Source organism: Planococcus sp. SE5232 (genome assembly GCF_050686535.1).
Classification (GTDB): domain Bacteria; phylum Bacillota; class Bacilli; order Bacillales_A; family Planococcaceae; genus Planococcus.
The window spans coordinates 170,912-284,341 of record NZ_JBOGCP010000004.1 but is presented as its reverse complement, the minus strand read 5'-3'; the positions used below and the strand labels follow the sequence as shown (position 1 = coordinate 284,341).

The following is a 113,430-nucleotide window of genomic DNA, read 5'->3' as shown; positions in this document are numbered from 1 at the left end:
CCTTGAGGTGTGTAATGGATTTTTTTTAGATACAGAAATCGAAAAATACTGTTAACAAAATCTACTTGTTCATGTATACTGAATTTTAAGAAAACTAAAGCGCTTACATTCCTTTTATGTCTCCTGTCGTAAAAGGTTTTTTAAAAATATTAACATACCGTCCGTTCAGTATTAAGTACCGACCGTTCAGTATGTATAAGGGGCGAGGTAATGATGGATTCTTTATTTGACTTGACGGGCAAAACAGCTTTGATCACTGGAGGTGGAAGTGGCCTTGGCCGGAATATAGCAGAAGTCTTTGCAGAATACGGCGCGAATATAGCGGTCTGCTCCCGCAAAGTGAAAAATTGCCAAGAGACGGCCGATCAATTGGAAAGCCGCTTTGGCATTAAAGCCCGTGCTTATGAATGCCATGTGGGTGACGAGGAGCAGGTAAAAACAGTGGTTCAGTCGGTACTGTCCGATTTTGGCAGCATCGACATCCTGGTCAATAACAGTGGGGCAACCTGGGGAGAAGAGACGGAAAGAATGCCGCTGGATGCCTGGGAAAAAGTGATGAATGTCAATGTTACGGGTACTTTCCTCATGTCCAAGGAAGTAGGCGTGCATATGATCCGCAATGGCTATGGAAAAATCATCAATATCGGTTCGGTCGCCGGATTGAGAGCGGAACCTCCGGAAGTGCTGAATGCCATCGGTTACAGCACCAGCAAAGCGGCTGTCCATCATTTCACTAAAGATTTAGCACGTAAATGGGCAGGGCATGGATTGTACGTCAATGCTATCGCACCTGGATTTTTTGAAACGAAGATGACGCAGCATGTCATCGAAAAGCATACGGAGACGCTCGTCAATAAAAACCCGATGAAAAAATTAGGGGATCCGAGATCGCTTCAGGGAGCAGCGCTTTTCCTGGCGGGTGCTGCAAGTGATTACATAACAGGCCAAGTAATTGCGGTGGATGGCGGAAGTTCTTTATAAAGAGTTTTGATGAACCTTGAAACAGTATAGAAGGCTGAAGGAGGAAAAGTATGGATAGACCTTGGTTAAAGCATGTAGCAGAAGGAAATCCAAAAAGCATTGAAATACCGGATATATCGCTAGTGGAATTGTTCAAGCAGTCAACAGAAAAATATCCAGACCATACAGCGGTCAGCTTTTTCGAAAAGACTTATAGCTATAAGAAACTGGATGAGGCCATCGGAAATTTTGCGGAAGAACTTTACGGAATGGGCATCCGGAAAAATGATCGAGTGGCCATCATGCTGCCGAACTGTCCGCAATATCCCATCAGTTTCTATGCCGCACTTTCCTGTGGCGCAACAATCGTCCAGTTGAATCCGATGTTTCAGCCGGCAGAACTTCTCCACATCCTCAATGACTCGGAAACAAAAGCTTTACTCATACTGGATCGCTTAATGCCTTCGTTCGATAGCATCAAAGATAAGACTTCGGTCCAGCATGTAGTGGCTCTGGCTCTCGATGGCGACCTTGAAAAAGGTGGTCCAACCGGCAATAGGCCCCGCATCTCGATAGAACCAAAAGAGGATGTAGCGGTTATCCAATATACAGGAGGGACAACCGGGCTTCCAAAAGGCGCCATGCTGACGCATCGGAATATTGTCGCCAATACTTTGCAAAGTGCCGCAACTTCGGAAATCAGGACTAGAAAAGGAGAAGAGAAAGTGCTGACCATCTCGCCTCTATTCCATGTTTACGGGATGACCAGCGGAATGAGTGTCACTTTTTATAACGGAGGCAGTATGATTCTGGTCCCCAAATTCGATGTTGGCCAAGTAGTGGAGCTGATCGAAAAAGAAAAACCCACTGCGTTTCCAGGAGTGCCTACCATGTATATTGCTCTGCTGGACTATCATCGCTCAAGAAAATTCGACTTGAGTTGTTTGGTATCCTGCAGCAGCGGGTCAGCTCCTTTGCCGTTGGAAGTGCTTGATCGCTTCAATGCAATCAGCGGAACAACCGTCGCGGAAGGTTATGGATTATCCGAAGCATCCCCAGTAACACACCGCAATCCGGTTCAAGGTTTGCAGAAAAAGGGCAGCATCGGGATTCCCTTACCCAATACGGATTCGCGGATTGTCGATATCGCGACTGGGGAAGAGACCTTGCCTGTCGGTGCGATAGGCGAGTTGGTTGTCCGAGGCCCGCAAGTGATGAAAGGTTATTGGAACAGGCCGGAAGAAACGGCATCCGCAATCCGTGATAACTGGCTGTATACCGGAGATCTCGCGAAAATGGACGAAGATGGGTTCTTTTACATTGTTGGCCGGAAAAAAGAGATGATCCTGGCAAGTGGTTTTAATGTCTATCCGATCGAAGTGGAAAATGTCCTCTATCATCATCCGGCTATCCGCGAAGCAGCGGTGTTCGGGGTTCCGGATGAGTACCGTGGAGAAACGGTCCGAGCGGTTGTGGTCTTGGGTGAACAAGCCACGGAAGAAGAATTGATCGCGTATTGCCGAACCCAGCTATCTGCTTATAAAGTGCCGGAAGCCATCATTTTTGCGGAAGAACTGCCAAAAACAGCTGTCGGGAAAATACTGAAACGTGTTTTGCTAAAACAATATGCCAATTTATAAACAAACAAGGAAACGGGGAGATTAGCATGCATTTACGTTTATCAGAAGAACAAGCGATGGTCCAAAAAACGATACGCCGGTTTGTGGAAAAAGAATTGATTCCGCTGGAAAATGAAGTGCTGAAAAATGAAAGGGAAGGGCGTCCGAGCCTGGACCCCGGAAAAATGAAGGAATTGCAGAAAAAAGCAAAGGATTTTGGCTTTTGGGGCATCAACACTCCCGAAGAATACGGGGGATCGAATCTTGGGCAAATGATGCTGGCCATCGTTTTGATGGAAGTATCGAAAACTTTCGTGCCTTTTACATTCGGAGGATCTGCCGATAACATCCTTTATTACGGCAATGAGGAACAAAAAAAGAAATACTTGATCCCAACGATCAATGGGGAAAAGAAATCCTGTTTTGCAATGACCGAACCGGAAGCGGGATCCGATACTCAAAATTTGAAGATGACAGCTGTCAAAGACGGCAATGAATGGGTCTTGAATGGCGAAAAAACCTTTATCACAGGAGGCAATGAAGCTGACTTTGTTATGGTGATCGCCATCACAGACAAAGAATTGCATCAACAAACGGGCCGTTCCGGTGTCACCTGTTTTATCGTCGACCGGGAGATGGGCTGGAAATCCGAATACATCGATACGATGGGCGAATGGGGCCCCGCCGGACTGGTTTTCGACAACGTTCGTGTGCCGGAAGAGAATATTTTGGGCGAAATCAACGGCGGCTATAATTTGGGGCTGGAATGGATCGGCTTTGCACGTTGGGTGGTTGGAGCACGGGCTGTCGGGATGAGTGAACGATTGCTGCAGATGGCCATCGATTATTCAAAAGACCGCAAAACCTTCGGCAAGCCGATTGCGGAACGCCAAGCGATCCAATGGCCGATTGCTGATTCAGCAGTGGAAATTGAAGCGGCGAAATGGCTAGTGTTGAATGCGGCCTTCACATTGGACCAAGGGGAAGATAATCGCCATCTTGCGTCCATGGCGAAACTCTATGGGGCGAATATGGGCAACCGGGTTGTGGACCGGGTTCTTCAAATTCATGGAGGTATGGGCTATACAAGGGAATTGCCGATTGAACGTTGGTACCGTGAAGCGAGATTATGGAGAATTTATGATGGAACAGATGAAATCCAACGCATGATCATCTCAAGGAATTTATTGAAAGGCCACATAAAAGTGGGGCAATCGGTTTAATCGAATGGGAGAAAAGGGAGGCATCTCAATGGGGAATTCATTTGAAGGAAAAACAGCGTTTGTTACAGGCGGCAGCCGGGGGATCGGCCGTCAGATTGCGCAACGGTTTGCAAGTGAAGGGGCAAATGTAGCAATCATCGACGTCAACGAAGAGGCGCTTCAGACAGTACAGGAAGAAATGAACGGGCAGGGCTATTCCATCTACACGAAAAACGCCAGTGTCACCGACAAAGAACAAATAGAGCAAGCGATGAAAGAAGTATTCGAGAAATTCGGCTCGATTGATGTACTCGTTAATAATGCAGGGGTCATTCGGGATAATATGCTGTTTAAAATGACCGATGAGGACTGGCTGACGGTTACAGACGTCCATTTAAAAGGGGCATTTTATGCGACACGTGCTGCGCAGCAGTACATGACCCAAAACAAATATGGCCGGATCATCAATATTTCCTCAACTTCCGCACTTGGCAATCGTGGACAAGCCAATTATGCGACAGCAAAAGCCGGGCTCCAAGGATTTACGAAAACCTTGGCAATCGAACTTGGAAAATATGGAATCACAGCGAATGCCGTGGCGCCCGGTTTTATCGAGACGGATATGACGAAAGCGACTGCTGAACGCATCGGTGTCCCTTTTGAAGAATTGATCAAAGCAAGTGTTTCCGCTATCCCGGTCGGCCGAAGCGGAAAACCGGAAGATATCGCAAATGCGGTCGCCTTTTTTGCAGATGAACGTTCCTCGTTTGTCAGCGGACAAGTCTTATATGTAGCTGGCGGACCGAAAAACTAAAGACGGAGGTGCACGTATGCTGAAAGAAAGCATTGGGAAACGTTCGGAAAAAGTGAAGAATACGATTGAAAGAGGGGCAGTCCGGAAATTCGCTGAGGCGATCGGCGACCCGGCACCTATTTATATCGATGAACAGGCAGGTGCTGCTTCGCGGTACAAACGAAACATTGCACCTCCTACGTTTCCGGTGACTTTTGATGCCGGAAAAATCGATGGATTAGATCTCCCGTCGAAAGGCTTGATCCACGGGGAACAGATTTACCATTACGAACGGCCGCTGTTTATCGGCGAAGATGTCTATTGCTGGATGGAAGTGAAAGATTATTACGAGAAAAGCGGCAACTTTGGAGAAATGGGATTTTTGGTCGTCATAAAAAAAGGGGAAAGTGCAGATGGTGAATTGTTGTTTACAGAAGAACGCATCGTCATCATCAACGAAGCCGCTAGAAAGGGGATGACGGTATGAACCGGATAACGGATTTTCAGGAAGGCGATAGCTTACCGCCAATTCAATTGGCACCTGTGACGCGTCTGGATTTGATCAAATATGCAGGCGCTTCTGGTGACTTTAACCCAATCCACACCATTGATGCTGAAGCTGAAGGAGCAGGATTACCCGGGATAATCGCCCATGGCATGTGGACGATGGGGAATCTGGCGAAAATTTTCACCCCTTACCTGGAAGAAGGGTTTATTCAGGATTATGCCATTCGTTTTAAAGGCATGGTTTTTCTGGAAGACGTCATTACGTTAAAAGCGACCGTTGTTGAAAAGAAACAGAGGCAGGTTATATTCCAGGTTCAAGCCGTCAATCAAAGCGATAAAGATGTGCTGAAAGGTGATCTTGTTTTCTTGTTGTAATTAGCGGCTTTTTTATGAAAGGGAGGCGAATATCCATGGAAAGGGATGCAGTGATCGTATCGGCAGTAAGAACAGCAATCGGGCGGCAAGGCGGTGCTTTAGCGTCGGTCCCCGCTCATGTTTTCGGAGCGGAAGTGATCAAAGCGGCAATAGCGCGTGCGGGCATCGATGCGGCTGTTATAGATGACATCATTATGGGCAATGTCCTGAGTGGAGGAGGGAACATTGCCAGATTGGCGGCATTGGAGACGGGGCTTGGAATAGAGCTGCCTGGATTGACGATTGACCGCCAATGCGGCTCCGGCATCAACGCGATTAATCTTGCAGCGCAAGCCATCTGGGCAGGAGACGGGGATATCTTTGTAGCTGGAGGGCTTGAAAGCATGAGCCGCGCCCCTTATTTAATGGAGAAGCCTGAAAAAGCGTATAGCCCGGCACCGCCAAAATTCCGGAAATCCCAATTATCGCCAAAAGAAATAGGAGACCCACCCATGGGCATAACAGCTGAAAATTTGGCGGAACAATACGGCATCAGCCGTGAAGAACAGGACCGGTTTGCATTGGAGAGCCAAAAACGCGCTGCACAAGCAATGGAAGAAGGGCGTTTTGATGAGCAGATCGTGCCCATTCAAATCCCGGTTCGCAAAGGGGAGCCCATTGAATTTAAAGAAGATGAGCATCCGCGTCCCCAAACAACCCTGCAAGCACTGGCAAAATTGCCTCCAGCTTTTCTTGAAAACGGAACAGTGACGGCCGGAAGCAGTTCAGGTTTGAATGACGCCGCTTCAGCTGCAGTCATCATGTCCAGAGAAAAAGCGGAAGAGCTGGGTTTGAATGTTTTAGGAGTTATACGGGCTCAGGCTGTGGCGGGTGTTGATCCGAATATTATGGGCATTGGACCGGTTCCGGCAACACAAAAAGCTTTGAAGAAAGCGGAGCTGACTTTAGCTGATATCGATATCATCGAAATCAATGAAGCTTTTGCATCTCAAGTGCTTGCCTGCGATAAAGAATTGAAGATGGATATGGATAAGGTGAATGTAAACGGAGGGGCGATTGCACTCGGCCATCCACTTGGGGCGACTGGGGCCATTCTGCTGACCAAAGCGGTTTATGAATTACAGCGTTCTGGTGGAAGATATGCTCTCATTACAGCTTGCATCGGCGGCGGACAAGGCATTGCGACGATTATTGAACGGGAGGGGTAAGAACGTTGGAGAAGATACCCGATATTAATGTTTACGTCAGATTCTGCGAAACCGACGCCGGTGGCCATGTCAGCAACATCAGTTATTTCATCTATTTGGAAGAGGCGCGTTCGAAGTTTTTCCAGGCCATCGGTTTTACCGGCAATGAAAAAAGAGGCAATATCGACTTTATCGTCGCTTCCACAAGCTGTGATTTTTTGGTGCAGGCGTATGCAGGGCAAACTTTGGCGATTGCGACAAAAGTGGAGCGGATCGGTTCTAAGAGCTTTGAACTGGTCCACGAAATCTCCAACAACGAAATCGGTGGACGGATTGCTTCAGGACGGGCGGCGATTGTCTGCTTTGATTACCAGAAACAGCAGACCGAAAAGATTCCGCCAGTGCTCCGTGAGATGCTCGAAAGTTTTTTGGTGAAAGTTTAGGGCTGTTGCACAGCGTGAAAGAAAAGAGGGATGGAAATGGATTTCAACTTAAGTGAAGATATTCAATTTCTCAAGCGAAATATTCGTCTCTTTATCCAAAATGAAGTGGAAAAAGTGGCGATGCAAATTGAGGAAGACGATGAAATTCCAGAGCGGATCATCCAACTATCAAAAGAAATGGGATTATTTGGTTTGAGCATTCCGGAAGAATACGGAGGACTAGGCATCGATATGGTCGGGAAATGTGCACTTTATGAAGAAATCGGTGCAACACACAATGGCTACACGACTTTAATCGGAGGTCATACAGGAATAGGGACTGTCGGAATTGTTGAAATGGGCAATGAGCAGCAAAAGAGAAAGTATTTACCGGACATGGCTTCGGGAGAACGGCTCGGCGCTTTTGCATTGACCGAGCCACAAGCCGGATCGCATGCAACGAATTTGAAAACGACTGCCGTTAAAAAGGGCGATAAGTATATATTGAACGGCCTCAAGCATTATATTACCAACGCCACAAAAGCGGATGTCTTTACAGTGATGGCAGTAACCGAACCTGAAAAAGGTGCGAAAGGGATCACCTCATTCATTGTTGAAAAAAATTTTCCGGGTTTCTATGTAGGGGCAGTTGAGAAAAAGATGGGCCTTCACGGTTCCCATTCTGCGGAAGTCATTATGGAAGATTGTGAAGTGCCCATTGAAAACGTCTTGGGCAGCGAAGGACAAGGTTACGTCAATGCTTTGAAAATACTGGCGAATGGCCGAGCGGGGCTTGCTGCCAGAAATTTAGGGTCTTCCCAGCATTTGCTCGACTTATCCGTCAGATTCGCTAAAGAGCGTGTGCAATTCGGCAAGCCGATCATTGAGCATCAGGCTGTGGCTCATATGCTTTCTGAAATGGCGGTGGATGTGGAAGTGCTGCGGTCGTTTATGTATCGCGTGGCATGGATGGTCGACCAGGGGCAGCAAGTGATCAAAGAAGCAGCGATGGTGAAATTATTCGGTTCTGAAGTGTATAACCGCGTGGCCGACAAAGCGCTGCAGGTCCACGGAGGCATCGGCTATATCGCCGATTATCCGATCGAACGTTACTACCGTGATGCAAGAATCACCCGAATTTACGAAGGAACTTCTGAAATCCAGAAAAATATTATCGCGGGTCGTTTGAGCAAAGAATATTCTTAGCGGCTGATTCTGGCCAAAGTATAGGGAAGAGGAGGGAGAAAGATGGACTTATTTTTGCAGCAGGTTTTTAACGGGCTCACTCTTGGAAGCGTTTACACGCTTGTCGCTATTGGTTTAACGCTGGTTTTCGGCATTTTGCATATCCCGAACTTCGCGCATGGTGCGCTGTATTTAGTGGGTGGCTACGTTACGTTGATGGTGATGTCAGCCACGGGCGTCCATTATTTTATTGCCATCATCGCCTCGATCGTTGTTGTAGCGGTATTGGCGGTTCTGATGGAGCGATTGGTGTTTCATCCGCTCCGAAATTCACCGCCAATTCACGACAAAATCGCCGCCATCGGATTGGTGCTGTTTTTTGAAGCCCTGGTCCAGCTTGTGTGGGGCACTGAATACCTGCGCATGCTGACGCCGTTCGACAACAATATTTCTGTGGCGGGCGTGTCGATGACCAGCCAACGGATTCTGGTGATTGCCGTTACAGTGGCTGTCGTCTTCCTACTGACCTTGTTTTTGAAAAAAACCATGATGGGCGCCTCGATTCTGGCGATGGCGCAAAATCGGGAAGGGGCCTTTCTTGTCGGCATCAATGCCAATAAAGTGGCCATGATGACATTCGCGATTTCAGGGGCCTTGGCTGCAATTGCTGCTTCTCTCGCTTCTCCTATTAACCTGGTATTCCCGGCAATGGGCCATTTGGTCATCTTAAAAGCTTTTGTGGTTGTCATTATTGGAGGGATGGGCAGCATTCCTGGAGCCATCATTGCAGGGCTTGTCCTCGGATTGACTGAAAGTATGGGTGCAACTTATATTTCGAACGATTACAAAGACATGATTGCGTTTTTATTATTGATCATCATCATGACCGTCCGTCCTAAAGGCTTGTTCGCAAAGGGGGTCTATTAAGTGGATAAAATTTTTAATCACCGTACCCTTATCGCTTTATTGGTTGTCTTTGCTTTGGTATTTCCACTGATTTATGCAGATAACCGCTATGTGCTGCATGTCATGACCATCGGTTTCATTTTCACGATCAGTGTCTATGGGATGAATATCATTGCCGGTTTTACGGGTCAGCTGTCTCTGGCGCATGCTGGATTTTTTGCCATCGGCGCCTATTCACTGGGGATTTTGACGACACGAACGGAAATGAACTTCTGGCTGGCGCTCCTGTTGGCGGTTTTGATCACTAGTGCGGCAGGCTTGTTGCTGGGCGCTATTGCGCTTCGGACAAAGGAACATTTTTTCGCTATCTATACCTTGATCGTCGGCTACCTGATTTACCTGCTGATCGATAAATGGGACGGCTTGACGGGCGGGATCCGTGGGTTGATCGGCATTCCGATCCCCGATCCAATCGGGCCCTTGAACTTCGAGTCGGCCACTGCCATGTATTATCTGGTTCTGTTTTTCCTCTTATTGTCCATTTTCATCGCGGTTCGCATTGTCCACTCCCTGACAGGCAGAACGTATATTGCAATCCGCAACAGCGAGGAACTGGCACAGACACTCGGCATCAATACAAAAGTGAACAAGTTGATTTCGTTCGTGATCTCAGTAGCTTATGCCGGATTGGCAGGTGCTTTATACGCTTCTCTCACACGGTTTATCGGCCCGGATGTTGCAAGTACGAATATGGTCTTCAACTTTTTGATGTATTTGATTGTCGGAGGGATCGGAACACTTTCCGGCCCTCTCGTCGGAACCATGCTTTTTGTCTGGTTGGAACAATTCCTGAGAAGTTATCAGGAATACCATCTATTGATCTTTGGTCCGATTCTGGTCATCATGGTCATTTTCTTTCCAACGGGAATTGTCGGCGGTTTTTACCGGATTAAAGCGAAGCTCCAACAGAAGAAAGTACCGAAGGACAATAAATATTTCAATCCAGTTCCGGCGAAATCTACAAAAAAATAGAGGGGGGTTCAATGTGGCGTTTATTGAAGTGAAAGGAATCACTAAAAAATTTGGAGGCCTGACTGCTGTCGACAGTGTGGATTTTGAAATAGAGGAGGGCAAGATCACCGCGATCATCGGTCCAAACGGAGCGGGGAAATCCACTTTCTTTAATTTGATCAACGGTTTTCATAAGCCGACATCGGGCAGTATCTTGTTTGAAGGAAAAGACATTACGAAAATACCCGTGCACAAAGGTGCTCATCTTGGAATCGCCAGAACGTTTCAGACCACACATTTATTTGAACAATCGACTGTCATTGACAATGTCATCGTGGGGCATCGGTTGCGGACAAAATCGAATTTGTTCGATGCGATATTCCGGACGCGCCGGGAAAAACAAGAGGAAGACAAGGCATATGAAATAGCGATGGCGTCTTTGGAATTTGTCGGAATGGCACATTTAGCGGATACGCCGGTATCGACCATCACCCAAGAAGCGAAAAAAAGGGTGGCGATTGCTTTAGCACTTGCGACGGGTCCGAAAGTGATGTTCCTCGATGAACCGGCTGCCGGCATCAATCCGGAAGAAACAGACGGGCTGGCGCAGCTGATGAAGAAAATAGCAGCCAGCGGAATTACGGTTTGTACAATCGAACACAAGATGCAGATGATCATGGGGATGGCTGATAAAATCATGGTCTTGAATCAAGGCGCAAAGATTGCGGAAGGTACGCCTGATGAAATAAAGAATAATCCTGTGGTCATCGAAGCTTATTTGGGGGGCGAAGCGATTGCTGAAGTTAACTGACGTAACAGTAAGGTTCGGAGCATTCCAGGCACTCAGCAATATCAACATCGAAGTGCAGGAAGGTGAATTGGTGGTGTTGCTCGGAGCCAATGGCGCCGGAAAGAGTACGATTTTTAATGCCATTAGTGGACTGAATAAACCTGCAGTAGGCGATATTCAATTTTTAGGAGGGAGTGTCAAAGGCAATTCGCCTGACCGAATGGTGAAAGTCGGCGTTGTCCAATGCCCGGAAGGAAAAAAGCTGTTCCCGGATATGACAGTCCAGCAAAATTTGATGATGGGCGGCTACGTCCATCGCGGCAAAAAAGCACAATTGAAGAGTTCGTTGGAAGAAGTTTATGAACTGTTTCCAATTTTAAGGGATAAGAAAGATGATTCAGCAGGCTCTTTAAGTGGAGGGCAGCAACAGATGCTTGCGATCGGCCGGGCATTGATGTCCAAACCGAAGTTGATCATGCTGGACGAACCCTCCATTGGGCTCGCGCCGTTAATCGTGGAGCAGATGTTTTCCATCATCCAAAAAATCAACAGGAGTGGAACAACCGTGCTGCTCGCAGAACAAAATGCCAATGCCGCTTTGAAGATTGCTGACCGCGGCTATGTGATCGAAAATGGCACGGTTGTTTTGAAAGGCAGCAGTGCAGAATTGTTCAATAATGATGCGATTCGGAAAGCTTATATCGGAGCTTAACGGATGAGAATAGGCATTTAAGGAGGTGAGACACCGCTGCTCGGGTTGCTGATATAAAAAATCAAGATAAAAGGGGAGATAACTTTATGCACTCATTAAAAAAAATTCTGTTTGGCGGATTGTTGCTGCTATTGATTTTCATTGTTTCAGCTTGTGGGAATGACGATGCTTCACCGGAAGCGGAGAGCGGCTCGAGCGGTTCAGGTGGAGAGATCACCATCGGCTATAGCGGACCTTTGAGTGGCCCCGCTGCAACATACGGGGAAGAAACTTTAAAAGGATTGGAAATGGCTGTTGAGGATATCAACGAAGAAGGCGGAATCGAAGTGGACGGACAGAATTATACGTTTGCTGTTTCCACTTTGGATGATAAGTACTTGCCGAACGAGACTGCGGCCAACGCCAAACGTCTGGTTCAGGAAGAAGATGCAAAGTTCATCTACAGTCCCCATAGCGGCGGGATTTATGCCATGCAAGTATTTAATGAAATGGAAGACTTTGTGATTATGGGATACACGAGCGAGCCAGGAGTGACAGCCCAAGGAAACTCTTTGAATGTCCGCATCCCCCCACGTTATGATCAGTATTTAGAACCTTTTACTGAATATGAGATGGAACGTTTCGGCGAAAAAATCGCATTTCTTCCAACTGCGAGCCAATACGGAAAAGATTGGTCTGAAATGCTGCAACCGGTATGGGAAGAAAAAGGCGGAGAAGTGGTCTTTAATGAATCCATCGATTTCAGCAAAGACACGGATTTCCAAACTATTGTTGCGAATGCTTTAGAGCAGAATCCGGATGTCATGTTTATCGGCGGCCCATCTGAACCTACTGCACTTGTAGCAAAGCAGGCACGCGACCTTGGGTTTGAAGGCGGTTTCTTGATTATGGACCAAGCGAAACTGGATGAAATGGCTGCGGTGCTCGGCGGCGATTATAGTTTGCTTGAAGGAGCGATCTCGACAACACCACTGGTCAATTCAGAATTCCCTGGTACTGCTGAATACGTTGAAAAATACAAAGAAAATAACGATCGGGACCCAAGTGCGGAGTCTGCGTTCCATTACGTTTCTTTGTATGTATTAGCGGAAGCGATGAAAGCAGCCGGATCAGTGGACGATACAAAGGCCATTATGGCGACGATGGACGAGGGCGCCAAGAATCTCCCGGAGGACAAGCAAGTTTATGTGATTCCTGAAGTGGGAGAAGACGGGGGCTTTGGCTCGATGCTTCGTGTTTCTTATATCGAGGATGGCGAACTGGTAGTGGTTGGTGAATAACACCGAATGTGGGGGAGTACAGCCTGTACTCCCCTTTGCTTTATATTTATGAATGGAGGCAAAAGAAATGTTATAATACGACAAGGCTTTTAAGACTAAGAAAGGCAGTGGGCTGCATGAAAAGCGAATTAATCAAACAAAGCATCAATCTTTTTGTAGAGAAAGGATTCAGTGCCACTTCCATACAAGATATTGTCGATACCATCGGCGTAACAAAAGGCTCTTTTTATTACCATTTCAAGAGCAAGGAAGCGCTTTTAATGGATATCCATTCCCATTATATCGACGATCTGTTAAGAAGGCAGAATACCATCCTGGACACGAAAAAAAGCCATAAAGATAAATTGATGGCAGTGGTCGAATTGATCATTGGCGATATCGAAAAACAGGGAGCAGTTGGCCGGGTGTATTTTCGGGAAATTCGTCATTTAAAAGAAGAAAATGCAGCAATAATCAGGGGGAAACGGGCAGCTTTTCGGGATAATATCGAAACCTTGCTGGCAGAAGGCATTGAAGCGAATGAATTTAGAAAAGAGCTGCAGCCAAAAATAATTACATTTGCCATTTTAGGCATCACGAATTGGAGCTACCAATGGTTTAATCCGGAAGGCAGCTTATCGGTGAAAGAGCTTTCCGCCATGTACACGGATTTCATCTTGTATGGCATTCATTCTTCCGGCGCATCCAATTGAAAACGTACCCCCACTTCAGCTGCTGAAGTGGGGGTTTTCATTACTCTTCTTTAAGGTTTTGGGTTTCCAGGTCAAGCAAAAACCGTTTGAAGTCAAGTCCGCCTCTGTAGCCGGTCATGGTGCCGTTCTTGCCGATGACACGGTGGCATGGAACGGTGATGAGCAACGGATTAGCACCGATTGCTGTGGCTACTGCACGGACGGCTGATGGCCTGCCAATGTGTTCAGCGATGTTGGAATAGGAAAAGGTCTGTCCGTATGGAATCTCTTTTAGTGCCCGCCAGGTCTGTTGCTGAAAAGGAGTCCCTTGGACATCGACAGGCAAAGAAAAGGTCTGCTGTGACCCTTCCAAATATGCAGTCAATTCCTGTTTATATCCTTCCAACAAGCGATCATTCTTCTCTAATGAAGCTGAAGGGAAACGCTTTTGAAGATAGGCCGTAAACTCTTCGAAGCTTTTACCGGGTGAGCCGATGTAACATAAGCCCTTTTCTGTTTTCGCGATGTATAGCTTCCAATGGCCATGTTCGGTGATCGACCAATAAATAATGGGTTGTGTGCCAGTCATGTTATTCACCCTTTCCGCTAAGCTGAATGGCAATAAAAGATCTTGGAATTTATGCACGCTGCGTATTCCTTTTAACCAACTATAAAATAAAATGTTGCAGAAAGAAAAGCAAGAGGATGAAATTTTTGAAGAGGGATGGTTTTCAGTTTTAACATTTGCCATCCGGGAATAAGAAAATTAATAGAAGACATTAAGGAGGGATTACGATGGCACGAGATAAAAATTTAGAGGAATTGAAGCAAAAGCAGCTGGAAAAGGAAATGCGGGAACAGGAAAAAGACATGGAGATGACAGACAGCGGACGGATCCCGAATATTGAGGACGATACTGAAGATAGAGAAGGCCAGGAGAAGCAATAACAGTTACAATGATTTCCCGCATTTCGGTTTCGACCGGGGTGCGGGTTTTTCACGGGGAGGCATGTTACTATAGACATTATTAAAGAGCAAAGAGAGAGTGGTTTATATGTTCAATTCCTTAACCGAATTGATGGAAGAGAAAAATCTGACGGACAAGCGTTCAGTTCCCTGGAACCAGATTTGCCAGGAAGAGCGGTTATCGGAGCAATTCATCAAAGAAAATCTCGATCAAGTAAATTGGAAACAGATTTCCGGACATCAGGAATTATCGGAAGGCTTTATCCGAAAGTACAGAAGCCGCTTGTACTGGGATGAAATCATTAAAGCGCAAAAGCTTTCTGAAGGCTTTATCGAAAAATTTGCAGATAAAAAGAAATGGCACCCTATCGCTAAAGAAGAGCTGAGCAAAAAACAGCAAAAGACGTTTGAAAAAGAAAGCAGACCATTCGATGCGGTGGAATACTGGAAGCTTGTCTCGATGAAGCAGCAGTTGGCCAACTCGAAAGGGCTGTCGCCCGCGTTCATCGAAAAGCATCAGGATAAATTAGCTTGGGCAGAGCTGTGCCGCTGCCAGTACTTGCCGATGCCGTTGATCCATCGCCATGCCCGCCAGGTGGACTGGACCTTGGTGACACGCCATCAGGTTCTATCCGAACGTTTTATCGAGAAATACAGCAACGACGTGGAATGGGAAACTATCACGTTTCATCAGTCTCTATCCGAACGCTTCATCACGCGGCACCAAGCTAAGATGAGCTTTATTTCAGCAGAGGAAGGACGCTCGGAAGCCTTTCTCTATACTCATTTCAACAAACTGGATGCCGCATCGATTCTTGAGCACCAGCAATTGAAAGATGTGAAAAGATACAAACCGCTGGATGTCTATGTGCTGACTAAGAATGGCGAGAAAAAATACATCCTCAAATTTCATGAGTTGACGGAGGAATTAGAGCCAGTCCGAAAAGTTGATGAAGAAGAGCTTTATGATCACTTGGAGGAAAACGATTTATTGGCAACTGTGGAAGAAGACTTCCCGGAACTGATGATCATCGGTGATGTGCGTTTCTGAATTTTTAACGGTGCATGAATCCAAATTGCTGTTGATTTTCAGCATTTTATAGAAGGCGGAAACCCAGCAGTTAGAAACTTTCTTTCAGTCTTTGTAGATAGAGTAACCGCTTCTCAGAAATTTGGAGAAACGGTTATTTTTTTGTTTTAGCGCAAAACAGGTTATACTAAATAAAAAAATTGAAAGTTGGGATTACTTCATGGCGTTTACAGATTTATCGATTGCAAGCGAAGCGACGATCCACCCGATCCTGGACATAGCAGAACAGGCAGGCATCTCAAAAGAAGCATTGGAATTATACGGAAACTATAAAGCGAAAATCAATGTAGACCGATTGGCGCCTGTTCAAAAATTAGGGCAAGTGGTACTGGTGACAGCAATCAGCCCGACGCCTGCTGGAGAAGGGAAGTCTACTGTAACTGTAGGGTTGGCGGATGCTTTCAAGCAATTGGATGAATCGGTGGCAGTAGCGCTGCGTGAACCGTCTTTAGGTCCGGTCATGGGTGTGAAAGGCGGAGCTACTGGCGGTGGCTTTGCACAGGTCCTGCCGATGGAAGATATTAATCTGCATTTCACGGGAGACATCCATGCCATCACTTCAGCGAATAACGCGTTGGCGGCCTTGATTGATAATCATCTCCATCAAGGCAATCTGTTGAATATCGATCCGCGCCGCATTACATGGAAACGTGCGCTCGATATCAATGACCGAGCGCTGCGCCATGTGACCATCGGACTTGGAGGTCCCGGCCAAGGCGTGCCGCGGGAAGATGGTTTTGACATTACAGTCGCTTCGGAAATAATGGCAGTTCTTTGTTTGGCAACTTCCTTGGCCGACTTGAAAGAGCGTCTGGCACAGATGGTGATCGGCTACACCTACGACAGAGAGCCGATCACCGTAAGAGATCTTGGCGTGGAAGGGGCTTTGACTTTATTGTTGAAAGAAGCTTTCAAACCGAACTTGGTCCAGACAATTGAAGGAACACCGGCTATTATCCATGGTGGTCCCTTTGCGAACATCGCCCATGGCTGCAACTCGCTGATTGCGACGAACACAGCAAGAAGAGTTGCAGATATTGTGGTGACGGAAGCAGGATTCGGAGCGGATTTGGGCGCTGAAAAATTCATGCATATCAAGTCGAGAAAAGGCGGCTTCCATCCGGATGCGGTTGTCATTGTGGCGACTGTGCGTGCACTTAAAATGCATGGTGGCGTGGCCAAAAGTCTATTGGCGGAAGAAAACGCAGATGCTGTAAAACGTGGAATGGTCAATTTAGCGAAACATGTGGATACGATCCGTCAATTCGGCATCGAGCCGGTTGTGGCGCTGAACCGCTTTTCCGGAGACAGTGAAGCGGAGTTGGCAACAGTGCTGGAGTGGGCGGAAACAGAAGGTGTTGCGATTGCCATGACGGAAGTCTGGGCAAAAGGCGGACAGGGTGGCATTGTCTTGGCCAAGCTGGTCAAAGAGGAGTTGCAGCGTCCGACGGATTTCCATCATCTTTACAAAGAAGACGATTCAATCGAAGAGAAACTTCGCACCATCGTTCAAAAAGTTTATGGTGGAGCGGACATCCAGTTATCGGATTTTGCGCAAAAGCAACTGGTCGAATTGAAGAGGTACGGCTGGGATTCGTTGCCGATCTGCATGGCGAAAACACAATACTCCTTATCGGATCAGCCTAAATTATTGGGGCTTCCTGAAGGATTCACCATTACCATCCGGGAGATCATCCCCAAGCTGGGTGCAGGATTCCTGGTTTGTCTGACTGGTGACATCATGACCATGCCAGGTCTTCCAAAACAGCCTGCCGCTTTGAATATGGATGTTACGGCTGACGGAAAAGCTGTTGGTTTGTTTTAAAGAATGAAGACCCGGACTCGTTTCCGGGTCTTTTTTTTATCCAACCGTACTCAGGAAGATTAATTTTTTAATTTAACTAAATAATCAGAAAAAACAAGGCTAATCCTGAAGATGAATGGTAGAATATAGGGGTCAAAGCATCATCAGTTAGGGGGAAGACAATGACATCAACCATTGTTGAAAGTATTTACGGCAAGGTGCGGGGCCAGCAGCAGGGCAATGCCGCCGTCTGGAAAGGCATTCCCTATGCAAAACCGCCTATTGGTGACCTGCGTTTTCGTGCACCGCAGCCGCCGGAGCCATGGACGGAAGTGCGTGAGGCTACTCTATTTGGACCAGCGGCTTTACAAGTCAGCAATGGCATTATGGAGTTTCTGGGCAATCAGACAGACAATACCAGTGAGGATTGCCTTTACTTGAATGTCTGGTCGCCAGCAGCCGACAATCGGCGCCGTCCCGTCATGGTTTGGATTCACGGAGGTGCTTTTACTGCCGGGGCAGGTTCCGGGCAACTATACGATGGACATTCTTTTACGACTGAAGGCGACGTTGTCATCGTAACATTCAATTACCGCTTGGGAGCGCTCGGCTTCTTGCATCTTGGCGGCATTGGAGGAGATGACTTTTCGGGTTCCTGCAATTGTGGAATTTTGGATCAAATGGCTGCACTTCAATGGGTTCAGGACAATATCGAGAAATTTGGAGGGGATCCTGAGCGTGTAACGGTTTTCGGCGAATCCGCAGGTGCCATGAGCATCGGCGTTCTGATGGCGGTGCCGAAAGCGAAAGGCTTGTTTCATCAAGCCATCATGCAAAGCGGAGCAGCCGCAAATGTCCTTAGTTCATCTATTGCAGAAAAAGTCAGCAGTCGCCTTTTGGCCGCATTGGAAATCGGACATGGTGAAGTGGACAAAATCAGACAGATTCCTGCCCAGCAATTAGTGGATACCGCTGCTTTATTGCCGGCGATGAGCCTGGTTCCCGTCGTGGAAGGGCATCTGCTCCCCGTCCATCCGGAGCAGGCGATAGCAGAAGGATCGGCAAAAGAGATTCCGGTGATGATCGGTACAAATAAAGATGAATACCGGCTTTTCAGCTTTTTTGATTCCCGTTGGAAAAATGGAGACGCGGAAGAGATTTCTTCGATTTTTGAACATGCATTTGGTCTTAATTGGCTGAGGATTTCACAATACCTGCTCAACGGAGAAGAGTTGAATCAGGATATTTACGATAAGTTGATGACCATGAGCCTGTTCACATTCCCGGCATTGAAACTTTCAGAATTACAGGTAAAGCAGGAAGCGCCGGTATGGATGTATCGGTTTGATTGGGAGACGCCTGCTTTTAGCGGAGAGCTGAAGGCCTGCCATAGTTTGGAGCTTCCCTTCGTTTGGAATACAATTGCAAAAGCCGGAACCGAGCGGTTGACCGGTGCTGCTGAGGAACGAAAGAAATTAGCGGAAGAGATGCACCATTCCTGGATACGGTTTGCCAGAAGCGGTAATCCGAATGCACCCAAGCTGCCTGAATGGCGGGCGTATAATCTTGAGCACCGGCCAGTCATGATCTTTAATCGCGAGAACGTACTCGTCCATGATCCAAACAGCGGTGAGCGAAAGAAATGGGAAAACCTTATGGTGCATCTAGAAAAATCCCGCTGACAGAAAAAACGGACGAACGGGAGGAACAACTATGGGCTGCCAAATTACCGTCACGGATTTTGTTGAACAGGGAACGGCGATTTACATAAAAATAGAAGTGTATGATCTTCAAAAAAATCAGAGATACAAAGAAGAATTGCGGTTTCTGGGAGATTTGCTGTATGGAGATTTGATCCATCCGAAAAGGTCTCCGTTAACAGAGGAATGCCGCCTGAAAACCATTGTTTACCTTAAACAGTATTTTGGCCGCTGATTCAAGCAGAGCTCTGGCTTTCACCTGTCACTGACGCTAAAGAAGAATTTTTTTGTGCCATTCACTGAGCTCCAATAGGTTCTTGGAAGGGAGAGATCTGAATGAAATTCCATTCAACACGCCAGCAGCAGACATCTTCAAGTTTAACCGTCTACAATGATGGATTTGGATTGGTCAAAGAAACGCGGATGATTCCAGGAAACAAAGAGATAAGTGAAATCCGATTTATGGATATTGCTTCAGGAATCGAAGCGGATTCCGTCCTGATTCATGGCCTCCATGTACTGGAACAAAGCTACGATAGCGAATTGATCAGTAAAGAAACACTCTTGGAAAAGTACATTGATGAAGTGATAACTGTAAGAAATGCTGAGCTGGGCGAAGAGATGAAAATCCGATTGCTCAGTGTTTCAGGAAGTATCATCGGTGAACGGACTGATACTGAAGAAATTGTCATTGATCCGATTGGACAACTGGTTTTACCTGCGCTGCCCACTGGGTTATTGACGAAGCCTGCTTTGTTATGGAAAATAGCAGCCATTGAAACAGACCTTGAAGCGAAAGTCTCCTATTTGACGCAAGGGATGGAGTGGCAGGCAAATTATGTCGCGGAAATCAGCGGTTCTCGCCTGACGCTCATGGGGTGGATCCAACTTTCCAATACTAGCGGCATGGATTTTTACGACAGCCGGCTCAAGCTGGCGGCCGGTAAGGTCAATCGATACAGAGACCCGCACCCATTGAATCAAGCCAGGTTGTTTGCCAAAGCAGAGGAATCGGGTTCTTTTTTTGAAGAGGATAGCTTTGCTGATTACCATACTCACAGTCTGGAGCATCCGGTGTCCATCTCACATGGGCAGAAAAAACAAATCAGTTTCCTGAAAATACAGGATGCGGCTTTCCGGAAGATATATAAGGTGGAAGCAGAAAGCAAACAAGCGAAGATTATCATGGAATTCGATAATACCAAAACCAATAAGCTTGGAATCCCATTGCCTAGAGGGATTCTTAAAGTATATGAACAGGATCGTGACGGTGAAATGGAGTTCATCGGAGAGAATGCCATCAATCATACTGCAGCACAGCAGAAAGTCTCTTTGTTAATTGGTGAAGCGTTTGAGATCGCCAGCAAAAGCTGGGAGAAAAAGCGGGACAAGCGAGGAAATTTTGAGTATGTGACCTATATCTATAAATTGCAGAACCACAAATCAGAATATGTGCGGATCGAAGTCAATCATCATATTCCTGAGCGGATATGGCAGATGGAATCATCCACCCATGACTACGAACTAAAGCAATCAGACGAACTGGAGTTTCGCGTACACATTCCGGCCGGTAAACTTGTAAATGTGGAGTTTACTTATAAAGTGGACAGAACTGCCGATGAGCGTATCAAGTGAAAATGGAGCGGGTTCTTCAGTCCCGTTCTTTTTTTATGGATTCCTGTTTCTGGTGCTGTTTTTTCGATTCTTTGATAGAATTAAGTTAATGGAATCACCACTTTATGGATAAAGGGGAATACTTGCTATGTTTAAAAAGATGGCTTCTGAAGCACTTGGCTTATCGGATATCGGGAAAATCATTGATCCGCAGGACTTCGATAAAACAGACTCCGACGATTACGTCATGAATGAAGATGGAGAAAAAATCTACTTTTTGATCAAAACAAAAGCGGATGAATATTGTTTCACCAATCTGGCCATCATCCATGTTGATGGTGAAAGTGCAATGTCCTCCAAACGGACGTTGAGGCGTTATCCTTATTCCCAGCATACTATTTCAAGCGTCGTTTTGGAAACTGCGGGACGAATTGACTTGGATTTGGAACTAGCTTTTACTGTAGGTTCCGTTCCTTTTAAAATTGATGTACAAAAGCAGCAGGCAGCTCGGTTAACGGACCTCTATAAATCGCTATTGCGAATCGCTGAAATTACTCATGAAAATTCAATTATCATCGGGATGGCTGATGACAGCCTGGAAAAGGCAGTGACGATTCTGCAGAATTCACGAGCAGGTGATGTGAAGTTGGATGACCAATACTCGAAACTGACGGATTTCGGCTTTACCTGGATGACTTCTGTCCGCAACCAATACCATGTTAAAGACTTTGGTGATGTATTTGAGAAGTACATCAACAATTAAGAAAGGAAAGGTGGATGCCGAACCGGGTCCATCTTTTTCTATCTGATTTTCTTTCTGCCATGCAATAATCAGCACTGAAAAGAATACCGATGAAGAAGGAGGAGACATATGTATAAAACGATATTGACACCAAGGGTTTCAGAAACAGATGCAGTGGGCCATATCAACAACACGACCTTGCCGGTATGGTTTGAAGCAGCCAGGAATCCGTTGTTCGACTTATTTACACCTGATCATGATTTTGCGAAATGGAAAATGGTCATCGTCAAAACCACTCTGGAATTCACCGGACAAATCTATTTTGGCCAGGATGTGGAAGTAAATGTGTGGGTGAAGAAAATGGGCGGCAGTAGTCTGGAATTGTATGAAGAACTTTATCAGGATAATAATCTTTGTGCCCACAATACAGCGGTTTATGTAAATTATAATTTGCATAAGAAAAAATCCGAACCGATTCCGGAAGAGATCCGCTCGGAGCTCGGTAAGCATTTATGGGTGAAGAATGAAGAAGAACCGCCTGTTGTGTCTGAATAAATGGAATACTTTTTTAACTTAAGCCGCCCTTGAAAAGCGTAAACAGCGTGCTATAATAAGACCATTCAAATACGATTCACTCATATAATCGCGGGGATATGGCCCGCAAGTTTCTACCGGTTTGCCGTAAACGAACTGACTATGAGAAGCAACGAAGCAACTGGATTGCGCCTTTTGAGGTGTCTATTCTTTTTTGTTTCCTTTCGAATTCAAGCTCGAAGGACATTGCTCCACTCATGGTATGAATGGATGCACGTTCTGAGGGCTTTTTTTCATGCCTTCAGCCGTGACAGAAGAGGAGTTGGCAGCATGAAAAAATTGCAGGATAAGATTTTATCGGACGGCAAGGTTTTGTCGGAATCGGTATTGAAAGTAGATTCATTTTTAAATCACCAAATTGATCCGCCTTTGATGCAGGCAATTGGGGAAGAGTTCGCTTCAAGGTTTAAGGAAGATGGGGTTACAAAAGTGTTAACCTTGGAATCATCAGGAATCGCTCCAGCGATGATGACAGGCTTAGTTCTTGGTGTGCCTGCTGTATTTGCAAGAAAGCGCAAATCACTGACATTGGTCGATCATTTATACACAGCAAGCGTCCATTCATATACGAAAAATGAAACCAACGATATTTCCGTGTCAAAGGATTTTATCCAAAAAGATGATGTCGTATTGGTCATGGATGATTTTCTTGCAAACGGACAGGCGGCTTTAGGATTATTGGATATTGTGGAACAAGCCGGCGCCAAATTGGCCGGAATCGGTATTGTCATTGAAAAAGGATTCCAGCCGGGCGGCAGTTTGCTTCGTGAGCGGGGTATCCGTGTTGAAACATTGGCAAACATCTCTTCTTTGGAAAATGGGCAAGTGACATTTTTTGAGGAGGCGAAAGTTAAATGAAAAAAACACTGGGTGAAACAGCTTTAGGATTCCAGCATGTCCTGGCGATGTACGCAGGCGCCGTATTAGTTCCCTTGATTGTCGGAGAAGCACTTGGATTGACACCTGAACAATTGACGTATCTGGTGGCAATCGACATTTTACTATGCGGTGTAGCGACAATTCTTCAAATCGTCAGCAACCGTTTCTTCGGCATCGGGCTTCCGGTTGTTCTGGGTTGCACATTTACTGCCGTTGGACCAATGATTGCAATCGGTGGCCAATATGGCATTTCCGCTATTTATGGAGCTATTCTTGTTTCCGGAGTCTTTGTCGTTTTGATCAGCGGCTTTTTCGGCAGCTTGGTCCGTTTCTTCCCACCGGTTGTTACAGGAACTGTTGTAACGATCATCGGTATTACACTCATTCCCGTAGCCATCAATAATATGGGGGGCGGACAGGGAGCCGCTGATTTTGGTTCACTTGCCAATATTGGCCTGTCTTTCGGCACTCTTTTGTTCATCGTCTTCATGTATCGGTTTTCTTCCGGTTTTTTAAGAGCCATTTCCATCCTAATGGGATTGATTGTTGGAACAGTTGCTGCTTTTTTCCTTGGGAAGGTGGATTTTTCCCCAATCGCAGACGCTTCCTATTTCCATATGGTCGAGCCTTTTTACTTCGGAATGCCGACTTTTGAATGGCCAGCCATCCTGACGATGATCTTAGTGGCCATGGTGTCATTGGTTGAATCGACAGGCGTATATTTCGCGCTTGGGGATATCACGAAAAAGAAATTAAAAGAAAAAGACTTGGCAAAAGGGTATCGTGCGGAAGGGTTGGCCATCGTACTCGGAGGGATATTCAACTCCTTCCCGTATACAGCATTTTCGCAAAACGTAGGGCTGATTCAGATGTCCGGCGTCAAATCACGAAAAATTATCCTGATTGCAGGAATTATGTTGATTACACTTGGATTTGTTCCGAAAATTGCTGCCGTGACTACGATCATTCCGCCTTCAGTTCTTGGTGGGGCTATGATTGCGATGTTCGGTATGGTGATTGCGCAAGGCATTAAAATGCTGAGTACCATCATCACCGACTCTCAGGAAAACTCCATGATCATTGCCTGTTCGGTTGGAATCGGGCTTGGTGTTACAGTAGTTCCTGAACTGTTTGTCCAATTGCCTTCAAGTATTCAAATTTTAACGAGTAATGGAATCGTAGCCGGAAGTGTTACGGCCATTGTCCTGAATATTCTTTTCAATATGCTTCCTACCAAAAAGAGACAGCAGGCAGCTGCTCCTGTTATTAAAGAAAGCACAGTAAATCAAGGATGAAAAACAAAAACGAGCAACCGCTTTTCTGCGGAGTGCTCGTTTTTTTATTTACCATGGACAAAAAGAAACTGAAGGGTTTTTTCAAGCGTGCTCCGTGCGTCCTCTGTGCTCAAATCATATTGATACTCATGCTTCAGGTTTTTCTGGGTGCCTTCGAAAAAGACCGAGCTGACCTGTACTTCATTGGCCTGCAGCAGTTCGACCAATTCAGCAGACTGGGAAACGAATGGATCCGCATCGCCGACAGTTATGAAGACAGGCGGAAAGTTCGGGCTGATATGCTGGACAGTGGAAAGCTCATCGATTCTCGGAAACGACTCGAATGGTTCGGCACCTGTATAGGCTGTAAGAAAAAGGTCGATGTTTGGAAAAGCGGTGGCTCGGACAGTATCCAGGTTATACAAGCCGCATAATAACAAGGCTCCTTGAAGCTGGCTATTGGCGATGGCCGGTTGAATGGCCATCGTTTTCGCCAATTCTACATTTGATATAAGAGCGGCTACCTGGCTGGCAATCTGTGCACCCGCAGAATCGCCTCCTACGAAGACGCGTTCCATGTCACCACCATATTCAGCAGCGTGAAGCTGCATAAAAGCAAGCGCCTGGTTAGCTTGCAGCACTGGACCTGGATAGAGAGATGCTGGAGCCAGTGCGTAATCGATGTTCGCGACTACGTAGCCGGCATCTGCCAAAGCCATAGCGTAATCCTGGCGGCTATCTTTAGAACCCCCAACATAGCCTCCTCCATGGATCCACAAAATGACCGGCATCGAAGCGGAAGCGTCTTTAGGATGATAAATATCCAAAAGGCTGTTTTTTGAATCGCTGTATACTAAATTTTTTACAACCTTAACGCGTTCATTGATTTCATGGATATCGGGGGGAGGGCTGAAAGCCGCAGAGCCTGAGATTTGGATAGACGCTGAAGCATCGGGAGATGAAGTAATTTCTTCAAAAACAACCACAGCAAATAAAAGAGCAATCAACGTAAAAAAAACAATCCATTTTTTTCGCTTTTGACGTCCAGTTTGAGTTCCCACAGTATCCGTCCTTTAAAGTGAATTTTTCGCGTATGATATAAATAAGATAAAAAGAAATCCGGTCAGCTAGTGGCCTACTCGGTTAAAGTATTGCCCGTACCCACAGGTATTAACTGCTAAGACAATTACTTGAACTTCTTTATATAATAGCTATGCTAACACGAATAAAGACAGTGACCAACGAATTATATTTATGAAAATGAAATATATTTGTAATAGGGTATAAGCGGGAATGCAATATAAAGGGGGTACTTAAGCAGGTATGGCTTTTTTAAACTTTTAAAGGGAGTGAGTAAATGTTTGGAATAGCCGATTTGATCGCATTGATAATTTCTGCATTTATTATTTTACCCGTAGTCGTCTTTTTACGGGAATCGGGTTATTTAATAATGGGTTTAATAGTAGGGGTTAAAAACCCACGAATGACGATTGGCTCGGGACCAAGAATTGTTAAAATAGGGATGTTCGATATACGAAAATATTACCATCTATATAGTTGGTTTTCGTATGATTCATTAAGAAGAGAAGGAAAGATTGCTTATATATCCCTTTATGCAGGTCCGATTTTAGTGAATATGGTTGTGGCATTTACGATAAACGCTTTGTTAGCAAATGGCATGCTGGAAGAATATGCAACGTTTTGGGATCGTTTTGTCTTTTATGCATTCTATTATGTAGTGTTTGATATCGTGCCGATGAAAACAGCCAACGGAATGCCGAATAACGGTCTGATTATCTATGAAATGCTTCGCTACGGCAGAAGAACAGACTATAACGATGAGCCATTCCTTCCGTCCACTTCAGAAGTGGAAGAACAGTATCAAGAGGATATGGAAAAAATAGAAGAAGTCAAAGAGCAGCAAAAAGATCAGGTGGAAGAACAACAGGAAAATTCGGACATGTCCAAGTCTGAGGAAAGAGAAAGAAAAGAGGAAATCGAAGAAGACAAAAAAGAAGATCAGGAAGATTTAGAGCAAATCAAAGATCAAAAGCAAAAGCAGATGAACAAGCATGAAGACAATCTTCCAAAATAAAGCGTTTTGTACAGATGAACATCAGTTTTAGAACTTCGAGTGAATATCTTTAATTCGAGATAATAGAATGATAAGATAGGCAAGTAGAGTTGAATATAACGAAGGAGTGCTGCACAATGACAAAAAAATCAATGGGAATTCATCATATTACTGCAATTGTCGGGGATCCGCAGGAAAATGTGGATTTTTATGCCGGCGTCTTGGGGTTGCGACTGGTCAAAAAAACAGTAAACTTTGATGATCCAGGTACCTATCATCTGTATTTCGGGGATGAAACCGCAAAACCGGGAACCATCATCACGTTCTTCCCTTGGGGAAATGCTTATAAAGGGAAAATTGGGGATGGCCAAGTTGGTGTCACCACTTATGCAGTTCCAGAGGGGGCTCTAGCATTCTGGGAAAAGAGATTCGGGAAATTCAAGGTGCCCTTTACAAAAACAACGCGCTTTGAAGAGTCTTATCTGTCATTTGATGATCCGCACGGTTTGCATTTGGAATTGGTTGAAAGACAGCAAGGTGAACCAAATACATGGGCAATTGGTGAAGTAACGGAAGAAGTAGCCATCAAGGGGTTTGGTGGTGCCACTTTATACACAGCCAACTCAGAAAAAACAGCAGAGTTGTTGGAAACGGTCATGGGCCTCGAAAAAATAGGGGAAGAAAATGACCTTATGCGTTTCCGCGCAGCCAGCGATCTCGGCAACATCATTGATGTCAAGCTATCCAGAGTTGGCACAGGGCAGATGGGTGTAGGAACTGTCCATCACATCGCCTGGCGCGCGCAGGACGACGCGGATCAATTAGATTGGAAAGAACAAGTGGAAACCTACGGACTCGGGGTAACGCCGGTTCAGGACCGCAATTACTTCAACGCTATCTATTTCCGGGAATATGGAGACATCCTTTTTGAAATCGCCACCGATCCCCCAGGATTTGCAATCGACGAATCGCCGGAAGCACTGGGAGAAGCATTGATGCTGCCAGCGCAATACGAAAGACACAGAAAAAACCTTCAACGAGACCTTCCGCCGATTCAAGTAAGAAATTTAGATTGAAGCAAAGAAAAGCGTAAGCAGCCGTGTAGATTCGACGGGCATAAGATGCTCCGGCGAAGCGGCGTTTCTTCAGCCGCACAGCTGGGTCGACTTATGACCCGAGGAGCTAGGCACTTGCAACTGGATACTGGGTTGGCTTATGAGCCAAAGAGCTGGGCGCTGGAGCTGGACATAGAGAAAAGCGTAAGCATCTCCTATAAAGCGACAAACGATAAGAAAAACACCTCCGAAAAAATTTCGGAGGTGTTTTTCCTTTATTTAGATAGTAAACTTTTCAACGCCAAATTGATGTTTTGAGGCCTTTCTGCCAATCTTCTCATATAATAGGCATACCAATCCTGACCGAAAGGCACATAGGTAGTGAAGGCATAGCCTTCTTTTGCCAAATCTTTTTGCATGTCGGAACGGAAACCGTAAAGCATCTGGAATTCAAAGCGATCCAGTGGAATATTTTTTTCTTTTACGAATGTTTTGACCTGTTCAATAATATGATGATCATGTGTTGCGATTGACGTATATCCAGGCGCTTGAAGGTGGAGCTTGATGAGCTTCAAATAGTTTGCATCAATTTCTTCTTTGTCCTGGAGGGAGACTTCTGCACTTTCTTTATACGCGCCTTTTACGAGACGGAGACGGACATTCTGCAAGTTCTCCACATCTTTTTCGGATCGGTATAAATAGGCTTGGATAACGGTACCGACATTATCGTATTCCTTGAGCAGGGCTTCGAGAATATCGAGTGTTTGTTGCAGGTGGTCGTAATCTTCCATATCCAAATTAATGAAAATATCATAGTTGGCAGCAGCTGCCACAATTTCCTGGATGTTCTTCAGACAGAAGGCAGGATCGACGTCCAGGCCAATTTGCGTTAATTTAACGGACATATGCGCATTCACACCATGAGTCTGAATGGCTTCCAATGTGTTCAATATGGCCTCTTTAGCTTTTGTCGCTTCTTCTTTAGTGCGGACAAATTCGCCAAGACTATCGATTGTTGCACTAATGCCATTGGCATTCAGTTCTTTTACGGACTGCATCATACTTTTGATGTCAGTACCCGCAACCATTTTTCCGGCGCCTAATTTCAAGCCCCATTTTTTAGCGGCACTGTTTAATGGCTGATTTTTGGATAACGCAATGAAAAAACTCTTTGTTACACCCACGGTTAATTCCTCCCATACTGTTAGAACATGTCATCGATAAGCCGAGCCGATAAAACAGGGAAATGCTTTGCTCAATGAAATACAGTTTATTTTCCGGAGGAAGTTGCTGTATAATTCATTGTTATCTCAGAGCATATCACAGATTAACTGAAAACAAAAAATCGTAAGAAACATCGGGAAACCTTTAAGCAGGTCTCCCTCATTCGATTTAGAACTTGATTGGAAACCGTGGGATTAAAATAACTAGTTGTTAAAAAAGTGTAGAATGGGGAAAGATGATGAAAGTCGTCAGAGGAGGGATGAAATGAACCGGAAAGCTGCTAGAGGATTTATTTTTTCAGTTTCGGCATATGCTTTGGTGCATTTTGTCACTTACTTTTATGAGAATGCTGCTTTAACCGGAATGCTCTCTGTCTTGGGTGTTCTGATTTTAGTATCGGCTTTTCTTTTCCTGCCATTCAAGAAAATTCAGTTGCAATTATTCCTCGTTCTTATGGCTTTAGTGGTCCTATATTTTACGAGTGATTCGTTCGGTCCCGATTTGGTCCAAGGGTTACAGCAAATGAGAAATTTGATTGGGTTGCTGTTGATTGTCCCCATGATCAGTTGGGTGCTGAAGGAAGAGCCTTATATTGAAGAGATTATGAGTTTCGCCCACAATTTCCTCAATAAGAGCCAGAAATTCTACTTTGGCTTGATGGCAATGACACAAGTCATCTCCCATTTTCTGTTGTTTGGCGTAGTGCCGATGATGTATCGCTTCATTGATACTTTTTTAAAGGAACATAAAGATGAAGCATGGGAGAATTTTAAAGGGACAGCCATTCTGCGCGGTTTTGGACTTTCCACCTTATGGGTCATCAGTATCCCGAGTTTCATCTTTGCGGTCGAAGCATTGGAAGCGACCCTGTGGAAGTCGATGGTGCTGGGATTCGCTTTTGCTTTAGCAGGAACAATCCTATCGGTAATCTTTTCCTATTACCAGGAAAAGAAATATGGAGTGGATTTCACCTTTGTTTTACGGCAGGAAATTGATAAAGCCATGAAGAATTCACGGAATCCCGGAAAGTGGAACAAGGATGTTGCGGAATTTGTTTTTTTGTTCGTTTCTTTGTTCGGGACTATTTTTCTTGTCCACGAAATAACTGGATTGGAATTTTTACTGACCATCCCACTGGTCATTCTTGTCTGGACCTTGTTCTACTTTTTGATTAAAGGAAGAACTTCCAGCTTTGTTGTGGAAACCCGCTATTATTTCTCAGCAGGCATTGCCAAACAAGCACAGCAGTTCAGCATTTTAATGGCAGCTGGGGTGCTTATCTTTGCGTTGAATCAGTCGGATGTCGGCAACTATGTAATCAGCGGCATGAATTTTTTGACTGGAATCATTCCAGTTTTGAATATCCTGTTCCTGGTCCCGTTCATAGTCATTTTACTTGGCTTTATCGGCTTGGGCCCCTTGCCGGTTATCGTGTTGGTGACAGGAGTCCTGGAGGCGATTCCTTTTCCGTACCCTCCCGAATTAGTGGTGCTGGCGGTAACTTCAGGAAGTGTCATTTCCATCATATTGTCACCTTTTGTCATGCCGGTGATTATCTTGAGCAGTGTCAATGGATTGAGCGGAATCCGAAACGGTCTTCAATTCAATTTAAAGTTCGCTGTCGCTTTTTATATCCTGGTTCAATTATTCATTCAGACAGTTATTCATTTGTGATGAAAAGAGCATGAAGGCTTTTAAATGCCCTCATGCTCTTTTCAACAGGCTCAAAATTGAAAGCTTATAATTGATGGCGTATAATTTCTACTAACTGAATATTAAAACAAGGAAGGTGGTGAGGAGAGTGCTTGCCAACGAAAAAACCCGCCATTTATAGATGGTGGGTTTGATTTTCACTTGGGCTGAGGGGCATGGATCTCCCAGGATAATTTCAACGCGTCAGCCAAATACTCAGCTGCTTCTTCCGCTTGGAAATTATCCACTTGGAATTTGGAATGATTTAATGAATAAATCGATTGCCGTTCCAGAAACAGTATTTTCATATCTTCAAGAGAACGTCCTTTTAACAAAGGACGGTTGTCAACGAGGATATGGATTCGGTCTTTCCATGACTCCCATGAAATATCAAGAAACAAGACGATGCAATTGGCCATACAAATGTCTTGTATTTCCTTTTGCAGAAAAGCTCCGCCGCCAACAGAAATAATATTCAAGGGCTGTTGGCTGTATTTCACAATCAACTCTTTCTCTTTGGCCCGGAATGCCTGTTCACCGTAAACTTCGAATATTTGCGGAATCGGCATAGCAAATTCCTTCTCGATCTCGACATCGATATCAATAAAGCTCCGGTAGAGCTTTTGGGCCAGCAATTTGCCGACGGTTGTTTTGCCGACTCCCATAAAGCCGATGCAGACAATGCTTTTTTCACGGATGGATAAACCGAAATTTCTCATGAGCAACCTTCTTTCTCTTTTAGTGGAATTGGTCAGGTTTCATAGCTAACTTTACCTCATCTGTACCGTAAATTCACGGGAATTATAGAATTGATAAGCAAAATGAAGCAATTGGTCTTAAAAGGACTTTTTCGACTCTTTCTTCGGGACCAATGAAAGGCAATCTGTGTGGATGATTAGTCACCTCAACCCGTTAGTGTAGACTCTGCAAAATAATAGAGGGCACCAATGTTGTTTCATACCATTTAGTCGAGGAGGAATTTGATGGCAGCCAGCTATCTGCTGACAGGATCGTATTCATCAGAACAAGAACCGGGCATTAAACTTTGGGAATTCGAAGAGGCCAGCGGGGAATTGACCGAGTTGGCTGGTATAGCGGGCATTGAGCGCCCTTCTTTTCTTGCCATCCACCCGAATGGTACAAGTTTTGTCGCCACCAGTGAGGTGGGGGATGGCCAATTGGTCAGTTATTGGATTCATCCGGATGCGAAAAAAATAGTGGAACTCAATCGACAATCGTCCAATGGCGATCATCCGGCTCATATCACCATTGACGAAACGGGACAATGGCTCCTGTCTGTTACATATTCCGGCGCTACAGTTAACGTTCACTCTCTACGTGCAGATGGTGGAATTGGAGACTTGGCGGACTCTGTGAGACATGAAGGTTCCGGTCCGAATAAAGAGCGGCAGGATGCTGCTCATCCGCATTCGGTCATACAAGTTCCGGGGAAGAATTTATTTTTGGTTTCGGATCTGGGCAATGATACCATCACCACCTATAAGCTGAATTCCGATACCGGAAAATTGACACTTCAATATACTGTCCAAGCAGAAGGAGGAGCTGGCCCCCGCCATTTAAGCTTCCACCCGACAAAACCGTTTGTCTATTCAATAAATGAAATAAATTCCACACTGATGGTTTACAAGATCAGCCAGCAAGGCCAATTGGATTTCCTGCAGTTGCTGCCTTTATTGCCCGACAACTACCAGGGACAAAATACCAGTGCGGAAATTGCTGTTTCGGGTGATGGCCGGTATGTCTATGCATCGAACCGAGGGCATGACAGCATCGCCACATTTGCCATACAAGATAATGGAACGTTGGAGAACATCGGGTTAGCAGGGGCGGGAGGAGAAGGGCCAAGGCATTTCGCCATAATTCCCGGCGATGAATGGCTTGTAGTGGCGAACGAAAATTCCCATACGCTCGCGGCTTTGAAAATGGGGCGATCAGGTGCTCCCTGCACAGTCGAAAATATTGTCCAGACGACCGCTCCGGTTTGCGTCAAAGTCATCAGGTCGAGACGGTAAAAAACAGGCAGAGAAAAACTCTCTGCCTGTTTTTTAATTACCAATCCTGCGATTCTTTTTCCATGATGTCCAATTCTTTCAGCAGGCGGATAAAGCCGCTGTCCTGATTTCCTTCGAATGCTTTTTCAGTACAGGAAGAATGCGGAGGATAATTGAGTTCCTGTGCCTGCTCCAGAGTTGATTCTTCCAAAAAGTTGGTAGCGTCAGCCTGTTCAAAACACGAAGGTGCAATATAGGTCCTGAAGGTATGCTCCAGAATCACACGGCTTTCGGGTGCCGGCATATTTTCTCTCGGGATAAAGAAAAGCAGCAGCAAAAGGAAGGCGGCAAGCAGCAGCGCAACTATCCAGATTTTTTTCTTTGCCATGTCTTATTCCTCCGTCAATAGGATTTCCGCATCTGCCAAAATTTCTTCGACCGGGGGGTTCAATCCGTCATAGGCTTTCATGATGACGCCAGCTTGGTCAACTAGATAAAAGGAGGTCCCATGAATGACTTGATCGTCATTTTCAGGCTTCCGGGCTAAAGTCTGGAAATTATCCATAGCAAATTCATCGATTTCCTGTGGGGTATAGCCCGTCAACAGATTCCAACTGGATAAATCAGCTCCGTAATTTTCCGCATAGGATTTCAGGATTTCCGGTTTATCAAATGCAGGATCCACACTGAACGAAACAATCTGAACATCGAGGCCTTCCTGTTTTAATTGTGCCTGCAAATCTGTCATATTCGCCATCATCGGCAGGCAGACGGTCGTGCAATTAGTAAAAACAAAATCAGCTAACCATACTTCACCTTCCAGATCGGCTAAGCCGAAATCTTCATTGTTATGATTGGTGAATGTAAAATCCTCTATTTCCCATTTGAGGGGGTCTTCAATGCCCTGATTGCATGCAGCCAAAAAAATGCTGAAGAAAACAGCCAGTAACAGTCCTCTATAGTTTCGCAAAAATTTCAGCCTCTCTTTCAATAATCGGATATCCTCCTAAGCGTAGTGGATATTCTTCCCCCAAACAAGGGTATAAAGAAAAAGAAATGTGTAGACATTTCGAACGGAAATACCGAAAAATTCTTAATTTAACTAAATTTTTGGACAATTAACTTTCTTAACAAGGGATTTACATGGCTTATGTAGAATTAAAGGGGACACGGGACTGTTAAAATTTTGGAGGTGTGAAGATGAATGATCTGCAAAGCCTTCTGACGCAGGAAAAGCTGGATTCTTTCCATGTTGGACTGATGAAAGATGCGTATCTATACTTTGGAGCGCATGTCACTGAAGATGAAACAAGATTCACTGTATGGGTTCCGGGTGCAGTTGGCGTAAACGTAGCTTGTTCAAATCCTGAAAGCGACGTGGAAGAAATCTTTGGAATGGAGCAGCACCCCTTGGATCCGACAATCTGGCATATACAGATTCCTGGGAGACTGATTGGATATTCTTATGAATACATCATTGAAACTTCGGATGGGCAAATAGTAAGGAAATCCGATCCTTACGCACAAGCGAGTGAAATGAGGCCGAAAACCAAATCGGTTGTGGCAGCAGCCGCTAAGCACACTTGGTCAAAAACTGTGTTGCAACACAAAAAAATTCAAAATAGAAATCATTTTGAAAAGCCGATGGCTATTTACGAATTACATATCGGGACATGGAAGCGTAATGCCCAAGGTGGTTTTTTGAATTACCGTGAATTGGCTTCGGAGCTGATCCCCTATATCTTGGATATGGGCTTTACCCATATCGAAATCCTGCCCATTACAGAGCATCCTTTGGACGAGTCCTGGGGCTATCAGACAACCGGATATTTTGCGCCGACCAGCCGATATGGAAATGCTGATGATTTGAAATACTTTATCGCCAAATGTGCCGAAAATAAAGTCGGGTTGATTCTGGATTGGATTCCAGGCCATTTCTGTGTAGATGAACATGCGCTGGCTCTATTCAATGGCACGCCTTTATATGAGGAAGAGCGGTTGGAACGGCGCGCCAATCCGGATTGGGGCACATTGAATTTCGATGTCCAGAAAGGGGAGGTTGTCAGCTTTCTCACATCAAGTGCCCACTATTGGCTGAATGAATTTAAATTCGATGGCATACGGATGGATGCACTGGTCTGTCTGCTGTTCATCCCCAACAGAGAAGAACGCCCTCATAATGTTGAAGGTGTTGAATTCCTTCAGAAGCTGACAGATAGTTTGAAGGAATTTTATCCGGAAACAATATTAATTGCAGAAGATGCCTGGCATTATCCGAAAGTGACACATGAGGTTTCTGAGGGGGGAGTCGGTTTCCATTACAAATGGAATTTTGGTTGGATGCGCGACACGCTGGATTACATGGAAACGCAGCCTGATAAACGTTCTGAAGTGCATCGGAAAATGAACTTTTCCCTCATGTACCAGTATGAAGAGCGTTATCTTCTTGCGCTTTCCCATGATGAAGTGGTGAATGGTCAAGGTTCTTTGTTGAACAAGCTTCCGGGAACGTTGGATGAGCGATTTCTTCAACTAAGGCTGCTGCTCGGTTTCTGGAGTGCCCACCCGGGAAAGAAATTGCTGTTCATGGGTCAGGAGTTTGGGCATTTCGAAGAATGGGAATTTAAACCGGAACTGGATTGGCTTTCTTTGGAAATGGAAGAGCATAAAAAAATGGCTGATTTCACAAGAGAATTGCTGGCCTTCTACAGAACTGAAAAAGCGTTTTTTGAATTGGATGATCATCCGGACGGCTTTTCCTGGATTGACGCGGATAACCATGAGCAAAGCGTAGCTGCCTTTATTCGGAGAGGATATATGCCGGAGGACGAATGCATAATCGTCTGTAACTTCTCGGACAATCATTATGAAAACTTTAAGTTGGGTGTCCCGAAAAGCACGGAGTACGAAAAAATCTTTACGACAGGAAATGACTACCCGGAAGCTGTTGTCGGAGCGGCAGATGATCCATATGATGACTTGCCCTATTCCGTAGTATTGGATTTGCCTGCATTTACGATGAATGTGTGGAAACAAAAAAGGATGGGAGTGGAGCCAAATGAACGATAAAGTAATCGCAATGCTGTTGGCCGGCGGACAGGGAAGCCGGTTGAAATCACTGACGTATACGATAGCAAAGCCAGCGCTGCCGTTTGGCGGGAAATATCGGATCATCGATTTCCCGTTGTCCAATTGTACCAATTCAGGAATTGAAACCGTCGGGGTTTTGACGCAGTATCAGCCGCATGTTTTGCATCAATATATCGGGTTGGGAACACCGTGGGATTTGGATCGCCGCAATGGCGGAGTGACCATGCTTCCGCCGTATGCAGAAATAGATGGCATCAAATGGTACGCGGGGACAGCCAGCGCAATTTATCAGAACATCAGTTTCCTGAAGTCCTGTGACCCGGCCTATGTGCTGATTTTATCGGGAGACCATATTTATAAAATGGATTATGAGGCATTGGTGGACTACCACAAAGAACATGAGGCAGACGTAACGATTTCCGTCCTGGAAGTTCCTTGGGAAGATGCCAGCCGATTTGGAGTCGTTAACGTCAACGACAGTATGGACGTCATGGAATTTGACGAAAAACCTGAAAAGCCGAAAAGCAATCTAGCGTCTATGGGGGTATATGTCTTCAAATGGGAGAAGTTAAAAGAGTATTTGGAGACGGATAACGTAAATGAGGCTTCCTCCCATGACTTTGGGAAAGACATTCTGCCAGCCATGCTGGAGAAGGGCGAAAAAATGGTCGCCTATCCGTTTAAAGGCTATTGGAAAGATGTTGGAACCGTTGAAAGCCTCTGGGAAGCCAATATGGATCTGCTTGATTTGAATTCCGGCCTGAACCTGCATGATCCGGGTTGGCGGATCTTCTCTTCAAATCCACAGCTGCCTCCACAGGTCATCAACGAAACCGGCGATGTTCAAGCTTCCATGGTAAATGAAGGCTGTGTAATTTCCGGTAAGGTTTTCAAGTCCGTAATCTTTCAAAACGTAACGATTGAAGAAGAGGCCTCGGTGTCGGAATGTGTGGTCATGAGCGGTGCGAAGATCCGCAAAGGTGCCAAGCTTCATCGGGCTGTTGTACCGCCAAGATTAGACGTGCCGGAAGGATTTGAAATTCCTGGCCAACAGGATGAAGTGATCTTATTGACCCAAGAGCAATTGGATGAATGGAAGGAGCGTGTCGGAAAATGAACTTATTGGCTGTAGTCGACACATCTGTTAAAAAAGAAGGGCTGCAGGATTTAACGATCCAGCGGGCCATTTCATCTGTACCTTTTGCCGGACGCTACCGGCTGATCGATTTTCCTTTATCAAATCTTGTCAATTCCGGTGTAAATACGGTTGGCGTATTTCCTTCTTCTCCATTTGCTTCTCTGTTGGATCATATTGGAGTCGGCAAGAGCTGGGATTTGGACAGAAGAAAAAATGGATTGTTTTTCCTTCCGATCACACAGCGGGATGGAGGCTTATCCACGGTAGGCGCGTTTGCGGGATTGGAAGAGCATATGCAATTTTTCACAAAAAGCATACAACCTTATGCCATCGTCACCAACGGCTTCGTCGTCAACCAATTGGATTTCAGAGAGATGCTGAATCATCACATCGAATCAGGTGCAGACATCACAGAAGCTGTGAGTGAAGGGGTTTCCTTGAAGAATTATATTTTATCCAAAGACCTCCTAGTCGAATTGATTCAGACTCACCGTGACAAAAACGTGGTAAGTGTGGAAGATGTAGTCAATTTGAAGAAGAGCCCCTATACATTCAATCAGTATGAATACAAAGGTTACTTTGCCATTATCGATTCCGTTCAAAGCTATTTCCAGGCCTCGATGGGATTACTGGATGAAGAAAATAGAAAACAGCTGTTCCTCCCTGGCCGGCCTATTTATACAAAAGTGAAAGATGAACCTCCAACGCGATATGTTACAGGATCAAGTGTCAAACGGGCTCTGATTGCCAACGGCAGCACCATCATGGGGGAAGTGAGTGACAGCATCATCAGCCGGGCAGTCAACATTAAGAAAAATGCACGTTTAGAGAAATGCATTATTATGCAAAAATGCGTGATTGAAGAAAATTGTGATCTGTCTTATGTGATTGCGGATAAAGATGTCTATATCGGTGAAGGGGTGGTTTTACACGGAACAGCTGAACAACCGATCGTTTTACGCAAAGGGGAGAAGGTCACTAAGGAGGATATGCGATGAAAATCATAATGGCAGCAGCAGAATGTGCACCATTTGCAAAAGCCGGAGGACTGGCTGATGTGATGGGGGCATTACCGAAAGAACTCAGCAGATTAGGCCATGAAATCAACGTCATCGTTCCGAAGTATAGTTTGATTTCAGAAGAACACACATCTGAATTCCATCTGCAAGAAACGATCGAGTTTGATTTTAAAGGCCAGCAATCAACATTTGGCGTCTATGAATACGCTCATGCCGGTGTGAAATTTTTATTTGTGGAAAACGACAGCTATTTCAAAAGAGACAAGATTTACGGCCAGCAAGATGATGCGGAACGATATGCTTTTTTCAACCGGGCGGTGCTGGAGATTATTCAGCGGCAGGAACAGCAGCCTGACCTGATTCATGTTCATGACTGGCATACTGCCATGGTTCCATTTCTATTGAAAGAAGACGATCGATATGCGTCGATTCAAGCGATAAAAACCGTTTTGACGATTCATAATCTGCAATTTCAAGGGAAGTTTGCCAAAGAGATATTTTTAGAAAACTTCGAAATGGATGAACGTTATTACGATGATGGTGTTGTGGAATGGAATGGCGACTTCAATGCGTTAAAGACAGGTATTTCCTATGTGGACAAAGTGACCACTGTCAGCCCTACCTATCGAGATGAAATCTTGACGGATTTTTATGGTGAGAAGCTGAATGGTTTTCTGCAGAAGAAAGAACAGGATCTGGTCGGTATTTTAAATGGAATCGATACAGATGTCTATAATCCCGCAGCCGATCAAGCCATTGAACGGCAATTTGATGCGATGAATCTGGAAGGGAAACAAGCCAATAAACGGGCAATTCAGCTGAAGGCGGCTCTTCCGGAACGTGGAGACGTGCCATTGATGACAATGATTTCCAGGTTGGCAGGACAAAAAGGAATTGATGTGCTGCAACAGGTGCTTCCTGCCTTGCTGGAAAAAGAAGATGTCCAGTTTGTATTGCTGGGTTCTGGCGAAGAGCAGTACGAACAGTTTTTCCACGAACTGGCAGCCAATTTTCCGGATAAGGTCTACGTCCATGTCGGCTTTGACGAAGCGTTCGCCCATCTGTTGTATGCGGGTGCTGACATCTTTCTGATGCCTTCGCATTTTGAGCCTTGTGGATTGAGCCAATTGATCTCGATGCGGTATGGAACAGTTCCTGTAGCCAATAAAACAGGTGGTTTGAAAGACACTGTAGTGGAATACGATGAAAACCTGAAGACCGGCAATGGGTTTTTAAGCGATTTTTCACAGGACAAGCCATTCGACCTCGCCCTTAGCCGATGCCTGACTTTTTATCAGCAGCCGGAACATTGGGAGGCCATCAAAAAAAATGGGATGAAAGGTGATTATTCCTGGTCGCGCTCTGCGGCAGAATACGCTAAACTCTATGAAAGGATAATTTAAAGGGGCGTGCCAATTATGTTTTCTTCCAAAGAAGAGTTCAAAAAAAGCTTTGTCACTCGTATGGAACACAAGAGAATTGAAAAAACGCCAGAACTTGCTTATGAGACACTTTGGGAAATGACGAACGAATGGATACAGGATCGTTGGAATCGGACCAATCAATTGTATAAAGAAAATAATGAAAAGCAATTATATTATTTCTCTATTGAATTTCTGATTGGACGGGTCCTGGGACAAAATCTGATCAATTTAGATCATTATGAACTCGTCAAGGAAGGGTTGGAGGAGCTGGGCTTTCAACTGTCAGAGATAGAAGAGCTTGAAATAGAGCCTGGACTTGGCAATGGCGGCCTTGGAAGATTGGCAGCCTGCTTTATGGACTCGCTGGCTTCCCTTGAATTGCCTGGACATGGGTTTGGGCTGCGCTATAAAGGTGGCCTATTCACCCAGCATTTTGTTAACGGCTACCAGACCGAGCAGCCTACTCAATGGATACAGGAAGAAAATAATGTAGACATTCGCCGCGAAGAATTGGCGGTGGACATCCCTTATTATGGAGAAGTCCAATTGGTCATGGGATTGGATGGGCTTAAGATTAGAGTGGAAAATTCAGAGTGGGTCAAAGCCGTGCCTTATGACATGCCAGTGGTCGGAGCAAATGGCGGTACTGTCAATACGCTTCGGTTATGGCAGGCGGAAGTTTCAGACCGCCCATTTCCGGGTGATAAAGATTATGCAGTCTATGAACACGAGACCGCTAAAATCACGGATCGGCTTTACCCTGATGATTCACTCGATGCCGGAAAAATCCTCCGCCTGAAACAGCAGTATTTCCTGTGCAGCGCGTCACTTCAAACCATTTTAAACAACCGCAGTTTTGATATAGAGGCACTTCCAGAGAATGTTGCCATCCAAATCAACGATACGCACCCGGCTCTGGCGGTTCCTGAATTGATGCGCCTCTTGGTGGATGAATATGCCTTGAGTTGGGACGAAGCTTGGGATATTACAACCCGCACTATTTCCTATACAAATCATACGATTTTGGAAGAAGCGATGGAGAAATGGGACAGTCGGTTGATCCAATCCTTGCTTCCAAGAATTTATATGGTCATTGAAGAAATCGACCGGCGCTTTAAAGAAAGTCTGCAGCAGCAAGCTGTAGACGAGGAAGCCCTCCACAAATTATCCATTATCGAAAATGGTGTCATAAAGATGGCGGTGTTGGCGGTAGTGGGCAGCTATAAAGTGAATGGGGTAGCAAAACTGCATACGGAGATTTTGAAGAAGCGTGAGATGAAAGAACTAAATGAACAATTCCCCGATAAATTCCATAACAAAACCAATGGCATTACGCATCGCCGGTGGTTGATCAAAGCTAACCGGGAGTTGTCCGGGTTGATTACGGAAACGATTGGGCCGCAGTGGATCAGAGAACCTGAGCGGTTAAGCGAATTGCATTATTTCGCTCAAAATCATTCATTTCTTCAAGACTTCCAGGCGATCAAAAGCTTGAAAAAAGAGCAGTTGATTCACCACCTTCAACGAAACCAGAATATTATTGTGGATCCCGATTCCATATTCGATATTCACATCAAGCGGTTCCATGGCTATAAACGCCAATTGATGAATATCCTGCATATCCAGATGCTGTACGATCGGATTAAGCGGGATGCAACATATCGGCCATATCCGCGAACCTTCTTTTTTGGAGGGAAAGCAGCACCAAGTTACCATTTTGCGAAACAAGTCATCAAAATGATCAATACAGTGGCAGCGAAAGTGAACAGTGACCCATTGGTCAGAAAGCATCTCCATGTTGTTTTTGTAGAAAATTATAATGTTACCCAAGCAGAATACCTGATTCCAGCTGCAGATGTCAGTGAACAGATTTCGACAGCCTCTAAAGAAGCTTCCGGAACTGGGAATATGAAATTGATGATGAATGGTGCATTGACGATCGGCACTTTTGATGGCGCAAATGTCGAAATATTTGAGCAAGCAGGACAAGAAAATGCATTTGTTTTCGGTATGCGTGCTGAACAGGTGATGCAGCATGAGAAGGAACAGTCCTACAATCCACAAGAAATAATTGAAACGGATCCGGAACTTGCACAGTTGATGGAAGAACTGGTCAAAGGGGAATGGACAGAAGGTAAAACGAATGTCGACTTTATTGTTGATCAGCTGCTGGAAGATCGTGATCCTTACTTTGTGCTGAAGGATATTCGCAGCTACTCCAAAGCGCATGAACAAATTCTGGATGCTTATGTACAACCGGAGAAATGGGCGGAAATGTGTGTCAAAAACATCGCAGCTTCCGGCATTTTCTCCAGTGACCGTACCATCCAGCAATATTCAGATGATGTTTGGCATTTAACGAAGATTCCAAGTGTACATTAGAAGCTGAAAGGGTGGGAACATGGCGGATAAGGAATTCGACAACACCGATTTAAAGGATTATAAAGCCAGTGGAGCGCTGGCAGGCAAGGTAGCGATTGTCACAGGTGCCAGCAGCGGCATCGGCCAAGCCGTCGCAATCGCATACGCCAAGGAAGGGGCAAAAGTAGTGGTCGGCTACCTCGGTGACGATGAAGGAGCCCAAAAAACCATTGAACTGATTGAAAGCTATGGCGGCAAAGCCAAGGCGTTGAGTGGTGATTTAGGGAAATCGGCGAACTGTGACCAGTTGGTCCAATTCACCTTAACCGAGTTTGGCCAAGTAGATATTCTGGTTAATAATGCGGGCTATCAATATCCCCAGACTTCACCCTTGGATATCACGGATGAACAGATGCTGAAAACCTTTGAAATCAAGGCATTCGCCATGTTCTATTTGACGAGGGCGGCATTGCCGCATTTAAAGAAAGGGTCACGCATCATTAATACCGCCTCCATCAACGCTTACCGCGGTCATTCCGATCTCATCGACTATGCAGGAGCCAATGGGGCGATGGTGGCAATGACCAGGTCATTGGCCCGGCGCTTAGTGCGTGAGGAAATTGCCGTGAACGGCATTGCTCCAGGACCGATCTGGACTCCGTTGATCACCAAAACCTTCGGTGATTTATATCCCGATGTCGGCGACGACTTTGGTGAAGATGTGCCGGCCGGGCGCCCGGGTCAGCCGTATGAGTTGGTTAAAGCCTATGTATTTTTGGCCGATCCGCAAAATTCATATATGACGGGCCAGTTCCTCCATATGAACGGCGGGGACTATATGTCTACGTGAAGCAAGGTAAGCAGGACCAGGAACTTTTCTTGGCCTGCTTTTTTATTTCTCTATTGTATATGGTAAAATTCACTGGAGAAAGAGGAGTGAGTTTTTGAAAAAGATTATATGGGCCTTATGGGCAGTTGTGATTTTCATCTTGCTGGCAGCTTGTACAGAATCAGTCGAGCAACCGGTGGAACAACGCAATGACAACGAAACAGATCAGGAAATTGAACAACCAGAACCTGAGGAACCTGTTGGAGAGGAAGCGGCATTGGATGGATTGACGGTACATTATATCGATGTCGGACAAGGGGATTCCACATTGCTTGAATTCGACGGGTTTGCAATGCTGATCGACGCCGGCAACTGGAATTCGACAGAAGCCGTGGATTACTTGAAGCAGCAGGAAATCAACGATATCGATATCGTCATCGGAACTCATCCGGATGCCGACCATATCGGGCAGCTGGCACAGGTAATTGGTGAATTCGAGGTTGGGGAAGTATGGATGTCCGGCAACACAAGCAGCTCCAATACATTCCTCAATGTGCTTCAAGCCATCGAAGCGAGCGGGTCTGAGTATGTGGAACCGAGAAGCGGTGACACTTTTGATGTGGGTTCAATGCAAATTGACGTGCTGTATCCAGACGAAATCACCGGTGCAGCAAACGAAGAGTCGGTATCGTTAAAGATGACTTACGGTGATGTTCGTTTTGTTTTCACAGGTGATGCGGGCGTCAAGCAGGAACAGGAAATGATCGACAGCGGCATGGATTTAGATGCCGAAATTCTGCATTTAGGCCATCACGGCTCCAATACGTCGACAAGCCCTGCCTTTTTGAAAGCAGTGACGCCTGAAGTGGCGATTTACAGTGCGGGAGCCGATAATTCGTACGGACATCCGCATGCAGAAGTGATTGCTGCTGCGGAAAATGCAGGCGCTGAAGTGTATGGGACAGACGTCAATGGCACCATTGTTGTTAAAACGGATGGCACGTCCTATAACGTATTGACCCAACAGGAAGGTGTGCCGACTGAAGGAGAAAATCGGTGTATTGATTTAAATATAGCCTCCTCAGCGGAATTGCAGGAGATTTCAGGAATCGGTGAAGCTTATGCTAAGGCAATCATCGAGCAGCGTCCGTTTGAGCGTGTCGAAGAATTGCTGGATATCAAAGGAATCGGCCAAGGGACGCTGAGTGCTATTCAAGAGCAGGGTCTGGCATGCGTAGGAGGGTGATGAAATGAAAGGGATTTTGGACCGGATTGAGGATGAAAGGCACGCAGTCATCCTAGTGGAAGAAGAAGGAATCGAACTTGTTTTGCCAGCCAATCGCTTGCCTGAAGGAAGTCACATCAACTCCTGGTTTACCATCGATGCAGAAAATGGCCAATTGGCAGTCACCTTGGATGAAGAAACGTCCATGGCCAAGAGGGAACAAGCTGAAGAGCTGATAACAAGGCTTCGAACGAAGAAAAAAGGAAGCCGCTTTAAGCGGAAATGAGAAGAAGCCCGTTACCTGTAAAAGGTTCCGGGCTTCTTTTGATAGTTATGCTTGTTCAATTAACTCCAAGTAGTAATCGGCAATTTGGCCGGGTTTATACAAATCAGTGATGGATGTCGAATAATTGGAGATGGCCGCGTTAAATTCCAGTTCTTGTACCGGAACGCGGATCCGAAAATTCATTTCATAAAGCAATACCGCAATGTCATGGTATTCTTCACTGGTTACTTTGAAGTCAAAAGAAATTTTTCTTTTCTTCTGGTTGGAATGGGGGTCTTCAATCAATTCCTCTTTCAAGTTTAACGCGTGGACTTCAGTATCATTGATCCAAATAATGGTTTCCATCGTTTATTTCACCTCTGATTTTGAGTGTTGGGTAAAGCTTTGGATTGCCTGCGCCGCCAATTGGCTTTTTACCATGTCTTCCATCGGCGGATTATAGAGTCCGGCACGGACGTTCAGGTAATGGCGATGCATCGGATTGTCTTCTGAAAGGGCACGGGATCCGACAATTTTCATCGCCTTATCCACTACACCCATTGCCGCATGGGTGACAGCGATTTTTGTGACATTCAATGCTTCATCCATCTCTGCCTTATCATCGGCAAGAGCATAGCGCTCTGCAGTACCGTACAGAAGGTGGCGGGCAGTAGTAAGCTCAAGTTCCATCTCACCGATGGTCTGTTGGATAGCAGGAGTTTCCGCAATCGGCTTGCCGAGAGATGCTGGACTGTAGTTGGCTGCAAATTCAACTGCGTAGGCTCTTGCAGCCGCGGCAATTCCGATATAACAGGCAGGGATATGAAGCAGCCAGCCTTTAGCGGCTGCAGCCGAGCCGGAAGGTTTTAATACATGTGTTTTGGGAATTCGGACATGATTGAGGACCAGTGTGTGGCTCGCTGTACCTCTCATCGCCAGCATGTCCCAGGTCTCGTCGATCGATACCCCTTCGGCGTGGCGAGGAATGATGACCGTGATGACTTCATCATTTTCCGCAGCAGCAGTCACGAAAATATAATTGAGTGCAGGTGCCATGGAAGTATAGGTCTTTTCTCCGCTGACGATATACTGATCCCCCTCGGTAACTGCTGTAGTGCGCGGCAAAGCGCCACGGGCAGGACTGCCGGCATTCGCTTCTGTAGCGGCGGTGTTGATGAGCGCACCGTTTGCGATTTCTGCCATCAGCCATTCCGCTGACTCGGCATGCCAATGGCGATTTTCTGCATACTCAAGAACGATGCCGACATGCCAGCCGATGGAGAGAGCCGTCGCTCCGGATCCTTCCGCTATGGCTTCCTGTGCCAATACGTATTCGTACAATCCAAGTCCCTGGCCGCCGGATTCTTTCGGCAAGGTCAAGGTATGATAATTCATTTTTTTCAGTTCTTTGATGTTTTCGAAAGGGAAGGAGCCGCGTGCATCCAGCTCCGGCTCACGCGCCTGAAAAACGGGCTGAAGGACACGGAGTTGATCGACTAACGCTTGCTGTTCAGGTGTTTTGATAAATTGATTCATAAAAAGACTCCTTCTTCTTTTCTTTATCGAGTTGCGGAGCTCTATGGGGTCTTAAGTCAGCCCAGCGGCACAGAAACACCGCTTGGCAGTTCTGCCTTAAGCCTGTCGGAGCTCCACGGGTGCCTTCGCTTTTCTTTGTCCAGCTGCGCCACCCAGCTCCTCGGGGTCTTAAGTCAGCCCAGCCCAGCGGCACAGAAACACCGCTTGGCAGTTCTGCCTTAAGCCTGTCGGAGCTCCACAGGTGCCTTCGCTTTTCTTTATCCACCGTACCATAAAAAAGCCGCCAAAGCAGTGTTGCATGCTTTGGCGGCTTAAGTATCAGTGAGGAAGAAACTTCACTTATTGGAGTTTCTTTTTGTGCGTTTTTCGGATATCGGCAACAATTAGGGCTACGACAAGGAACAGGCCGAGATAACCGACGATTGGATAAAACATACTTACAAGCTTCGTGAACCCGACAAAACTTAATATGTAAGCCACAATACCAACGATGATAACAAAAATACGGAATTTTTTGGTTCCCAGTACGACAAAGCGCGCTGAGAATGAAAACAGCATGCTGACAGCGGTATTGTAGATCATGCCGAAAAGGATGAATGACATAATCACTCCGAGAATCGGTGAAAGGTCATCGGCAATTTGCAGCAACGGCATTTCTGCGCTGCCGACAATATCCACTTTAGAGAAAATTGCCAAATGGCTCAGAATGATCATGGCACCTAAGATCAGTCCGCCAATAAGCCCGCCGCGTGCTGCGATTTTTTCATCTTTTTCAGTTCCGCCCATGACGATAGCCATCGAAGCACCCACTGCAATATTAAATGAAACATAATTGATGGCGGACAGGAACCAGTTTGGCAATGCCGACATCTGTTCATTGGCGATTGGGTCCAGTGCATTAAACGACGAATCCATCGTCAATAAACTATAGACAGCTAATCCAACAACAGCGACGACCAGGAATGGCGTGATGCTGCCAATGATGGCGATGACTTTTTGGACGTTCATCATAATGGTCAGAACTACCAGAATCACCATGACCGTACTGCCAAGTGGAGCCGGTAGATTGAATTGCTGAGAGAAGATGGATCCGGCTCCCGCAATCATCACTACGCCTACACCGAACAGGGTGAGGATGATGATATAATCGACGATTGTTCCAACGAGTCTGCCGCTGATGCCAAAAATGGCTTCTTTATGTGATGTAGTTTTCATTCGGCTGCCTAGTCGAGTCAAGCTCATGCCTAAATAAGCAAATAAAGCGGTTGAAAGGATGGCGGCCACAGTCCCCATATGGCCAAAGCTGGTAAAATACTGAAGAATTTCTTGTCCAGAAGCGAATCCAGCTCCGACAATAATTCCGGCAAAGGCACTCCCCATTTTTAAACTTTTCATGTTGTTCCCCCTTGGTGCGAATTAATACAATAGCAAGTTTTTTAAAAATTAAAAAATCCCTATCTAAATATAGCAAAAGAAGTAAGCGTATACAACAGGAAAAGAGCATTAAAACTGTATATAACTCTATATACCTACTGAGATAAATGGATAAAAATAACATATTAAGATAGTAAAAAAGAAAATTCAAATGATTGCTCCTGCGCAAAAAAAAGCATCGCCGATTGTTTCGGCGATGCTTTGATACTCGATTATTCTACGTCTTTATTTGCAACAATAACCAATTTTCCTTTATCAAGTTCTTCTTCATACTGCTCTGCTTCCTGATCGGATAAGCCTGCAGCTGCCAATTTTGCACGAAGCTCGTCACCGCGTGAACTGGTCATGTTTTTCATGCTGTCCAGGAATCCCTGTTCTTTGACGCCGACTTCTTCTGTATCCAAAGCCTTCGTGATGTCTTTTCCGCGTTTTTTGTCATGTGCAAAGATGTAGATGTTATCGAGTGAATAACCTTGCGTTTCCAATTTTTCGATTTCCTTTTTTGCCTGTACTGCGTTTTCGACTGTCATTTTTAAAGTCAAAGTAATCCCTCCAAATAATTTCTATCTTACTAGTATGCATACCACGGCAATGGGGAGTTTAAACAAGAGGATCTTTTGTCAGTCAGGTATACTGGAGGAAATTAAAAACAAGGAGTGATTTCTTTGAAGGTCATACCGATTGGCATTTGGGGAGGCTATCCCAATAAAAATGAAGCGACATCAGCTTTTTTGATTGAACAGGACGGATTCCGCTGTTTAGTCGATTGTGGCAGCGGTGTCTTGGCGGCCGTCCAGAATTATACGGAATTGCGTGAATTGGATGCGGTCATCATCAGCCATTATCACCCGGATCATATCGCTGATATCGGCGTTCTGCAGCATGCAGCGATGGTAGGTATGCAATTGAAGGAGTGGGAAACTCCCTTGCTGATTTACGCACATGACAAGGACCAGGAAGAGTTCAAGAAACTGTCCTATAAAGGTGTCACCGAAGGCAGGGCAATACAGGCTGCCGAGACTTTGGAGCTGGGGCCTTGGCAAGTATCTTTTTGCGAGACAATTCATCCGGTGTATTGTTTGGCGATGAAATTTACTGCGGATGGCAAGAGTGTGGTGTTTACGGCAGATACCAGCTGGAAAGATGAGCTGATCGGTTTTTCGGACGGGACAGATCTGCTGGTTGCTGAATCGAATCTTTACGAAAAATACCTGGGCATTATTCCTGGGCATCTCAGCGGCAGCCAGGCTGGTGAATTGGCTGAACGTGCCGGTGCCAAGCGATTGCTGCTGACCCACTTGCCGCAATATGGAGAGCTGGATGAAATTCTGCATGCAGCAAAGTCCAGTTATTCAGGCGAAGTCGAATTTGCAGTAATAGGAAAGAGTTACGAAATCTGAACCGCTCGCTTTTTCTCCTTTGGCAGGGGAAGACAGGCAGATAGTTTGTGTACCAGATATTTTCCTTTTATCCTTAAAGCATATGAAGGATGAAAGGAAGTTAAAAAATGTCACAACCCATAGATTCATTCCCGATTTCCGTTCTGGACCTGGTGCCAGTCCGTGAAGGTGGAACGACGAAAGATGCATTAGATGAAATGGTCACAATCGCACAGCACGCTGAGAAGTTGGGGTACAACCGCTTTTGGCTGTCTGAGCATCACAATACAGCTACGCTTGCCAGCTCAGCTACGGCAATCCTCATTTCCAAAGTCCTTGAAAACACCGAATCCATTCAAGTGGGATCGGGCGGAATCATGCTGCCGAATCATACACCGTTGGTTGTTGCAGAGCAATTCGGCACGTTGGAAACCATGCATCCGGGACGTTTGAACTTGGGTCTCGGACGTGCTCCAGGAACTGATATGCAGACAGCGCATGCGCTTCGCAGAACCACGCAGGAAACCGCGTTCGCGTTTCCACAGGACGTCGTCGAACTGCAGAATTACTTGAAGCCGTTGGATGGGCAAGGTCCAGTCCGAGCGCATCCGGGCGTGGGAACGGCAGTGCCGGTTTATATCCTGGGATCAAGTACTTCAAGTGCTCAGCTTGCTGCAAGCCTTGGACTGCCATATGTGTTCGCTGCACATTTTGCACCACAGCAGCTGCAACAAGCCCTGCAGATTTACCGCAACGGATTCCAGCCTTCGGAATATCTGGCTGAGCCGTATGTCATGGTGTGTGTCAATGTCGTCGCAGCAGACTCCAACGAAGAAGCTGAGAAGTTGGCGACATCCAGTGATCTATTCTATCTGAACGTCGTAAGAGGCAGCAAGAACCTGCTTCAGCCGCCGTTGGATACAATGGATGGACAGTGGAGCTACCGTGAAGAGATGATGGTGCGGGGCATGTCCCAATACACCTTTAAAGGCGACGAAGAAACGATAAGCGAGCGTTTAGGGAAATTTGTAGCTGAATTGCAGATTAACGAAGTGATTGCGGTTTCCTATATCTACGATCAGGAAAAAAGAAAACGCTCATTTGAAGTGTTGAAGCAGGCGGCAAATCGTTTTCACGTTGCGACTGCCTAAAGTTTACTTGAACTGTTCGACAGTGGATGTTCTTCACGATTCTCAGGAAAAGAGCAAAGCGGCTGAAGCGGTGTGAGAGCCAGTTCGTTCGTTTTCTATACAGATTATAGAGACTGGAGGAATAGTAAATGAAAATAGGTATTATAGGCGCCACAGGAAAAGCAGGCAATTTAATTTTAAAAGAAGCATTGAAAAGAGGGCATGAAGTAACGGCCATTGTCAGAGATTCGCAAAAGGTCGAAAATTCGGATGTGCCGGTGCTGGAGAAAGATGTTTTCGGTTTAACGGCAGCAGATTTAGCGCCCTTTGATGTAGTGGTGAATGCGTTCGGTGTTCCACCTGAAAAGGCCAAGCAGCATATCGAAGCCGGAAGAATTCTGATTGACGCACTTAAAGAAGCTCATGATACCCGTTTGATTGTAGTCGGAGGAGCTGGCAGTTTGTTCGTTGATGAAGCACGCACAACCCGTCTGGCAGAAACTCCCGAGTTTCCTGAAGCGTTTAAATCGATTGCCAATGGCCAGGCACAAAATTTGGCTGATCTGGAAGCGTCGGAAGGAATCCAATGGACATTCCTGAGTCCTGCTGCATTTTTTGATCCGGAAGGCCGCCGTACAGGCCGTTACCAAAAAGGCGATGACGGATTTATCGTCAACAGCAAAGGGAAGAGCTACATCAGCTATGCTGATTATGCCATTGCGCTGGTGGATGAAATCGAGAGTGGCGAACATAAGAATAAACGGTTTACCGTGGTTTCTGAAAACCATTAATAGTCTTGGGGAGAAGTCGATTTCAAAGGAAGTCGGCTTTTCTTCTGGGTTGGAATCATCGGCAATCGGATGGAACTTGCCATGAAATGTTCACGTTCATTAAAAGAACAGTAGAATGAATGATGTATAATGAGATGAAACTTAAGGTTTAAAGGTGGGAATCAACACAATGGATTTTTTATATTTTCCTGAAGACAAATCGGAGTATATCCCTGGGATTATTTCTGTCGTTATTATATTCATTTTATCCGTATTGATCGTGCGGTTACTGGTTAAAGCTTCGCGCAAGCAAGTGAAGCAATTGGAAGAACAGGGCTATCCGGCTGTCTACAAAGATGGTTTTGACGCAGAAAGCCCAGATGAGGACAACGCTGATCCGCAGGAAACAGTACGCAAAGTGAATGAAGCAAAAGCTGCCCGTGATAAACCGAAGTCCTGACAACAGTCAGGGCTTTTTTTGATCTTTTCAATAGGTGTATACTGTAAGCAATCGAGGAGAATAGAGAAGTGGGGACAGCGACTATGAAAAATATTTTTGGCGGTGTGCAATGGGCGGTCTTTCTGATCGCCTCTTCTATTGCGGCACCGATCGCAATTGCCAGTATTTTTGGCATGGATACAGGAGATACAGCGCTATTCGTACAGCGGACCATGTTCGTACTGGGCGTCGCCTGTTTGGTACAGGCATCCATCGGGCACCGAATGCCGATCAATGAAGGACCAGCTGGCTTATGGTGGGGGATATTCATTGTTTATGCGGGATTGGTTGGAATTATGTATGCTTCCATGGAAGAATCGCTTCAAGCACTGCAAAGCGGGCTGCTATACAGCGGCGTTCTTTTTATCGTCTTTGCCTATACAGGCTTGGTCGACAAACTGAAAATCCTGTTTACGCCAACCATCACTTTCGTTTACCTCCTGTTGTTGGTTCTTCAAATCAGTGAGTCGATTCTAACGGGCTTACTTGGCATCATCTCTGAAGGTGACTCAGTGGATGGGGTGGTACTGATGGGCGGCATTGCGGTTATTTTACTGACCTTCTTTTTCATGGGCCATAAAGCTCCTTGGATCAGCCGTTATTCCATCCTGTTTGCGATTGCTGCAGGCTGGCTGATTTTCTGGATTCTTGGAAAAGCACCGGAAGCAGAAGGAAGCGTCAGCGCATTGGTTTCCTTGCCGAAGATGCTGGTCTTCGGACCGCTGATTTGGGACAGCGGCATGTTTGTGACCGCTTTGTTTTTGACCATCCTGCTGATTGCTAATATGATGGCGTCGATCCGTGTGATGGAAAGCGTGTTGAAGAACTCCTTTTCGATTGAAGCGCCAGACCGTATTAAACAAGCTTCAGCAGCTTCAGGGATCAATCACATCATTGCCGGATTGTTCTCATCCATCGGTCCCGTACCGATTTCAGGAGCGGCTGGGTTTGTCAGCGCTACCAGAACGCCGGCGCTCAAGCCCTTCATCTTCGGTGGAATCATCGTGGTGCTGATCAGCTTTTTTCCGGCGCTCATGGCGATTCTGGCATCTTTGCCGGCCCCAGTCGCTTACGCGGTCATTTTCGCGGTCTTCACCAAAATGGTGGAGATGGCCTTTACGGAATTGGAAAATGAAGGGGACAGGCAGCATTCCTATAAAGTGGCCGCGTTCGGTTTGATGAGCGGTGTCGGCATCATGTTTGTACCGCCTGAAAGCATGGCGAATCTGCCCTCCGTTTTGGCAGCTACCTTATCGAACGGTCTAATCACCGGCACCATCATCGCTATCTTTGTGGAACAGCTCCTGCTGTGGCGGAAAAAGAGAGTCTGAAAAAGTCTTCGTGCTGTTATTGCGTCGATCGTGCGTTTTTGGTAGCGCGAAACCAGTGCACCGGTACAAGCATCCCCATTTTTCGAGGGGATTTGGATAAAAGCTTATAGAAAGAGCTCTTTGCCGACACGGCAGAGAGCTTTTTTGGTGATTTGATAGTTGGATTGTTCATTTATGGTCGCTCGTGGGGATTTATGGGCGTTCAAAAGGATTTATGGTCGCTCGTGGAGATTTGCAGTCGTTCAGTCCAAACGCTCATAAAAACCTTGGGTGTAGCCGGAGCAGCAAGCTTCTGCCAATCAATACTTGATAGAAGGTTCTCGGCAATCTGAAAAGCCGTACGCATAGGCGCACGGCTTTAAAGTCATTTGTCTTTATTCTTTTTCGATTTCTTCTGTCAGACGTTCCAGCTCATCCACGAGTTCGCCGATATAGGCGATGGTGTCACGCAATGGCTGTTCGGTCGTGATATCGACTCCGGCCATTTGTGCCAGCTCCACCGGTGTTTTGGTGCCGCCGGCTTTCAGGACCTCCAGCCATTCGTCGACAGCTGGCTGGCCTTCGTTCAGTATCCGTTTGGAAACTTGCGTGGAGATGGTCAATCCGGCACTGTAGGTGTACGGATACAAGCCCATGTAATAATGCGGCTGGCGCATCCATGTCAATTCGGCACCCTCTGTAATATCGACCGCATCACCCCAGAATTCCTCTAATACACCTCGTTTGATGCTATTCAAAATGCTGGCGTTGACACTTTTTCCTTCATCAATCCGTTCATATACGTTGCGTTGATAAGCAGCTTCAAGCAAGTGTGTCACGAAATTATGGTAATAGGTTCTGGCCACTATCGAAGAAATCACCCAGCGTTTGAATTTCGGATCTTCCGAGTTCTTCAATAAGTGGTTGGCCACCAGCATTTCATTCATCGTAGAAGGTGCTTCGATAAAGTAAAGGGATGGCCGGGCGTTAAGGGCATTCTGCTCGCGGTTGGCGTTGTAGAAATGGCCGGCGTGCCCAAGTTCGTGGGCCAGCACAAAAACCTCATTCATGCGGCCGGTCCAGGAAATCAGGATATACGGATGGTCGCCGTATGGACTTGAACAGAAAGCACCGGTCGATTTCCCTTTGTTTTGAGCAAAGTCGATCCATCTTTCGGAATAAGACCGATCGATCATTTCGAGGTAATCGGGACCCATGATGGAAAGGGAATCATCAATATACTTTTTGGATTCTTCTACGGTGATTTCTGGCTCATAGTTCGGGTCCAGGGAAATCTTCAAGTCTGCAAAGGTCATGCGGTTGAGGCCATGGACCTTCTGTAATAATTTTGCGTATTTCTGCATATGCGGCGCGAGCTCTTTGGTGATCAGGTCGATTTGGCGGTTGTAGAGCGAGCGGTCCACTTCCTGGTTGATGAGGAGGTAATCAAATATGCTATCGTAGCCGCGCAAATCTGCTGTCGTTTTTTCCGTCTGCAAGTGCATATCATAGGTTTTGGCGGTCGTGTGCTGATAATCCTTCAGTTTCTTCGAAAAGGCTTCAAATGCTGCTCGGCGAAGCTCTGTATCAGGCTCTGCTTCCCAGTCGCCTTCAAAGGAGACGTAGCTGAGCGGATATTTTTGGCCATTCACTTCAAAATCCTCAAAGTTCATATCGACCATTTTTGTCGTGTTGTAAAGACCGTATGGCGCACTGAACGTGGATGAATAAGCGGCAAGGCTTTTTTCCACTTCAGGATGCAGCTGGTAAGGTTTTTTGCGGAGAAGTTTTTCCAGGAATACCTTGAATTCCGTTGATTCCTGCATTGCCTGCTCCAAGGTTTCTTTCGGCAAAGCGAGCAGCTCGCTGTTGATGAAAGAAAGCTTGCTGCTGATTTTAGCAGCAGCTGCTCCAAATTTACTGGACTGCAGTTGAGCCTCGTCATTGGTTTGGTCTGTGCTGATTGTTAAGCTGGCATAAGTGCTCAGCGGGATTAATTTTTCAAGGAAAGCCAGATAATCTGTTAAAGCCTGGATGGCCGAAGGGGCATCAGCAATCGTGCCTTGTGTTTTTTGGCTGAGAGCTTCAGCATCCTGCTCCAAGCTTTCCGAGGCTCGGTTAAACTCTTCTGAATCTGAAAATAAACTCGATAAATTCCACGTCTCTTCAACAGGAACCGCTGAACGTACTGGCAAACTTTTAACCATGTGATCTCTCCTCTATGTATTACGGTTTTCGAACTAATTATTAGTATAGAGGCAGAAAGAAGAAATGTAAAAATATTATTCAGAATTTATAAAAAAATTTTAAAAACTAGGTTTAGATTTAAATACAAGGTGGGTAATGTAAAGTACAAGGCGGAATCACCGTCGGAAGAATACGACTGGATTCGATCCAGAATCGCCTTCAGACGAGAAACTGCACAGCCTTGGCGGAAAATTTGCTTTACTGACGATATTCACTCTTGTCAGGGACCATTGTTACTCGGGTTTCTATCCGGAAAGTGTTTCAAACAGTAAGCCGTAAGTTTTTTGTGGAAGTGCAATTGAAAGCCTGGCTGCAGAACCAAAAAAATTCACTGAGAAGTAAATGTGAACCTAACTGCCCTATCGGCAAGTGACAGTCAGCGCGACTAAACTGCAATGACGAGAGTTTCATATTTCGTCAGAGATTTACAGTTTGTAGAAAGAATTTAATAAAATTTTCCGCGTGCAAAAAATCCCTCAGGATTTTCGAGGGGTGGAAAAAGGAAGAGCATGATCTGATGAAAAGGATCATGCTCTTTCCTTTGTCTAATGAAAAGTGAGCTTAGCGCAAGTCTAGTTCATGAAGAAATATCCCAACGAAAAGAGGAGTAAATTATGGAAAACCATTCAGTAAGTGCAATTCAGGACGAATACCCGGAAGACTTCGCCTGGTGCTACGGCTGTGGCCGCCTCAATAAAGAAGGGCATCAATTCCGTACAGCCTGGGATGGCGAAGAAACAGTCACTTTGTATGAACCGAAGGAAGTACATACGGCTATCCCCGGATTCGTTTACGGGGGGGTGATCGCTTCGCTGGTCGACTGCCACGGAACCGGTTCCGCTTCATTGGCATTGCACCGGAAAAACGGCTTTGAGCCTGGCAGTGGGGAAGAACCGCCGCGATTTGTCACGGCTTCGCTGCATGTCGATTATTTGAAACCGACGCCTCAAGGAATCGTTTTGAAGGCCGTAGGAAAAGTTGAAGAAGTCCATCCGAAGAAATTCAAGGTGAAAACAGAAGTGTATGCTGGTGATGTTTTATGTGCGACAGGCGAAGTGACAGCAGTGGTCATGCCTGCTTCTTTTGCAAAGTGACTTGAGAGTGAACCGGCATTCCGATTTTATTTTTTATATGCAAAAAGGATAAAGTCTAGTTTGCTGGTAAGATTAAAGGACATTATTGTATACTGATTTTATTCTATAAATGTTTGAATATTTCGTGCAGAAATTTTAGTCGAGTTATGGCTGATACAGTAGTTGAAGAAAAATGGCGTTTAAAGCGCTGCACATCTGGGAGGATACAGCATGACGGAAAAAATTTATGTTATCCATGAAAATGAAGAATGGACTGAGCATCTTTTTAAGCGGCTCGATGAATTGGGGTTGCCTTATGAAGACTGGTTTATCGATGAAAGCCTAGTGGATTTGAACGAAATACCGCCTGAAGGCGTTTTCTACAGCCGGATGAGCGCTTCTTCCCATACAAGAGGCCATCGTTTTGCACCTGAAATGACGGAATCCCTGCTGGTCTGGCTGGAACATCATGGGCGCACCGTTTTTAATGGCAGCCGCGCGCTGCGTCTGGAAGTCAGCAAGGTCAATCAGTATATGGCATTGAATGCAGGAGGGATCCGGACACCGAAAACGATTGCCGCCAATGGCAAAGAGCAGATTTTAACAGCTGCTGAGAAGATGGGCGTGCCATCCTTCATCACCAAGCATAACCGTGCCGGAAAAGGCTTAGGCGTCCGGTTATTCCATTCGCTTGAAGCGCTGAAAGAATATGTGGATGGCCCTGAATTCGAACCGTCCATCGACGGCATCACTCTGATCCAGGAGTACATTCAGGCACCGGAGCCATTCATCACGCGCTGCGAATTTGTCGGCGGTAAGTTTGTCTATGCAGTTCAAGTCGATACTTCTGAAGGATTTGAGTTATGCCCTGCAGATGCTTGCCGGATTGATGACCTGTTCTGTCCGGTTGGTGAAGAAACGGAAGAAAAACCGAAGTTCCAGGTGATTGATGGTTTTGACGATTCCATTCTGAAGAAATACGAAGCTTTCTTGCACCAAAATGGAATTGACATAGCGGGGATTGAATTCATCCGCAATGCTCAAGGTGAAATTTTCACGTATGATGTCAACACGAATACCAACTACAACGCTGATGCAGAAGCGGAAGCTGGGAAGTTTGGCATGCTTGAACTTGCTGGATTTCTTGGGCAAGCATTAAAAAATGTGAAACAGACTGTCTGAAGGCGGCCTTCCCTTTGTTTAGGGAGGATGAATGAAGGGAAACTTTCTGGTAACGAGAATCAGAAGAAGGGGTGTTTGATGATGGTAGAGCAAAAAAAAGAAGAAGAGCTGGCAGAACGTCCAGAGTCTGCAGAAGCAGAGGAAATTAAAGCGGAAGAAACTGAGCCGGTCGAAGACGATTCGAAATTCGATAAGATCTACAGCAATGTAGCATCCAATCGTTATGAAAATCTGCGGACCAGTTATATTGAAAATAAAGCAAAAGAGCTGCGAAAACGCAAAAAGTAAAAGGTCGAGTGCAGCTGCACTGGATCTTTTACTCTTTTGGAAGCTTTTCGATTTCTTCCGAAACCACAAATGCCAAATCGTCATTTCCAAACAGCTGAAGGACGTCGAGCAATGTTTCATGGTCAATCTCCAATTCTGCTGCATCTGACTGTTCAATTGCGGCAGTCAGGACGGGGCTTTGCAGTTGTCCTGGATATGCCCGCTGATAAAGTTCGGCAGGGTTCAATTGGTGGTTCGTGCACCATTGAACAAAAAGTTGGACCATCACTTCTTCATCCTGCTGGTATTTCTTGATGATATATTCATCTCTATTTTCATCATTCATGCAAGGTACCTCCATCATTAATGGTTTTGTGTTAGTAGCATACCAAACAATTCGAGTGCTTGCATGGACTTCTATCTATTTTTCCTCTAGAATGAAGCCATGGCAATGACAGTATCGGAGGGTGAATTATGAAATTACTGCAAGTAAGAAAAGGGCAATTCGTTTATTATCAAAATGAATTACACAAGGTGTATTCTGTGAAGCCGCTAGCTAAGAAGTCGGTGCTGATGTTCCGCGTCAAAGATATGGAACAAGTGGCCAGCAAGGCTGATGAGGTCACATTCTACAAACCGAAGCATATGGATTCCTTCTTATTCTTTGGGTCTCGATACACTTTGCGTGAGGATCTGCCAGCAGAAGAAGGCGGTTATATTCTAATCACCAAACCAGATCCCGATTACATGGATCATTATTCGCTGAATGAGTTTGAAAAAGTAGAGTCGGTTGAAGGGAATAATGTCATCACCACTCGCCAGAACACAGTGAAATCAAAAGAATTCCTTGTTATGGCACCTGGAGAAGAACAAGGCAGCAACGATATCGTCTACTTTGATAAATCCAAGGTTTCAGCTGAACAACTGGAGCAGGATGCTCAGTTGGAGGAAGTATTGCGGGAGAAGAACGCCATCCGTCCTTCTATCGGAGATGTCTACTTGAACCTGGATAACACAGGGACAGCAATGGTTGTAGCGATTTCTGGAGAAGAAGTGACCTTGGGAACAGGGGAACGCATTACATTCCATGAGTTGTATAAAGCGGATAACTGGAGTTATTTGTATAATATCAATGATGGCGAATTCAGATAAAATCATAAAAGGCGCCCCCCTGTGGGTCGCCTTTTATTTTAGGTTAACTTTTGAAAATAGAACCGATTTCAAGAATTTCTTCCGTACTCAGCTGAATGTCCAAAGCGCTCAAGTTCGATAGCACTTGATCCGCGCGTTTGGCTCCAGGAATCACACCGTCGATTTCAGGGCGTGCCAGGTACCAGGCCAATACAACATGGACTGTATCGGCTCCTTTCGCTTCAGCCAGGTCCTTCAGTCTCCGCACTTTCTCCAAGTTGCGTTCGAATTCTTTTCCTTGAAGATGAGGCATATTTGTCCGTAAATCGTTGAAGGTTTTGGTTTGATCGTATTTCCCTGCAAGCAAGCCTGCTGCAAATGGGAAGTAGGGAACATAGGAAATGCCATGCTCTTTTACATAAGGGAAATAATCTTCTTCAGCCTCGCGTTTCAACAAGTTGTATTCGCCTTGGAAAACGTCCACATAGCCGTCTTTATTGGCATCCTTTAATTGTTCCATGGAAAAATTCGAGACACCGATTGAACGGATTTTGCCTTCTTCTTTTAAGCGTTGCAGAGCGCCGACAGCTTCAGCTTTCGGTGTTTGTTCATCTGGAAAATGGATGTAGAACAAATCGATATAATCGGTCTGCAGGCGCTTGAGGCTGTCTTCCACCGCCTGTTTCAAGAACGTAGGTGAATTGTCGGTGATGTGTTCATCGCCTTGCCGTCGTTGAGCGCCTTTGGTCGCCACCACCATTTCCTGGCGGGCTCCGGATTCCTGCAGCACTTCTCCCAATAATTCCTCTGAGCGGCCATAGCCGTAAGCGTAAGCCGTATCAATAAAGTTGAGTCCGTTATCAATGCCGGCGTGTACCAGCTCCTTGCCGGTATCTTCATTTAAATCTGGGTAAAGATTGTGTCCGCCTACAGCATTTATGCCGAGGCCGATCGGATTGATATATAAGCCTGTCTTTCCAAGTTGCGCCTTTTCCGTCATTATCAGTACAGCTCCTTTAGGTAAGTCTGTTTTTATCATAACATTCAAAAATTTTTAGGGCGAAGAACAATGCTCCAAAAGAGCTGTCCGATCTATCTTAAAGCGGGCGAAGCGCGTGGGTGTGGTCAAGGAAAATAAAAGCATCATATCGCTGTGACATTTTTGAAGGAACGTAATTGCCATATGCCTCGAATTCAGGGTTATAGACGACACCGATTGCACGATGGCCAACCCAGCGATCAAAAAGAGCGAAATTCTCCGAATGGAACAGCAGAAATTTGTTGAAAGCGCCGGTCCGATGCAGAAAATCTTCCCACGTATTCGGTGTTGCAGGTGGAACGGCCATTTCTTCGGCAGGATCTCCCCAGGAAGGTGCAGCAATGACCGTTCCGGAATGCGTGCCGAAGCCCACTGCATAAACATCTGCCGTGCGGTTTTGCTCACGGAGAATTTGCCCGACATTGGTCATGCCTTCGTTTTTCATATCGGTGGCGCTGGCATCGCCGATATGGGTATTGTGCTCCCAGATAATGATTTTTGCTTCTGTGCCGTGGTAATCCCGAACCTCGTTGATGGCTTCCACCATGTGTTCATCCCGGATATTCCAAGACATTTCCCCGCTTTGTACCATGGCCCGATAATAGTCTTCAGCATTTTTCAGGACCAGCGCATTGATCTTCAAATCCAAATCACTCTCATATGAATCCTTATACAGGTCTTCGTTCGAGCGGATGGAGGCCAGCAATTTGGACACCTCCTCCACGCATGATTTGGAGAAGTCCGCAGCAGTCACGCCATAATTTTCGGGTTCCCGGTTAAAGGGCTCAAAGCAGGCGAATGCTTCTTTTGCCAATTCGACATCCCCACCGGACGGATTGGTTTTTGATAGATAATGGATTACTTCTTCCATGGATTCCCACAAACTGTAAACATCAATGCCGTAAAAACCGACTTTTTGTGGCGTTTTCTGGTTATGCTCTCTCAGCCAACCAATAAAATCAGCAATTTCTTCATTTGCCCACATCCAGGTTGGCCAGCGTTTAAAAGCCTGAAGCACTTCATGCGGGTGGGGATTATCATCGCTAAAATCTTTAATGTAGCGATTGACCTGTTGAGAAGACGGCCAATCACCTTCGACAGCAATTATCGAAAAACCTTTTTCCAGAATCAATCTTTTGGTCAAAGCTGCCCGCCATGTATAAAACTCGGATGTTCCATGTGTCGCTTCTCCCAGAAGGACAAACTTTGCATCGCCGATCGCTTCTAAAAGAGGTGTCAAATCTTCAATTGAACGGAATGGCTGTGCGTTCATCTTGACTGCTTCCTCTAGCGAGATCTTCACAGGTTCCAACCCCTTTTATTGTTCATGTTCCCGCTGTCGGCTCTCTCAAACAAAGACAAAAAAAGCATCCGCTTTGAGCGGATGCTTTCTTATTTTGCCAGAACGTCCTGGAATTCCGGGGTCTTTTCAATGACGCCATTTGCGAATGGGCATTGCGGGTCAATGGTCTTGTTTTCACTGCGGGCATATTCGACAACCTGCGCCACTAGTTTTTTGCCGATTCCCTGGCCTTCCAGCTGTGGGGAAACTTCGGTATGGTCGACAGTCAAAACATCGCCATTTTCTACATAGCTCAGGAAAGCCAATTCTTCGGAATTTTCCAGAGCCGCAAACTTATTGTTTTCGTGTTTGAAATCCACTGATGTTGCCTCCTTTAATCTGTTTTGATTCATTCTTTCTTTGTATTCCCTGTTCCGGTAGAGAATATTCAAGTTCTGAAAGGAAAGTTCTTCGGTTGTCCTGAAGAAGATTGTAAGTTGGAAGAAACAGGCTCATAATATAAGTGAAAATTCAGTTTCAGTAAAGTCTAAAGAGTCTTTGATAAAGGAGCGGTGGGAAAATGAATCCTGTCATTCAATTGTCTCAGTTATCCAAGCGCTACAAGAACTTTTCAGCTGTAGAAGATGTTTCGCTGGAAATCGGAAAAGGGGAGATTTATGGCTTTATCGGTTTAAACGGATCAGGCAAAACAACCACTATCAAAATGCTGCTTGGAATGGTTCGTCCCAGCCACGGGTCTTGCTATATTCAAGGCCGAAAAATAGAGCTTTCCAACCATTCTATGTGGGCGAACGTAGGAAGCCTTGTGGAAACGCCTTATGCCTATCCGGAGTTGACGGTCAAAGAGAATCTGGAGATTTTTCGTCGGTTGCGAGGGGTTTCCGATGCGGATGTGGTGCACCAGGTGATGGATCAGCTGAAGCTGACGGGCTATGCAGGTAAAAAAGCGGGCAAGCTTTCGCTGGGCAATACGCAGCGTTTGGGCATCGCCAAAGCGTTGCTGCATAAACCGGAAATTTTAATTTTGGATGAGCCGTCAAATGGACTTGATCCGACAGGCATCATTGAGGTCCGCGAACTGTTTCAGCATCTGGCCAAGGATTTGGGCGTGACGATTTTCATGTCAAGCCATCTATTGAGCGAGGTGGCTAAAATTGCGACCAGGATAGGCGTAATCCATCAAGGGAAATTGCTTCAGGAAATCAGGACAGACCAGTTTAAGGACCTGCTCCAAAAACGTCTGGTTATCGATGCGCGGGAAAAAGATAGAGCGATGACTGCGTTGAATCACGCGGGGTATTCAGCCGTATTTAGCAAAGAAGGAAGAATTGAAATAACTGCTGATTATGCTGTAAGGCACCCGGATGAGATTTCCCGGTACCTGGTTTCCGGTGGTATTCCTCCGACGCATCTGGCTTTGGAAGAGGAGGACTTGGAATCGTATTTTCTGCATGTCATCACTCAGCGAAAGGAGTAACTCGATGGCTTTCTTGAGGGCGGTTCAAGTGGAGATGTTGAAGATCCGGAAATCGAAGATGATTTGGATTACCTTAGCTGTCTTTACGATGGCGCCTATGATGGCAGGATTCTTTATATTTGTATTAAAAAACCCAGAGCTTGCGAAAAGTTCAGGATTGATTGGGGATAAAGCCCAGATTTTCGGTGTAGCAGATTGGCCAACATACCTGAGTATGCTGGCGCAAATTATTGCTGTGGGAGGGATTCTGGTATTCGGCTTTGTGACAAGCTGGGTATTTGGCAGAGAATACGCAGATCGGACCGTTAAGGATCTTTTGACCTTGCCGACACACCGCATGATCCTCATCCTGGCAAAGTTTTTAGCGGTAATGTTAACGAATTTATTGCTGAGCGTCTATATTGTCCTGCTGGGAGTGAGCATCGGATTCTTTATCCAGCTGCCACAATGGTCTTTGGAGATGGTATCGGACAGCGGATTTGTATTGCTGGCTACGACGCTTCTTACTTTGGCACTCAGCACTCCGCCTGCTTTTTTGGCCTGCTATGGCAGAGGCTATTTAGCGCCCATCGGTTTTATCCTTTTCATGGTGGTGCTCGCCCAAGTTATTGCGGCAGCCGGCTATGGAGCATTTTTCCCTTGGGCCGTTCCAGCCATATTCAGTGGAATGGCTGGAACGGAGACGGCACTCGGAGCCGGCAGTTTCTTTTTGGTTCTTTTCACAGGTTTCATCGGCTTGGCAGCCACCGTTTCATGGTGGTTGTATGCAGACCAGCATTGAGACGTTAAAATCGTCAAATAAGGGTATGAAACATAGAAGAGGTGATGACATGGATGAGTTAGCAGAAACGGCCATCAATCGAATTGAAAAGGTATTCGGTATTTATCCGGGCTATCGGCGAGCCCATGCCAGAGGAAAAAGTTACAGGGCGATTTTTACAGCGACGGGTTCGGCCAACCATTTGACGACAGCGCCGCATTTTCAACAAGGAGAGAGCAGCGCGTTTGTGCGATTTTCCCATTTTTCTCCAGATCCGACATGGGCTGATGCCATGTCGCCGGTCAAAGGAATGGCGGTCCAATTCCGTTTGCCGAACGGGGAAGCCACCAATATTGTTGGTGTCACGTCTCCTATCTTCTTTGCTAAAACACCTGAAATTTTTACGGAGATGCTTGGTGTCGTCAAATCGTTCAAGAAAGGAAAACCCAGCTTAAAGGAGCTTGCTGGTTTATTGGCTGATTATCCTGAAAGTGGAGCAATGATCGACAACATCCGGAAAATGCAGGCACCAGCTAGTTTTGCCACTGGCCAGTACCATTCGATTCATGCGTTTTATTTTACCAATCAAGACGGCCAGCGTCAGCCGGTTAAGTATTTGTGGGAACCGGAAGAAGGGGTGGAAACATTATCACCGCTTGATGCGGTTGCCTTGCCGGTCGGTTTTTTTGAAGCGGATATAGAAGACAGAATCGCACAAGGTCCGGTGAACTTCCACTTGAATGTGATTTTGGGGGAGCCGGGAGACCCCACTGATGATCCGACAAAAGAATGGCCAGAAACCCGGGAGAAAATAACGATCGGCTATTTGTCGATTACAGAAGAAGCGCCGGAAGCAGATCAAATTGTCTTCGATCCTACACTTGTTACAGAAGGCATTGAATGCTCAGAAGATCGGATCCTCAACTTTCGACACGATGCGTATCGAATTTCCCATCAACGAAGAACGTCTGAGACGTAAAAAACGCACAGCCCAACTTAATGGGCTGTGCGTTCAGACTGTAGACAAAGTCTGACCAAAATGTATAGCGGTGCATAATCCCCAAGCGGTCCGGCCACTTCGCTTTCCGTGGGCTCAGCTTCAGCCTCCTCGTCACTGCGTTCCTGCGGGGTCTTCAGCTATCGCTGTCCCACAGGAGTCTTCGTGGCCAGCCCGGTTGGGGCATGTTGCTTCAATCAAAGAGAGAAGCTTCGTAGTCAATTTCAGAAGAAAAGAATCCCAACAAACCTGATAACTCCTTCACTCAAGGATCCGGAGCGCAAGGCGGCGACTCCTGCGGGGACAGCGAAGTGCCGAAATCCACTCGGGCGCCAGTCCGAGTTAGTTCGGCGCGAGCCCGCGGAAAGCGTCCGCCTGAAGCGCAGGTTCCGGTATAAACAGGATGAAATGTGTATTCATGCTTTAAATGACATCAATATTCTTGTGTCTACAAGCTCAACGCACAGCCCAACTTAATGGGCTGTGCGTTTTCTGTATCTCAGTAGAGTTTCCCTTGTCGATAAATCACGGTCGACAGCCGCGTAACGGCATGGATAAAGCAGTTTTGGCGCAGAGCATACGGATCTCCGTAATATTGCGGAAGCATCATGTCCATGGTTTCTTGCATTTTTTCGATCAATAACCGGTAAACTTCTGCTTCTGTATAGAACTGGGTTTCACGGCCTTGCAGCCATTCGAAATAAGAGACGATAACCCCGCCGGCATTTGCCAGAATGTCAGGGATGACGACGACGCCTTGTTCATTCAGGTATTCATCGGCTTCAGCGGTTGTCGGGGCGTTTGCTCCTTCAATGATGATCCGCGCCTGGACATCTTTCATATTGTCTTCACGAATCTGGTTTTCCAGTGCTGCCAGGAGCAGTACATCAACAGGTAACGTGACGAGAACATCCCGTTCTTTTATTTCTGCTTTGATGCTGGCGCTCTGCAGTTGCTCTTCAGTCGATGGCAAATCTCCGCGATTGGTTTTGGTAAATTCGATCAATGCGGGGATGTCCAGTCCATCTTCGTTATAGAGTGTGATGTTGCGGTCGCTGACGGCGACGATTTTATGGTCGATTAGAGGACATTTATAAGCTTCGAGAGCTGCAACAGCGCCCACGTTTCCGAAGCCTTGAACGGCCATCTTCAAGGGACGGTTGTATAATTCCAATGTCGTTTTGGCAAAAGGGTTATTGCTGTTGGACAGCAGCTGATGGTTTGCTTTCACATAATCATGGAGCAGGTAACGGAACGTAAAGTAGACGCCTTTCCCAGTCGCTTCCCGTCTTCCGAGAGAACCGCCGTTGACGACACTTTTCCCGGTGAAGCTGCCGAGGTAAGGTGTGCCATGATGGACTTTCTTGTATTCTGCCATCATCCAGTCCATCTCCCGTTCGCCTGACCCCATGTCCGGTGCAGGAATATCTTTGTCAGGACCGATGACATCAGCGAAATAGCGGACATACTTTCTGGAAATAAGATTCAACTCTTTCTCCGAGTATTCGCGCGGATTAAGGACAATGCCGCCTTTGCCGCCGCCAAATGGCACTTTGTGAAGAGCGTTTTTCAAAGTCATCAGAAATGCGAGGTTGATGACTTCTTCTTCGTTGACGCTTTCGTGAAAACGGATACCGCCTTTATAAGGACCCATTGCATCGTTGTGCTGCGCACGGAAGGCAGGAATCCGCACCACACTTCCGTCATCCAAAGGCACCCTTAGGAAGGCTTTATGTATTTTATCAGGGGTGGAAAGAATGGCGCTCAGTGAAGCAAAAGCCTGTTTCCGATCAGTCAAGCCAGGTAGGAACGCATCATTTTCAAGCAATGCATCCAATGATTCCTGGATGATTTTTTTGGTTTCTTTCTGCATATCCGGAACACCTCCAATGTATATTGTCTAATTAACCTATACCCGCTCTATTTCTATTTAATCAATAAGAAAAACCGTCTTCAGGAATCTCCCGAAGACGGCTGGTGTTATTTTTTATGTTTCATCAATTGCAATTCCAGATTCAGCGCTTTGAACAACGCTATTACCATCAAGATCATCACGAAAGAGAAAGGCAATGCCGCAATGATGATGGTGTTCTGCACCGCCGCTAAGCCGCCGACAGATAGCAGGATAGCCGCCACCATCGACTGGGCAATTCCCCAAAGAATCTTAATTTGATTGCTCGGTACCAATGAACCGTGCGTTGACTGCATCCCTAACACAAAAGTAGCTGAGTCAGCAGATGTGATGAAGAAAGTCGTCACGAGGAGAATAGCTATGATCGACATGACGAAGCCAAGAGGCATCTCGCTGAACATTGCGAACAATATTTGTTCAGTAGGAAAAGCGGTTAAATCAATGCCGTTTTTTTGGAAGTTGATTGCCGTCGAGCCGAAAGCCGCGTACCAGATTCCAGCAAAGGCGCTTGGAACAAGGACAACGCCGACCAAGAACTCACGGATGGTGCGGCCCTTTGAAATGCGGGCGATGAACATACTGACAAATGGTGCCCATGAAATCCACCAAGCCCAATAGAAGATGGTCCAGCCATCAAGCCAACTGCGGTTTTCTGCATCCAGTGGAGCAGATTCGAAGCTTAAACTGATTAAATTCTGGACATACGCACCAAAGGTTTCGGTGAACATATTCAAAATCAATAGAGTTGGACCCAATATCAGAACCAGTACCAGCAAAACGACTGCCAAAATCATATTGATATTGGACAGGTATTTGATGCCCTTGTTTAGTCCGGACCATGCGGAAATGATGAACAGGATGGTCACGGCACCGATGATCAGCATCTGCACCCAGTATTCCTGGGGGGCACCGAACAAATAGGAAATGCCTCCATTAATTGAAGCAGCACCAAAGCCGAGTGAAGTTGCTACACCAAAAACCGTAGCAAAAACTGCGAGTACGTCAACAAGTGTTCCTAAAGGACCGTTCATCTTGTCGCCGAAAATCGGCTTCAGTGTTGATGAAATTAATGCAGGTTCGCCTTTTCTGAACTGGAAAAAGGCTAATGATAGAGCAACCATTCCATACATTGTCCAGATATGGATGCCCCAGTGGTAATAGGAGCGTTGCAAGGCTTCCTTGAACGCTTCGTCGGATCCAAGTTCTGCTGTTGCTGACTGAATGGCGAAATGGGATAGAGGTTCTGAGGCGCCATAAAATACGAGTCCAATCCCCATTCCTGCTGAAAACAGCATGGATATCCAGCTGAATGTCGAGAATTCCGGACGATCCGAGTCTTTGCCCAAACGGATTTTACCGTAGGGACTGACCATGATGATGGCGACAAGAATCAGCAAGATGGCCATAATCATTAAATAGTACCAGCCGAATGCTGTATTGATATAGTTTCGGATGTTTCCAGTGGCAGATTCAAAGGTTTCAGGCGCGATAACGCCAAAAGCTACAGTTAAGATAACCAGTACAAATGTGATGTAAAAGACTTTCGAAGCTTTATTCATAATTCCTCCTGAAGTAATTTTTTTAACATAGTTGTTAAGGTTACCTAAAAGCTTCTGTATAGTCAACCGGAGGAAGAGGTATGTGGGCTATTAATTGTCCCATTCCTTCAGTTGTTCTTCTTCTGTCACAACACGCAGGTCGTCACCGGTTATGGTCAATACTTGGTAGTCAGACGTCTCTGCATAACGCTCTGCTTCTTTTTTGATGAATTTAGGCGAGCCGTCGGTTTCTTCGTCATAGATGATCAGGATGCCGTCGGAATTGCGCAAGAAGAATTTGTTTTTCTCGATAAACTGCCAGGGAGCTTCGTAAGGTTTACTGGTTAGGCTGCGATGGAAATCAGCTTTATCGAGGATCATCCGGTAATGTTCCTGCTTTTTTTCGTTCCATCTTTTTTCCTGTTCCAGAAACGGTGTAAGCACGGCATATTTCAATTCAGGAAATTCTTCCTTCATCTCTAAAACCACTTCTGCTGCCCACGTTTCAACACCGAGTTGCCCGCTTACAATCACCCATTCCAACCCTTCATCCACCAAAGCGCGAAAGCGGTTTTCCAAAGCTTTTTTAATAAAACGGATACCCGGACTCTTTTCATCGAATATACCGAGTTCATGTTGTTTATAGCCAGTGACAACTAATCGTTTCAACAATCTATCCACTCCTTTTTAAGGATTTGCAATCTAAGTCTACCGTATAGGTGGTGGATTGAATACCCGATTCATGTATTCAATTTATTGAAGAAAGCAAGATGAAGTGACGCTGGCAAGGAGCTGTAAATGAAAACAGCGTTTTAGCAAAGAAGGTATTGAAACGGAATATTAACTCCTTTATCAGGGAACATATTAAGATACGGGGCACACAAGGGGACTTCAATCCGCAAGATAAAGGAGTGTATCAAATGGTCAGCTTGGAGGATGTAAAAAAAGCGCAGCAGGAAATTCGCGGTACGATTCATCGGACACCGATTTTAACGTCTTCACTTCTTAATGAACGCTGTGGAATCCAGCTCTTTTTAAAAGCGGAGCATCTGCAGAAGACAGGTTCTTTCAAAATACGGGGAGCTACAAATGCGGTGAAGCAGGCAGTTGCAAGTGGTGCGTGCTCTATTACGGCGGCGTCATCCGGCAATCATGGCCAAGCTATCGCTTATATCGCCGGGCAGTTGGGTGTTCCGGCGGTGATTGTCGTTCCTGAGGATGCCAATCGAGCAAAAGTGGAAGCGATTAAAGCCTACCAGGCTGAAGTGGAATATTGCGGACTGACATCAGCTGATCGAATACCGAGAGCGAAGCAATTAGCTGAAGACAATGGAGGTGTTTATATTCCCCCCTACGATCATCCCGCTGTCATCGCAGGACAGGGAACGATTGGGTTGGAGATTTTGGAGCAGCTGGAGGATGTGGCTGTCATTGTCGTACCGGTTGGAGGCGGCGGCTTGATTGGGGGGATTCTTTCAGCGGTGAAAAGGAGTAAGCCGGAAGTCCAAGTTATCGGAGTTGAACCGGAGACTGCCGATGATACCTTTCAGTCACTTCAAAAGGGCGAAATCATTTCCATTTCCGGTACTTCGACCATCGCGGACGGTTTGCGCACTTCGCAACCGGGTGATTTGACCTTTCCCATTTTGAAAGACAAGTTGGATGAGCTGGTCTTGGTTTCCGAAGAGGAAATAAAGGAGGCGTTCCAATTTTTACTGGAACGTACAAAGCAACTGGTGGAGCCTTCTGGTGCAACAGCCTTAGCCGCCGTGATGGCAGGTAAAGCCGGCAAAGCAACTGACAAAGTGGCAGTCGTCCTATCAGGAGGAAATGTCGATCTGCATCAGATTCCTCTGTTCTTGAAAAACTGATTGCGCAGATGGCCGTCAAGTATTAAAGCCGACAGAAGGATAGCGATGTTGAAAAAAAACAGGCAGGCTGATCGATTGCGTAAGGGAATGGGTCCGCCTGTTTCTATTATATTAAACGTTCCTTGCATTCCATGTTTGAAAACGGTACCATAAATTTAAGTATTCTGAACATACTAACTAGTTAGTATGGAGAGATTATCATCAGTCAGGGGGATGGAAGATGAACGTAATGGACTTATTCAAATTGGATGGCAAGACAGCAATTATAACAGGTGGAGGCCGTGGTCTCGGGGCCATGATGGCGGAAGCTTTTGCAGAGGCGGGGGCAAACGTCGTCTTATGTTCGCGGAAGGTGGAAGCTTGCCAGGAAACAGCCGCTAAGTTGGAGGGGATGGGTGTCGGTACGCTGGCACTGGCTTGCGATGTCACCAATCCCGATGATGTAGAGATGGTCGTTCAAAAAACGCTTGAAAAATTCGGTTCTATCGATATTCTGGTCAATAATTCCGGTGCCACATGGGGAGCACCAGTTGTCGATATGCCGCTGGATGCATGGAAAAAGGTCATGGACGTCAATGTAACGGGAACATTCCTGATGAGCCGCGAAGTAGGAAAAGCGATGATCGAACAAAAGAGTGGGAAAATCATCAATATTTCTTCGGTTGCTGGACTTGGGGGAATTGACCCGACCTTGATGGACACCATCGGCTACAACACCAGCAAAGGTGCGGTCATCACTTTTACGAAAGATCTGGCTGCCAAATGGGGGCAGCATAATATTAACGTCAATGCAATTGCTCCGGGGTTCTTTCCGACCAAAATGTCGAAAGTTGTAATGGAACAAGGGCAGGAAGGCTTGCTTGCCCAAACACCTTTGAACCGCTTTGGCACAGAAGAGGATTTGAAAGGGACGGCTTTGTTCCTGGCTTCGAAAGCTTCTGATTATATAACTGGGGATGTCGTTGTCGTTGATGGCGGCATGCACGCTCTGTAGATTATGGGAAAACGAATGGCGGGGAATGACCATGAAAGAGAACATCAAACAGAAAAGCATTCTCCTGTTTGAGGAAAAAGGTTTCAGTGAAACATCCATACAGGATATTGTCGAAGCCATAGGTGTAACGAAAGGGACTTTCTACTATTACTTCACCAGTAAGGAACAGCTGCTGATGGATATACATTTGGGGTATATCGATGATTTGCTGGAACGTCAGGAAAAGATCAGGCAAAAGCAACTCAGCAATCGTGAAAAAGTTACGCAACTCATCGCGTTATTGATTACCGATATCGCGAATCACGGTCCGAGCGGCAAAGTGTTCTTCAGGGAAATGCGTCATCTTTGCGAAGACAACGCATTGGAAGTTAAGGGGAAGCGTGAAAAATTCCGGAAAAACTTGGAGGGAATCATAAGCGATGGGATGGCTCAAAACGAATTTCGGCAAGGACTGGAACCGGATATCATCGCTTTCGCTATTTTAGGCGTCACTAACTGGAGTTACCAATGGTTTAATCCAACTGGAGGAATTTCAGCTGATCGGCTGGCAGCCGTATACAGCGATTTGATTTTGAACGGCATCGTTTAATGGGCAGAGGAGGAAAGGGTAATGGTACATGAAATCCCAGTAAAAGTGCGTTTTAGTGAAACAGACGCATTGGGTCATATCAGCAATATCAGCTATTTTATTTATCTGGAAGAAGCAAGGACAGAATTTTTCGCAGATTTGGGCTTTGGGCGCGACATCAATAACTGGAAAATCATTCTTGCTTCAGCTTCCTGCGATTTTGTCAGCCAAGGTTATTACAATCAAAAATTAGTCGTCCAAACGGCAGTCAGCAGAATCGGCAACTCAAGTTTTCAGGTGGTACATGAGATCAAAGATGCTGAAAGTGGGGAACTGGTTGCAAAAGGGCAGGCAAGTGCGGTTCATTTCAACTTTAAAACCCAAAAAAGCGAAGTTCTACCGGAAGCCAACCGCCAGCTGCTTGAAAAGCATCTACTGAAGGAGGCAAGTCCCCATGGAAACTAAAATCTCAGGATATAAAGGGGCGGCTTTTCTGTACCAACCGTCCGAGCGTTTTTTCACACCGGAAGATTTTACCGATGAACATCGCTTAATCGCCAAAACAGCCAAGCGCTTTCTCGAGAAGGAAGTGCGGCCGAACAACGAAGACATTGAAAGCCAAAATTTCGGTTTGGTCAAAGAGCTTATGGAAAAAGCAGGAGATTTAGGATTGCTTGGCCATAGTATTCCGGAGGCATATGGTGGCCTTGGCCTGGACAAAATCAGCAAAGGGCTGGTCGGGGAGTCGCTTGGTTCAGCTGGAGGCTATGGCGTGGCACATTCCAACCATACATGCATTGCGACGTTGCCGATCACTTATTTCGGAACGCGAGAGCAAAAAGAGAAGTATTTGCCGAAGCTGGCTTCAGGCGAATTTATCGGAGCTTACTGCCTGACAGAACCGGGGGCGGGATCCGATGCGCTTTCTGCGAAAACAACAGCCAAGCTCAATGAAGCAGGTACTCATTACCTGTTGAATGGAACGAAGATGTTCATCACCAATGCAGCTTTTTCCGATACGTTCATCGTTTACGCAAAAGTGGATGGCACAGCCTTCACGGCTTTTATTGTAGAAAAAGGTCATCCCGGCCTGTCGCTTGGACCTGAGGAACAGAAGATGGGCATTAAAGGTTCTTCGACGCGTTCGGTCATTTTTGAAGACTGCCAAGTACCGGTGGAAAACTTGCTTGGTGAAATCGGGAAGGGCCACGTCATCGCGTTGAATGTCTTGAATTTGGGTCGCTATAATTTAGGATCCGCTTGCATGGGTGCGGCAAAATATGGGCTGGAGCTGGCACTGAAATACACCAGTGAGCGCCGCCAATTCGGCAAAACGATTGCTGAATTTACGGCAACCCAGGAAAAATTAGCTGATATGGCGCTCCGCATCTATGCTTCTGAATCACTGCAATACCGGACTGCCGGATACTTAGAGGATGCACTGGGGGGCCTTTATGAATCGGAAGACCAAGGACTGATCGCCAAACAGTTGATGGAATACGCGGTCGAATGCGCAGTCTGCAAAGTACATGGTTCGGAAACGCTCGACTTTGTAGCGGACGAAGCACTTCAATTGCATGGGGGCTACGGCTTTATCAAGGAGTACAAAGTAGAGCAAATGTACCGGGATTCACGGATCAACCGGATTTTTGAAGGGACAAATGAAGTGAACCGATTGCTGATTCCTGGAAACCTGCTGAAGCAGGCGGCTAAAGGAAAGCTCCCATTACCGCAGTTGACAGCAACGGCAATCAAAGAAATGAAGTCTCCTGCGGCTATGGGCGACTCGCCTATTTCCCGGGAAATAGAAGCCGTACAGGCGGTTCGCCGGATTTTCCTGTTCTGCACCGGTGTTGCCTATGAAACATATGGCAATGGACTGGGTGAAGAGCAGGAAATATTGATGGCATTGGCGGATATCGCCATCGCTTTGTATGCTTTGGAATCTGCAGTGATGAGAACGTCGAAAGCCATCGAAACAGGTGAACACGCGCAGAAAGTGCTGATGGCGCAGGCGTTGACGGGCGATACATTGTTGGAAGTGGAGATGGCTGCCCGCAAAACGATGCAGGCGGCTTCTGCTGAAAACCAGCTGGGACGCAATACCGCAGCTGTAACAGAAGAATTGAGCCGGCTGCAGCGCGGCAGCATGGACAAAGTAAAACGGCAAATTGCAAAAAATCTATTGAATGCGGAACAATACATCTATTAGGGGGATTCACTGATGAAAGTTATAAAATTTGAAGAATACGGCGGGCCTGACGTCCTGCAATTCGTAGAAGCTGAAAAACCGGAACCGGCAGCCACAGAAGCCATCATTGAAGTAAAGGCGATTGGCATCAATTACGCGGATACGGCAAGACGGGAAGGGAAATATGTAGTCCCGACAGATCTGCCTTATATTCCAGGTTCCGAAGTGGCCGGTGTTATTGTGGAAGTCGGTAAAAATGTGGAGAAGTTTAAAGTGGGCGACCGCGTCGTAGCGCTGATCGGCTCAGCAGGATACGCGGAATATGCCGCGGTCGACCAAAGTGTCTTGACGGAAGTTCCGGAAGGCGTCGATTTTGACCAGGCTGTTGCCCTGCCGCTGCAAGGGTTGAGTGCTTATCATATATTGAAGACGATGGGCCGTCTTGAAAAAGGGGAAACCGTACTGATCCATGCCGCAGCAGGAGGTGTCGGGGCAATTGCCGTGCAATTAGCCAAGATTTTCGGCGCCGAAAAAATTATTGCAACGGCCAGTACGGAAGAAAAGCTGTTTCATGCACAAAAGATGGGTGCGACTCATTTGGTCAACTACACGGAAGAAGGCTGGGTCGATAAAGTGAAGGCCATCACCGACGGAAAAGGCGTGGACCTGGCGCTTGAAATGGTCGGTGGCGAAGTGTTCAATAAAACGATAAAATGTTTGGCCCCGTTTGGCCGCCTTGTCATATTCGGAGCAGCCAGTGGAGAACAAGCCACTTTCAATCCTGGTCAGTTAATGCGTAAAAATCAGTCAGTCATCGGTTTTTTCCTGCCTCAGATTATGCGTTATCCGGAGTTGTTCCAGCGGAGCTTCGCGGAATTATTAGCCTATATGAAGAGCGGAGAATTGATTTTGACGATTGGCGGAACTTATCCGCTTGCAGAAGCAGCTAAAGCACATCGGTCACTGCAAGGACGAAAAACCATCGGGAAGCTGGTGCTGAAGCCGTGACCCAACATTTGTCGAATGAAGGCACTGAAACAGCCACCATGCTGGAAAAGCTTGGAGTGGAAGCGGTTCGGATTGAGCTGCCTTTCCGGTTAAATCATGTCAATTGCTTTATGGCAGAAAGTGAACAAGGGTGGATGGTCATCGACGCTGGATTAAACAATGACAATACGAGAGCCTTGTGGGAACGCAAGCTGGATGGCAAGAAAGTCACTGACTTATTGGTGACTCATTATCATCCTGACCACTTTGGCTATGTAGGCGGATTACAGGAAAAGACGGGTGCGAAAGTTTGGATGACGGAAATAGATGCGCAAGCAGGAATGGCGGCATGGGCAGATCCTTTTTTGGAAAGCATTCCCGGTAACTACCGGACTTCGGGAATTCCTGAAGAACAATCGATGCAGATGACACAAAATACAGAGGAATTCAAACCGCTTGTTTCACCGTTGCCGCAAATTGGAGAATATTTGGCAGAAGGGGATCTTGTCCAGATTGGCCGTTTCGAATACCGGGTTATTTTTACGCCTGGACATTCGGACGGCATGATTTGTTTTTACAATGAAGAGCAAAAAACATTGTTTTCTGCAGATCATATCCTGCTGAAAATCACACCTAATATTTCGTATTGGTTTCATGGAAATGCCGATCCTTTAGCTTCATATATTGATTCCTTAAAAAAAGTCAGGAAATTGGATGCTGAATTTGTTATTCCGTCTCATGGAAAACCATTTTACGATGCCAATCAGCGAATCGATGAACTTTTGGCTCATCACGATGAGCGGCTCGATGAAACGCTTGAAACCATCAAGAAGCCGCTGAGTATTTTTGGAGCATGCGAAAATTTATTTCAGCGGCCTTTGACTGTCCATGAAATGCGGTTTGCAGTTGGAGAAACACTGGCACATCTGGAAAACCTACGCCATAGACAAGCATGCACGCGTGAAATGGTGGACGGTATTTGGCTTTATGAAAAAGTATAGAAGAGGGGTGCGGAAATGAAGATTTTGGTTTTGGGTGCAGGGGCAATCGGTGGTTACTTTGGTGGCCGCCTACTGGAAAAAGGGGAAGATGTCACATTTCTCGTGAGGGAAGGCAGAAAAAAGAAGCTGCAGCAAACTGGTTTGAAAATTCAAAGCAAACATGGCAATTTGCAATTATCACCGAAGCTGATAACCAAAGAAGAACAGAGTTCACCGTTTGATGTCGTTTTGATCTCCACTAAATCCTATCAGCTTGCGAATGCGATAGAGGACGTACAGCCGTTTGTCGGTCCGGAAACGATGATTCTCCCTCTATTGAATGGGATGGCACATTTACAGCCATTGATTGAAGCATTCGGAGAAGAACGCGTCATTGGCGGCCTATGCTTTGTCGAAACGACTTTAGCGGAAGACGGAACAATCGTTCAGACAAGCCCCATCCATCAATTGGTATACGGAGAACGGACAGGGGGGAAGACAGATCGTATTAGGAAATTGGAACAATCTTTTACAGGAACCAAAGCGGAATTTCTCAAGAGCGATAACATCAATCAGGAGATGTGGCATAAGTATTTGTTCATCACGGCCATGTCCGGAATCACTTCAATGATGGAAACGCCTATCGGACCGATACGGGATCTTGAAACAGGGCAGCACACGATTCAGGCATTTTTGGAAGAGCTTGCAGCCATCATGGAGAAAATGGATGCGCCGATCCAGTCAGAAATCGTTGACGTGCAACTGAAGCGGATCAACAGTATGGATGCAAAAATGAAGTCTTCCATGCAGCGGGATATCGAAAAAAGGCAGCCGACAGAAGCCGAACATTTACAAGGATACCTGCTGGGCAAAGCAAAAGAAATGAAAGTCTCAGTTCCTGTTCTTGAAGTCATTTACACAAAACTGATGTTATATGAACAACAGATAGCCAAAGGAAAATAAGAAGGAAAGATGTGGCTGTTGACCTTGCGGAAAAGTGAACCTTTCTAACTGGGGAAAGCGGCGCAGCAGTCAATTATACCGGCCTGATATAATGGAGATAAATGAATAATTTTTGGAACATTTACATTATTGCGACACTCCTCTATGATTGACATACAGGCGATTTGCAACGCTTGCAAAAAAGGAAAAGGGGTTGAGATTGTGAATGCAATTGCATTGGCCGCCATTGGAATTTTTATTTTTATACTGGGATATCGCTTTTATTCCAAATTTATAGCTGAAAAGATTTTTAGGCTCGATCCGAATTACGTAACACCAGCACATCGTTTTAAAGACGGTGTGGATTTTGTCCCGACTAATAAATTCGTACTATGGGGACATCATTTCACTTCCGTCGCTGGAGCTGCTCCGATTTTAGGGCCGGCCATTGCTGTGTATTGGGGTTGGCTGCCGGCAGTTTTGTGGGTAGTGCTCGGTACCGTTTTTGCTGCCGGTGTCCATGATTTCGGGACATTGGTGTTGTCGGTCCGGAACAAAGGGCAATCTGTCGGAACGCTTGCGCATCGCTTGATCGGCCAGCGCGGGAAGATTCTGTTCCTGTTTATTATTCTGATTCTGGTTCTGATGGTCAATGCGGTATTTGCCTGGGTAATTGCCAATCTGTTCATTTCTTATCCTGCCAGCGTCATTCCGGTATTTATCCAAATTCCGTTAGCGATTTGGATTGGTTATGCTGTTTACAAGAAGAACAAGAAAATGTTGATTCCTTCACTTTTAGCTCTGGCCGCCATGTACATAACTGCTGTAGTTGCCAGCCAAGTGAGCTTTATGCAAATTGACCTGGTTCAATACATGGGTGGAGAAGACGGAGCCGGATTATTCGGCCTTGGGGCAATTTCAACGGCCTTCTTTATCTGGATCATCGTATTGATGGTTTATGTCTACATCGCTTCAACTTTACCGGTCTGGAAATTGCTTCAGCCGCGTGACTTCATCAACTCACATCAATTGATTGTTGGTCTGGGTATTCTCTATCTCGGCTTATTGTTCACCAACCCTGAAATTACGGCACCTGCAACCAACCCGGACGCCGACATTTCCTGGTTCCCATTGTTATTCATTACGATTGCCTGTGGTGCCATCTCCGGTTTCCACGGACTGGTTTCTTCCGGTACTTCATCAAAGCAGCTGGATAAGGAAACCGATGCTCGTTTTGTCGGTTATTTAGGAGCGGTGGGTGAAGGGGTTTTGGCCTTGATTTCGATCATTGCCGTTATCACCCTATTCCCTGACCGCGAATCATTCTTTGCAACTTACAGCAGTTTTCAGGCTTCCAATGGAGCAGGTTTAGGTGCCTTTATCGAAGGGGCAACCAATTTGGCGCAAGGCTTGCTGATTCCATCGGAAGTTGCTTCAACAATTGTTTCGATTATTGTCGTATCATTTGCAGCCACGACTTTGGATACTTCTGTTCGTTTGATGCGCTACATCATTTCGGAATTGGGCGTAGAGTATAAGATCCCATCTCTCGAGAAAAAACATGTAGCTACAACAATCGCTGTTGGAGCAAGTGCTGCACTGGTGCTTCTTCCTGAAGGGCCAAATGGCTTTGGTTCAGGTGGTTACCTGCTCTGGCCGTTATTCGGTACAGCCAATCAGCTGCTTGCCGGCATCAGTTTACTGCTGATTTCCATCTGGCTGCGGAAGCTTGGGCGAAATTACATGATCACCATCATTCCGATGATTTTCCTGATGTTCATGACGCTTTGGGCGATGTTCCAGCAGGTGTTCCTGCAATGGGCATGGTATGCAGACCAGCCGAGTACATTATTGTTCATCTTCGGCGCGATCATTTTCGTCTTTACACTTTGGATTATCCTTACTGCTATTCAGGCATTGCTGAAGAAAACAGATCCTGATTTCTCAGGAGACGAATAAATCAAAAATTCAATTAGCGGGGACTCTTCCCTCTGATGGGGAAAAATAGGTAGGCGGCCAAGGGATCATGAATTTTGTGATCCCTTCCGTTTATATTAAGGAAGAGGTGCTGATATGTTGGTGTTCGATAAATTAAAGCAATTGATCGCTTTTTACGAAGCCGTCCTTGAATTGCCGCATCGCACTGAAATTGCACGTGAACTTCGGGATGAGGATGATCTCTTTCTCCTGATGCTCTATTCGGAGATGTTGGGGATCCCCAATCCTGTTTATTATTACACCTTGGAACTTTATCCGTACATGATCGAAGAATTCCATGACTGGCATCTGCGGATGGGTATGGATAAGTCACCGTTAACCGGCATTCGCTGCTGTTAGTTTTTTAGGAATGAGGGAATAGAATGGATGTACTGTCAAAAAACATTATTTTTGTTGGTGGGAAAGGCGGCGTCGGGAAATCGACATCAGCTGCGGCCATTGCCTGGAGCTCAGCTAAGAATGGCTATAAGACTCTGTTGATTTCCACTGATCCAGCCCACAATGTAGGGGATATCTTCAATCAAAAAATTGGCGGCAAAACAAAAGCGATTGCTGAGAATCTTTATGCTCTTGAAATCGACCCGGAAATTGAAACAGATAATTATATTAAAACGGTAAAAGCCAATATCAAAGGCACCGTCCATTCCAGCATGATGGAAGAAGTGAACCGGCAGCTGGATACAGCTAAAGCCTCTCCAGGCGCAGACGAAGCGGCGTTATTCGATAAGCTGATCCACATCATTCTGGAAGAGCGTAAGAATTTCGATAAGCTGGTGTTCGACACTGCACCGACTGGACATACAATCCGGCTGCTGACACTGCCTGAGTTGATGGGCGTGTGGATTGAAGGGCTGCTTGAAAAGCGCCGGAAAACCAATGAAAATTACACGCAGCTGTTGAATGACGGCGAACCACGGGAAGATCCGATTTACGATGTGTTGAGAGAGCGGCAGGAGCGCTTTTCGAAAGCACGGGATCTCTTGCTCGATGAACAGGAAACTGGGTTTATCTTTGTGCTGAATCCCGAACGCCTGCCTATTTTGGAGACGAAAAAAGCGCTTGACCTGCTGCATAATTATCATCTTCATGTGAAGACCTTGATCATCAATAAGATATTGCCGGAAGAGGCGGATGGTGAATTTTTATTGGAACGGAAAAAGCACGAAAAGAAATACCTGCAGCAGATTACAGAAACTTTCCCGAAACAACAACTGATCCATGTTCCACTTTTCTCACAGGACATCATCAGCAAGACGCAATTGGAGTTATTCAGTGAATATTTTCAGGAAGGGTGAATAGAGTGAAAGCATTTGTAATAGAATCCGGTGAATTGAAAGTGAAAGAAATGGAAGAGCCCCGAGCGAAACCGGGAGAGGTCATCGTATCCTTACGGGCAGCCGGCATAAACCGCAGAGATTTAGGCTTGATCAAGCGTTACGGAGATAAGCCGGAAGCTTTGATCATCGGTTCTGACGGAGCGGGTATAGTGGAGTCGGTAGGCGATGATGTAATCGACTTTGCTTATGGAGACGAAGTGATCATCAATCCTGCTCTACGTTGGCATACAAACAGTGACGCCCCGCCAGCAGAATTTGATATTTTGGGAATGCCTGACCACGGGACTTTTGCCGAAAAAATTGCGATATCCGCCGAACAACTGGAAAAGAAACCGCGTTATCTGAGCTGGGAAGAGGCTGGCAGCCTGGCATTGCCGGCATTGACCGGATACCGTGCCTTATTCACGAAAGGCCAGCTGAAAAAAGGCGATACCTTGTTTATCCCTGGAGCAGGAAGCGGTGTCGCAACATTTTTGATTCAGTTCGCGAAGAATATGGGCGCTCGAGTGATCGTCACTTCCAGAAGCGAAGAGAAACGTCAGCAGGCTGAAAAGATTGGAGCCGATCTGGCTATTCCAACTGACAGCGACTGGCCGAAGGAATTGGCGGATGAAACCATCGACCTTGTCATTGACAGCGTAGGAGCGGCTACTTTCAACCGGTCACTCGATGTTCTTAAAAAAGGCGGCCGGATTGTCATTTTCGGAGCGACAACCGAAGACACAGTCGATTTCAACCTTCGTAAATTCTTTTACGGACAATATCAATTGTTTGGGTCGACGATGGGAAGCCGGGAAGAATTGCGGGCGATGCTGTCGCATATGGAGTCTTTTACTACGAAGCCGGTCATCGATAAATCATTTCCGTTGGACCAGGCACAGGAAGCGTTTGACCATTTAGCTTCCGGCAGCCAATTCGGCAAAGTTGTTTTACGCAACAGCTAATAAAATCTGAAACTTTTCAGTCGGCCATCCGTATATAGAGTATAAGAAAGATTCGACTGGAGGCTAACATGATGGAAAACACAGGTTTAAAAATACTCGTCCACGCCAGTGCGTTTTTTGCTCCGTTTCTTGTCCCGGTAATTGTGTTTCTGATTTCAATGGATAAAGAAGTGAAGAAGCTGTCAATCCAAGCGATGCTGTTCCAACTCGTTATTGGCGCCTTGCTCTTTATTTCCAGCTGGTTGGTCATATTCCTTATCGGCATTCCAATGCTGATCGTTTTCGGACTGATGGGCATCATCATCCCGATAATGGGGATTATCAGAGCTTTAAACAACGAGCAATTCGATTACCCGATAGTCGGAAGCTGGTACCAATAAAAAAAGCCCTTTGGGGCTTTTTTTATTGGTTGAGCTTGTAGACAAAAGACTATTGCTGTCATTTAAAGAATGAATACGCATTTCATCCTGTTTATACCAGATCCTGCGCTTCAGGCGGACGCTTTCCGCGGGCTCGCGCCGAACTAACTCGGACTGGCGCCCGAGTGGATTTCGGCACTTCGTCGCTTCGCTGCTCCCGCAGGAAGCGAGTCGGGCTGTGCCTGACCCGTTTGCGACGAAGCTAGCGCAGCGATGCAGGAGCATGGGTTTTTCAGTGACGAGGAGGCTGAAGCTGAGCCCACGGAAAGCGAAGTGGCCGGACCGCTTGGGGATTATGCACCGCTATACATTTTGGTCAGGCTTTGTCTACAGTCTGACGAATAAAAAAGAAAACAGCCACTCGCACCTTGTATCTTTTAAGGGGCGAGTGGCTGTTTTTATTCGAAGATATAAGTTAAGGCTTTGATTGCTTGGTCACAGGTTTCGACTGTGGCGTTTGCTTTTCGGGATAATTCCTTTAATGGATGATGCAATTTCTCCGGGCGGATGATGATGACGGGTTTTCCTGAAGCAAGAGCTGTGCTGGCATCCATCGCCGTATTCCATTGCTTGTACTGTTCGCCGAAAAGGGCGATGACCAAATCGGCTTTGTGCATCAGGACGCCGGTGCGCAAATTATTGAAGCTGGAAGCGGCTTGGTCTTTAGCAATGGCATCATGCTGTGGACCGAGTATGTCTTCACCGATGTTGTCAGAACGCTCATGGATTTCCATCGGACCGACAAAATCGATGGGCAAATCTAGAGCGGCTGATTTTTTTTTGATTTCTTCACGCCAGGCGCTATGGATCTCCCCGGCAAGGTAAACAGTTAATCTCATCATTTCACCCTCCAAAACCATTTCTTCCAGTGTATCATAAGGGCGGGCGAGCTTAAATGATCTGGCGCTCTTTAGGGATGACAGGCATCAATGAAAGTACATTCTCCATTTTAAAGGTCCGTTTCCTGCGGCGCAGAAAACAATAGGCCTGGAACGAATCTCCGCTGACCTTCAAAATTTTGACGCGGCGTTTGCTGATGCTGCCATCATTGGCCATATACATCATGTCGATAAGTTGCTGCTGGCTAAAAGCCTTGAGTATCTGTGCTTTCATGAGTACCCCTCCTCTTAATAAGAACGTTTGTTCTTATTATAAAACATAGTCCTGGTTAAAACAAGTGTGTAGTATCGTGTATAATGGAACGAACATATATTCTTTTGCGAACAAAGAAAGGGGCATTCCGATGAAGTTTTTTCATACCGCTGACTGGCATTTAGGCAAGCTGGTCCAAGGAATTTACATGACAGAAGAACAGCAGTTTGTGCTGGCGCAATTCATAGATGCAATAAAAGAAGAACAGCCTGATGCTGTGATCATTGCAGGAGATCTTTATGACCGGGCAGTGCCGCCAACCGACGCTGTCAACTTACTGGATGAGGTGTTGGCGAAAATCGTGTTGGATTTGAATACGCCGGTCCTGGCAGTAGCGGGGAACCATGACAGCCCAGGAAGATTGAACTTCGGCAGCCGGTTGATGAAGATGAACGAACTCCATATCGCGGGCCATGTCCATAAAGAGCATCAGGCGGTTGTCCTGAACGACCAGTTCGGAGAAGTCCATTTCCATCTGGTGCCTTATACGGATCCCTCGATGGTGCGCTATGCGTTTGGAGACGATGCGATCCGCAGCCATAATGACGCCATGAAGGCTATCACTGAAAACATCAAAGTCGCGTATGACACACAAGCCCGACATGTCTTTGTCGGCCATGCCTTTGTCACGCCTCACGGGGAACAGGAAGAGAATACCAGCGATTCTGAACGTCCGCTGTCGATCGGCGGAGCAGAGCATGTGGATGCCCATCATTTTGAAGGTTTCCACTATACTGCTCTCGGCCATTTGCACAAAGCCCATTATGTACGGAATGAAACCATCCGTTATTCGGGCTCTCCTTTAAAATATTCGATTTCAGAAGAACATCATCAAAAAGGCTTCCACATTGTTGAAATGGATGCAGCAGGAGAGGTTTCGGTAACCAAGCGGCTATTTTCCCCAAGGCGCAATATGCGTACGGTCGAAGGCACGATGGATGAAATTCTGCGCCATGAAATCAGTGACGATTTTGTCTTCGTGACTTTATTGGACGATGCGCCGGTACTGTTTCCGATGGAAAAAGTGCGCTCAGTCTACCCGAACGCCATGCATGTGGAAAGAAGAAACTTTTCGGGAAGCATGATGCAAAGTGACGCCGGTTCACGCCGAAAAATGGATTCCCTGTCTTTATTCCATGCCTTTTACGAGGAAGTGAAAGGTGAGAAAGCAACAGATGAAACCGCTGATATTTTCAAAGACGTACTTCAGGAGTTCCTTCATGAGGAACCTGCTGAAAAAGAAGAGGTGAAGTCATGAGACCGTTAAAACTGAAGATGACTGCATTCGGTCCTTATAAAAACACTGAAGAAATCGATTTCGCTGACTTGCAGGGAAACCAGCTGTTTGTCATTTCAGGCAGCACGGGTTCGGGGAAGACCACCATCTTTGACGGCATCTGTTTTGCTTTATATGGTTCAGCGAGCGGCTCTGACCGCAGTGAATCACGTATCTTGAGAAGCGACTTTGCGGATGACGCGACCCATACCTGTGTGGAAATGGAATTTGAAATCCACGGCAAGATCTACCGGATCCTGCGCCAGATGGGCCATGTCAAAAAAGGCAATAAAAGCGCAACCGGGGAACGCTATGAATTCTTTGAACGCAGTGCAGAAGGCGAAAAGCCATGTGTTGAGCGGCAGATCGTCTCGGAGATCAACCGTCGGGTGGAAGAAATCATCGGCCTCACGCAAAATCAGTTCAGCCAAATCGTCATGCTGCCGCAAGGCGAATTCCGTAAACTCCTGACATCTGAAACAGATAACAAAGAAGAGATTCTCCGGAAAATCTTTAAGACGGAGCCGTATAAACTGATCAGTGAACGCCTCAAGCAGAAGAAGGATGAGGCGGCGAAAAAATTTGAGCGCGAACAACATGACCTGAACAGCTTCGTCCAGCGGATCGCCACTTCCTTGCCGCAACGTGATTCTGCGCTGTTTGAAGTATTGGGCCGCGAACATATGAACATCAATCAGGTGCTGGACGGCCTGGAAAAAGAAGTCGTTTATTACAAGGATAAGATCAGTCTGGATGAACAGAAGTATCAGGCTGTATATCAGCTCCATACCGATAAAATGACCGCCTATCACGAAGCGAAAAAGTGGAATGGCCGTTTCGATGAACTGGATGAAAAGAAAGGCCAGCTTGAACGGCTCGACCAACTGCAATTGGACTATGCAGACAAGGAAAAAGCGTTGCAAGCGGCAGAGCGTGCCAGCTACATTTCGGGGATCGAGAGTTTGTTTCATGAGTTGCGCAACAATGAAATCGAAAAAAATGAGCTTCTGAAAGCGGCCATCCAACAACAAGAGCAATCGGAACAAACAAAGCTTTCTGCTGAGGCAAGCTTTATTGCCCAACAGGCGCTTCAAGGTGAACGCGACCAATTGCGTGAGCAGCTTGTCTATTTGGAAAAGCTATTGCCTGCCATCCAGGAGTTGGACCAGAAAAAAGACAATCTTGACCGCCAGGAGAAAAACGTGCGGCAATCGGAAAAGCTTTTGAAGCAAGCGGAAGAAGAATTCGCCGCCCAAAAAGATGAGAAAAAGCAATTGGATGAAAAAGTTATCGAGCTGGAAGATTTTTTGGAATTGTCTGATGAAACACAGCAGGAACTGGCAGCCGTAACTGAAAAGAGCCGCGTAACAAGTGAGTATATCTCGCTGAAACTCCAGGAACAGCAGCAACAGGCTCTTGAGAAAGAACAAAAGATGGCCTTTGAGCAGGCAGATTCAGCTTATCGCCAATTGGAAGCGCAGTGGTTTGCCGATCAGGCGCATGTTCTTGCCGGACAGTTGCGCGCCGGGGAAGCCTGCCCTGTCTGTGGAAGCTTGGATCACCCTGGAACAGAGTTGAAAATCGAAGGCCAGATGGTGACGAAAGAACAAGTGGAAGCGGCGAAAACAGAATTTGATGGAGTAGATAGAGAATACCGCAATGCTTCAGCTAAACTGTTTGCTGTGCAGGAACAACTGGACCAAAAAGGACAAGATCTGGCGGACTTGAAACTGGCAGCGGGCCAGATTGAAGAGCAAGCGCTCCAGCTGGAACAAACGAAACGAAAGTTAACTGAGCTGACGAAGAAACAGCAAGTCGGCAAACAGGAAATGCGGAAATGGAAAGAGCAGGTGGCGATCTGTTCCCAAAAAATTGAGCAACTGGAACAGAACAGACACGGAATAGCGGAAAGAGTGCAGAAACAGCAAGCTTCTTGCCAAACAGCCAAGGCAGTCTATGAAAACGAACTGGCTGCGGTACCAGAAGAACTGCGGGAATTGTCTGTTCTGAAGCGACAATTGGAGCAGACAGCTTCACGCAGGCAGCAGTTGGAGCAAAGCTGGACAAGCGCTCAGGACCAGTTCCAAAAATCGAAAGAAGGGCTGGCAAGTTCTCTGGTTTCCGTGCGTCATGCCAAAGCTACCGCAGAAGAAATAGCCGGCAAGAAAGACAAAGCACAGCAACAATTTGCGGAAGCGCTGGAAAAATCGGCATTTGAGTCTGAAGAAGCCTATCAACAGGCAAAACTGGGGGATGCGGCTTTTGCAGCTTTGAAAAAGGATATCCAGAAATTCAGCCAGGCACGCCATACTCTGCAGCAACAGGTCGGTGAACTGGAAGAACTGCTCTCTGCTCAAAGCCGAAAAGATTTGAGCCAGGCAGCAGCAGAGCTGGCGGAGTTGAAAGAAGCTTATGAACAGGCGCTTGCGGAACGCAACCGTTCGCAGGACTTCGAAAAAGCAGGGGCGCTTTTGATCGCCAGCATCCAGAAGGTGATTGGAAAAGCGCTCGAAGCTGAGCAAACCCTGAATCGGATTGCGGATCTTCACGACATGCTCCGGGGCCAGAACGGTTTGAAGCTTTCATTTGAACGCTATCTCCAAATCGAGTATTTGGAGCAGATCATCCTATCGGCCAATGAGCGGCTGAAGAATTTGTCCAACGGCCAGTTCCACTTGATCCGCAGCGATCGCCAGGAATCACGCGGCAAACAAAGTGGATTGGGTTTGGACGTCTACGATGCTTATACAGGGCAGACGCGTGATGTGAAGACCATGTCAGGCGGGGAAAAGTTCAATGCTTCGCTGTGCCTGGCACTTGGAATGGCAGACGTCATCCAAAGTTTCCAGGGAAATGTCTCAATTGATACAATGTTCATCGATGAAGGCTTCGGTTCACTGGACGAAGAGTCGCTCAACAAATCAATTGAAACTTTGATTGACCTGCAAAAATCAGGACGCATGATCGGCGTCATTTCACATGTGCAGGAACTGAAGGCAGCGATTCCGGCCATCTTGGAAGTCGAGAAATCAAAAGAAGGCTACAGCCGGACAAAATTTCTCCTCAAATAAAATCAGGATGATGGATCTGGACGTTTGAAGCTTTCTGTAAAAGTGAATGGTAAGAGTAATCGGTAATTCACGGCAGGTGGTCGGCTGAAAGTGAATGCTGATTGGTGCAGTGGTTAGTAGGAAGCGACAGCGCTGTTCCAGTTTCGCTAGAAAGTTCAGTGGGCACCAACGCATTTGAGCTTTTCCTGCTGTCTATGCTCGCCTGGACAAAAACGTGTAGAAAACAATGAAAAACCAAAGGGGTCGGGAAAATGAAGCATTTCAGTTTTAAAGCACGACTTATCTATTTTGGGGCCATTGCCCTCATCAGTCTGGCTTTCTTTGCCCTGCAGCTGACAGCTGTCATGGAAGGCAGTGACGGAATAGGCTCCATTATTCTGGCGATCTTATGGGCGCTCATGGCATTATTCGGCTTAGCTGGTTTTGGCTTTGCCTTAAAAAATCAAAACCGTCAAAAAAAATGACGGTTTTTTTAGTGGAAGGAAAAGACGGAATTGTGCAGAAATTTCCGAAAAACTGGCGTCTCTTTGATCTGTGGTAAAGTTGTAGCATAACGAAGCAAACAGGGGGTTACAAAATGGGAAAGAAATTAAGCCCACAGGAAGTCATTGCGTTGATCGATGCAAAAGCTGATTTGATTGTTCCAATCGCGAATGGGGAACCAATCCGGTTATTGGATATATTGGAGGAAAACGCTGAACAACTAGATGGTGTGAAAATCCATCAAATGCTGGCTTTGCGCTCAAGATCCTATATTCAAGGTGAAATAGAGCAATTGAAGCACGTTTCGTATTTTCTGAGCGGTGCCACACGGAAGGTCTACCAACAGGCAAAAATGGAGCTGGTTCCAAATAACTTCCATGAAATGCCCCGGCTGCTTCAGAAGACAACCAAAATGTCGATGATCATGACCGTGGCTTCACCGATGGATAAACATGGCTATTTCACTTTAGGTACACAAGCTGATTATATTGCCGATTTTATCGGGAAAGTGCCATTCATTCTGGAAGTGAATGACCATATGCCCCGGACACATGGACGCAACCAGATCCACATCAGCCAAATTGCAGGGTATGTTGAGCATCATGCACCTCTGTCAGAAGAGAAAGTTCCGGAAATCAGCGATAAAGATTTGCTGATTGCGTCGACGATCATTCAGGATATTCAAGACGGAGATACGTTGCAAATTGGAATTGGGGCGGTTCCCAATGCTGTCATCAGCATGTTGAAAGACCATCGCCATTTAGGGATTCACACGGAAATGCTTCCTGATGGTGTCGCAAACCTGGTAGCTGCCGGTGCAGTCGATGGATCGCGGAAATTCACCAATCCCGGTAAAATTATCGCCACTTTCGCTTTCGGCTCCAAAAATCTCTATGATTTCATCGATGATAACCCGGCTGTTGAATTCCAGCCGGTCAGTGTCGTCAATGATCCGAGGGAAATCGCTAAAGAAAAGAATATCGTCTCCATCAACTCCACAACTGAAGTGGATCTGTTCGGCCAATGTGCGTCTGAGACGGTTGGCGGCAAGTATTATTCTTCAAGTGGTGGCCAAATTGATTTTGCCCGTGGCGTGCGGTTCGCTGAAAACGGCAAAGGTTATATTTGCATGCCTTCTACTGCAAAAGATGATACCCTGTCACGGATCAAATTGGCGCTTGCGCCAGGTTCTGTAGTGACCACCGGGAAAAACGATGTCGACAATATCGTCACGGAGTATGGAGTAGCCCGTTTGCACGGTGTTTCTATTTCAGAACGTGCCAAGCGTCTCGCCGCAATCGCCCACCCGAAATTCCGCGAAGAATTATTGTTTGATGCAAAAAAACATGGCTTCCTCGTGTAATAAAAGCAGAAAGGCTATTTCCGTTAGGAGATCGCCTTTTTCTTTTGGGAGTCGAAATACTTTTCTTTACAAGGTGTTGGAAGGGGCATATACTTACCTAAGTAAATAAAATAAGAGGTAAACTTATGAAAAAATTATTGTTTCACGAAATTCATCAAAAATCCCGTTTGTCGATCAAGGAAGTGAACGAGGCCTTGAAGGAATTTGAACTTTACAGTTCTCAATGGTCCATCCTGTTTTGTCTGAAACAATTCGGTTCGATGACTCAAAAAGAGATTTGGCAATACATGAACGTCGAGGCTCCGACTGTGACGAGAACGATTGTCCGTTTGGAGGAAAGCGGATGGATCTTCCGCCGTGAAGGACAGGACAAGCGGGAGCGGATTGTGCAGCTTTCCTCTTTTGCTGAACAAAAATTGCCGGCTATTGAAAACCGGATTCGGCAGGCAGAAGAAAGACTGGTTTCGGGTCTTTCGGAGGAAGAACAGGATCAACTGATTGGATTACTGAGAAAAATAGGAATGAAGAGTTCTGATGAAAAGGATGTAAAGAATGGCTGAAAAAAGACCAATTTGGACAAAAAGCTTTATTAATATTTCAATAAGCACGTTTTTTATTTTTGTGGTTTTCTATGCACTGCTGACGTTTATGCCGCTGTTTGTGCTGAATGATTTAGGCGGTACGGCTACCCAAGGGGGCTTGGCTGTTTCCGTTTTCCTGCTGTCCGCTATTATCATGCGTTTCTTTGCAGGGATGATTTTGGAGAAAGTCGGGAAAAAGAGAATACTGATCATTTCACTTTTCCTGTTTACTGTCAGTACGGTATTGTATGTATTTGTCGGAAGTTTTACCGTGCTGTTGCTGCTGCGTTTTTTCCAAGGGATCTGGTTCAGTTTGCTGACGACTGTAGCTGGAGCTATTGCAGCGGATATCATTCCGCCTGAGCGACGTGGTGAAGGCTTGGGGTATTACGGCATTGCGATGAATCTGGCTGTTGTAGCCGGACCGTTCATTGCTTTGTCCCTGCAGCCGTATATATTGGCACAGACAATTTTCATCATTTTTTCCGTTATCATGATTATTGGCTTCTTTTGTGCGTTAGCCGTTAAAGTGGATGAAGTGCCGTTTGAAAAAGAAGAAAAACATAAATTGACGATCAATGATTTTCTCGAGAAAAAATCGATGCCGATTGCAACGGTCGGTTTTTTCATTTCCTTTGCCTATGCGAGCATCCTGACATTCATCTCTGTCTATGCGGAATCACTGGGGCTGATCAAAGCTGCAAGTTTCTTCTTCGTCGTTTATGCCATTGCGATGCTGATTGTCCGTCCATTCACAGGAAGGATATTTGACACCGTCGGGCCAAATGTCGTCATCATTCCATCCATTATCATCTTTGGCGCGGGGCTTATATCGTTGAGCTTTGCCGAGTCTTCGGGGATGCTATTGGTATCAGGAGCATTGGTGGGGCTTGGCTACGGAACCTTGCTGCCAAGTTTCCAAAGCCTTGCCATACAGGCGGCTGAAAAACATCGCAGCGGTTACGCTACAGGAACGTTCTTCGCTTTTTACGACAGCGGAATTGCAATCGGTTCGGTATCGCTTGGTTTGCTTGCAGGATTCGCCGGCTATTCGAATCTCTATTTGATGCTGGGTATTTTTGTGATCCTTATTGTCTTTTACTATAGATGGATCATGTCGAAGAACCGGGGCCCTGCACATTGAAAGGATGGCAATAAAAAAGAAGGGGCAGTTCCATAAGTTCTTGAAATAAAACCGTTGGAGAAAAATGATTGATTTTTCTCCAACGGTTTTTATGGGTTTTATTTGAAAAGAAGAATTGTTTTATTCCATTAATAGAGCTTACTGTCCAAACTCGGCAAAATACTTTCCGCAAGCTAAAATGCTTCGGGAATAAAGCAGTGGCCGTCTTTAAAACTACCTTGATGGGGCATCATCGTAACCACTACTAGTTTTGAAGCGATCGCCGGAGAACCGATTCCAGTGCATTCCCGCTTGCTGATGGTCATTTTGACCAAGGCTCCTTTTCTGATTAATTGACGGTTAAAGTGACCGATCCCAATTCACCGTAGCTGGCCTCGTAAAATCCGCGTTCTAGCTTTTTCGGCAAAATGAAGGTGCCGGATGAAATGGCCATGCCTTTTTTGACCGTCAAGCCGTGGCCATCCAACTCATTAACCAGCCATTGAAGAGCATTGACGGGGTGGTCCAGGACTTCAGCAGAAGTATCCGCCGCAATTTCCTGGCCATCGAATGTCAGTTTTCCAGGCAGCTTTTCCAACTGCTCGTAGCTGACATTGTCCAGCGGCAAGCCGGTTACGATCCTTCCGGCTACGGCACTGTCGGCAACGACTTGGCCAAGAGTGATTTTTGGAAACCAGTCATCAAAGCGGGAATCCGGTACTTCAATGCCTGGCGCAACCCGGGTTTTCTGCAGGAGCGTAGGAATGTCGTCCGCTGCCGATAGGTCTTCCTTGGCGATGAAGATCAATTCGATTTCAATCAATGGAGAAGACATCGAATCCAGTTCAATGATGCCGTCCGATAAAGCGGAAGTGGTGAGGGCTCCATATAAAGGAGTTTCTGATTGGAAAAGCTCCTGGGTTTCCCTGCTCGTCAAGCTGATTTTATAGCCTTTCAATTCTTCCTGGCCACGACTGGTCTTATTGGCAGTAACTGCATGCTGAATGGCATATGCTGTGCGCTTCTCTAAAGACGCGGGTATTTGTTCTTTCGGTATCGTCTGGCCTTTAAGATAGGCTTCGTATAACACAGTAGCCATGTCAGTTTGCTGCGGATCCAATTTTTTCATGAGAACGCCCCTTTCGGCTGATTTAACACTTATCATATCATTCTGACAGTTTAATTTGGATATTCTGTAGTGTGAATTTCTTAGAGGGCTTTTGCTTTTCTCTGTCCAGACTCCAGCGCTTGTCGCGCCTAGACGGCTGCCTCCACTCTTCTCTATTGTTCAGACTCCAGCACCCAGCTCTGACGGGCGCTTCCGCTTTTCTCTTTATAGTACATAAAAATAAACGGACAAAAAGTGGCAGAGGCTGCCGAACAGGATGAACAGATGGAAAATTTCATGGAAGCCGAGATACTTGGAAGACAAGAAACCGGGCTTTAGTCCATAGATGATTCCACCAACTGTATAAGAGATCCCTCCTGCCACGAGCAGCAGCAAGCCCGTCAGCGACAGGCTGTCCGCCAGCGGGACGACGGCGAAGATGATGATCCAGCCCATGGCGATGTAGATGGCGGTCGACAGCCATCTCGGGGAATGGAACCACACCATCTTAAAGAAGATGCCGCTCACCCCCAAAACGGCCACAAGTGAAAACAAAGTCCAGCCGAGAGTTCCGCCAAGGGCGATGAGGCAGAATGGGGCATAGGAACCCGCAATCAGGGCAAAAATCATCGAGTGATCCAGTTTTCGTAAAAACGCAATGATATAAGGCTGTGAAATGGCCGAATGATAAATAGTGGAAGCAGTGTACAAGAGAATCAGGCTGATGCCGAATATGGTGACTGCTGTGACATGCAGGGCAGATTCGTTGGCATAGGCGGCTTTGATAACCATCGCTAAGAGAGCGACTAAGGACAACACTGCACCGAACAAGTGGGATATTGCGTTAAAAGGTTCTCGGATATAGTCAGTCATGTAAAACAGCTCCTTGCTGTATCTAGTTATTGAAACTACTTATAACGATACTCGCATTATTAAACAGAGTCAAGTTTGGAGAAAAATTGATAATGAGGTAAAATAGCCAGTATGAAATACCGCAGGGAGCGTGAAGGAAATGGGAAAAGCAGATAGAATCATCGAAGAGATGGCTTTCCATAATCAGGTTCTGCCAGAGGATATTCCAAAGATTGATCTGTATATCGATCAGGTCATTCAATTGTTTGAATCCAGTTTCGCCGAATCGAAGCGGCATCCGGATGAGAAAATCCTGACCAAAACCATGATCAATAATTACGCGAAGGGAAAATTGTTCTATCCGGTCCAAAATAAGAAATACAGCCGGAACCACGTCATGCTGATCAGCTTGATCTATCAGATGAAAAGTGCGCTGTCCATCAATGACGTTAAGCAGGTATTGAATGGCATTAATGAAAAAGCGGCACAAAAAGAGTTGGATCTGGAACAGTTTTACAGCAGCTATTTAAGCCTCCAACAAGGCAATGCGGAAATTTTCGCAGACGGTTTAAAGCGCCAAGCGAGAGAAGCTGCCGAACAAACGGCAGGCGTTGAGGAATCGGAAGAGCTGGAACGCGTGCTGCTCATCGCATCTCTTGTTCATACCAGCAATCTTTACCGGAGAGCGGCTGAGAAACTGGTGGATGAAATGGCGAAAGGGGCAGAGAAATAATGATCAAAGTTCTCATTGATGCAGATGGGTGTCCGGTCGTCGGACAGACCATCGACTTAGCAAGAGCATATCAGTTGCCGGTCATTTTGATTTGCGATACTTCGCATGAGATGCACAGGGAAGGCGCGGAAACCATCACCGTCTCAAAAGGAGCGGATGCGGTTGACTTCGTTCTGGTTAACAGGGTAAACAAAGGGGATATTGTCGTTACCCAGGATTATGGACTGGCGGCAATGGTGCTCGCCAAACGCGGAATTCCGATTGATCAAAACGGCCGCGTCTATTCAGATGAAAATATTGAGCAATTATTGCATGGCCGTCATGTCGCGAAGAAAATCAGGCAAGGCGGAGGCAGGATGAAAGGGCCGAAGAAAAGGCGTGCGGAAGATAATGAGAAATTCCAGGCGGCCTTAACGGTTCTATTGAAACAGCATAGGGAAAATGCAGAAAGACCCGGCAGTTGACATGCCGGGTCTTTCTTTACGGACTCTTTTGGGTTAGATGGTCCAGCGATCATTGATGATGGCCACCAACACCCAGTCACCGTTGCTGTTCTTCTCAAAGACCATGTTCAGGCTTTGCCAGTCCATTCCATCGTAGCGGTCTGTGCCAGGGAAATAATACTCGACAATGGTCGCTTCAGGATACAACCGGTGGATAAACTCATGAGTAGTTGGCTGGACAGTTCGGCCATAGCGTTCTTTGGCGTTATAAGTCGCATCTGTATCCATCAAGTACTCACTGTAATATTCAGCAGGTGTCAAGTTGATTTCGAAGCCGCTGCCATCCTGGTAGCCCCATAAATAATCATTGGGATCATTCATGAAGCCTGGCAGTTGTGCTTTGGTGAAAGTGACCCCTCCATTGTCAATACAGCCACCGCTGTAAGGACAGAAGGTCAATCCTTCTGAAGAACTCACATAAGCTGCGACATCACCGAAATCCTTAGCCTTCAGCTCAGCCAAAATGTCATTAGCTGTCTCAAGCAAATCCTGTTTGTCAGGAATGAAAGAAGGTTCGATGGTGCGAGCCAGAAATGCAGAGAATTGAGCACGGGTAACCGGAACGTCAGGACGGAAAGTATTGTCCGGATAGCCGCGTGCGACTCCTTGGTGAGCCAGTCTTGAGACAGCATCAAAAGCAAAGTGATTTTTACTCATATCCCGGAAGTTGTTGTCTGGTGCTTCAGGGAAGTAGAAGGCTCTGTCGAGTATTGCGGCAGTTTGGCCACGGGTGACAGTCCAGTCGGGCCGGAAATAATTATTCGCAAACCCGTAAATGATTTCTTCTTCAGCGGCGGAAGCGATATAACCAGAGAATCGATGGCTTGCGGGAACATCTCTAAAACCGGTGGAACGGGGCGTGTCGTCCAGGTTCAAGGCACGTCCGATCATCGCGACAGCATGGGCACGGGTAACAGGGTCGTCAGGTCTGAAGGTGCCATCAGGGTACCCATTGATGATTCCTTCTTCGTACAGATAAGCGATTTCGAAAGCGAATGGGTGATTGGCAAAGACATCATCAAACAAAACAATCGCTTTGGCGGGAGACAAAAACGAACTGAACATCAGGATGGCAGCTGCAATTAAAGACAAAAAAGTCTTCATATTTATCCCTCCCTATTTGATCTTATTTTACCACACGATAAAGTAAAAAGTAACAATAAAATGTTATATAAAATAAGTAAATGATGCGTTTTGGGAGAGTGAGTAATTTTCTGGAGTAAAGGGAATAAAAAAGAAATAAGTAAATCCGACGTGGAAGGAGACAGCTATGAAAAAAATACTGATTGTTGTGACAAATGAAGCTGTAGTTGGAGCAAGAGGGAGGAAAACCGGCCTTTGGCTGAGGGAGCTGACCGATTTTTATCATGAAATCAAGGATGATTTTAAAGTGGATATTATCAGTACCACTTCCAGCCGCGTTCCAATTGATCCGCTCAGTTTGATGGAAGCGGTTGCCCATAAGCAAACACGCCATTACTATATGGATGATGAACTGATGAGCAAACTGAAAAAGCCGCTTACCCCAGAACAGGTTAAAGGGCGGGATTATGCGGCCATTTACTTTGCAGGAGGCCATGGAACGATGGTCGATTTTCCGAATCACTCAGGCTTGAAGCAATTGACAGCGTCCATTTATGAAAGGGGCGGTGTGGTGGCGGCTGTCTGCCATGGACCAAGTGCTCTGCAGAATATCCAGTTGTCCGATGGCCGAAACCTGTTGGCTGGCCATGTCGTGACTGGATTTTCAGATTTGGAAGAAAAAATAATGGGGATGTACAGTGATATTCCCTTTTCACTGGAACAGGCGCTGAGAGATCAGGGAACCTTATTTCAAATAGCACAGCTGCCATTCACGGCTTGCGTTATCGAATCAGGACGTTTAGTTACAGGGCAGAACCCGGCTTCAGCAAGCCTTGTCGGGAAAAAAGTAAAAGAACTATTAAAAGAAGTGAACCCGGCTTAGACTCAGCCGGGTTCGTTTACTTTCATTTTCTTTTCTGCGTAGTCCATGAATTGCAGTGAATAGTTTGTTTGAATCAGGGTGATGCCTCGGTCTATAAACCAGCCCCAGCCTTTATCGGGATCTAAAAGGGAAAGGGAATCCGAGCGCCGGGCATTTTCAGCGAAATCAAGTGCGTTGCCCCATAAATTCGTTTGGTCTTTGAGTTTGGAGATGATCTCGTCGGACAATACTACGTCGTCCTCTGTATAAAAAAGGAGTTCTATCGCTGTTGGAGAAACAGTCTCCAGCAGCAACTCAAGTTGATGAAGGTTCTTATCGCTCAGCTTATGCATATAAGACATGTTTCGCGGATTGGAATCAAAAAAGGCGGTTAGCTGTTCAACCGGTTTATCGCTCTTTAACATGAAATGATCAAACAAATCATGCTGTTCGACCAAAGCATAAAGTTCATGCCGTAAATCCCAAGCCTTATCTGCATTGATCATGGCTTTTCCTTTGATCAATGGAAGAACTTCGAGAAGTGTGGGCACTTGTTCTTTGGTGATTTTTGCGTTGGGTCCGCCATTCAATTCTTTTAAAGATAATTGTTTTATTTCTTTTAATGTCAGTTGCTCTATTTCTCCCGAGCCATTCGTCGTCCGGTCAACGGTGCTGTCGTGCATGAGAACAATCTGGCCGTCTTTGGTCAATTGCATGTCCAATTCGATTAAATAAATAGTATGGTCTATACAGTTTTGAATAGCGGGAAGTGAGTTTTCGGGAGCCGGATTCCACAGGCCGCGATGGGCGACGGGAGTCAGGGGATGCTGCTTTTCCTGTAAAGCTTTAAAGAAATCATCGTAACTGTTTAATTGCCATCCGAGTAGCTGTCGATTAACCGCCATAAGCTTCCTCCTTCCCTTCACTTTTAAGTATACAAGGTTCGGGTGAATAAGTTTATCGGGAAGCTCGGCAGGGTAATTTTGGAATATTCATGTCAGCTGCAGTAGTAAGGGCGAGCATTTCAAGGTATAGCGCTAGAGGGAAAGAATAGGGAATTACGATACAGAGGAGGAAATGCCGATGTCCATGATTCGAAAAGTAGTTACGGAAAATGCTCCTTACTACGTGGGTCAAAAAGAAATTGTCAGTGTGGTCCGGAATTTATTCGGCGGTCAGTACACAGACATTGAAAGGCTTTTAAAGGTATTTGGAAACGGCCAGATTGAAGGCCGTTACTTTGCTGCTCCTTTAGACTGGTTTGAAGAAGAGCGGGGATTGGAAGAAAAGAATCGGCTTTATGTAGAGGAGGCAGTGAAAATGGGCAGCCTCGCCGTATCCCGCTGTCTGGAAGAAGCACAGGTGGATAAAGAGGACGTAGATGCTTTCATTTTTGTATCAAGTTCGGGAATGGCTACGCCGACTATTGATGCCCGGATCATGAATATCCTGCAGATGCCGCAGCACGTGAAGCGCATTCCCTTATGGGGGCTTGGCTGTGCAGGGGGCGCGTCAGGCATCAGCCGTGCGGACGACTATTGCCGTGCTTACCCGGAAGCGGTTGTGGTAGTACTTTGTCTGGAACTCTGCAGTTTAACCTTTCAGCGCTCTGATACCTCAAAAAGCAATTTGATCGGAACTTCCCTGTTTGCAGACGGCGCCGCCTGTGCCTTGGTTACAGGAGACGGCGTACGTTTGCCCGGAGAAGGATTTCATATTAAGGAAACACAATCAACGTTGATGCGGGACTCTGAAGACGTCATGGGATGGGATGTCAAAGATGAAGGGCTGCATGTAGTTTTTTCGCGTGATATCCCAAAAATCATCGAAAAATGGCTGAAGCCCAATGTAGATCTCTTTTTAGGGAAAATCTCAAGAACGTCTTCAGATATTACCCACTTCATTGCTCATCCCGGGGGCAAGAAGGTGTTGTCAGCCTATGAGAAATCACTTGGCTTATCAACTGGAAAAACGGCTATCTCACGAGCGGTGCTCGCGAAGTACGGCAATATGTCTTCGCCCACAGTGCTTTATGTACTAAAGGATTTCATGGAAAAGAAACCGCGGCAGGGGGAAGAGGGCTTGCTTACCGCTTTAGGTCCGGGTTTCAGTTCGGAAATGCTGTGGCTGGAGTGGGGAGAATCCGTGTTATGACATTCTTCTATCTGTTGACGAGCTTTGTCATATTGCAGCGCCTATTGGAAGTAGCCTATGCGCGTTCCAACGAAAAAGCCATGAGAAGACTAGGGGCAATCGAAGTTGGTGCCGGGCATTATAAATGGATCGTTTTGCTTCATGTGCTTTTCTTCCTGTCCCTGGTCGTAGAAGTGTGGTCATCAGAAGGAGGTCTTGGAGCCGGTTGGCAAGTTTTTTTGGTGATTTTCGCCATTTCACAGGTCTTGCGAATTTGGGCTTTATCGTCACTTGGCCGCTTTTGGAACACTAAAATCCTGGTCCTTCCTGGAGCGGAAAAAGTGAAGAAGGGACCTTATCGCTGGCTGCCACATCCCAATTACCTTGTTGTGGCTTTAGAGATAGCCGCATTGCCGCTTGTCTTCGGAGCATGGCGAACAGCTTTGATCTTCAGTATTGCAAATGCGCTCCTGCTTCTCCTTGTCCGCATTCCGGCGGAAGAAAAAGCTTTGCAGCAACTAAAATCCTGAAACATAAAAAAAATAAGCAGACCTAGTTAAAAAATCATATATAGGGTATACAAAGAAGAGTGAAAGAAAACCATGTAATTTTTGGAGGGATTCGGATGAAAAAATCAACAATGAATACGCTTATTGGCAGCGCGCTCGCAGCAGCCTCAGGAATTTTTGTTTATAAAGCGTATCAGGAAAAAAACACAGTAAGTGTAAAAGAAGATACGGATATGCGCAACAGTAAAAAAGTGGACGAACGTGAAAGTGTCGAAGCGCTGGAAGATTCTGCGGAGCAAGGCTTGTCTCAGCTGGATTCCGCTTATCGAGATGAATGGCAGGCAAACGCATTCCCACAAACCCATAAAGAAATGAAGGAACTTGAAGAAGATAAATAAAAGGATGACAGCAAGCGAAAGCAAAGCTCCTATTTGCTTTCGCTTTTTTTGTGCGCTGGATTTATTGTGGTAATAAGAAAGGTGGAATAAGTATGTGGATTAAAAAACCATTTTTTGAATATACGACGGCAGTTTTGCTCGTTGCAGTCACTTTGTTTTTCCTGGGGAAAATCGATTATTTTTTTGAACCCCTGCAGGTCGTTGTTGCAACTATTTTTGCGCCTATTCTATTGGGAGGCCTTCTCTATTATCTGTTGCGGCCACTCGTGAAATGGCTGATGCGCTATGTACCCAAAATTGCTGGAATCGGAATCGTCTTTACTGTCATTATCTTACTGTTATCCATTTTACTTTATTTTTTCGGACCGGTTATCGCCAATCAAGTCGAAAGCTTAGCGAATCTGGCTCCAGAAACAGTTGAAGAAGTGACCGAGGAATCAAACAATTTCCTGTCTGATTTTCAATTGGGAGGAGTAACAGGGCCGGAAATAAGGGACTGGGCTTTGAACTATCTGGAAAACCTTTCAGAAGGTTTGCTGAATAATGTAATGAACATTTTAGGGATGGTTGTGAATATCGCCATTGTGCTGATCGTCGTCCCTTTTGTTTTGTTCTTTCTATTGAAGGATGATGAAAAGTTCATTCCTCATTTAATAAAGTATTTACCGGAAGAACACAAGCCCGAGGGCAAAAAATTATTGAAAGATGTCGACCAGACACTTTCTTCGTTCATTGTGGGCCAGGCGATTGTCGCGGCTGTAGTGGGCGTGTTGATGTACATCGGGTATCTGATCATCGGACTGGATTATGCCTTAAGCTTAGCCATCTTTGCCATGTTCTTGATCATTGTGCCTTTTTTAGGTCCGCTCATCGGAATTATTCCAGCTCTTTTTGTTGCGTTGATGAGTGGAGACATGTGGATGGCGGTAAAAGTGGTTCTGGTATTGCTGGTCGTCCAGCAGCTTGAAGGAAACTTAGTCACTCCCAACATCATGGGCAACCGCTTGAATATTCATCCACTGACGATTATCCTGTTGCTGATGATAGCAGGTGCTCTATACGGCTTTATCGGAATTTTAATTGCGATTCCAACCTATGCGGTAGTTAAAACATTGGTTCATAATTTCCGTTTGTTCATTCGCCTTCGCAAAAAAAGGGAAGTGGCCAGAAAAGAGGTTAATTAGTACTGGTCCATTTCGCAGAATGTTGGTTATTTTCTATCAAAGGTTCTGGGATTGAGAAAATTATGATATATTATTACTTAGATTGACTGATGAAAGAAAACAAGGGGGAAATAAAATGAAGAAGTGGAGTCTTTTAGCACTATTGATCGCCATGATGCTCGTGATTGCTGCCTGTGGATCCGACGAAAGTGAAGAAGGTACGACAGGCGGTGACGGCGGCACTGAAGGGGAAACATATACGGTAGGAATCGATACCACCTATCCACCTTTCGAATTTGAAGTGGACGGCGAATATACAGGAATCGATATTGATTTGATCAAAGCGATTGCTGAAAATCAGGGATTCGAAATTGAATTCAGCCCGATGGATTTTGGGGGGATCATTCCAGCTTTGCAGGCAGGCCAATTGGATGTTGCAATTGCGGGTATGAGTATTACAGAAGAACGCAAAGAAGTGGTTGATTTTTCCGATCCTTATTTTGATGCAGGATTGTCTTTGGTAGTAGCTGAAAGCAATAATGACATTACGGCTCTGGAAGACCTCGAAGGCAAGACAGTAGCTGTTAAGAGCGGAACGACAGGAGCGCAATTTGCCCGTGACAATGAAGCTGAATATGGTTATACGATTGCTCAATTTGAAGACAGCCCATCGATGTTCCAGGAAGTGTCAAACGGCAATGCTGATGTATTGCTGGAAGATTATCCGGTCATCGCCTATGCAATTGCGGAAAGTGGACTTGATTTGAAAACAGTGGGCGAACGTTTAACTGGAGATCAGTACGGAATTGCCGTGTTGAAAGGTGAAAACGCAGAACTTCTTGAACAAATCAATGCAGGCCTTGAGGAATTGCGGGCCAGCGGAGAATATGATGAAATTTTGGCGAAGTATATCGCAGCTGAATAAAAATGGATGCAGCGCGCAGAAGCGCGCTGCATTTTTTGATGCAAAGGGGATGTGGATATGGATACAATTATCAATGCTTTACCGTACTTAATGGAAGGGCTGCAAGTCACATTATACATTTTCGCCATTGCCATCGTCATTGGCTTTCTGATTGGCTTGGTCGTCGCGCTGTTCAGGTTGGCACCGTTGAAGATCCTGAATTGGATCGCAAAAATCTTTGTTGATGCCATTCGGGGAACGCCATTTATCGTTCAGCTGTTCTTTATCTATTTCGGCTTGAATTCATTGGATTTCATCTCTTTGGATAATACTACTGCTGGAATTGTGACAGTGGCGATTAACGCGGGTGCCTACTTCTCGGAGATTATCCGTGCGGGCATTCAGTCGATCGATAAAGGGCAGACAGAAGCGGCGCGTTCACTGGGATTGAATTCGACGCAGAATATGCGCTACATCATTTTGCCGCAGGCCTTCAGAAGAATGTTGCCGACCATCACCAATCAGGCGATCATTTCATTGAAGGATACATCTCTGCTATCGGTCATCGGAGTTGCGGATTTGACACAGGAAGGCCGGATACAAGCCAGTGCCACGTTTGATGCTTTTAATGTGTACTTGATCTTAGGGGTCATTTACTTTGTCGTCATATACTTGCTCTCCATGCTGGCGAGCTTTGTAGAAAGGAAGTTTGTTTTAAGATGACTATGATCAGAGTGGAAAACTTAAAAAAATCATTCGGCGATTTGGAAGTCATAAAAGATATGAGCACGGTCGTGGAAGAAAAAGAAGTCATTTGCGTCATCGGGCCATCGGGATCAGGTAAAAGCACCTTTCTTCGCTGCTTGAACCGTTTGGAAGAAATTACGGGAGGGCATGTCTATATCGAAGGGGTCGACATCACCAATCCCAAAATAGACATCAACAAAATTCGCCAGGACGTCGGCATGGTGTTCCAGCAATTCAATTTGTTTCCTCATAAATCGGTGTTGGAAAACGTTATCCTCGCACCGATGAAAGTGAAGAAAAGCGACAGAAAAGCCAGCGAGAAAAAGGCGTACGAGCTATTGGATAAAGTTGGATTGAGGGAGAAGGCGAAAGCTTACCCAGGCGAGCTTTCCGGAGGCCAGAAACAGCGCGTCGCCATTGCGCGCGCGCTTGCGATGGATCCGAAAATCATGCTCTTCGATGAGCCGACTTCTGCGCTCGATCCCGAAATGGTGGGGGATGTACTGGATGTCATGAAGCAACTGGCGCGTGAAGGCATGACCATGGTCGTCGTAACACATGAGATGGGGTTCGCTGCTGAAATGGGCGACCGTGTCCTGTTTATCGATGGTGGGTATATTGTAGAAGAGAACGTGCCGAAGGAATTGTTCGGCAATCCGCAGCACGAGCGGACAAAAGCGTTTTTGAGCAAAGTCTTATAGAAAATGCGCCTGCGGGCGTATTTTTTTTGGTTTTTTTCTTGTGGATCGTATTTGGCTTGTTGTGGATCGTATTTCAAGGCCAATGGATCGTATTTAATCTGCTACGGATCGTATTTCCGGATCTATGGGTCGCGGCGCTTGAAAGACGCCGCACGAAACCCGTCCCGAAGATAGATTCAGGGCGGGTTCAGTTGATTTTTCAAACTCTTTTTTATCAAGGGATATAGTACTTGTTAAGTATTTCGTCGTATTCACCGTTGTCACGCAGTTCCTGAAGGCCAGCGTTGATTTGTTCAAGCAATTCATCATTTTCTCCTTTTAGTACAGCGATGCCGTATTGTTCGGTAGTCAATCGCTCTTCCACAATTTTAATTTCCGAGTCTTTTGTGCTGATCGCATAAGCAATTACGGGATAATCTTCCACGACAGCATCTAAATAGCCATTTTCCATTTCCGCGAACATGGTGGGGCTTTCGTCGAAGCTCGATATCCGATAACCGAATTCTTCGCGGTTGTCGTAAAGAAACTTAGAGCCGGTAGTTCCATTTTTTACGCCTACTACTTCTCCTTCCAAATCCTCCAGTGAGTTGATTTCCGTATTGTCTACAGGGACGGCAAGAGCTAATCCAGCATCAAAATAAGGGTCTGAAAAATCCACAATTTCTTGTCTTTCCTCTGTAATGCTCATTCCGGCAATCGCGATGTCCAAATCTCCGGCTTCCAAGGCGGGGATGATTTCATCGAAATTCATTGGATTGTACTCAACTTCAAATCCCTGGAGTTCCGCAATCGCATTCATCAATTCAATATCAATTCCTGTGTATTCACCGCCAGTTTGAAATTCAAATGGTGCGTACGAGGTATCAATTCCCACGGCATACGGCTGATCATCAGAGCTCATCGTTCCTTCTTCGTTTTCGACTGTTTGTTCTTCGCCGGCAGACCCACTTTCTTCTTCAGGTTGTTCACTTTCCTGCGTGCATGCAGCAACAATAATCAGCAAAGCCAGAAGCAGCAGCAAGAAACTGAATTTCTTCACTTTACCCACTCCTTTATCTAATAAATTTTATACATTCAATATATCACTTATTTGATGTAATAACATTTAATTGACTTAATTTTCGGAATTTTTTCTGGGAAGTTTTTCATTCTTTTCATCCTTTCATTGGATGCTGAAACTACGGCTGAACTTACATCCAATTGGAATAAAAGTATGGTTTTTTATTAAAACTAAATAAAAAAACCGATCTGGAATTCAATCCAGATCGGTCATACTTAGTTATGTTTATTCTTCGTCAAAGACGTGAACTTTTGTCATTTTGTCGCCATTGCTCATCGCTTTGGCAGTTTCAAGTCCTGAAGTCACTTGACCGAAAACTGTGTGGACGCCATCAAGATGCGGTTGTGGTGCATGAACGATAAAGAATTGGCTTGAGCCCGTGTCTTTGCCGGCATGTGCCATTGATAAGCTTCCTGCTTGGTGCTTATGCGGGTTGCCTTCAGTTTCGCATTTGATTGTTTTGCCGCTGCCGCCAGCACCAGTGCCGGTTGGGTCGCCGCCTTGGCTTACGAAGCCAGGAATTACGCGGTGGAATGTTACGTCGTTATAGAAGCCAGAGTTTGCAAGCTCCTCAAAGTTTGCAACTGTGTTGGGTGCTTCGTTCGGGAAAAGTTCGAATTCGATGATTTCGCCGTTTTCCATGTGGATGTGTCCTTTTTTCGCCATTCTAAAACATCTCCTTTATAATTGGTTCATTTCCCAGTATATCGATTTTTGAGGTGGCTGTATAATCATTTGGCATATTATAAAGCTTTTAATGAACCGCCTTCTATGACAAGAGATTGGCCGGTCATAAATGAGTTGGCAGCTGAAGCCAGGAAAACGACGATTTTGGCGAATTCCTCAGGCTCACCATAGCGGCCGGCCGGAATGGCAGACTTGCTTTTTTCAGTAATCTGTTCGACCGGGATACCCTGTTTGTCTGCTGCAATCCCATCCAGTTCTGCTACGCGCTCGGTGGCAAAACGGCCGGGTCCCACTGTGTTGACGAGGATATTGTCGCCGGCGACTTCACGCGCCAGCGTCTTCGCGAAGCCGACCATTCCTGCACGGAGTGTGTTGGAAAGGATCAGGCCGTCAATCACTTCTTTAACTGAAGAAGAAGAGACGTTGATAATGCGTCCGAATTGCTGTTTCTTCATATAGGGAAGGACGGCGCGGGAGGTGCGGATATAGCTGAGCAGGTTCTGGTCAAATGCTTTATACCAGTCGGCATCTTCGATTGCATCAAATCCGCCGGCTTTCGGGCCGCCGGTGTTATTGATCAAAACATCAATCCGTCCGAATTGATCGGCAACGAATTGAACAAGTCTCTGGATGTCATCTTCTTTGGAGATATCGCAAACATGGGAAAACACTTGCTGATTTCCTGAAACCTCTTTAATTTCAGCGGCAGTTTCGTCAAGGGTCTGCTGATTGCGGCTCGAAATGATGACCGTCGCCCCTTCTTTTGCGAACTCGAGTGCTGTCGCTTTGCCAAGGCCTTTACTTGAAGCCATAACGATCACTACTTTTTCATTGATTCCTAAATCCACTGCACTCATCCTTTCTTGTGTCTCCAACTTTCAGTTTAAGGATAGGAAACAGATAATTCAAACTTTTATTTTTTTAAATTTCCGTCATAAGTCCAATGGCGTGAATCCAGGGTAAATATGATAGGATATAGTTACTGATTAGATTAGGAGTGTTATAAATGGAAGAACGCGAAGTTTTTGATATTACAATTATTGGCGGCGGGCCAACTGGCCTGTTTGCTTCCTTTTACGGTGGTATGCGCAAAATGAAAGTGAAGATTTTGGACAGCTTGCCACAGCTTGGTGGTCAATTGACAGAGCTGTATCCGGATAAATTCATTTACGATGTAGGCGGATTCCCGAAAGTATTGGCGAAAGACCTTGTGGATAATCTCGTACAGCAGGCAAAGTATGGAGACCCGGAAATTTGCCTCGAAGAAACTGTAACCGCTGCTGAACGCCACGGGGACCATTTCGTGATCCAGACAGATAAAGGCTTGCATTACACAAAGGCGATTCTGTTGACTGCCGGTGTTGGTGCATTCCAGCCGCGTAAACTTGCAGTTGATGGCTGTGAAGTTTTCGAAGGCAAAACGCTTCATTACGGCGTGAAGGATTTGACTGTCTTCAGCGATAAAAAAGTGGTTGTTTTAGGCGGAGGCGATTCAGCGGTTGACTGGGCGATGATGCTTGAAAACGTAGCCTCCCAGGTGACGTTGAGCCACCGCCGAGACAAAATGACTGCCCATGAGGCGAATATCGATGTCTTGATGGATTCTAAAGTGGAAGTGAAAAAACCTTACGGCGTGAAAGAGCTGGTTGGTGAAAACGGCCAGATCAGTGAGCTTGTGCTGATGGACAAAGAAGGCAATGAAGAACGCCTTGACGTGGATCATGTCATCGTCAACTATGGCAATATCACTTCTCTCGGAGCTATCAAAGAATGGGGCTTGGAGATGGATAAAAACTCGGTGATTGTAAATTCCAAAATGGAAACAAGTATTCCTGGCATTTATGCAGCGGGTGACATTGCCACATACGAAGGCAAAGTCAAACTGATTGCGGTAGGTTTCGGTGAAGCGCCGACAGCCATCAACAATGCTAAATCCTATTTGGATCCGAAATCGAAAGTTCAGCCATTGCATAGTACCAGCGTCTTTAAATAATATTAAAAAAAGATCCGGCACATTTTTTATGTGCCGGATCTTTTTTTAACGTCTTCTCTCCTTTTTCGCCAATGGATCAAGGGAGGCGGCCTTGAGGAAGGAGACGCCCATCAAGATGATGACGACCGAAAAGGGCAGAGCTGCAATAATCAGCGAATTCTGCAATCCTTGTGTCCCGCCCGTATAGATGACGATGGCGGCAACGGCTGATTGGATAAGACCCCAAGTGATTTTCACCAGATTCGGGGGGTTCAACATACCGCCAGTTGTCTGCATGCCAAGTACGAACGTAGCAGAATCGGCAGAAGTGATGAAAAAGATGGCAATTACAAACAACGTGATAATGGATAATAGAGTTCCGAGTGGATAATACTGCAGAACACCGAATGTAGCTGTCTCAAAAGTATATTCGGAAATTTTAGCAATGTTATTTTGTTCAAGATTCAATGCAGAGACGCCAAAGACCGCGAAAAAGATGAAACACACTAATGAAGGGACCAGCAGAACCCCGAGCATGAACTCTTTGACTGTTCGTCCACGGGAAATGCGGGCGATGAAAATACCGACAAAAGGTGCCCATGAAATCCACCAGGCCCAATAGAACACAGTCCAACCATCGACCCAGGCGCGACGTTCTTCATTGATTGGTTCCAGGTTAAAGCTCATGGAAAAGAAATTGGTCATATATCCGCCGATCGCATCAGCGAACGAATTGAAAATATAAAGTGTCGGTCCAACGATCAATAAGAGCACCAACAGAACAAAAGCAAGGGCCATATTAATGTTACTTAAGTATTTGATGCCGCGTCCGATGCCGGATGAGGCGGAAACGATAAAAAGAACCGTAGCCACAGCAAGAATCAGCATTTGGAAAGCAAAGTTGTTTGGTGTACCGAATAGAAAGGAGATGCCTTCATTCATTTGGGCAGATCCAAATCCAAGTGTCGAAGCGACGCCGATGACTGTTGCAAAAACAGCCAATGTATCAATCAGTTTTCCAAGTGGACCAGCCATCAGTTTTTTGCCGAATAAAGGAATGAGAGTGGCGCTGATCAATCCGGGTGCATCGTTATGGAATTTGAAGTAAGCCAAAACCAATGCAACAATTCCATAAACCGCCCATGCATGCAGTCCCCAATGGAAAAATGAGAATTGCATCGCTTCCTGAATCGCCTGATCGGACCCCAATTCAGATTTGGGAGCATTGATGAATGCATGGGATATCGGTTCGGCTGTTGTCCAGAAAACAAGGCCCATTCCCATTCCGGCACTGAACAGCATCGCAAACCATGAGATGAGTGAAAACTCCGGTTTGTCTCCGGGTTTCCCCAATTTTAAATTGGAAAATCTGGAGAAAATCAGGTATACACAAAAAACCAAGATCAGGAATACCGTGAGAAGATAATACCAGCCAAATGTGCTGGAGATGGCTGAAGTCAGAGCGCCGGTCTGTGACTTGAAGTTTTCTGGTGAAACCAGCCCCCAGGCTACCATGCCTATACATATTGATAATGAAGTCCAAAAAACTACCGTGACATTTTTCAAGTGGTTTCCCCCTCTATTTATTTTCTTTAAATAACATTCTAATATTCCCTGATTTACAAGAGGTAAACGGTTTAAATTCGACTTCTTCCAAGTTTGAAAAGATTCGGCGCCTTAATTAACAGTTTTATTACAGCCTGTAACAAAAGCTCGTTATGTGTCATTAAATTGTTATCTTCCGTCTGACGTTCTGTCATGCTCCTGAAATGTGGAGGTGTTATGATCGTTCAAGTTAGTGAAAAGGAGGAATTTCAATTTATGAAAAAGCAAATCGTTACACTAACTGCTATCGCAGCTTTAAGTGTGGGAGCAGCAACTACAGCTAGTGCTTCATCATCGTATACAGTCCAATCAGGGGACACACTTTGGGAAATTTCACAAGATAAGAACGTATCAGTAGAAAGCTTAAAAGGATGGAACAACCTATCCTCAGATTTGATCTTGCCGAGCCAGGAACTTAAAGTCGATGGACAAGCAGCATCAGAAACAAAAGCAGACAACTCAACATATACAGTAAAATCAGGTGACACATTATTTAAAATTGCCAGTGCACACGGAATTTCATTGGACAGCCTAGTGAGCTGGAATGGCGTTTCCGGTCACCTTATCTATCCTGGTGAAGAAATGGTTGTTAAAGGCGGCACAGCAGTGGCAGAAAAAGCACCTGCTAAAACTGCAGCAGCACCAGCACCAGCCAAATCAACAGCACCAGCAGCACCGGCACCAGCAAGTGCTCCTGCAGAAAAAGCACCTGCAGCCGCTTCAACTCAATCCGGTAAAACAATGACTGTCTCTGCGACAGCTTATACAGCTTATTGCGCAGGATGTTCAGGAACTACAGCAACAGGAATTGACCTTCGTTCAAATCCGAACCAAAAAGTAATCGCAGTGGATCCTTCAGTAATTCCACTTGGCTCTAAAGTATGGGTCGAAGGATACGGTGAAGCAATCGCTGGCGATACTGGCGGCGCAATCAAAGGCAATAAAATTGATGTCTTCATTCCGTCACAAGGAGCAGCTCTTGATTGGGGCCGCAAAAACATCACAATTAAAGTATTAAACTAAAAGTATTTTGCTACAAAGCCGAGGTGTCCATTCCCTTGGCTTCTTTTTATGTTCATTAATAAACGAAAGAACCGGTTCCTTTTTCCAGGGATTGGTTCTTTTTTTATTTGATCATTTGTTGTCAAAAATTTCTTCAAGAAATTATGAATAAGAATCTGCTGAACGGGTATAAAATTAGTATTCTGAATTTTCTTTACATTAAAAGGGGGCCAGTTGGATGGCAGACAAAAATAAAAATTTTTCTCGCAGGGATTTTTTGAAAACTTCAGGGATAGCCACGGGCGCATTGATTGGCGGCGGCATTATCGGTGGTTTGATCGGAGCTAATACAAATCGGCAGGACACAGCATCCACCAATGCACCTGGAACTCCTCAAGAGTCGACAGGAGCTCCGGGGGGAGTTCGGGGACTGACATTTTTTAAAAATAATGCGGAGTTCGAAATTTTAAATCAGGCAACTGAACGGATTTTTCCGGAAGATGATTTGGGGCCGGGAGCCATTGGTTTAGGTGTAGCTTATTTTATCGATCAGCAGTTGGCAGGCAGTTATGGAGAAAATTCAAAAGAATACATGCAAGGCCCTTTTTTTGAGGGGGAGCTTACGCAAGGCTATCAAAGCCGGCTAAAAAGAAATGAGATGTTCCGCCAGGGCATCCAATTGATGCAGCAGGAAGCCCAAAGCCGGTTCAACGCTAATTTTGTAGATTTGGAAGGTGGCCAGATGGATGAGATCCTGACAGCTTTCCAGGAGGATGAAATTCAGATGAGAGGAACAACCTCCCTGTTCTTTTTCCGTCTCTTGAGACAGGCAACACTCGAAGGGGCTTATGCGGATCCGATTTATGGAGGCAACCATAATATGGAGGGATGGCGGATGAAAGGCTTCCCGGGACACCAGGCTGCCTATATCAATGAAATCGACAGTGAAGATTTTGTGGAAATTGAACCTCAGTCTCTTGGAATGGAGCATTAAATGAAGAGGGGGAACTTATATGGTGACGACATTAGACAGCGTTGATGTAGTAACGGTGGGGGTAGGGTGGACTGGCGGAATCATTGCAGCTGAATGTGCGAAGGAAGGGCTTAAAGTAGTAGGGCTGGAACGCGGCCGTGAACGCGGTACAGAGGATTTCAGTATTGTGCATGATGAATACCGCTATGCTGTCCGTTATGAATTGATGCAGGATTTATCAAGGGAAACCATCACTTTCCGTAATAATCGGCAGCAGCGTGCATTGCCGATGCGTCAAATGGGCTCTTTCCTGTTAGGGGAGGGGTTAGGTGGTTCAGGCACTCACTGGAACGGACAGACCTGGCGCTTTCTGCCATACGATTTTCAAATAAAAACAATGACCGATGAAAAATATGGAGCCAATAAACTTCCGGCTGAATATACCATTCAGGACTGGGGAATCACCTACGATGAATTGGAACCATATTTTGACCGCTTTGAAAAGACTGCCGGCATTTCTGGGGAAAACAATAACCCGTTCGCTGGCGAACGGTCAAGCGATTACCCGACACCACCGATGAAAAAGACCCCCCTCTTGCAGCGTTTTGAAACAGCAACGTCTAATTTGGGGTTGTCGCCGTTTATGTTGCCATCAGCCAACTTATCGGAAGCCTATGAAAATCCGGATGGCCAACAAATCAATGCATGCCAATATTGCGGGTTCTGTGAACGCTTTGGATGTGAGTACGGAGCAAAAACGTCTCCTGAAATCACCGTCGTTCCGGCTGCCAGAGAAACAGGGAATTACGAAATCAAGTTTAATGCAAACGTGGTTGAAATCATGAAAGAAGGCGATCGTGTCACAGGCGTCCGTTATTATGATACAGAGACTTTCGAGGAGTTCATTCAGCCGGCGAATGTTGTCGTTTTGACAAGCTACGTCTTGAATAATGCCAAGCTGTTGATGGTCTCTGGTATTGGCCAGCAATACGATCCGGAAACGGGACAAGGAACACTCGGCAAAAACTACGCTTATCAAATTCTGCCGGGAGCATCCGGTTTCTTTGATGAACAGATGAACACTTTCATGGGAGCGGGGGCTCTTGGAATGACCGTCGATGATTTCAATGGAGATGCTTTTGATCATGGCGATTTGGATTTTATACATGGAGCCAGTTTATCGATGACCCAAACCGGGTCCCGGCCGATTCTCCATAATCCGATTCCGCCGGATACGCCTTCGTGGGGCGCAGATTTTAAGCGGGCTTCAATCGAAAACTATACCAGAACATTAAGTGTTGGTGGCCAAGGAGCTTCCATGCCGCACAGAGAAAACTATATGGCGCTCGATGGCACCTACAAAGACATTTACGGTGTTCCGTTGCTGCAGCTGACTTATAACTTTACAGATCAGGATCGGGCGCTCCATGGTTATTTAACGGATAGAGCAGGCGAAATCATGCAGGAAATGGGTGCGAAAACAGTGGTGGCAGGAAATCCAATTTCAGATTATGACATTGTTCCTTACCAGACTACCCACAATACAGGCGGAACCATCATGGGCGCGGATCCAGGCACCAGTGTCGTCAATAATTTCCTGCAGCATTGGGATGCTGAAAATCTATTTGTCGTAGGAGCCGGGAATTTTGCCCATAATGGCGGCTACAATCCGACGGGAACTGTCGGCGCTTTGGCTTACCGCTGTGCTGAAGGCGTAATTCGCTACAGTCGTGAAGGCGGATCACTTGTTTAATTAAAGGAGGAAACTATATGGGTGGATTAGCTTCAATTGGTGTACCGGGACTGATCATTATCTTAGTGATTGTCTTAATAATTTTCGGACCGAAAAAGTTGCCGGAGATCGGTGGTGCAGTAGGAAAGACATTCTCAGAATTTAAGCGTTCGACCAAAGGCTTGATGGACGATGATGACGAAGATACGGTGAAAAAAGAAACTGTCGAGGATAAAGACCTTAAAAAATCTGAGAAGCTATGAAGGTGGTTAAATGGATCCGTATGGAGACAGAAACTTAACAAGTCCGTTGCGTAAAAAAGCGGCCCAGCCAGAAAAGCCTGCGGAAAAGGCTCCGGAAAAAATACCGGTCCCCCCTGTTGAAGAGCCGGAACCACCGGTGGAAGAGCCGGCAAAGCAAGTGGAAACTTTAGTTGACCATTTGGGGGAACTGCGGAAACAGCTGATTAAAAGCGCAATTGTTTTCCTGCTATTTCTATTGCTTGTCTTCTCAACTTTGAATTTTTGGTTTCCATATATCGTCAAGGGCAATAATCTGGTTATTTTAGGTCCCTTAGAAGTGATAAAATTCTACACTTCCATTTCAGCGACATTGGCATTGGGGTTATCCCTGCCATTTCTGATTCATTTCATCTGGCAATTTGTAAAACCAGGACTTGAGGAAAGAGAGGCGCGCTTTCTGGGCCTCTATTCTCCGGTCATGTTTTTGCTGTTTGTCCTGGGAATCGCTTTTGGTTACTTTATCGTCAACCCGTTAAGTTTTCAATTTTTAATCGGGATGGGGATGGCGAATTTCGATGTCATGATTTCAGCAAATGAATATATCCATTTCCTTATCATGACGACAGTGCCGCTGGGCTTGCTTTTCGAGATGCCGATTATTGCTTTGTTTTTATCGTCTATCGGGGTTTTGACTTCAGTTTCGATGAAAAAGGTGAGGAAATGGTCGTATCTTGTGCTGGCCATCGTTTCCGCGCTGATCACCCCGCCGGATTTCTTAAGTCAGTTGCTGGTTTTGATTCCAATGGCGGGTCTTTATGAAGCCAGTATTTTCATCATCAAAAAAACAGAAGAACGAAAATCGGCAATTGAAGATACCGTCTCATAAACAGGAAAGACTGCAGGAAGGCGCAGTCGTTCCTGTTTTGTTTGTTGAAAGAAAATTCTGATATTTATTGGCAATCAGTTCTTAACTGCTATACACTGAAAGAGCAGGTGATTGTCTAGAAATCCATAAGTGGAAAGTGATTATCCATAATGAGGAGGATACGACATGACAGTAGAAATCAAAGAAATCCATGATTTAAAAGAAGTGGATGTTTCAAAGCTTTTGGAAGAAAGCGAAGCAGAAGGTTATCGTTTTTTAAGAAGACTCGTGGATCAGTATGAAGATGGCAGCAACACGTTCAATAAAACAGGTGAAGTGCTTTATGGAGTATGGGACCATCACAACCAATTGGTGGCAATTGGCGGTTTGAACCGGGATCCGTACTCTACTAAAGAAGGTGTCGGCAGGCTTCGGAGATTCTATATCTCTTCAACTGCCCGCCGTGAAGGAATCGGCACCAAATTGCTCCAGCGGATTTTGGAAGATGCGCAGGATCATTTCCGGGAGCTTGTTGTCCGCACAGATTCTTCTGGAGCGGATGCCTTTTATCGGGCAAATGGATTTTCGGGAGATCTTGGTCTGCCGGAAGCCACTCATGGCATCGTTTTAGAAAAGGAACATCGGAAGAAGGCAGAGTAAGACCCCCACTGAAACGGCTTGCTTCGGCAAGCCGTTTTGTCTTGTCCGGAATTATTTGCAGAAGCATCCCCGGATTGCTGGAATCTGTGGTAACGTAAAAAGAACTGGCAGTCCGATGGTTCTGGAAAACAGAAGCAGCTGCTTTCATCGAAAATAGATTTTAGGAGAGATTTTAATGGAAATGTCGAACTGGAAAGGCGCAGCGGGCGTCTGTGTAAATGAAAAGAATGAGGTATTGCTGGTGCTACAAGGCGCTCCAGGTGAAGAAAAAAAGTGGACGGTGCCTGCGGGCGGTATGGAGGGCGATGAAACAGTGGAACAATGCTGCGTTCGGGAGTTCTTCGATGAAACTGGATTGTCGGTTCAGATTCTGGAAAAGTTGAACACCAGAACCGGCGAGTACGAAGATTCGGCTGTATCTTTTGAGCTAACTTATTTTAAAGTGGAGGTAATCGGCGGTGAAATTATGCTGCAGGATGAGGATGAGTGGATTGCTGACGTGGCTTGGAAACCGATTTCTGAACTGGATGAATTAGAGCTTGCGTATCCGGACGATGCATTATTGATTGAATCCCTGTCAGTTCAATGATCAAAGCCGCCATGGGATTATAAAATAAAAAAAACGGGTAATTACGATAATAACAACAGTCCAAGGAGGTGCTTGGAATGAGGGAAGACCGTGAAAATAAAGAAGGCGAAAAACTGATTCCGGAAGTCGAGCCACGCCGCAATATGCCGCCTGAAAAAGATATGGATCCTATGCCGAACAGGGATTTGGAATACGAAGAAAACTCGAATGAAAAATACAGAGACAATACTCAGGATAAAGAGTAGGCAAGCCAAGTACTGGCTTGCTTTTTACATCGCAGCAATTAATCGAAAGGGGATAGGGCAATGCCGCAATATGCTTTCAGGCACGCTAAATGGCATGAAGAGGACGATGTTGAAGGCGATAATTTCCGCAAATTCCTTCCTGAAAACGAAAGGATGAAAAGCTGGATCGATAAATCGAAGAATCCGACAGTTAATATTCTCCATACGCATACCAGTGAGCGCGGGAAAGAATCCTTATGGGGGTCGTTAATTTACAGGCAGAGCGCGAAGTCGGAAGGCTCTCGCCAAGTTTTTCATTTCTATCTCTCCCACGATATCTTCGTCACCAATACAATCGACTTTGAAGAAGATGCGGATTTGGAGAAAAAAGAGATTCTGCGTCAAATGGAAAGTGCCAATTCTTCTATAGAAGTAATGATGATCATCCTTGGGGAAATGGTGGCTTCCATCCTACATAAGATAGATAGTTTCGAAGAACGCCTGCACGATTTGCTATGGGCCATCAAAGAAAAGAACAATAAGAAAACCTTAGAGAAGATTGAGAACGTCCGCCACGAAATCCTCTTATGGAAGCATCTGATTATGGGCTTCCAAGAGATTAAAATGGCAATTGAAGAGACTTTCGGGAAAAGTGTGACAGCCGAAGTCGAATATCAGCGGACAGCTGTCCGTATTGGCCGTTGTGTCATGCTCGTCAATTCATATGAAGACGAAGTCAATAATATGGTGGACATCGAAAATGTAGTAGCCAATTACCGAGGCAACGAGATCATGAAAACCTTAACAGTCTTGACGACTTTATTCACTCCTATCATGGCTTGGGGCGCTCTTTGGGGGATGAACTTCGAAAATATGCCTGAATTGAAATGGCCATTCGGCTATGTCGGTGCTTTGGGGATAATTATTGGGTCTACATTCATACTCTATCTCTATTTGAAGCGCAAAGGATGGATGGGAGATATCCTGCAATCCATTAGTCGAAGCAACTCGGATTAGCTCTGGACCGGTTGGGGTTTATCTACAGACTTAAGCAGGGATCTCAAAGATCCCTGCTTTTCTCTACTTCGCCTTGTCGTTCTCAAGTTCCTGCAATAGTTCTGTATAGCGATGCAGGTCCTGGTCTCCATACTTTTCCACATAATTTGCA

At 45.9% G+C, this 113,430-nt stretch carries 118 protein-coding genes and 1 riboswitch (1 of these 119 running past the window's edge); of the genes, 88 read left to right on the top strand and 30 right to left on the bottom strand.

Features of this window, described 5'->3' with window-relative positions:
• Window positions 1-210: 210 nt before the first annotated feature.
• The 15 genes from ACRC6Q_RS14895 to ACRC6Q_RS14825 all read left to right on the top strand — a co-directional run bounded on the left by ACRC6Q_RS14895 (window position 211) and on the right by ACRC6Q_RS14825 (window position 13,641).
• Window positions 211-981 carry a glucose 1-dehydrogenase gene (locus tag ACRC6Q_RS14895; RefSeq protein WP_223637595.1) on the top strand — a complete coding sequence of 257 codons (771 nt, stop codon included), beginning with the start codon at window positions 211-213 and terminating at the stop codon, window positions 979-981.
• A 50-nt stretch (window positions 982-1,031) separates the two neighbouring features.
• Complete coding sequence (locus tag ACRC6Q_RS14890) at window positions 1,032-2,600, top strand: long-chain-fatty-acid--CoA ligase (RefSeq protein ID WP_431466914.1); 1,569 nt, start codon at window positions 1,032-1,034, stop codon at window positions 2,598-2,600.
• A gap of 26 nt (window positions 2,601-2,626) precedes the next feature.
• Complete coding sequence (locus ACRC6Q_RS14885) at window positions 2,627-3,802, top strand: acyl-CoA dehydrogenase family protein (RefSeq protein WP_431466913.1); 1,176 nt, start codon at window positions 2,627-2,629, stop codon at window positions 3,800-3,802.
• 28 nt (window positions 3,803-3,830) lie between these two features.
• Complete coding sequence (gene fabG, locus ACRC6Q_RS14880) at window positions 3,831-4,595, top strand: 3-oxoacyl-ACP reductase FabG (RefSeq protein WP_223637585.1); 765 nt, start codon at window positions 3,831-3,833, stop codon at window positions 4,593-4,595.
• Between the two features lie 16 nt (window positions 4,596-4,611).
• A complete protein-coding gene (locus ACRC6Q_RS14875; protein WP_223637583.1) occupies window positions 4,612-5,061 on the top strand; it encodes a MaoC family dehydratase N-terminal domain-containing protein in 450 nt (149 codons plus the stop codon).
• Window positions 5,058-5,456, top strand: coding sequence for a MaoC/PaaZ C-terminal domain-containing protein (locus tag ACRC6Q_RS14870; RefSeq protein ID WP_223637581.1), 399 nt, complete (start codon window positions 5,058-5,060; stop codon window positions 5,454-5,456). The genes ACRC6Q_RS14875 and ACRC6Q_RS14870 overlap by 4 nt, the downstream gene beginning before the upstream one ends.
• A 35-nt stretch (window positions 5,457-5,491) precedes the next feature.
• The gene (locus ACRC6Q_RS14865; protein ID WP_431466912.1) at window positions 5,492-6,664 is read left to right on the top strand and encodes a thiolase family protein; all 1,173 of its coding nucleotides are present in this window, start codon (window positions 5,492-5,494) and stop codon (window positions 6,662-6,664) included.
• A gap of 5 nt (window positions 6,665-6,669) precedes the next feature.
• On the top strand, window positions 6,670-7,086 hold the full coding sequence (locus ACRC6Q_RS14860) for an acyl-CoA thioesterase (RefSeq protein WP_431466911.1): 417 nt from the start codon (window positions 6,670-6,672) through the stop codon (window positions 7,084-7,086).
• Between the two features lie 36 nt (window positions 7,087-7,122).
• Window positions 7,123-8,271 (top strand): acyl-CoA dehydrogenase family protein, encoded by a 1,149-nt coding sequence (locus ACRC6Q_RS14855; RefSeq protein ID WP_223637573.1) that lies wholly within the window; start codon window positions 7,123-7,125, stop codon window positions 8,269-8,271.
• Between the two features lie 42 nt (window positions 8,272-8,313).
• Window positions 8,314-9,177 (top strand): branched-chain amino acid ABC transporter permease, encoded by an 864-nt coding sequence (locus ACRC6Q_RS14850; protein WP_223637570.1) that lies wholly within the window; start codon window positions 8,314-8,316, stop codon window positions 9,175-9,177.
• Window positions 9,178-10,188 carry a branched-chain amino acid ABC transporter permease gene (locus ACRC6Q_RS14845; protein ID WP_431466910.1) on the top strand — a complete coding sequence of 337 codons (1,011 nt, stop codon included), beginning with the start codon at window positions 9,178-9,180 and terminating at the stop codon, window positions 10,186-10,188.
• A gap of 13 nt (window positions 10,189-10,201) precedes the next feature.
• On the top strand, window positions 10,202-10,978 hold the full coding sequence (locus ACRC6Q_RS14840; protein WP_223637564.1) for an ABC transporter ATP-binding protein: 777 nt from the start codon (window positions 10,202-10,204) through the stop codon (window positions 10,976-10,978).
• A complete protein-coding gene (locus ACRC6Q_RS14835) occupies window positions 10,962-11,669 on the top strand; it encodes an ABC transporter ATP-binding protein (protein ID WP_223637562.1) in 708 nt (235 codons plus the stop codon). The genes ACRC6Q_RS14840 and ACRC6Q_RS14835 overlap by 17 nt, the downstream gene beginning before the upstream one ends.
• Before the next feature lie 86 nt (window positions 11,670-11,755).
• The gene (locus tag ACRC6Q_RS14830; protein ID WP_431466909.1) at window positions 11,756-12,949 is read left to right on the top strand and encodes an ABC transporter substrate-binding protein; all 1,194 of its coding nucleotides are present in this window, start codon (window positions 11,756-11,758) and stop codon (window positions 12,947-12,949) included.
• A 116-nt stretch (window positions 12,950-13,065) separates the two neighbouring features.
• Entirely contained in the window at window positions 13,066-13,641 is a 576-nt protein-coding gene (locus ACRC6Q_RS14825; RefSeq protein ID WP_431466908.1) for a TetR/AcrR family transcriptional regulator, read from the top strand.
• Window positions 13,642-13,681: 40 nt separating this feature from the next.
• Here the strand turns inward: ACRC6Q_RS14825 and ACRC6Q_RS14820 are convergent, their stop codons facing one another.
• Window positions 13,682-14,209: a methylated-DNA--[protein]-cysteine S-methyltransferase gene (locus tag ACRC6Q_RS14820; RefSeq protein WP_431466907.1), complete on the bottom strand. Its 528-nt coding sequence runs from the start codon at window positions 14,207-14,209 to the stop codon at window positions 13,682-13,684.
• A gap of 206 nt (window positions 14,210-14,415) precedes the next feature.
• Here ACRC6Q_RS14820 and ACRC6Q_RS14815 point away from each other — a divergent pair, with 206 nt between their 5' ends.
• The 10 genes from ACRC6Q_RS14815 to ACRC6Q_RS14770 all read left to right on the top strand — a co-directional run bounded on the left by ACRC6Q_RS14815 (window position 14,416) and on the right by ACRC6Q_RS14770 (window position 24,304).
• The gene (locus tag ACRC6Q_RS14815; protein WP_223637554.1) at window positions 14,416-14,568 is read left to right on the top strand and encodes a hypothetical protein; all 153 of its coding nucleotides are present in this window, start codon (window positions 14,416-14,418) and stop codon (window positions 14,566-14,568) included.
• A 106-nt stretch (window positions 14,569-14,674) separates the two neighbouring features.
• Entirely contained in the window at window positions 14,675-15,637 is a 963-nt protein-coding gene (locus ACRC6Q_RS14810) for a hypothetical protein (RefSeq protein ID WP_223637552.1), read from the top strand.
• Window positions 15,638-15,836: 199 nt separating this feature from the next.
• A complete protein-coding gene (locus ACRC6Q_RS14805; protein ID WP_223637543.1) occupies window positions 15,837-17,501 on the top strand; it encodes a formate--tetrahydrofolate ligase in 1,665 nt (554 codons plus the stop codon).
• 161 nt (window positions 17,502-17,662) lie between these two features.
• Window positions 17,663-19,162: a carboxylesterase/lipase family protein gene (locus tag ACRC6Q_RS14800; RefSeq protein WP_431466906.1), complete on the top strand. Its 1,500-nt coding sequence runs from the start codon at window positions 17,663-17,665 to the stop codon at window positions 19,160-19,162.
• A gap of 31 nt (window positions 19,163-19,193) precedes the next feature.
• Entirely contained in the window at window positions 19,194-19,415 is a 222-nt protein-coding gene (locus ACRC6Q_RS14795; RefSeq protein WP_223637537.1) for a hypothetical protein, read from the top strand.
• Window positions 19,416-19,516: 101 nt separating this feature from the next.
• The gene (locus tag ACRC6Q_RS14790; RefSeq protein ID WP_223637534.1) at window positions 19,517-20,815 is read left to right on the top strand and encodes a DUF4139 domain-containing protein; all 1,299 of its coding nucleotides are present in this window, start codon (window positions 19,517-19,519) and stop codon (window positions 20,813-20,815) included.
• Between the two features lie 127 nt (window positions 20,816-20,942).
• Entirely contained in the window at window positions 20,943-21,557 is a 615-nt protein-coding gene (locus tag ACRC6Q_RS14785) for a PH domain-containing protein (RefSeq protein ID WP_223637531.1), read from the top strand.
• A gap of 108 nt (window positions 21,558-21,665) precedes the next feature.
• On the top strand, window positions 21,666-22,091 hold the full coding sequence (locus ACRC6Q_RS14780) for an acyl-CoA thioesterase (protein WP_223637528.1): 426 nt from the start codon (window positions 21,666-21,668) through the stop codon (window positions 22,089-22,091).
• Window positions 22,092-22,151: 60 nt separating this feature from the next.
• Window positions 22,152-22,253, top strand: a riboswitch (purine riboswitch).
• A 147-nt stretch (window positions 22,254-22,400) separates the two neighbouring features.
• Entirely contained in the window at window positions 22,401-22,988 is a 588-nt protein-coding gene (locus ACRC6Q_RS14775; RefSeq protein WP_223637525.1) for a xanthine phosphoribosyltransferase, read from the top strand.
• The gene (locus ACRC6Q_RS14770; protein ID WP_223637509.1) at window positions 22,985-24,304 is read left to right on the top strand and encodes a nucleobase:cation symporter-2 family protein; all 1,320 of its coding nucleotides are present in this window, start codon (window positions 22,985-22,987) and stop codon (window positions 24,302-24,304) included. Before ACRC6Q_RS14775 ends, ACRC6Q_RS14770 begins: the two co-directional genes overlap by 4 nt.
• A 44-nt stretch (window positions 24,305-24,348) precedes the next feature.
• Here the strand turns inward: ACRC6Q_RS14770 and ACRC6Q_RS14765 are convergent, their stop codons facing one another.
• Window positions 24,349-25,344 carry an alpha/beta hydrolase gene (locus ACRC6Q_RS14765; RefSeq protein WP_298829481.1) on the bottom strand — a complete coding sequence of 332 codons (996 nt, stop codon included), beginning with the start codon at window positions 25,342-25,344 and terminating at the stop codon, window positions 24,349-24,351.
• Window positions 25,345-25,640: 296 nt separating this feature from the next.
• Here ACRC6Q_RS14765 and ACRC6Q_RS14760 point away from each other — a divergent pair, with 296 nt between their 5' ends.
• Complete coding sequence (locus ACRC6Q_RS14760; RefSeq protein WP_223637503.1) at window positions 25,641-26,378, top strand: hypothetical protein; 738 nt, start codon at window positions 25,641-25,643, stop codon at window positions 26,376-26,378.
• 116 nt (window positions 26,379-26,494) lie between these two features.
• Complete coding sequence (locus tag ACRC6Q_RS14755) at window positions 26,495-27,433, top strand: ring-cleaving dioxygenase (protein WP_223637500.1); 939 nt, start codon at window positions 26,495-26,497, stop codon at window positions 27,431-27,433.
• Window positions 27,434-27,687: 254 nt separating this feature from the next.
• Here the strand turns inward: ACRC6Q_RS14755 and ACRC6Q_RS14750 are convergent, their stop codons facing one another.
• On the bottom strand, window positions 27,688-28,596 hold the full coding sequence (locus ACRC6Q_RS14750) for a proline dehydrogenase family protein (protein ID WP_223637497.1): 909 nt from the start codon (window positions 28,594-28,596) through the stop codon (window positions 27,688-27,690).
• A gap of 304 nt (window positions 28,597-28,900) precedes the next feature.
• Here ACRC6Q_RS14750 and ACRC6Q_RS14745 point away from each other — a divergent pair, with 304 nt between their 5' ends.
• The gene (locus ACRC6Q_RS14745; protein ID WP_223637495.1) at window positions 28,901-30,310 is read left to right on the top strand and encodes a hypothetical protein; all 1,410 of its coding nucleotides are present in this window, start codon (window positions 28,901-28,903) and stop codon (window positions 30,308-30,310) included.
• A gap of 176 nt (window positions 30,311-30,486) precedes the next feature.
• Here the strand turns inward: ACRC6Q_RS14745 and ACRC6Q_RS14740 are convergent, their stop codons facing one another.
• A complete protein-coding gene (locus ACRC6Q_RS14740; RefSeq protein WP_223637483.1) occupies window positions 30,487-31,047 on the bottom strand; it encodes a shikimate kinase in 561 nt (186 codons plus the stop codon).
• 264 nt (window positions 31,048-31,311) lie between these two features.
• Here ACRC6Q_RS14740 and ACRC6Q_RS14735 point away from each other — a divergent pair, with 264 nt between their 5' ends.
• Window positions 31,312-32,361, top strand: a complete 1,050-nt coding sequence (locus ACRC6Q_RS14735) for a lactonase family protein (protein WP_431466905.1) — start codon at window positions 31,312-31,314, stop codon at window positions 32,359-32,361.
• Between the two features lie 37 nt (window positions 32,362-32,398).
• On the opposite strand, the gene ACRC6Q_RS14730 is transcribed toward ACRC6Q_RS14735, so the two are convergent.
• Together ACRC6Q_RS14730 and ACRC6Q_RS14725 are read right to left on the bottom strand one after the other, a co-directional pair.
• Window positions 32,399-32,728 carry a hypothetical protein gene (locus ACRC6Q_RS14730; protein ID WP_223637477.1) on the bottom strand — a complete coding sequence of 110 codons (330 nt, stop codon included), beginning with the start codon at window positions 32,726-32,728 and terminating at the stop codon, window positions 32,399-32,401.
• Window positions 32,729-32,731: 3 nt separating this feature from the next.
• Window positions 32,732-33,310, bottom strand: coding sequence for an SCO family protein (locus ACRC6Q_RS14725; protein WP_223637475.1), 579 nt, complete (start codon window positions 33,308-33,310; stop codon window positions 32,732-32,734).
• A gap of 230 nt (window positions 33,311-33,540) precedes the next feature.
• On the opposite strand from ACRC6Q_RS14725, the gene glgB reads away from it, so the two are divergent.
• The 8 genes from glgB (at window position 33,541) to ACRC6Q_RS14685 (ending at window position 43,712) form a co-directional block, all read left to right on the top strand.
• Window positions 33,541-35,409, top strand: coding sequence for a 1,4-alpha-glucan branching protein GlgB (glgB, locus tag ACRC6Q_RS14720; protein WP_431466904.1), 1,869 nt, complete (start codon window positions 33,541-33,543; stop codon window positions 35,407-35,409).
• Window positions 35,399-36,547: a glucose-1-phosphate adenylyltransferase gene (locus tag ACRC6Q_RS14715; protein ID WP_223637454.1), complete on the top strand. Its 1,149-nt coding sequence runs from the start codon at window positions 35,399-35,401 to the stop codon at window positions 36,545-36,547. The genes glgB and ACRC6Q_RS14715 overlap by 11 nt, the downstream gene beginning before the upstream one ends.
• Window positions 36,544-37,566: a sugar phosphate nucleotidyltransferase gene (locus ACRC6Q_RS14710; protein ID WP_223637451.1), complete on the top strand. Its 1,023-nt coding sequence runs from the start codon at window positions 36,544-36,546 to the stop codon at window positions 37,564-37,566. The genes ACRC6Q_RS14715 and ACRC6Q_RS14710 overlap by 4 nt, the downstream gene beginning before the upstream one ends.
• Window positions 37,563-38,990, top strand: coding sequence for a glycogen synthase GlgA (gene glgA, locus ACRC6Q_RS14705; protein ID WP_223637448.1), 1,428 nt, complete (start codon window positions 37,563-37,565; stop codon window positions 38,988-38,990). Before ACRC6Q_RS14710 ends, glgA begins: the two co-directional genes overlap by 4 nt.
• A gap of 15 nt (window positions 38,991-39,005) precedes the next feature.
• On the top strand, window positions 39,006-41,393 hold the full coding sequence (locus ACRC6Q_RS14700; protein WP_223637445.1) for a glycogen/starch/alpha-glucan phosphorylase: 2,388 nt from the start codon (window positions 39,006-39,008) through the stop codon (window positions 41,391-41,393).
• Between the two features lie 19 nt (window positions 41,394-41,412).
• Window positions 41,413-42,222 carry an SDR family oxidoreductase gene (locus tag ACRC6Q_RS14695; protein ID WP_223637442.1) on the top strand — a complete coding sequence of 270 codons (810 nt, stop codon included), beginning with the start codon at window positions 41,413-41,415 and terminating at the stop codon, window positions 42,220-42,222.
• A 94-nt stretch (window positions 42,223-42,316) separates the two neighbouring features.
• A complete protein-coding gene (locus tag ACRC6Q_RS14690; protein ID WP_223637440.1) occupies window positions 42,317-43,447 on the top strand; it encodes an MBL fold metallo-hydrolase in 1,131 nt (376 codons plus the stop codon).
• 4 nt (window positions 43,448-43,451) lie between these two features.
• A complete protein-coding gene (locus tag ACRC6Q_RS14685) occupies window positions 43,452-43,712 on the top strand; it encodes a DUF3006 domain-containing protein (protein WP_223637426.1) in 261 nt (86 codons plus the stop codon).
• Window positions 43,713-43,757: 45 nt separating this feature from the next.
• Here ACRC6Q_RS14685 and ACRC6Q_RS14680 read toward each other — a convergent pair whose 3' ends face one another.
• The 4 genes from ACRC6Q_RS14680 to ACRC6Q_RS14665 all read right to left on the bottom strand — a co-directional run bounded on the left by ACRC6Q_RS14680 (window position 43,758) and on the right by ACRC6Q_RS14665 (window position 47,203).
• The gene (locus ACRC6Q_RS14680) at window positions 43,758-44,057 is read right to left on the bottom strand and encodes a DUF3219 family protein (RefSeq protein WP_223637423.1); all 300 of its coding nucleotides are present in this window, start codon (window positions 44,055-44,057) and stop codon (window positions 43,758-43,760) included.
• A 3-nt stretch (window positions 44,058-44,060) separates the two neighbouring features.
• A complete protein-coding gene (locus ACRC6Q_RS14675) occupies window positions 44,061-45,227 on the bottom strand; it encodes an acyl-CoA dehydrogenase family protein (RefSeq protein WP_431466903.1) in 1,167 nt (388 codons plus the stop codon).
• Window positions 45,228-45,566: 339 nt separating this feature from the next.
• Complete coding sequence (locus tag ACRC6Q_RS14670; protein ID WP_223637403.1) at window positions 45,567-46,622, bottom strand: YkvI family membrane protein; 1,056 nt, start codon at window positions 46,620-46,622, stop codon at window positions 45,567-45,569.
• A 251-nt stretch (window positions 46,623-46,873) separates the two neighbouring features.
• Window positions 46,874-47,203 (bottom strand): general stress protein, encoded by a 330-nt coding sequence (locus ACRC6Q_RS14665; protein WP_223637390.1) that lies wholly within the window; start codon window positions 47,201-47,203, stop codon window positions 46,874-46,876.
• A 123-nt stretch (window positions 47,204-47,326) separates the two neighbouring features.
• Between ACRC6Q_RS14665 and ACRC6Q_RS14660 the strand changes: the two genes are divergently transcribed.
• The 5 genes from ACRC6Q_RS14660 to ACRC6Q_RS14640 all read left to right on the top strand — a co-directional run bounded on the left by ACRC6Q_RS14660 (window position 47,327) and on the right by ACRC6Q_RS14640 (window position 51,770).
• Window positions 47,327-48,061: an MBL fold metallo-hydrolase gene (locus ACRC6Q_RS14660; RefSeq protein WP_298829452.1), complete on the top strand. Its 735-nt coding sequence runs from the start codon at window positions 47,327-47,329 to the stop codon at window positions 48,059-48,061.
• A 107-nt stretch (window positions 48,062-48,168) separates the two neighbouring features.
• On the top strand, window positions 48,169-49,191 hold the full coding sequence (locus tag ACRC6Q_RS14655; protein WP_431466902.1) for an LLM class flavin-dependent oxidoreductase: 1,023 nt from the start codon (window positions 48,169-48,171) through the stop codon (window positions 49,189-49,191).
• A gap of 128 nt (window positions 49,192-49,319) precedes the next feature.
• A complete protein-coding gene (locus ACRC6Q_RS14650) occupies window positions 49,320-49,961 on the top strand; it encodes an NAD(P)-dependent oxidoreductase (protein ID WP_223637384.1) in 642 nt (213 codons plus the stop codon).
• 169 nt (window positions 49,962-50,130) lie between these two features.
• On the top strand, window positions 50,131-50,400 hold the full coding sequence (locus ACRC6Q_RS14645) for a hypothetical protein (protein WP_223637381.1): 270 nt from the start codon (window positions 50,131-50,133) through the stop codon (window positions 50,398-50,400).
• An 83-nt stretch (window positions 50,401-50,483) separates the two neighbouring features.
• Window positions 50,484-51,770, top strand: coding sequence for a purine/pyrimidine permease (locus ACRC6Q_RS14640; protein ID WP_223637378.1), 1,287 nt, complete (start codon window positions 50,484-50,486; stop codon window positions 51,768-51,770).
• Window positions 51,771-52,144: 374 nt separating this feature from the next.
• On the opposite strand, the gene pepF is transcribed toward ACRC6Q_RS14640, so the two are convergent.
• Entirely contained in the window at window positions 52,145-53,956 is a 1,812-nt protein-coding gene (pepF, locus tag ACRC6Q_RS14635; protein WP_431466901.1) for an oligoendopeptidase F, read from the bottom strand.
• Window positions 53,957-54,610: 654 nt separating this feature from the next.
• Here pepF and ACRC6Q_RS14630 point away from each other — a divergent pair.
• The 3 genes from ACRC6Q_RS14630 (at window position 54,611) to ACRC6Q_RS14620 (ending at window position 56,539) form a co-directional block, all read left to right on the top strand.
• Complete coding sequence (locus tag ACRC6Q_RS14630) at window positions 54,611-55,090, top strand: PaaI family thioesterase (protein WP_223637372.1); 480 nt, start codon at window positions 54,611-54,613, stop codon at window positions 55,088-55,090.
• A gap of 210 nt (window positions 55,091-55,300) precedes the next feature.
• Window positions 55,301-56,251: an ATP-grasp domain-containing protein gene (locus tag ACRC6Q_RS14625; RefSeq protein ID WP_223637369.1), complete on the top strand. Its 951-nt coding sequence runs from the start codon at window positions 55,301-55,303 to the stop codon at window positions 56,249-56,251.
• 78 nt (window positions 56,252-56,329) lie between these two features.
• Window positions 56,330-56,539: a hypothetical protein gene (locus tag ACRC6Q_RS14620; protein ID WP_431466900.1), complete on the top strand. Its 210-nt coding sequence runs from the start codon at window positions 56,330-56,332 to the stop codon at window positions 56,537-56,539.
• Window positions 56,540-56,567: 28 nt separating this feature from the next.
• Here the strand turns inward: ACRC6Q_RS14620 and ACRC6Q_RS14615 are convergent, their stop codons facing one another.
• On the bottom strand, window positions 56,568-56,864 hold the full coding sequence (locus ACRC6Q_RS14615) for a hypothetical protein (RefSeq protein WP_223637363.1): 297 nt from the start codon (window positions 56,862-56,864) through the stop codon (window positions 56,568-56,570).
• Window positions 56,865-56,992: 128 nt separating this feature from the next.
• Here ACRC6Q_RS14615 and ACRC6Q_RS14610 point away from each other — a divergent pair, with 128 nt between their 5' ends.
• Entirely contained in the window at window positions 56,993-57,670 is a 678-nt protein-coding gene (locus ACRC6Q_RS14610; RefSeq protein ID WP_223637360.1) for a hypothetical protein, read from the top strand.
• Window positions 57,671-57,713: 43 nt separating this feature from the next.
• Here the strand turns inward: ACRC6Q_RS14610 and ACRC6Q_RS14605 are convergent, their stop codons facing one another.
• From ACRC6Q_RS14605 to ACRC6Q_RS14595, 3 genes are all read right to left on the bottom strand, one after another.
• A complete protein-coding gene (locus ACRC6Q_RS14605; RefSeq protein WP_431466899.1) occupies window positions 57,714-58,649 on the bottom strand; it encodes an aldo/keto reductase in 936 nt (311 codons plus the stop codon).
• Between the two features lie 97 nt (window positions 58,650-58,746).
• Entirely contained in the window at window positions 58,747-59,991 is a 1,245-nt protein-coding gene (locus ACRC6Q_RS14600; protein ID WP_223637355.1) for an erythromycin esterase family protein, read from the bottom strand.
• Between the two features lie 89 nt (window positions 59,992-60,080).
• On the bottom strand, window positions 60,081-60,350 hold the full coding sequence (locus ACRC6Q_RS14595) for a GNAT family N-acetyltransferase (RefSeq protein WP_366522835.1): 270 nt from the start codon (window positions 60,348-60,350) through the stop codon (window positions 60,081-60,083).
• 200 nt (window positions 60,351-60,550) lie between these two features.
• On the opposite strand from ACRC6Q_RS14595, the gene ACRC6Q_RS14590 reads away from it, so the two are divergent.
• Genes ACRC6Q_RS14590 through ACRC6Q_RS14580 form a run of 3 tightly spaced genes read left to right on the top strand, consistent with a single transcriptional unit; the run spans window position 60,551 to window position 63,207 of the window.
• Entirely contained in the window at window positions 60,551-61,468 is a 918-nt protein-coding gene (locus ACRC6Q_RS14590; RefSeq protein WP_431466898.1) for an ABC transporter ATP-binding protein, read from the top strand.
• Window positions 61,469-61,472: 4 nt separating this feature from the next.
• Window positions 61,473-62,249, top strand: coding sequence for an ABC transporter permease (locus ACRC6Q_RS14585; protein ID WP_223637349.1), 777 nt, complete (start codon window positions 61,473-61,475; stop codon window positions 62,247-62,249).
• 49 nt (window positions 62,250-62,298) lie between these two features.
• Window positions 62,299-63,207: a catalase family peroxidase gene (locus tag ACRC6Q_RS14580; RefSeq protein ID WP_223637347.1), complete on the top strand. Its 909-nt coding sequence runs from the start codon at window positions 62,299-62,301 to the stop codon at window positions 63,205-63,207.
• Window positions 63,208-63,724: 517 nt separating this feature from the next.
• Here the strand turns inward: ACRC6Q_RS14580 and ACRC6Q_RS14575 are convergent.
• From ACRC6Q_RS14575 to ACRC6Q_RS14565, 3 genes are all read right to left on the bottom strand, one after another.
• On the bottom strand, window positions 63,725-65,098 hold the full coding sequence (locus ACRC6Q_RS14575) for a Glu/Leu/Phe/Val family dehydrogenase (RefSeq protein ID WP_431466897.1): 1,374 nt from the start codon (window positions 65,096-65,098) through the stop codon (window positions 63,725-63,727).
• A gap of 107 nt (window positions 65,099-65,205) precedes the next feature.
• Window positions 65,206-66,696, bottom strand: a complete 1,491-nt coding sequence (locus ACRC6Q_RS14570; protein WP_431466896.1) for a glycine betaine uptake BCCT transporter — start codon at window positions 66,694-66,696, stop codon at window positions 65,206-65,208.
• A gap of 90 nt (window positions 66,697-66,786) precedes the next feature.
• Window positions 66,787-67,347: an SLOG family protein gene (locus ACRC6Q_RS14565; RefSeq protein ID WP_223637340.1), complete on the bottom strand. Its 561-nt coding sequence runs from the start codon at window positions 67,345-67,347 to the stop codon at window positions 66,787-66,789.
• A 248-nt stretch (window positions 67,348-67,595) separates the two neighbouring features.
• Between ACRC6Q_RS14565 and ACRC6Q_RS14560 the strand changes: the two genes are divergently transcribed.
• The 13 genes from ACRC6Q_RS14560 (at window position 67,596) to ACRC6Q_RS14500 (ending at window position 79,867) form a co-directional block, all read left to right on the top strand.
• Complete coding sequence (locus ACRC6Q_RS14560) at window positions 67,596-68,546, top strand: threonine ammonia-lyase (RefSeq protein WP_431466895.1); 951 nt, start codon at window positions 67,596-67,598, stop codon at window positions 68,544-68,546.
• A 220-nt stretch (window positions 68,547-68,766) separates the two neighbouring features.
• Window positions 68,767-69,540, top strand: coding sequence for an SDR family oxidoreductase (locus tag ACRC6Q_RS14555; protein ID WP_223637335.1), 774 nt, complete (start codon window positions 68,767-68,769; stop codon window positions 69,538-69,540).
• A 31-nt stretch (window positions 69,541-69,571) separates the two neighbouring features.
• Window positions 69,572-70,129 (top strand): TetR/AcrR family transcriptional regulator, encoded by a 558-nt coding sequence (locus tag ACRC6Q_RS14550; RefSeq protein WP_431466894.1) that lies wholly within the window; start codon window positions 69,572-69,574, stop codon window positions 70,127-70,129.
• A gap of 21 nt (window positions 70,130-70,150) precedes the next feature.
• On the top strand, window positions 70,151-70,573 hold the full coding sequence (locus tag ACRC6Q_RS14545) for an acyl-CoA thioesterase (protein WP_223637328.1): 423 nt from the start codon (window positions 70,151-70,153) through the stop codon (window positions 70,571-70,573).
• Entirely contained in the window at window positions 70,563-72,320 is a 1,758-nt protein-coding gene (locus tag ACRC6Q_RS14540) for an acyl-CoA dehydrogenase family protein (protein ID WP_431466893.1), read from the top strand. Before ACRC6Q_RS14545 ends, ACRC6Q_RS14540 begins: the two co-directional genes overlap by 11 nt.
• A gap of 12 nt (window positions 72,321-72,332) precedes the next feature.
• The gene (locus ACRC6Q_RS14535) at window positions 72,333-73,307 is read left to right on the top strand and encodes a quinone oxidoreductase family protein (protein WP_431466892.1); all 975 of its coding nucleotides are present in this window, start codon (window positions 72,333-72,335) and stop codon (window positions 73,305-73,307) included.
• A complete protein-coding gene (locus ACRC6Q_RS14530) occupies window positions 73,304-74,287 on the top strand; it encodes an MBL fold metallo-hydrolase (RefSeq protein ID WP_223637317.1) in 984 nt (327 codons plus the stop codon). Before ACRC6Q_RS14535 ends, ACRC6Q_RS14530 begins: the two co-directional genes overlap by 4 nt.
• Window positions 74,288-74,302: 15 nt before the next feature.
• Window positions 74,303-75,229, top strand: a complete 927-nt coding sequence (locus ACRC6Q_RS14525) for a ketopantoate reductase family protein (RefSeq protein ID WP_431466891.1) — start codon at window positions 74,303-74,305, stop codon at window positions 75,227-75,229.
• Window positions 75,230-75,430: 201 nt separating this feature from the next.
• Window positions 75,431-77,167: a carbon starvation CstA family protein gene (locus ACRC6Q_RS14520; protein WP_431466890.1), complete on the top strand. Its 1,737-nt coding sequence runs from the start codon at window positions 75,431-75,433 to the stop codon at window positions 77,165-77,167.
• A gap of 114 nt (window positions 77,168-77,281) precedes the next feature.
• Window positions 77,282-77,545 carry a cory-CC-star protein gene (locus ACRC6Q_RS14515; RefSeq protein WP_006829350.1) on the top strand — a complete coding sequence of 88 codons (264 nt, stop codon included), beginning with the start codon at window positions 77,282-77,284 and terminating at the stop codon, window positions 77,543-77,545.
• Window positions 77,546-77,568: 23 nt separating this feature from the next.
• On the top strand, window positions 77,569-78,501 hold the full coding sequence (locus tag ACRC6Q_RS14510) for an ArsA family ATPase (RefSeq protein WP_431466889.1): 933 nt from the start codon (window positions 77,569-77,571) through the stop codon (window positions 78,499-78,501).
• 5 nt (window positions 78,502-78,506) lie between these two features.
• The gene (locus ACRC6Q_RS14505) at window positions 78,507-79,487 is read left to right on the top strand and encodes a zinc-binding dehydrogenase (protein ID WP_223637306.1); all 981 of its coding nucleotides are present in this window, start codon (window positions 78,507-78,509) and stop codon (window positions 79,485-79,487) included.
• 71 nt (window positions 79,488-79,558) lie between these two features.
• Complete coding sequence (locus ACRC6Q_RS14500) at window positions 79,559-79,867, top strand: DUF4870 domain-containing protein (RefSeq protein ID WP_223637704.1); 309 nt, start codon at window positions 79,559-79,561, stop codon at window positions 79,865-79,867.
• Between the two features lie 437 nt (window positions 79,868-80,304).
• Here the strand turns inward: ACRC6Q_RS14500 and ACRC6Q_RS14495 are convergent, their stop codons facing one another.
• The gene (locus ACRC6Q_RS14495; RefSeq protein ID WP_298829387.1) at window positions 80,305-80,745 is read right to left on the bottom strand and encodes a YtoQ family protein; all 441 of its coding nucleotides are present in this window, start codon (window positions 80,743-80,745) and stop codon (window positions 80,305-80,307) included.
• A gap of 52 nt (window positions 80,746-80,797) precedes the next feature.
• Window positions 80,798-81,019, bottom strand: coding sequence for a transcriptional regulator (locus ACRC6Q_RS14490; protein ID WP_223637303.1), 222 nt, complete (start codon window positions 81,017-81,019; stop codon window positions 80,798-80,800).
• Between the two features lie 130 nt (window positions 81,020-81,149).
• On the opposite strand from ACRC6Q_RS14490, the gene ACRC6Q_RS14485 reads away from it, so the two are divergent.
• From ACRC6Q_RS14485 to ACRC6Q_RS14460, 6 genes are all read left to right on the top strand, one after another.
• Window positions 81,150-82,316, top strand: a complete 1,167-nt coding sequence (locus ACRC6Q_RS14485; RefSeq protein WP_298829383.1) for an exonuclease SbcCD subunit D — start codon at window positions 81,150-81,152, stop codon at window positions 82,314-82,316.
• Window positions 82,313-85,405, top strand: coding sequence for an AAA family ATPase (locus tag ACRC6Q_RS14480; RefSeq protein ID WP_431466888.1), 3,093 nt, complete (start codon window positions 82,313-82,315; stop codon window positions 85,403-85,405). The genes ACRC6Q_RS14485 and ACRC6Q_RS14480 overlap by 4 nt, the downstream gene beginning before the upstream one ends.
• A gap of 251 nt (window positions 85,406-85,656) precedes the next feature.
• Window positions 85,657-85,869: a hypothetical protein gene (locus ACRC6Q_RS14475; protein ID WP_298829379.1), complete on the top strand. Its 213-nt coding sequence runs from the start codon at window positions 85,657-85,659 to the stop codon at window positions 85,867-85,869.
• Between the two features lie 113 nt (window positions 85,870-85,982).
• A complete protein-coding gene (locus ACRC6Q_RS14470; RefSeq protein WP_298829377.1) occupies window positions 85,983-87,251 on the top strand; it encodes an acetyl-CoA hydrolase/transferase family protein in 1,269 nt (422 codons plus the stop codon).
• 125 nt (window positions 87,252-87,376) lie between these two features.
• A complete protein-coding gene (locus ACRC6Q_RS14465; protein ID WP_223637289.1) occupies window positions 87,377-87,811 on the top strand; it encodes a MarR family winged helix-turn-helix transcriptional regulator in 435 nt (144 codons plus the stop codon).
• Entirely contained in the window at window positions 87,804-88,976 is a 1,173-nt protein-coding gene (locus ACRC6Q_RS14460) for an MFS transporter (protein ID WP_431466887.1), read from the top strand. Before ACRC6Q_RS14465 ends, ACRC6Q_RS14460 begins: the two co-directional genes overlap by 8 nt.
• A 173-nt stretch (window positions 88,977-89,149) precedes the next feature.
• Here ACRC6Q_RS14460 and ACRC6Q_RS14455 read toward each other — a convergent pair whose 3' ends face one another.
• The 3 genes from ACRC6Q_RS14455 to trhA all read right to left on the bottom strand — a co-directional run bounded on the left by ACRC6Q_RS14455 (window position 89,150) and on the right by trhA (window position 90,936).
• Complete coding sequence (locus tag ACRC6Q_RS14455; RefSeq protein WP_263298624.1) at window positions 89,150-89,281, bottom strand: hypothetical protein; 132 nt, start codon at window positions 89,279-89,281, stop codon at window positions 89,150-89,152.
• Window positions 89,282-89,304: 23 nt separating this feature from the next.
• Window positions 89,305-90,084 (bottom strand): 2-keto-4-pentenoate hydratase, encoded by a 780-nt coding sequence (locus ACRC6Q_RS14450; RefSeq protein WP_431466886.1) that lies wholly within the window; start codon window positions 90,082-90,084, stop codon window positions 89,305-89,307.
• Between the two features lie 204 nt (window positions 90,085-90,288).
• Window positions 90,289-90,936, bottom strand: coding sequence for a PAQR family membrane homeostasis protein TrhA (gene trhA / locus ACRC6Q_RS14445; protein WP_223637278.1), 648 nt, complete (start codon window positions 90,934-90,936; stop codon window positions 90,289-90,291).
• A gap of 139 nt (window positions 90,937-91,075) precedes the next feature.
• On the opposite strand from trhA, the gene ACRC6Q_RS14440 reads away from it, so the two are divergent.
• Both ACRC6Q_RS14440 and ACRC6Q_RS14435 read left to right on the top strand, forming a co-directional pair.
• Window positions 91,076-91,648 carry a DUF1836 domain-containing protein gene (locus tag ACRC6Q_RS14440; RefSeq protein WP_223637276.1) on the top strand — a complete coding sequence of 191 codons (573 nt, stop codon included), beginning with the start codon at window positions 91,076-91,078 and terminating at the stop codon, window positions 91,646-91,648.
• Entirely contained in the window at window positions 91,648-92,112 is a 465-nt protein-coding gene (locus ACRC6Q_RS14435; RefSeq protein WP_223637274.1) for a YaiI/YqxD family protein, read from the top strand. The genes ACRC6Q_RS14440 and ACRC6Q_RS14435 overlap by 1 nt, the downstream gene beginning before the upstream one ends.
• Window positions 92,113-92,145: 33 nt before the next feature.
• Here ACRC6Q_RS14435 and ACRC6Q_RS14430 read toward each other — a convergent pair whose 3' ends face one another.
• A complete protein-coding gene (locus ACRC6Q_RS14430) occupies window positions 92,146-93,255 on the bottom strand; it encodes an S-layer homology domain-containing protein (RefSeq protein ID WP_431466885.1) in 1,110 nt (369 codons plus the stop codon).
• 166 nt (window positions 93,256-93,421) lie between these two features.
• Between ACRC6Q_RS14430 and ACRC6Q_RS14425 the strand changes: the two genes are divergently transcribed.
• Window positions 93,422-94,117, top strand: a complete 696-nt coding sequence (locus ACRC6Q_RS14425) for a type 1 glutamine amidotransferase domain-containing protein (RefSeq protein WP_431466884.1) — start codon at window positions 93,422-93,424, stop codon at window positions 94,115-94,117.
• A 2-nt stretch (window positions 94,118-94,119) separates the two neighbouring features.
• Here the strand turns inward: ACRC6Q_RS14425 and ACRC6Q_RS14420 are convergent, their stop codons facing one another.
• Window positions 94,120-95,001 (bottom strand): glycerophosphodiester phosphodiesterase family protein, encoded by an 882-nt coding sequence (locus tag ACRC6Q_RS14420; RefSeq protein ID WP_431466883.1) that lies wholly within the window; start codon window positions 94,999-95,001, stop codon window positions 94,120-94,122.
• Between the two features lie 178 nt (window positions 95,002-95,179).
• On the opposite strand from ACRC6Q_RS14420, the gene ACRC6Q_RS14415 reads away from it, so the two are divergent.
• The 7 genes from ACRC6Q_RS14415 (at window position 95,180) to ACRC6Q_RS14385 (ending at window position 100,651) form a co-directional block, all read left to right on the top strand.
• Entirely contained in the window at window positions 95,180-96,250 is a 1,071-nt protein-coding gene (locus ACRC6Q_RS14415) for a type III polyketide synthase (protein ID WP_223637266.1), read from the top strand.
• Entirely contained in the window at window positions 96,247-96,759 is a 513-nt protein-coding gene (locus ACRC6Q_RS14410; protein ID WP_223637264.1) for an isoprenylcysteine carboxyl methyltransferase family protein, read from the top strand. The genes ACRC6Q_RS14415 and ACRC6Q_RS14410 overlap by 4 nt, the downstream gene beginning before the upstream one ends.
• Window positions 96,760-96,854: 95 nt before the next feature.
• On the top strand, window positions 96,855-97,136 hold the full coding sequence (locus ACRC6Q_RS14405) for a hypothetical protein (protein WP_223637262.1): 282 nt from the start codon (window positions 96,855-96,857) through the stop codon (window positions 97,134-97,136).
• A gap of 92 nt (window positions 97,137-97,228) precedes the next feature.
• Window positions 97,229-98,320, top strand: coding sequence for an AI-2E family transporter (locus ACRC6Q_RS14400; RefSeq protein WP_223637260.1), 1,092 nt, complete (start codon window positions 97,229-97,231; stop codon window positions 98,318-98,320).
• Window positions 98,321-98,435: 115 nt separating this feature from the next.
• Window positions 98,436-99,224, top strand: coding sequence for a transporter substrate-binding domain-containing protein (locus ACRC6Q_RS14395; RefSeq protein WP_431466882.1), 789 nt, complete (start codon window positions 98,436-98,438; stop codon window positions 99,222-99,224).
• Between the two features lie 57 nt (window positions 99,225-99,281).
• Entirely contained in the window at window positions 99,282-99,926 is a 645-nt protein-coding gene (locus tag ACRC6Q_RS14390; RefSeq protein WP_431466881.1) for an amino acid ABC transporter permease, read from the top strand.
• Window positions 99,923-100,651, top strand: a complete 729-nt coding sequence (locus ACRC6Q_RS14385; protein ID WP_298832842.1) for an amino acid ABC transporter ATP-binding protein — start codon at window positions 99,923-99,925, stop codon at window positions 100,649-100,651. The genes ACRC6Q_RS14390 and ACRC6Q_RS14385 overlap by 4 nt, the downstream gene beginning before the upstream one ends.
• A 214-nt stretch (window positions 100,652-100,865) precedes the next feature.
• On the opposite strand, the gene ACRC6Q_RS14380 is transcribed toward ACRC6Q_RS14385, so the two are convergent.
• From ACRC6Q_RS14380 to ACRC6Q_RS14370, 3 genes are all read right to left on the bottom strand, one after another.
• Window positions 100,866-101,690 carry a transporter substrate-binding domain-containing protein gene (locus ACRC6Q_RS14380; RefSeq protein ID WP_431466880.1) on the bottom strand — a complete coding sequence of 275 codons (825 nt, stop codon included), beginning with the start codon at window positions 101,688-101,690 and terminating at the stop codon, window positions 100,866-100,868.
• 246 nt (window positions 101,691-101,936) lie between these two features.
• On the bottom strand, window positions 101,937-102,377 hold the full coding sequence (locus ACRC6Q_RS14375) for a peptidylprolyl isomerase (protein WP_146558378.1): 441 nt from the start codon (window positions 102,375-102,377) through the stop codon (window positions 101,937-101,939).
• A gap of 77 nt (window positions 102,378-102,454) precedes the next feature.
• On the bottom strand, window positions 102,455-103,246 hold the full coding sequence (locus ACRC6Q_RS14370; protein ID WP_223637694.1) for an SDR family oxidoreductase: 792 nt from the start codon (window positions 103,244-103,246) through the stop codon (window positions 102,455-102,457).
• Between the two features lie 158 nt (window positions 103,247-103,404).
• Between ACRC6Q_RS14370 and ACRC6Q_RS14365 the strand changes: the two genes are divergently transcribed.
• Window positions 103,405-104,391: an NAD(P)/FAD-dependent oxidoreductase gene (locus tag ACRC6Q_RS14365; protein ID WP_431466879.1), complete on the top strand. Its 987-nt coding sequence runs from the start codon at window positions 103,405-103,407 to the stop codon at window positions 104,389-104,391.
• Window positions 104,392-104,436: 45 nt separating this feature from the next.
• Here ACRC6Q_RS14365 and ACRC6Q_RS14360 read toward each other — a convergent pair whose 3' ends face one another.
• On the bottom strand, window positions 104,437-105,936 hold the full coding sequence (locus ACRC6Q_RS14360) for a BCCT family transporter (protein WP_223637248.1): 1,500 nt from the start codon (window positions 105,934-105,936) through the stop codon (window positions 104,437-104,439).
• A 255-nt stretch (window positions 105,937-106,191) separates the two neighbouring features.
• Here ACRC6Q_RS14360 and ACRC6Q_RS14355 point away from each other — a divergent pair, with 255 nt between their 5' ends.
• From ACRC6Q_RS14355 to ACRC6Q_RS14315, 9 genes are all read left to right on the top strand, one after another.
• Window positions 106,192-106,998, top strand: a complete 807-nt coding sequence (locus ACRC6Q_RS14355) for a LysM peptidoglycan-binding domain-containing protein (protein ID WP_223637245.1) — start codon at window positions 106,192-106,194, stop codon at window positions 106,996-106,998.
• A 217-nt stretch (window positions 106,999-107,215) separates the two neighbouring features.
• The gene (locus ACRC6Q_RS14350; RefSeq protein WP_223637241.1) at window positions 107,216-107,971 is read left to right on the top strand and encodes a gluconate 2-dehydrogenase subunit 3 family protein; all 756 of its coding nucleotides are present in this window, start codon (window positions 107,216-107,218) and stop codon (window positions 107,969-107,971) included.
• 19 nt (window positions 107,972-107,990) lie between these two features.
• Window positions 107,991-109,703 carry a GMC family oxidoreductase gene (locus tag ACRC6Q_RS14345; RefSeq protein WP_431466878.1) on the top strand — a complete coding sequence of 571 codons (1,713 nt, stop codon included), beginning with the start codon at window positions 107,991-107,993 and terminating at the stop codon, window positions 109,701-109,703.
• 17 nt (window positions 109,704-109,720) lie between these two features.
• Window positions 109,721-109,945 carry a twin-arginine translocase TatA/TatE family subunit gene (tatA, locus tag ACRC6Q_RS14340; RefSeq protein WP_223637235.1) on the top strand — a complete coding sequence of 75 codons (225 nt, stop codon included), beginning with the start codon at window positions 109,721-109,723 and terminating at the stop codon, window positions 109,943-109,945.
• A gap of 10 nt (window positions 109,946-109,955) precedes the next feature.
• Complete coding sequence (gene tatC / locus ACRC6Q_RS14335; protein WP_431466877.1) at window positions 109,956-110,810, top strand: twin-arginine translocase subunit TatC; 855 nt, start codon at window positions 109,956-109,958, stop codon at window positions 110,808-110,810.
• A 165-nt stretch (window positions 110,811-110,975) separates the two neighbouring features.
• Complete coding sequence (locus ACRC6Q_RS14330; RefSeq protein ID WP_223637230.1) at window positions 110,976-111,449, top strand: GNAT family N-acetyltransferase; 474 nt, start codon at window positions 110,976-110,978, stop codon at window positions 111,447-111,449.
• 181 nt (window positions 111,450-111,630) lie between these two features.
• Window positions 111,631-112,038 (top strand): NUDIX hydrolase, encoded by a 408-nt coding sequence (locus ACRC6Q_RS14325; RefSeq protein ID WP_223637691.1) that lies wholly within the window; start codon window positions 111,631-111,633, stop codon window positions 112,036-112,038.
• A 77-nt stretch (window positions 112,039-112,115) separates the two neighbouring features.
• A complete protein-coding gene (locus ACRC6Q_RS14320) occupies window positions 112,116-112,283 on the top strand; it encodes a hypothetical protein (protein WP_223637228.1) in 168 nt (55 codons plus the stop codon).
• A gap of 60 nt (window positions 112,284-112,343) precedes the next feature.
• Entirely contained in the window at window positions 112,344-113,279 is a 936-nt protein-coding gene (locus ACRC6Q_RS14315) for a magnesium transporter CorA family protein (protein ID WP_223637226.1), read from the top strand.
• A gap of 63 nt (window positions 113,280-113,342) precedes the next feature.
• On the opposite strand, the gene ACRC6Q_RS14310 is transcribed toward ACRC6Q_RS14315, so the two are convergent.
• Window positions 113,343-113,430, bottom strand: the 3' end of a protein-coding gene (locus ACRC6Q_RS14310; RefSeq protein WP_223637224.1) for a hypothetical protein. Its footprint extends 224 nt past the window's final position; 88 of the gene's 312 nt are visible here — the last part of the coding sequence; the start codon falls outside the window, past its right edge — the gene reads right to left on this strand; the stop codon is at window positions 113,343-113,345.

Coding starts and splice junctions, on each gene's coding strand:
- ACRC6Q_RS14895 (WP_223637595.1), top strand. CDS start 211: ATGATGGATTCTTTATTTGACTTGACGGGCAAAACAGCTTTGATCACT.
- ACRC6Q_RS14890 (WP_431466914.1), top strand. CDS start 1,032: ATGGATAGACCTTGGTTAAAGCATGTAGCAGAAGGAAATCCAAAAAGC.
- ACRC6Q_RS14885 (WP_431466913.1), top strand. CDS start 2,627: ATGCATTTACGTTTATCAGAAGAACAAGCGATGGTCCAAAAAACGATA.
- fabG (WP_223637585.1), top strand. CDS start 3,831: ATGGGGAATTCATTTGAAGGAAAAACAGCGTTTGTTACAGGCGGCAGC.
- ACRC6Q_RS14875 (WP_223637583.1), top strand. CDS start 4,612: ATGCTGAAAGAAAGCATTGGGAAACGTTCGGAAAAAGTGAAGAATACG.
- ACRC6Q_RS14870 (WP_223637581.1), top strand. CDS start 5,058: ATGAACCGGATAACGGATTTTCAGGAAGGCGATAGCTTACCGCCAATT.
- ACRC6Q_RS14865 (WP_431466912.1), top strand. CDS start 5,492: ATGGAAAGGGATGCAGTGATCGTATCGGCAGTAAGAACAGCAATCGGG.
- ACRC6Q_RS14855 (WP_223637573.1), top strand. CDS start 7,123: ATGGATTTCAACTTAAGTGAAGATATTCAATTTCTCAAGCGAAATATT.
- ACRC6Q_RS14850 (WP_223637570.1), top strand. CDS start 8,314: ATGGACTTATTTTTGCAGCAGGTTTTTAACGGGCTCACTCTTGGAAGC.
- ACRC6Q_RS14830 (WP_431466909.1), top strand. CDS start 11,756: ATGCACTCATTAAAAAAAATTCTGTTTGGCGGATTGTTGCTGCTATTG.
- ACRC6Q_RS14825 (WP_431466908.1), top strand. CDS start 13,066: ATGAAAAGCGAATTAATCAAACAAAGCATCAATCTTTTTGTAGAGAAA.
- ACRC6Q_RS14820 (WP_431466907.1), bottom strand. CDS start 14,209: ATGACTGGCACACAACCCATTATTTATTGGTCGATCACCGAACATGGC.
- ACRC6Q_RS14815 (WP_223637554.1), top strand. CDS start 14,416: ATGGCACGAGATAAAAATTTAGAGGAATTGAAGCAAAAGCAGCTGGAA.
- ACRC6Q_RS14810 (WP_223637552.1), top strand. CDS start 14,675: ATGTTCAATTCCTTAACCGAATTGATGGAAGAGAAAAATCTGACGGAC.
- ACRC6Q_RS14805 (WP_223637543.1), top strand. CDS start 15,837: ATGGCGTTTACAGATTTATCGATTGCAAGCGAAGCGACGATCCACCCG.
- ACRC6Q_RS14800 (WP_431466906.1), top strand. CDS start 17,663: ATGACATCAACCATTGTTGAAAGTATTTACGGCAAGGTGCGGGGCCAG.
- ACRC6Q_RS14795 (WP_223637537.1), top strand. CDS start 19,194: ATGGGCTGCCAAATTACCGTCACGGATTTTGTTGAACAGGGAACGGCG.
- ACRC6Q_RS14790 (WP_223637534.1), top strand. CDS start 19,517: ATGAAATTCCATTCAACACGCCAGCAGCAGACATCTTCAAGTTTAACC.
- ACRC6Q_RS14785 (WP_223637531.1), top strand. CDS start 20,943: ATGTTTAAAAAGATGGCTTCTGAAGCACTTGGCTTATCGGATATCGGG.
- ACRC6Q_RS14780 (WP_223637528.1), top strand. CDS start 21,666: ATGTATAAAACGATATTGACACCAAGGGTTTCAGAAACAGATGCAGTG.
- ACRC6Q_RS14775 (WP_223637525.1), top strand. CDS start 22,401: ATGAAAAAATTGCAGGATAAGATTTTATCGGACGGCAAGGTTTTGTCG.
- ACRC6Q_RS14770 (WP_223637509.1), top strand. CDS start 22,985: ATGAAAAAAACACTGGGTGAAACAGCTTTAGGATTCCAGCATGTCCTG.
- ACRC6Q_RS14760 (WP_223637503.1), top strand. CDS start 25,641: ATGTTTGGAATAGCCGATTTGATCGCATTGATAATTTCTGCATTTATT.
- ACRC6Q_RS14755 (WP_223637500.1), top strand. CDS start 26,495: ATGACAAAAAAATCAATGGGAATTCATCATATTACTGCAATTGTCGGG.
- ACRC6Q_RS14745 (WP_223637495.1), top strand. CDS start 28,901: ATGAACCGGAAAGCTGCTAGAGGATTTATTTTTTCAGTTTCGGCATAT.
- ACRC6Q_RS14740 (WP_223637483.1), bottom strand. CDS start 31,047: ATGAGAAATTTCGGTTTATCCATCCGTGAAAAAAGCATTGTCTGCATC.
- ACRC6Q_RS14735 (WP_431466905.1), top strand. CDS start 31,312: ATGGCAGCCAGCTATCTGCTGACAGGATCGTATTCATCAGAACAAGAA.
- ACRC6Q_RS14730 (WP_223637477.1), bottom strand. CDS start 32,728: ATGGCAAAGAAAAAAATCTGGATAGTTGCGCTGCTGCTTGCCGCCTTC.
- glgB (WP_431466904.1), top strand. CDS start 33,541: ATGAATGATCTGCAAAGCCTTCTGACGCAGGAAAAGCTGGATTCTTTC.
- ACRC6Q_RS14715 (WP_223637454.1), top strand. CDS start 35,399: ATGAACGATAAAGTAATCGCAATGCTGTTGGCCGGCGGACAGGGAAGC.
- ACRC6Q_RS14710 (WP_223637451.1), top strand. CDS start 36,544: ATGAACTTATTGGCTGTAGTCGACACATCTGTTAAAAAAGAAGGGCTG.
- glgA (WP_223637448.1), top strand. CDS start 37,563: ATGAAAATCATAATGGCAGCAGCAGAATGTGCACCATTTGCAAAAGCC.
- ACRC6Q_RS14700 (WP_223637445.1), top strand. CDS start 39,006: ATGTTTTCTTCCAAAGAAGAGTTCAAAAAAAGCTTTGTCACTCGTATG.
- ACRC6Q_RS14695 (WP_223637442.1), top strand. CDS start 41,413: ATGGCGGATAAGGAATTCGACAACACCGATTTAAAGGATTATAAAGCC.
- ACRC6Q_RS14685 (WP_223637426.1), top strand. CDS start 43,452: ATGAAAGGGATTTTGGACCGGATTGAGGATGAAAGGCACGCAGTCATC.
- ACRC6Q_RS14680 (WP_223637423.1), bottom strand. CDS start 44,057: ATGGAAACCATTATTTGGATCAATGATACTGAAGTCCACGCGTTAAAC.
- ACRC6Q_RS14675 (WP_431466903.1), bottom strand. CDS start 45,227: ATGAATCAATTTATCAAAACACCTGAACAGCAAGCGTTAGTCGATCAA.
- ACRC6Q_RS14670 (WP_223637403.1), bottom strand. CDS start 46,622: ATGAAAAGTTTAAAAATGGGGAGTGCCTTTGCCGGAATTATTGTCGGA.
- ACRC6Q_RS14655 (WP_431466902.1), top strand. CDS start 48,169: ATGTCACAACCCATAGATTCATTCCCGATTTCCGTTCTGGACCTGGTG.
- ACRC6Q_RS14650 (WP_223637384.1), top strand. CDS start 49,320: ATGAAAATAGGTATTATAGGCGCCACAGGAAAAGCAGGCAATTTAATT.
- ACRC6Q_RS14645 (WP_223637381.1), top strand. CDS start 50,131: ATGGATTTTTTATATTTTCCTGAAGACAAATCGGAGTATATCCCTGGG.
- ACRC6Q_RS14640 (WP_223637378.1), top strand. CDS start 50,484: ATGAAAAATATTTTTGGCGGTGTGCAATGGGCGGTCTTTCTGATCGCC.
- pepF (WP_431466901.1), bottom strand. CDS start 53,956: ATGGTTAAAAGTTTGCCAGTACGTTCAGCGGTTCCTGTTGAAGAGACG.
- ACRC6Q_RS14630 (WP_223637372.1), top strand. CDS start 54,611: ATGGAAAACCATTCAGTAAGTGCAATTCAGGACGAATACCCGGAAGAC.
- ACRC6Q_RS14625 (WP_223637369.1), top strand. CDS start 55,301: ATGACGGAAAAAATTTATGTTATCCATGAAAATGAAGAATGGACTGAG.
- ACRC6Q_RS14620 (WP_431466900.1), top strand. CDS start 56,330: ATGATGGTAGAGCAAAAAAAAGAAGAAGAGCTGGCAGAACGTCCAGAG.
- ACRC6Q_RS14615 (WP_223637363.1), bottom strand. CDS start 56,864: ATGAATGATGAAAATAGAGATGAATATATCATCAAGAAATACCAGCAG.
- ACRC6Q_RS14610 (WP_223637360.1), top strand. CDS start 56,993: ATGAAATTACTGCAAGTAAGAAAAGGGCAATTCGTTTATTATCAAAAT.
- ACRC6Q_RS14605 (WP_431466899.1), bottom strand. CDS start 58,649: ATGACGGAAAAGGCGCAACTTGGAAAGACAGGCTTATATATCAATCCG.
- ACRC6Q_RS14590 (WP_431466898.1), top strand. CDS start 60,551: ATGAATCCTGTCATTCAATTGTCTCAGTTATCCAAGCGCTACAAGAAC.
- ACRC6Q_RS14585 (WP_223637349.1), top strand. CDS start 61,473: ATGGCTTTCTTGAGGGCGGTTCAAGTGGAGATGTTGAAGATCCGGAAA.
- ACRC6Q_RS14580 (WP_223637347.1), top strand. CDS start 62,299: ATGGATGAGTTAGCAGAAACGGCCATCAATCGAATTGAAAAGGTATTC.
- ACRC6Q_RS14575 (WP_431466897.1), bottom strand. CDS start 65,098: ATGCAGAAAGAAACCAAAAAAATCATCCAGGAATCATTGGATGCATTG.
- ACRC6Q_RS14570 (WP_431466896.1), bottom strand. CDS start 66,696: ATGAATAAAGCTTCGAAAGTCTTTTACATCACATTTGTACTGGTTATC.
- ACRC6Q_RS14560 (WP_431466895.1), top strand. CDS start 67,596: ATGGTCAGCTTGGAGGATGTAAAAAAAGCGCAGCAGGAAATTCGCGGT.
- ACRC6Q_RS14555 (WP_223637335.1), top strand. CDS start 68,767: ATGAACGTAATGGACTTATTCAAATTGGATGGCAAGACAGCAATTATA.
- ACRC6Q_RS14550 (WP_431466894.1), top strand. CDS start 69,572: ATGAAAGAGAACATCAAACAGAAAAGCATTCTCCTGTTTGAGGAAAAA.
- ACRC6Q_RS14545 (WP_223637328.1), top strand. CDS start 70,151: ATGGTACATGAAATCCCAGTAAAAGTGCGTTTTAGTGAAACAGACGCA.
- ACRC6Q_RS14540 (WP_431466893.1), top strand. CDS start 70,563: ATGGAAACTAAAATCTCAGGATATAAAGGGGCGGCTTTTCTGTACCAA.
- ACRC6Q_RS14535 (WP_431466892.1), top strand. CDS start 72,333: ATGAAAGTTATAAAATTTGAAGAATACGGCGGGCCTGACGTCCTGCAA.
- ACRC6Q_RS14525 (WP_431466891.1), top strand. CDS start 74,303: ATGAAGATTTTGGTTTTGGGTGCAGGGGCAATCGGTGGTTACTTTGGT.
- ACRC6Q_RS14515 (WP_006829350.1), top strand. CDS start 77,282: ATGTTGGTGTTCGATAAATTAAAGCAATTGATCGCTTTTTACGAAGCC.
- ACRC6Q_RS14510 (WP_431466889.1), top strand. CDS start 77,569: ATGGATGTACTGTCAAAAAACATTATTTTTGTTGGTGGGAAAGGCGGC.
- ACRC6Q_RS14500 (WP_223637704.1), top strand. CDS start 79,559: ATGGAAAACACAGGTTTAAAAATACTCGTCCACGCCAGTGCGTTTTTT.
- ACRC6Q_RS14495 (WP_298829387.1), bottom strand. CDS start 80,745: ATGAGATTAACTGTTTACCTTGCCGGGGAGATCCATAGCGCCTGGCGT.
- ACRC6Q_RS14490 (WP_223637303.1), bottom strand. CDS start 81,019: ATGAAAGCACAGATACTCAAGGCTTTTAGCCAGCAGCAACTTATCGAC.
- ACRC6Q_RS14485 (WP_298829383.1), top strand. CDS start 81,150: ATGAAGTTTTTTCATACCGCTGACTGGCATTTAGGCAAGCTGGTCCAA.
- ACRC6Q_RS14480 (WP_431466888.1), top strand. CDS start 82,313: ATGAGACCGTTAAAACTGAAGATGACTGCATTCGGTCCTTATAAAAAC.
- ACRC6Q_RS14475 (WP_298829379.1), top strand. CDS start 85,657: ATGAAGCATTTCAGTTTTAAAGCACGACTTATCTATTTTGGGGCCATT.
- ACRC6Q_RS14470 (WP_298829377.1), top strand. CDS start 85,983: ATGGGAAAGAAATTAAGCCCACAGGAAGTCATTGCGTTGATCGATGCA.
- ACRC6Q_RS14465 (WP_223637289.1), top strand. CDS start 87,377: ATGAAAAAATTATTGTTTCACGAAATTCATCAAAAATCCCGTTTGTCG.
- ACRC6Q_RS14460 (WP_431466887.1), top strand. CDS start 87,804: ATGGCTGAAAAAAGACCAATTTGGACAAAAAGCTTTATTAATATTTCA.
- ACRC6Q_RS14455 (WP_263298624.1), bottom strand. CDS start 89,281: ATGACCATCAGCAAGCGGGAATGCACTGGAATCGGTTCTCCGGCGATC.
- ACRC6Q_RS14450 (WP_431466886.1), bottom strand. CDS start 90,084: ATGAAAAAATTGGATCCGCAGCAAACTGACATGGCTACTGTGTTATAC.
- trhA (WP_223637278.1), bottom strand. CDS start 90,936: ATGACTGACTATATCCGAGAACCTTTTAACGCAATATCCCACTTGTTC.
- ACRC6Q_RS14440 (WP_223637276.1), top strand. CDS start 91,076: ATGGGAAAAGCAGATAGAATCATCGAAGAGATGGCTTTCCATAATCAG.
- ACRC6Q_RS14435 (WP_223637274.1), top strand. CDS start 91,648: ATGATCAAAGTTCTCATTGATGCAGATGGGTGTCCGGTCGTCGGACAG.
- ACRC6Q_RS14430 (WP_431466885.1), bottom strand. CDS start 93,255: ATGAAGACTTTTTTGTCTTTAATTGCAGCTGCCATCCTGATGTTCAGT.
- ACRC6Q_RS14425 (WP_431466884.1), top strand. CDS start 93,422: ATGAAAAAAATACTGATTGTTGTGACAAATGAAGCTGTAGTTGGAGCA.
- ACRC6Q_RS14420 (WP_431466883.1), bottom strand. CDS start 95,001: ATGGCGGTTAATCGACAGCTACTCGGATGGCAATTAAACAGTTACGAT.
- ACRC6Q_RS14415 (WP_223637266.1), top strand. CDS start 95,180: ATGTCCATGATTCGAAAAGTAGTTACGGAAAATGCTCCTTACTACGTG.
- ACRC6Q_RS14410 (WP_223637264.1), top strand. CDS start 96,247: ATGACATTCTTCTATCTGTTGACGAGCTTTGTCATATTGCAGCGCCTA.
- ACRC6Q_RS14405 (WP_223637262.1), top strand. CDS start 96,855: ATGAAAAAATCAACAATGAATACGCTTATTGGCAGCGCGCTCGCAGCA.
- ACRC6Q_RS14400 (WP_223637260.1), top strand. CDS start 97,229: ATGTGGATTAAAAAACCATTTTTTGAATATACGACGGCAGTTTTGCTC.
- ACRC6Q_RS14395 (WP_431466882.1), top strand. CDS start 98,436: ATGAAGAAGTGGAGTCTTTTAGCACTATTGATCGCCATGATGCTCGTG.
- ACRC6Q_RS14390 (WP_431466881.1), top strand. CDS start 99,282: ATGGATACAATTATCAATGCTTTACCGTACTTAATGGAAGGGCTGCAA.
- ACRC6Q_RS14385 (WP_298832842.1), top strand. CDS start 99,923: ATGACTATGATCAGAGTGGAAAACTTAAAAAAATCATTCGGCGATTTG.
- ACRC6Q_RS14375 (WP_146558378.1), bottom strand. CDS start 102,377: ATGGCGAAAAAAGGACACATCCACATGGAAAACGGCGAAATCATCGAA.
- ACRC6Q_RS14365 (WP_431466879.1), top strand. CDS start 103,405: ATGGAAGAACGCGAAGTTTTTGATATTACAATTATTGGCGGCGGGCCA.
- ACRC6Q_RS14355 (WP_223637245.1), top strand. CDS start 106,192: ATGAAAAAGCAAATCGTTACACTAACTGCTATCGCAGCTTTAAGTGTG.
- ACRC6Q_RS14350 (WP_223637241.1), top strand. CDS start 107,216: ATGGCAGACAAAAATAAAAATTTTTCTCGCAGGGATTTTTTGAAAACT.
- ACRC6Q_RS14345 (WP_431466878.1), top strand. CDS start 107,991: ATGGTGACGACATTAGACAGCGTTGATGTAGTAACGGTGGGGGTAGGG.
- tatA (WP_223637235.1), top strand. CDS start 109,721: ATGGGTGGATTAGCTTCAATTGGTGTACCGGGACTGATCATTATCTTA.
- tatC (WP_431466877.1), top strand. CDS start 109,956: ATGGATCCGTATGGAGACAGAAACTTAACAAGTCCGTTGCGTAAAAAA.
- ACRC6Q_RS14330 (WP_223637230.1), top strand. CDS start 110,976: ATGACAGTAGAAATCAAAGAAATCCATGATTTAAAAGAAGTGGATGTT.
- ACRC6Q_RS14325 (WP_223637691.1), top strand. CDS start 111,631: ATGTCGAACTGGAAAGGCGCAGCGGGCGTCTGTGTAAATGAAAAGAAT.
- ACRC6Q_RS14320 (WP_223637228.1), top strand. CDS start 112,116: ATGAGGGAAGACCGTGAAAATAAAGAAGGCGAAAAACTGATTCCGGAA.
- ACRC6Q_RS14315 (WP_223637226.1), top strand. CDS start 112,344: ATGCCGCAATATGCTTTCAGGCACGCTAAATGGCATGAAGAGGACGAT.